This window comes from Frigoribacterium faeni, from assembly GCF_011761235.1.
GTDB classification, from domain to species: domain Bacteria; phylum Actinomycetota; class Actinomycetes; order Actinomycetales; family Microbacteriaceae; genus Frigoribacterium; species Frigoribacterium faeni_A.
The window spans coordinates 112,350-226,267 of the sequence record NZ_JAAOYW010000003.1 but is presented as its reverse complement, the minus strand read 5'-3'; the positions used below and the strand labels follow the sequence as shown (position 1 = coordinate 226,267).

Genomic DNA, 113,918 nt, shown 5'->3' with positions numbered 1-113,918 from the left:
TGGTTCGCTTCCTCTCAGCCCGGCTCACCGGACTCCCGTGTGTGTGCCGCCGATCATAGCGCCGTCGCGGGCCCGACGGCGGGCACGGCGGCGGGGACGGCTGCGGGCACGGCGGCCCTGGTGCGCCCGCTGCCCGTAGGCTGACGGGGTCCACGACCCGGAGGTCCGCTTGCACACCTGGCCAGGAAACCCCTACCCCCTCGGCGCCACCTACGACGGGGCCGGCACCAACTTCGCGATCTTCAGCGAGGCGGCCAGCAAGGTCGAGCTGTGCCTGTTCGACGCCGACGGCACCGAGACGAGGGTCGCCCTGACCGAGGTCGACGCCTACGTCTGGCACGCCTACCTGCCGACGGTGCAGCCGGGGCAGAAGTACGGCTACCGCGTGCACGGCGACTACGACCCGGCGTCCGGCTCGCGGGCCAACCCGGCGAAGCTGCTGCTCGACCCGTACGCCAAGGCCACCTGCGGCGAGATCGACTGGGACGAGTCGCTCTTCGCGTACCACTTCGGCGACCCCGACTCGCGGAACGACGACGACAGCGGCCCGCACATGATGCTCGGCGTCGTCATCAACCCGTTCTTCGACTGGCAGGGCGACCGCCCCCCGAAGTACAGCTACGACGAGACCGTCATCTACGAGGCGCACGTCAAGGGGCTCACGCAGACCCACCCCGACATCCCCGAGGAGGAGCGCGGCACGTACGCGGGCGTCGCCCACCCGGCGATCATCGAGCACCTCAAGAAGCTCGGCATCACGACCCTCGAGCTCATGCCCGTGCACCAGTTCGTGCAGGACAACACGCTGCTCGAGAAGGGCCTCAGCAACTACTGGGGCTACAACACCATCGGCTTCTTCGCGCCGCACGCGGCCTACTCGGCGACGGGCGACATCGGCCAGCAGGTGCAGGAGTTCAAGACGATGGTGCGGGCGCTGCACGCCGCCGGCATCGAGGTCATCATCGACGTCGTCTACAACCACACGGCCGAGGGCAACCACCTGGGCCCGACCCTGTCGTTCAAGGGCATCGACAACGCCGCGTACTACCGGCTGATGGACGACGACGCGACGTACTACATGGACTACACGGGCACCGGCAACAGCCTCAACGTCCGCCACCCGCACTCGCTGCAGCTGATCATGGACAGCCTGCGGTACTGGGTGACCGAGATGCACGTCGACGGGTTCCGCTTCGACCTCGCCGCCTCCCTCGCCCGCGAGTTCTACGAGGTCGACCGGCTGTCGACCTTCTTCGAGCTCGTCCAGCAGGACCCGATCGTCTCGCAGGTCAAGCTGATCGCCGAGCCGTGGGACGTCGGCCCCGGCGGCTACCAGGTCGGCAACTTCCCGCCGCAGTGGACCGAGTGGAACGGCAAGTACCGCGACACGGTCCGCGACTTCTGGCGCGGCGAGCCCTCGACCCTCGGCGAGTTCGCCAGCCGCATCACGGGCTCGGCCGACCTGTACGAGCGGGACGGCCGCCGCCCGGTCGCGAGCATCAACTTCGTCACCGCGCACGACGGCTTCACCATGCGCGACCTCGTCAGCTACGACGAGAAGCACAACGACGCGAACGGCGAGGGCGGCGCCGACGGCGAGAGCCACAACCGCTCGTGGAACAGCGGCGTCGAGGGCGAGACCGACGACCCGGCGGTGCTGGCCCTGCGCGAGCAGCGCCAGCGCAGCTTCCTCGCCACCCTGCTGCTCAGCCAGGGCGTGCCGATGCTGCTGCACGGCGACGAGCTCGGCCGCACCCAGCGCGGCAACAACAACACGTACGCCCAGGACAGCGACATCAGCTGGATCGACTGGGAGGCGGCGGACCGCGAGCTCGTCGAGTTCGTCGCCGAGGTGATCAAGCTGCGGCACGACCACCCCACGTTCCGGCGCCAGCGGTACTTCAACGGCCGGCCCGTCACGCGCGGCGAGGGCGAGCCCCTGCCCGACATCGTCTGGCTCACCCCCGAGGGCGACGCCATGCAGGAGGGCGAGTGGAACGAGTCGTTCGCCAAGGCGATCGGCATGTTCCTCAACGGCGACGGCATCCGCGGCCGCGACCAGCGCGGCGGCCGGATCACCGACGTCAACTTCGTGCTCTACTTCAACGCCAGCGCCGAGACGGTGACCTTCGTGCTGCCCCCCGACGAGTACGCGGAGGGCTGGGAGGTCGTCGTCGACAGCACGGTCTCCGCACCGCCGCCTCCTGCGCAGGCCGCCCCGCGCACCCCGACGGCGACGCGCGCCGCGACCACCCCCCAGCCCCCCAGCACGCCGCAGGTCCCTGCCGCGCTGCTCGCCGGCGACCGGCTCCCCGTGGCGGGCCGCTCCCTCGTCGTCCTCCGAGCCACGGCCGAGGAGCACGCGTGACCCGACACCACCACCCCCGATCCACCTACCGCCTGCAGATCCGGGCGGGCTTCGACCTGTTCGCCGCGGCCGACCAGGTGCGGTACCTGCGCGACCTCGGCGCCGACTGGGTCTACCTGTCGCCCGTGCTCGAGGCCGAGCCGGGCAGCGACCACGGCTACGACGTCGTCGACCACAGCCGGGTCGATCCTGACCGCGGCGGCGCGGCCGGCCTCGAGGCGCTCGCGACGGGCGCCCACGACGCCGGCCTCGGCGTGCTCGTCGACATCGTGCCGAACCACGTCGGCGTGGCCACGCCGAAGGCCAGCACCTGGTGGTGGGACCTGCTCAACCACGGGCGCGAGAGCCGGTACGCCGACGCCTTCGACATCGACTGGGCGGCCGGCGGCGGCAAGGTGCTGCTGCCCGTGCTCGGCGAGCCCGCCGAGGCCGACGGCCGGATCGAGGGCCTCGAGGTCGTCGACGGCGAACTGCACTACTACGACAACGTCTACCCGATCGCCCCCGGCACCCTCGAGGGCGCCGCCGACGGCCCGGCCGACGCGGCCGCCGTGCACGCCCGCCAGTCGTACGAGCTCGTGCACTGGAAGAAGGCGGACACCGACCTCAACTACCGCCGGTTCTTCGCGGTCAACACCCTCGCCGGCATCCGCGTCGAAGAGGGCTGGGTCTTCGACGAGTCGCACGCCGAGATCGGCCGCTGGTTCCGCGAGGGCCTGGTCGACGGGCTCCGCGTGGACCACCCGGACGGCCTGGCCGACCCGGGCGGCTACCTCGACCGCCTCGCCGCCCTGACCGGGGGCGCGCACGTGCTCGTCGAGAAGATCCTCGAGGGCGACGAGCGCCTGCCCGAGGACTGGGCGACCGACGGCACGACGGGCTACGACGCCCTCGCCGACCTCGACCGGGTGTTCGTCGACCCGCGGGGCGCCGCGGCGCTCGACGGCCTCGACTCGCGCCTGCGCGCCGACGACGACCACGCCCACGCGCCCGCCGACGGCCACGTCGCGGACGAGGCGCTCGACTGGCACCGCATGATCCTCGGCACGAAGCGCGGCATCGCCGACGGCATCCTCGGCAGCGAGATCCGCCGGCTGGCCCGCCTGGTGTCGACCGACGGCCGGGCCGACGACGAGGTCGTCGACGCGCTGGCCGAGCTCGCCGCCGCGTTCCCCGTCTACCGCAGCTACCTGCCCCAGGGCGCCGACCAGCTGGCCCGCGCGGCCGAGATCGCGACCGAGAGCCGGCCCGACCTGGCCGCCGTCGTGGCCCGCGTCGTCGACGTGCTGGCCGACGAGTCGCACCCGGCCTCGGTGCGGTTCCAGCAGACGAGCGGCATGGTGATGGCCAAGGGCGTCGAGGACACCGCGTTCTACCGCTACAGCCGCCTCGCGACGCTGACCGAGGTCGGCGCCGACCCCGCCGAGTTCTCGCTGACGCCCGCCGAGTTCCACGCCCGCCAGCAGGCGCGCCTGGCCGAGCGTCCGTTCGGCATGACCACGCTGTCGACGCACGACACGAAGCGCAGCGCCGACGTGCGCTCGCGCGTCAGCGTGCTCTCCGAGATCGGCGACGAGTGGACGGCGACGCTCGAGCGCCTCCGCGACCTCGCCCCGATCGGCGACGGCCCGTTCGAGAACATCCTCTGGCAGAGCGTCGTCGGGGCCTGGCCGGCCTCGCGTCAGCGCCTGCACGACTACGCCGAGAAGGCGAGCCGCGAGGCGAGCACCTCGACGACGTGGACCGACCGCACCCCCGAGGCCGAGGCCTTCGAGGAGCGCATGCACGCCGCGATCGACGCCGTCTTCGACCGCGAGGAGGTGCGGCACGAGATCGAGAGGATCGTCGACGTCGTGCGCGCCCCCGGCCGCAGCAACTCGCTCGGCCTCGCCCTGCTGCAGCTGACGGGCCCCGGCAGCCCCGACGTCTACCAGGGCGGCGAGCTGTGGGACCACTCGCTCGTCGACCCCGACAACCGACGCGAGGTCGACTTCGGGCTGCGCCGCCGCCTCCTCGACCAGGTCGCGGCCGGCGAGACGCCGCCCGTCGACGAGACGGGCGCGGCCAAGCTGCTCGTCACGCACCGGGCGCTCACGCTCCGTCGCGACCGCCCCGAGCTGTTCACCCGCTACGGCGCCCTGCCGGTGTTCGGCGAGCAGGCCGACTCGGCCGTCGCCGCCGACCGCGGCGGCGCGCTGACGATCGCCACGCGGCTCCCCGTGGCGCTCGAGCAGGCCGGCGGCTGGGGCGACACCGTCGTGCTCGTGCAGGGCCGGCGCTGGCGCGACGTGCTCACCGGGCGCGTGCACGACGGCGGGCGCCTGCGCCTCGCCGACGTGCTCGGGACGTACCCCGTCGCGCTGCTCGTCCCGGCAGACGAGCAGTAACGGCGCCTCCGCACACGACTACCGTCGACCCCCTGCGGGTCGGCGGTTCGTCGTCTCCGCGGCCCCACCCCCACCACCACTCCCCGAGGAGACCGATGAGCGTCTACGACGTCTGGGCACCCACCGCGACCACCGTGCGACTGCACCTCGACGGCGACGTGCTGCCGCTCGAGCACGAGACCGGGACGGGCTGGTGGCGCGCCCCGGCCGACCTCGACCGCGGCCCCGGCCACCGGTACGGGTTCCTCGTCGACGACGGCGAGACGCCGCTGCCCGATCCGCGCTCGCGCCGGCAGCCCGACGGGGTGCACGGCCTCAGCGAGACCTGGGACGGCGACTCGTTCGACTGGACCGACGCCTCCTGGACGGGCCGCCAGCTCGCGGGCTCGGTGGTCTACGAGCTGCACCTCGGCACCTTCACGCCGGGCGGCACGCTCGACTCGGCGATCGAGAAGCTGCCGCACCTGGTCGAGCTCGGCGTCGACCTCGTCGAGCTGCTCCCGGTGAACGGCGTGAACGGCCGCTGGAACTGGGGCTACGACGGCGTCGACTGGTTCACGGTGACCGACAACTACGGCGGGCCCGACGCCTACCAGCGCTTCGTCGACGCCGCCCACGCCGCCGGGCTCGGCGTCGTGCAGGACGTCGTCTACAACCACCTCGGCCCCTCGGGCAACTACCTGCCCGCGTTCGGGCCGTACCTGTCGAGCAAGCACGCCAACACCTGGGGCGACAACGTCAACCTCGACGACGACGGCTCGCACGAGGTGCGCGAGTTCATCCTCGACAACGCCCTGATGTGGTTCGAGCGGTTCCACGTCGACGCGCTCCGGCTCGACGCCGTGCACGCGCTCGTCGACGACAGCCCCGTGCACCTGCTGCAGGAGATGGGCGAGCGCACCGCCGCCCTCAGCGCGCACCTCGGCCGGCCCCTGACGCTGATCGCCGAGAGCGACCTGAACGACGCCCGCCTCGTCACGCCCCGCGACGGCGGCGGCTTCGGCCCCGAGCACCGTCAGGGCTACGGCCTCGACGGGCAGTGGAGCGACGACTTCCACCACGCGCTGCACGTCGCCCTGACCGGCGAGACGAACAGCTGGTACGCCGACTTCGCGTCGCTCGACTCGCTCGCGAAGGTCGTCACGAAGGGCTTCTTCCACGACGGCACCTGGTCGTCGTTCCGCGAGGCCGACCACGGCCGCCCGGTCGACGTCGACCACATGCCCTCGTGGCGCCTCGTCGTCGCGAACCAGAACCACGACCAGATCGGCAACCGCGCCGTCGGCGACCGCCTCGCGGCGACCCTCGACGACGGCCAGCTGCAGATCGCCGCGGCGATGACGCTGACCTCGCCCTACACGCCGATGCTCTTCATGGGCGAGGAGTGGGGCGCGAGCACCCCGTGGCAGTTCTTCACCTCGCACCCCGAGAAGGAGCTCGGCGAGGCCACCGCGAAGGGCCGCATCGCCGAGTTCGCGAAGTCGGGCTGGGACGAGTCCGTGGTGCCCGACCCGCAGGACCCGCAGACGTTCGAGGACTCGAAGCTCGACTGGAGCGAGCTCGGCCGCGGCCGCCACGCCCTGCTGCTCGACGCCTACCAGCAGCTCACGGCGCTGCGCCACGCCGAGCCCGAGCTCACCGACCCGCGCCTCGGGCGCACGTCGGTCGAGCACGACGCCGACGCCGGCTGGTTCGTGATGACCCGGGGCACGATCCGGGTGGCCGTGAACTTCGGGACGGACGAGGCGCGGCTCGCCGTGCCCGCCGCCTCCGTGCTGTTCGCCAGCGACGACTCGATCGCGGCCGGGGCCGAGCTGGTGCTGCCGCCGCACTCGGTCGCGGTCGTCCGCTAGCCGGACGCCCTCGGCACCGACGACGACGTCCGCACGGCCGGGGCTGACCACCCCTGCCGTGCGGACGGTGCCGCCTCCCTGCTAGCGCGTCCGCACGCTGCGCACGACGGGCCCGACCCGGTGCGACGTCGCGCGGACGCTCGGCAGGCGACGGTGTCGCACGACCAGCTCGACGAGGGCGCGCCCCCGTCGGCGGAGACCCCAGAGGGTCACCTTGGTCAGCGACTCCCTGACGATCGAGCCGCTCATCTTCGAGGCGCCGTGGACGCGCTCGGTGAACGTGATCGGAGTCTCGACGACCCTGAGGCCCGCCTGGAGGGCGCGCCACAGCAGGTCGACCTGGAAGCAGTACCCGCGCGACTCGACGGCCTCGAGGTCGATGCGGCGCAGGGCCGAGGCCCGGAACGCACGGAACCCGCCGGTCGTGTCGGCCACCCGGATGCCGAGGGCGCCCCGGGTGTACCAGCTGCCGCCGCGGCTGAGCAGCTCGCGACGCAGCGGCCAGTTCTCGACCTCGCCGCCGGGCACCCAGCGCGAGCCGAGCACGAGGTCGTCGTCGGCGAGCAGCGCGAGCAGGCGCGGCAGGTCCTCGGGGTGGTGCGAGCCGTCGGCGTCCATCTCGACGATCGCGTCGTAGCCCCGCTCGAGGCCCCAGGCGAAGCCGGCGAGGTACGCGGCGCCGAGGCCGGCCTTCTCGGTGCGGTGCATCACGTGGACGCGCGGCTCGCGGGCGGCCCAGCCGTCGGCGAGGTCGCCGGTGCCGTCGGGCGAGCCGTCGTCGACGACGAGCACGTCGACCGCGGCGCCGGAGGCGAGGGTGCGCCCGACGATCATGTCGAGGTTCTCCCTCTCGTCGTAGGTGGGGATGATCACGAGGGCGTCGTTCACGGGGTGGTCCTTTCCGGTCGGGGACGGAGCAGGGGTCGTGCGGGTCGGGTGCCCGGTGCGGGCAGGGTGCGCGGCGCGGGTCGGGCGCGCGGTCGCGGCGGCCGGGTCAGCTCGTCGTGACGAGGTCGGCGAAGACGATCAGGTTGTCGACGTAGTGGCCGGTCGAGCGGTCGAAGGTGCCGTCGCAGGTGATCAGCCGCAGGCTCGGCGTGGGCGACGAGCCGTAGACGTCGCTGGTCGGGAACGTCGCCTTCGGCGTCCGCTCGCTGCCCGTCACGCGGAAGGTCTCGACGTCGCCGGTCGACAGGGTCACCTGCACCTCGTCGCCGACGGCGAGCGCCGCCAGGTCGACGAACACGGCGGGGCCGCTGCCCGAGTCGACGTGCCCGGCGATGACGGCCGGGCCGACGGCGCCCGGCACGGTGCCGCCGGCGTACCAGCCGGCCGACTCCCAGGCGCGGGGCGGGTCCAGCTCGCCGGCGGCGCCCAGGCCGAGGTCCTCGAGGCCGGAGTCGACCCCGATGGCGGGGATCTGCACCCGCACGGGGACGGCACCCGCAGGAGGCGCGGTGTACGACGGCGCGGCCGGGTCCTGGAACGCTCCCGCGGCTCCGCTGCCGGGGTCGCCGTCCGACGGGTCGGAGGGCGCGGCCGAGGCGGTCGCGGCCGGGGCCTGTGCGTCCGCGCCGTCGCCGCCGGGCTGTGCCGCGACGGCGGCCACGGTCGCTCCCCCGGCGAGCAGCAGCACGGCGGCGCCGAGGGCGATCGCCGCACGGCGGTGCGACGAGACCAGCTGCGCGAGGCTCATCGCGAGACCGCCAAGGGCGAGCAGGCGCCGAGGGCCGAGCCGTCGAGCTGCAGGGCGGCCAGGGCCGCCCAGGCCGCGCCGTAGTAGGTGGGGGTCGACTGGGCGAGGGCGTCCGACCGGGCGAGGTCGGCGGCCGCGGCGTCCGGGTCGCCGGCGCTCGCGAGGGCCGCGGCCCGCGCGGCGTAGGCCAGCGGGCTCTGGTCGTCGCCGAGCGACTGGCCGCCGAGGTCGAGCTGCATCGGCAGCTCGGGGTAGCGCTGCAGCACCGGGGCGAGACGGGCCGAGAGGGCCACGTCGACCGGGTCGCACGACTCGGCGTACCGCAGCGCGAGGCGCCCGGCGTCGTAGCTGTACTGGACCGTGCCGGCCGAGCCGTCGGCGCTCGGCAGCGGCACGACGGTGCCGTCCTGCTGCACCTGCGCCCAGTCGCTGGGCAGGGCGGTCGCGGTGAGCACGTTCGTCGTCACGGCTCGCGAGCCCTGCTCGAGCTCGGCCCAGCGGGGGTCGCCGCTCGCCTCGCCGAGCTGCGCGAACGCGGCGGGCGCGGCGTACGAGGGGTTGTACGACCAGGGGGCGGAGCCCGCGGCCCAGGGCCCGGGCAGGAGGATGCGGCCGACGTCGGTGACGGCGGTCATCTCGTCGAGCACGACGGAGCCGAGCTGCACGCCCTCGGCGGTCCACTCGGGGCGGTCGAAGGCCCGGCCGGCGAGCACGAGGGCCCGGGCGGCGTCGACGTCCGCGTCGCTGGCGGGCATGTCGTCGACGACGGCGCCGTCGGCCCAGCGCCAGGCGAGCAGTCCGTCCGGCCGGACCAGCTCCTCCTTCGTCCAGTCCCAGACGGCGGCGAAGCGGTCCTCGTCGCCCGTGCCGACCGCGACGAGCATGCCGTAGGCCTGGCCCTCGCTGACGGTGTCGTCTCCCTGGTCGCGGCGCACGACGCGGCCGTCGTCGTCGACCCACTCGTCGAGGAAGTCCTCGCCGAGCTGGGCGGCGGTGCGGGCGTCGGGCGTGCTGTCCCCGGGGCCGGGGTCGCTGCTCTCGGCAGGTCCCGCCGCGGTGCGGTCGGGGGCGCCGCCGGGTGCGCCGACGACGAGGAGGGCGATCCCGGCGGTCACGGCGAGCGCCGCGACGACCACTGCGGCGAGCAGTGCCTTCGTCTTGTTCGTCATGTCGTTCCTCTGGGTCGGGAGGTGGTGCCGGTCGCGCTCGAGGCGCACGGCGAGGGTGCTGCGGGGGCGGGGCCCGGGGAGGCGCGGTGTCCGTGGTCGGTCACCGCGCCTCCTCGGGGCCTCAGGCGCCGAACCAGCTGCGGACGGTCGCCCAGAAGCCGGTCGGCTCGTCCTCGACGGGGTGCTCGGCCAGCCAGCCGCCGCCCGTCTGGACGCCGCCCACGGGGGCCTGCGCCGTGGCCGCGCTGTCGACCACCGGCACGACGGTCAGGCCGCCGGTGGAGTTGTCGAGCACGAACAGGGTGTTGATGCTGCCGGCGGCGAGGTCGACGTCGCTCGTGCCCGTCACCTTCTGGCCGGTGAGGTCGAGGCTCCAGGGGCCGGCGGCGACCTCGGCGTACCCGCTGGCGCTGCCGAACGAGGCCTTGTCGGCGATGGTCGTGCCGGTCGAGGTCGACACCGAGACGTCCTTGCTCACCGTCGCGGCCTGGAACAGGCGCACCTTGGCCTGGCCGTCGGACGGCGGCGTGAGGTCGTCCTTGACGACGCGGGTCTCGAGGTCGTCGTTCGGGCCGTACGCCAGGGTCGTGATCGGCTGGCCGGAGTCGACGGTGACGTTCGTCGTGATGACCGGCTTCGCGTCGGCGGGGGCGTCGGCGGCCGTCATCGAGACGACGTAGGTGCCGGGGGTCAGCGCCTGGTACGGGCTGACCTGGCCGAACGTGACGTCGTCGAGGTCCATGACGACCTGTCCGCCGGCCAGCGAGGTCAGCGTGACGTCGACCGACTTGGTGTCGGGCGAGAGGTGCCCGACGCGCACCCAGCCGTCGCCCTCGGCGGCGTGGGCCGGCGAGGCGCCGACGAGGGAGCCGGCGAGGGCGACGCCCGTCGCGGCCGTGAGGGCGGCGACGACGACGAGACGGCGTCGGGGCGAGGTGGTCGGGGCGGCGACCGCCGAGGAGGCGGTGGTCGGGGAGGTGCGGTGGCGCTGGGCCATGGGAGTGGTTCCTTTCCGGTCGGGTGTCGCGCCCGGACGGGTGCGACGGCGGTGAGGAGCGGTGCCGGGGGCCGTGTGGCCGGCCCCCGGCGCGGTGGTCAGTCGGACAGGACGCCCGACGGCGCGACGGCGGAGAACGTGATGCGCAGTCCGTCGCCCCGGGGCTCGATCGAGGCGGGCTCGTACGTCTCGCCCAGGCCGCGGAGGACCGCGTCGAGCTGCTCGACGGTCTCCCCGCCCTGCGGCGTGACGTCGAACTGGCGGAACAGCGACTCCTGCTCGCCCGGGAGGGCGTCGGGGTCGGCCACCGAGATCGGGGCGATGGCGGCGAGCTGGCCGAGCACGATGATCGCGCGCGGGTCGAGTCGTCCGTCACGGAGGGCCTGGTCGAAGGTCGCGGAGACCTGCAGGTCGGGGTTCTCGGCCAGCTCGGCTCCGGCGGCGGACCGCGCGGAGGCGGACTCGTCGGCGCTGCGCTGGGCCTCGTCGGCGCCGTCGCGGTCGATGCGGCGGACGTTGACCTGCTGGTCGCCCTCGCCGAACGACGCCACGACCGTGGAGCTCTCGAGCGCCGACCGGACGTCGGCCGAGGCCGAGCCCGAGGTGCGGACCGATTCCGTCTCGAACAGGTAGTCGGAGTCGCGCCACCCGTTGGGCGACTGCGCCTGCACGGCGCCGTCGGTGTCGATCTTGTAGAACCAGATGACGTTGTCGCGGGCGAAGCCAGCCCGCACGAGGTCGACCCAGACGGCGTCGTCGACGAGCAGGCGGCTGTCCTTCGGCACGTTGGTCTCGACCCAGGTCTCGGCGTTCCGCATGGGGGCGTCGAGGTCGGAGTCGAGGAACCCGCGCAGCTGGACCGCCCAGAGCGGCACCAGGGCCACGACGGCCGCGACGGCCAGGGCGAGCCAGGCCACCGACCCGGTGCGGACGGCGGCGGTCGAGACGGCCCCCGCGCGACGGGCCCGGACGCTCTTCACGGCGGCGTCGGTGACCGCGGCCACCAGCAGGGCCGCGAACGGCAGCAGCATGATCACGTACGGCACCGGCAGGTAGCCGCCGGGACGGAACATGAAGACGATGAGGAACACCATCATCGCGGCGATCGGACGGACCCGCTTGACGAAGAGGCCGACGACGGACGCGAGCGTCCCGGCGACGATCAGGACCTGGTCGAGCTGCCACCACTGCGACACCGTGGCGAAGAACAGGCTGCCGGTGTCGAACACCGAGCCGCTGGCCTCGCGGGTGGCGAGCTGGAACTGGACGCCCTCGAGCAGGCTCACCCGGCCGGCGCCCGGCAGCAGCTCGCCCTTGACGGCGGCGAGGGCCACGTAGCCGAGGCCGACGAGCACGAGCAGGCTGGCGGCGATCGAGAGCGTGTAGCGACGCGTGGACCGGTCGGCGCCGCGCCACATCATCCAGGCGAGGAACGGCAGGGCCAGCAGGTACGTCTCCTTCGAGAGCACCGCGATGCCGAACGAGAGGGAGGCGGCGGCGAAGCCCGCGAGCTGGTACCGCTTGCTGAGCGCGAAGACGAACGCGGCGAGCAGCCAGGGCGTGGCCACGTTGTCGAGGTAGACCGTGCGGTGGAACTGCAGGGCCAGGGGCGACACCGCGAAGAGCAGGCCGGCGGCGGCCGCGGCGGGGCGGCTCAGGCCGAGCTTGCGGGCGAGCAGCCAGAGCAGGGCCACGGCGACGACCGTGAAGGCGAGCATCGCCTCGCGGCCGGCCAGCACGGCGACGTCGTAGCGGTCGAAGGCGCCGGTCAGGGCCGTGTAGGCCGAGATCTGCAGCCAGCCCACCGGCGGGTGGTCGTACCAGTAGGTGTAGTGCGCCAGCTCGCCGAAGGCCTGCACGGCCCAGGCCTGGGCGGTGTAGGTGCCCTCGTCGTCGATGCGCTGGGGCGAGCCGGCCATGTTGAAGGCCTGCACGACGGCGGCGATCGCCATGAGGGGCAGCAGCCAGACGAGGCTGGCGCCGTGGCTGCGCAGCCAGCCCGGCGAGCGCTCGGGCGTGGGCTGCATCGGGGTGCCGAGACGGCGGGGAGCCGTTGCGGTGCGGTCGTCGACCGCGGACGGGCGGTTCAGCGTGCTGGTCATCGGTCACCTCCGGTCATGGCCATGGCGGGCTCCTGCTGGGCGGCGCGGGGCGCCTCCTGCGGGGTCGGGACGACGGCGTCGCGGTGCGCGCCGGTGTGCTCGGTCTTCTCCCACGCGTTCATGCCGCGGATCTGGCGGAAGACCGCCCGGACCGCCGCGAGGGCGAGGAAGATCTGGTACGGCAGCAGGCCCCAGACGAGGCGGAAGTAGTCGCGGGCCCGGACCTTCTGGCCGTACGTGCGGCCGAACTCGCGCAGCCCGGTGAACTCGACGGCCAGCAGCACCAGGGTCGGCGCCAGCGGGATGAACGAGACGAGGGCGATGGCCGTCGGCACCTTGATCGTGAAGATCAGGAGCACGGAGATCGGGATCAGCAGGCCGGTGGCCGCCTGGATGAAGGGCATGGTCAGCAGGTAGCGGGCCATGAGGCGCTGGCGCAGACGGGGCAGCTTCTTCCACTCGCCCTTGCCGTAGACCTGCATGAAGCCCTGGTTCCAGCGGGTCCGCTGCTTGAGCAGCGAGACGAACGTGCCGGGGGTCTCCTCACGGGTGACGACCTCGGGGCTGTAGGCGACGACGACCTTCGCGCCGGCGCTCGACAGGCGCACGCCCAGCTCGCAGTCCTCGGCGAGGCACTCGGCGTCCCAGCCCTCGGACCAGTCGAGCCAGTCCTTGCGGACGAAGACGGTGTTGCCGCCGAGCGGGATGAACTTCTCCTTGGCGTGGAAGTGCAGGCGCGACCGGAACCAGAAGTAGTACTCGAGCACGTTGCGCAGGCTCCACCAGCTCGACTGGAAGTTCATCAGCTGCACGCCGCCCTGGACGACGTCGGCGTCGGTCTCGCTGAAGCGCGAGTCGACGAGCGTCAGCAGGCGGGGGTGCACCTCGTCCTCGGCATCGAACACGCCGACGATCTCGCCGCGCGAGGTCTGCAGCGCGAGGTTGAGCGCCTTCGGCTTGTTCTTCGGGACGCTCGAGTCGACGACCACGCGGATCAGCTCGGGGTGGCGTGCGGCGGCCTCGCGGGCCACGCGCTCGGTGCCCGGGTCGTCGTGGCCGACGATGGCGATGATCTCGAAGTCGGGGTGGTCCTGCAGCGCGAGGCGGTCGAGGGTCTGCCCCATGACCTCCTCCTCGTGGCGGCCCGGCACCAGCAGGGTGAAGGAGTGCGCGGCGGCGAGGGGGTCGGAGCTGAACTGGCTGCCCTCGAGGTTGTCCTTCGAGCGCCAGGCGTGCAGCATCCACCACAGGGTCGAGACGGCCACGGCCGTGAGCAGCAGCGAGACGACGATCAGCGACGAGTAGCCGATCCACTCGAGCGGGCTCCAGTCGGGCAGGGCGAAGCCGGAGAGGGCGTCGCCGGCGCCGGTGGTGGCGCCCCGGTTGGGCACGAACTGGTCGGGGCTGGTGGGCGCCTCCGGGGTGAGGAGGGGCTGGGGCTCGCCGGCGGCGAGCAGGGAGGTCACACGGTGCGTCGGGTCAGTCGACACGGTCGTTCTCCTGTCGGGTGGAGGTCGGGTGCGGTGCAGGGCGCGAGGGTCGGGTCTCGCGTCCGGTGGAGCGGGCGGGACGTGCGGGTCAGCGCACGTCCGCGGTGGCCGGCGCGAAGACGAACCACCGGTAGGCCACGTAGCGGAACGCCGTGCCGAGCACGAGCCCCACCCCGTTCGCCGCGATGTTGTCGGCGAGCTGGCTGGTGTGGCCGAGCACGTAGTGCGAGACGAACAGGCACAGGGAGGCGATGGCCAGGCCGCCCACGTTCACGAGGCCGAACACGACGGCCTCCTTGAGCACGGCCCGGCCGCGGTCGGCGCGGAACGTGAGGTAGCGGTTGCCCAGCCAGGCGACCGCCGTGGCGACGATCACCGAGACGACCTTCGCGCCGATGGGCTTGTCGTCGAGCAGGGTGAGCCGCAGCAGGTTGTAGACGCCGACGTCGACGACGAACGCGATGCCGCCGACGAGGCCGAAGGTCGCGAGCTCGCGGAGGCGGCTCGCCACGCGGGCCGAGACGGCGGCGCGGGCGGGCACGGCAGAGGACGCCGAGGAGGCGGCGGGGGCGACGGCAGGAGCGTCGGCCGGTCGGGTGGTCACCCTCTCGTCGAGGGCAGGAGCGTCGGGCATGACACCGGTTCGGGGGCCACCCGTTCGGGGGTTTGGCCGGGGTACACGGTTGTGCGCCGGTTGCCAGGGTCTCGTCACGTGCTGTTCACACGAGCCGCCGGGCGGGCAGCCCCCTCGGGGCGGGCACGCGCGTAGCGTGGGCCCATGGAATTCAGATACCTCGGACAGAGCGGTCTCAAGATCTCGGAGATCACCTACGGCAACTGGCTCACGCACGCCTCCCAGGTCGAGAACGACGTCGCGACGCAGTGCGTCCGCGCCGCGCTCGACGCGGGCATCTCGACCTTCGACACCGCCGACGCCTACGCGAACACCGGCGCCGAGACGGTGCTCGGGGCGGCGCTCGCCGGCGAGCGGCGCGAGTCGCTCGAGATCTTCACGAAGGTCTACTGGCCGACCGGCCCTGCCGGCCACAACGACACCGGCCTCAGCCGCAAGCACGTGCTCGAGTCGATCGACGGCTCGCTCACCCGGCTCGGCACCGACTACGTCGACCTGTACCAGGCCCACCGCTACGACTACGAGACGCCTCTCGAGGAGACCATGCAGGCCTTCGCCGACGTCGTCCGGCAGGGCAAGGCGCTCTACATCGGCGTCAGCGAGTGGAACGCCGAGCAGATCCGTGCCGGCCACGACCTCGCGAAGCAGCTCGGCGTGCAGCTCATCTCGAACCAGCCGCAGTACTCGATGCTCTGGCGCGTCATCGAGCAGGAAGTCGTGCCCGCGAGCAAGCAGCACGGCCTGAGCCAGATCGTCTGGTCGCCCGTCGCGCAGGGCGTGCTCACCGGCAAGTACAAGCCCGGCGCCGAGCTGCCGGCCGGCAGCCGGGCGACGGACGAGAAGGGAGGCGCGAACACGATCAAGCGCTTCCTCACCGACGAGGTGCTCACGGGCGTCGCCTCGCTCGAGCCCATCGCGGCGGACCTGGGGCTCTCGATGGCCCAGCTCGCCATCGCGTGGGTGCTGCAGAACGACAACGTCGCCTCCGCCATCATCGGCGCCTCGCGGCCCGAGCAGGTGGCGGACAACGTCAAGGCGGCCGGCGTCACGCTGCCGGCCGAGGTCATGGCGTCCATCGACGAGGCGCTCGGCGACCTCGCCGAGCGCGACCCCGCCAAGACCGTCTCCCCCGCCGAGCGCCCGGCCTGAGCGGGGCCTCCCGGCGACGTTCCCGATCCCGTCGGGCGATCGGGAATGTCGCGCGAGAGGATGCGCTTGCATATACTCGTACCGACCTTCGGTGACACGTCACCGATCTAGAGCTCACCGAACAGCCCACAGAACAGCAGGAGAACACCATGGCCATCACCGCAGAGAAGATCCCCGCCGGCACCTGGACCCTCGACCCCACGCACAGCGAGGTCTCGTTCAGCGTCCGCCACCTCGCCATCAGCAAGGTCAAGGGCTCGTTCGAGTCGTTCGACGCGTCGCTCGAGACCGCCGAGGACCACACGGCCAGCAAGGTCACCGCGTCGATCGACGTGGCCTCGGTCAACACGAACCAGAAGGACCGCGACGGCCACCTGCAGTCGGGCGACTTCTTCCTCGCCGAGCAGCACCCGACGATGACCTTCGTGTCGACCAGCATCGAGGAGAAGGGCGGCGACGACTTCCTCGTGCACGGCGACCTGACCCTCCGCGGCGTCACGAAGCCCGTCACCCTGAAGAGCGAGTTCGGCGGCCTCGTCGTCGACGGCTACGGCCAGACCAAGCTCGGCTTCTCGGCCACGACGAAGATCGACCGCACCGAGTTCGGCGTCACCTGGAACGCCGCCCTCGAGGCCGGCGGCTTCACCCTCGGCAACGACGTCACCGTCACGCTCGAGATCCAGTTCGTCCTCGCGGCGTAGTCCACCCGGCACCTCGGAGGGCCCGCACCTGCTCGGCAGGTGCGGGCCCTCCGTCGTCCAGGGGCGCGCCCCGGACGTCGTCGGGAACGCGCCGTCGGCGCCGGGGCTACGCGAGCAGCCGGCGCAGCAGCGCCCGCTCCCCCAGCGTCCACGCCGCGCTCGTGACCAGGTACAGCGCCGCGGCGAGCGGCACGAAGGCCGCGACGACGACGCTGACGAAGGGCACGACGCGGGCGATCGTCGCCAGGCCGGGCACCGCCTCCTGCGCCGTCGTGGAGGCCGCCGGCCCGGCCGCCCGCAGGTCGGCCCGTCGCCGCAGCTCGACGACGACCGCCAGCACGACGAGCAGGACGGCGAACGGCCCGACGACGGCGAACCCGCCGCCGACCGAGCCGACGAGCGTCGCGCCGAGGGCCGCCCCGGCCAGGCCGTGGCCGAGCAGGGCGTTCGCGTGCCCCGCGATCAGCGGGTGCGAGAAGAGCGACCACACCGCCGTCAGCACGGGCGCCTGGGCCAGCGTCGGCAGGCAGCCCGCCAGCGGCGACACCTTCTCCGACGTGTAGAGGGCCGCGGTGGCGCGCTGCAGCGCCTGGGGGTCGCGGATCCGGCGGCGCAGGTCCGCGAGCGCGGGGGCCAGCCGGCGACGCCCGATCTCGGCACGCACCTGCGACACCCCCACGGGCACGAGCAGCGCACGGACGAGCAGGGTGAGCAGCACGACGGCGAGCGCCGACGACGACGCGCCGGCGAAGGGCTCGACGGCGTCGCCGAGCGCGACGACGACGGTGTGCAGGCCGTCGAGCACGACGGCGAAGGGCGGGAAGGCGGACAGGTCCACGGGGTCCTCACGGCAGAAGGGGAAGGGTCTCTTCTGGCCGCCGCGGCGCCGCGTCTGCGGTCAGGCGGCCGGGAGGCCCTGCCCCGGCGCCCGCGCGCGCACGTGTCCGTCGGCGTCGGGGTCGCGGGCGAAGACGAGGAGGCGCACGTCGGCCGACTCGGTCAGCACCGCCCCCGGCACGGCCGCGCCCAGCCCGGCGAGCGCGAGCACCGCGCGGGCGACGACCACGATCGCCAGCAGCGCGGTCGCGCCGACGAGCCCGACGACGACGCCCACGGGCAGCGAGGTCGGGTGGCCCGCGCCGAGGCCGGTCGAGAGCGCGAGCTCGACCGGCGCCAGGACGCGCACCAGGAACTCGAGCAGGGAGGTCACGGCTCGACCCTAGACGACGGGGCGCGGGCCGTGGTCGGTACGCTGGCGGCGGACGCCAGGGTCGGCGACGCCCTCGGGCCGTGACGGCCCTCGGGAAGCCTCGACCGCCTCCTGCGTTGTCCCTGGTCACACCCGTTCGGAAGGACCCCGCATGACGCACGACTGGATCGCCCTGCAGCACCGAGCGCACGCGGAGTTCGCGCGCCGCGTCGAGGCCGTCACCGACTGGGACGCCCCGACGCCCGACACCGAGTGGGCCGTCCGCGACCTCGTGCGGCACGTCACCCGCGAGCAGCAGTGGGTCCCCGTGCTGCTCGAGGGCGGCGACCCGAGCGAGGCGCAGGCGTCGGTCGAGCCCCTCGGCGACGACCTCGTCGCCGCCTGGCACCGCTGGTCGGGCGCGGCGTCCGACGCCTGGCGCGGGGCCGATCCCGACGCCTCCGTGCGGCTGAGCTCCGACGTCGTGCCCGTGCGCGAGTACCTCGCCGAGCAGGTCGCCGACGTCACGATCCACGCCTGGGACCTCGCGAGGGCGATCGGCACCGACGAAGAGCTCGACGACGACCTCGTCGCCGCGGTCTGGACGGTCTTCGAGCCGCAGCGGGACGCCCTCGAGGCCTCCGGCCTGTTCGCCTCCCCCGTGCCGGTCGACGAGGACGCGCCCCTGCGGGTGCGGCTGCTCGCGCTGACGGGCCGCGACGCCCGCTGACCTCGCAGGTAGCCGTGGCCGCGTGATGGTTCGATGGCCCGATGACCGCTGACGCCGCGCCCGACGCCCGCCCCTGGCTGCACAGCTACGCCCCGGGCGTGCCCGCCGACATCGAGCCCGTGACGGGCACGCTCGTCGACCTGATCGACGACGCCGTCGCCGCGCACCGTGGCCGGGTCGCCCTCGAGTTCTTCGGGCGCGAGACGCGCTACCGCGACCTCGGCGACGAGATCGCCCGGGCCGCCGAGGGGCTCCGTGCGCTCGGCGTCACGGCGGGCGACCGGGTGGCGATCCTGCTGCCGAACAGCCCGCAGCACGTCGTCGCGTTCTACGCGGTCCTGCGCCTCGGCGCGATCGTCGTCGAGCACAACCCGCTCTACACCGACCGCGAGCTGCGGCACCTCTTCGAGGACCACGGCGCGAAGGTCGCGATCGCCTGGGACAAGCTCGTGGGGCGGCTGCGCGAGCTGCCGGCGGACCTGCGCTTCGACGCCGTCGTCTCCGTCGACGTCACGCGCGGGATGCCGCTCGCGACGCGGCTCGCCCTGAGGCTGCCGATCCCCGCCGCGCGGAAGTCGCGCGAGGCCCTGACCGCGGGCGCCGTCGGCGACCTGACCTGGTCGGACCTCGTGGCGAGCCGCCCGCTGCGGAGGCGCCACCCGCGCCCCGCGCTCGACGACGTCGCGCTGCTGCAGTACACGAGCGGCACGACCGGGGCGCCGAAGGGCGCCGTGCTGACCCACCGCTCGCTGCGCAGCAACGCCGCGCAGGGACGCGCCTGGGTGCAGGGCGTCGTCGAGGGGCAGGAGACCGTCTACGGCGTGCTGCCGTTCTTCCACGCCTACGGCCTGACGCTCTGCCTGACCTTCGCCATGAGCATCGGCGCGCGCCTCGTGCTGTTCCCCAAGTTCGACGTCGACCTCGTGCTCAAGGCCGCCGCGAAGCACCCGCCGACGTTCCTGCCCGCCGTCCCGCCGATCTACCAGCGGCTCGCCGAGGCGGCCGAGCAGCGCGGCGTCGACCTGCGCAGCGCCCGCTTCGCCATCTCGGGCGCCATGAACCTCCCCCTGTCGACCGTCACCGCGTGGGAGCGGGTCACGGGCGGCATGCTCGTCGAGGGCTTCGGCCTCACCGAGACCTCGCCGGTCGCGCTCGGCAACCCGATGGGCCCGACCCGCCGCCCCGGCACCGTGGGCGTGCCGTTCCCCTCGACCGAGGCGCGCGTCGTCGACCGCGACGACCCCGACCCCGAACGCCCCGTGACGCCGGGCGCGGCGGGCGAGCTCGTGCTGCGCGGGCCGCAGGTGTTCCGCGGCTACTGGAACCGGCCGGACGAGACCGCCGAGGCGTTCCTGCCGGGCGGCTGGTTCCGCACGGGCGACATCGTCAGCATGAGCGCCGACGGCTACGTCACCATCGTCGACCGCATCAAGGAGCTCATCGTCACGGGCGGCTTCAACGTCGCCCCCTCCGAGGTCGAGGAGGCGGTGCGCGCGTTCGGCGGCGTCGCCGAGGCCGCGGTCGTCGGCCTGCCCCGCGAGGGCGGCGGCGAGGACGTCGTCGCCGCTATCGTCGTCGAGCCCGGCCGCACCGTCGACCCCGAGGAGGTGCGCGAGCACTGCCGCGAGCAGCTCGCCGCCTACAAGGTGCCGCGTCGCGTCGTCGTGGTCGACGAGCTGCCCCGGTCGCTGATCGGCAAGGTCCTCCGTCGCGAGGTCCGCGACGCCCTCATCGCCGGCCGCTGACCCGTCGCGCGGCGGCCGGGTCGTCCTCGGGGAGGACGACCCGCGCCGCCCGGCCTGGTGGGATGGGGGCGTGACCAGTGACGCCGCCCGTGCCCGCGCCTCCGTCGTCGTGCTCGCCGTCGGCACCGTCGTGGGCGTGCTCGCCGCGGTCGGCCCGTTGCTCGTGGTGCGCGAGGTCGTCGAGGCGCGGGGCGGCGACGTCGACGGCTCGGCCGTCGTCGGGGCCGCGGTCGTCGGCGGGGCCGCCGCCCTCGCCACGGCGCTGCCCGGGTGGCACCGCGCGCTCGTCGGCATCGGGGGCTGGGGCGACCACGGCCGCAGCCGCCAGGTCGCGGCCGCCGCGGCGCTCGCGCTCGTGGTGCCCCTCGCGCTCTGCGCGGCCTGGGCGCGGCAGGCCGTGCGGGTCGCCTCCGACGAGCGGGCGGCCGCCGTCGCCGCCGTGCTGCCGGAGGCGCTGGGGCCCGTCCTGCCGGGCCTGCTGCTCGCGCTCGCGGGGTCCATCGGGTCGGCGGTCGTCGTCCGGCGCCTCCCGGTCGTCGTCGGCACCGTGACCGCCGCGGCCGGCCTCGTGCTGGCCACCGCGGCGGAGCCGTCGTGGCTCGGCTGGACGACCCTCGCGGCCTGCCTGGTCGCCACGAGCCTCCTGCTGCGCCCCCGCCGTCCCCTCGGCGACGCCCGACGCTGACGCCGGCCGCCTCGCAGCGGGGCCCGGCTCGGATCAGCTCGGCCCGGCCCGGCCCGGCTCGGCTCAGCTCAGAGCGTCGACCAGCGCCCCACCGGCCAGAAGACCACCGTCGCCCGCCCGACCACGTTCTCGAGCGGCACGAACCCCTCGTACGGCCCGGTCACGTGCGAGCGCGAGTCGGCCGAGTCCTCGCGGTTGTCGCCCATCACCCAGAGCGCGCCCTCGGGCACCGTGACGTCGAACGCGGCGAGCGACGCCGGGTCGCCCTCGGGCACCTGCAGGTACGGCTCGTCGAGCGGCTCGCCGTCCACCGTCAGGCGCCCGTCGGCGTCGCAGCAGCGCACGGTGTCGCCGGGCAGGCCGACGACCCGCTTGACGAGGTCGTCGCCCTCGGCCGGCGACAGCCAGCCGCCCGGGTCGCGGAACACGACGACGTCGCCGCGGTGCAGCTCCGACAGCCGGGGCGCCAGCTCGTTCACGAGGATGCGGTCGCCGACCTGCAGCGTCGCCTCCATCGAGGCCGAGGGGATCGAGAACGAGCGCACGAGCCACGTGCGCACGCCCCACGACACGAGCAGCGCGACGAGCACGATCACGACGACGTCGCGCAGCCAGCGCAGGCCGGCCGACCCCCGGCCGGCCGGAGGTGCGGGGTCGAGGGCCTGGTCGCTCACCGCTCCATCCTGCCCCACGCCCCGGTCAGGCCCGGGCGGCCGTCCAGCCGAGGCGCTCCAGCCGCGCGAGCGAGTGCTCCTCGGCGACGGGCTTGTCGCCGAGCACGCCGCCGATCGACCGCAGCATCGCCCCCGCCGGGCCGGCGGTCGGCAGCTCGAGCGGCCCGACGTGCGGGGCCCGCAGCCCGAGCAGCTCGCGGAACCGGGGCTGCAGCGTGCCGACGGCGCCGTTGAAGAGCACGGGGTAGCCGGCGCGCAGCACCGGGAACAGCGGCGGTCGACGGATGAAGCCCACCACCTCCTCGGTCCGGGCCGTGCGCTCGAGGACGCCGCGACGGTCGAAGTCCATCAACTGGTCCTGCATCTCGGCGACCGACCGCGGCGGGTCGACGACGCCCATCAGCTCGCCCGCCGTCGCCCACTCGCGTACGTACGCGTCCGGGCCGCCGGGCACCTCGCCCCGTCCCCACTGCTGGTACGCCGCGAGGAACGAGTCGGCGAAGGCCATGTGCACCCAGCTGAGCAGCTCGGGGTCGTTCGCGGCGTAGTCGTGCGCGACGCCGTGGCGGTCGTCGTAGCTGCCGACCACCTTGGTGTGCAGGCGGGTGACCCACTGCGAGGCCCGGGTCGCCGCCTCCTTGCTGCCGTAGGTGACGGTGTAGATCCAGCGGATCGTGCCGGCGAGGCGGCCGAGCGGGTCCTCGCGGAACCGTGAGTGGTCGTGCACCCCCGCGAGCGCCCCGGGGTGCAGCGCCTGGACGAGCAGCGCGCGGACCCCCGCCGCGATGGTCGACATCGAGCCGTGCACGGCCCAGACGGCCGACCCCGGCAGGAAGAACCCCTCGTCGTCGCCCTTCTCGAGGTCGGTGACCCACTCGGGCGTGCCGGTGTACTGGCCGTTGAAGGTGTACTGCAGGCGGGCACGGAGCGGCTCGGTCAGGGCGGGCATCCTCCGATCATGCGCCGCCCGGCCTGGGCGCCTGCCCCCGACCTGCCGCGTCGTCTCGACGTCGAGCGACCGGGGCCGTGGCCGACGGCGGCGCGACCGGTCCGCCCGGACGCACCGCGCCTCCTCGGCCGGTGTCGACACGAGGAGGCGCGGGTGCAGCGGGCAGGGAGGCGTCAGTTGCCGTGCGCCTCCTCGGCGACGGGCTGCCACTCGTCCCAGAGCGCGAGACGCGACTCGTAGTCGGCCTTCGCGATGCCGAGCGGCGCCTTGCCGAAGAAGACGCGCAGCGGCGGCTCCTCGGCGTCGACGACCTTGAGGATGGCCGTGCGGGTGGCCGTGGGGTCGCCCGGGTCGGCGGCCGACGGGCGCTTCGACGCGGCCTCGCGGACCTCGGCGTAGGCCTCGTTCTCGTCGCTGCGCGACGCGGAGGGGCCCGACCAGTCGGTCGAGAAGCCGCCGGGCTCGACGAGGGTGACCGAGATGCCGAAGCCGGCGACCTCCTGCGAGAGCGACTGGCTGATGCCCTCGAGGGCCCACTTCGACGCGTGGTAGATGCCGACCGTCGGGAACGCGCTGATGCCGCCGATGCTCGAGACCTGCACGATGTGGCCGCTGCCCTGCTCGCGCATGATCGGCAGCGCGGCCTGGGTGACCCAGAGGGCGCCGAACAGGTTCGTCTCGAGCTGGGCGCGGGCCTCCTCCTCGGTGATCTCCTCGACCATGCCGAAGTGGCCGTAGCCGGCGTTGTTGACGACGACGTCGAGCCGGCCGAAGTGCTCGGCCGCCTGCTGCACGGCGGCCACGTCGGCCGCGCGGTCGGTGACGTCGAGCTGCAGCGGCAGGAAGGTGTCGGGGTACTGCTCGACCAGGGCGTCGACGGTCTCGAGCTTGCGGGCCGTGCCGGCGACGCTGTCGCCTCGCTCCAGGGCCGCCTCGGCCCACTCGCGGCCGAAGCCCTTCGACGCGCCGGTGATGAACCAGACCTTGCTCACGGTGTTCCTCTCTCCTGCCCGCGCGGTGCGGGCGCTGGTGCGCTGTCGGGAGCGCGGCTCCACTGAACGCCGGGACCCGCCGACCCGCGCACAGCCCGCTCGGAGGGTTCGCATCTCGGCCTAGAGTGGACCGCGTGACCATCGACACCGCTCGTCCCTGGCTGGCCTCCTACGCTCCCGGCGTCCCCCACGACATCGAGCCCGTCACGGGCTCGCTCCTCGACATCGTCGAGGGCACCGCCGCCGAGTACCCGAAGACGGTCGCCCTCGAGTTCTTCGGCGCGACGACCACGTACTCCGAGCTCGTCGACCAGGTGTCGCGCGCCGCCGAGGGCCTGCGCGCGCTCGGCGTCCGGCACGGCGACACGGTCGCCCTCGTGCTGCCGAACAGCCCGCAGCACGTCGTCGCGTTCTACGCGGTCCTGCGCCTCGGCGCGATCGTCGTCGAGCACAACCCCCTCTACACGCCGCGCGAGCTCCGCCACCAGTTCGAGGACCACGGCGCGAAGGTCGCGATCGTGTGGGACAAGGTCGTCGAGACCGTGCAGGACTTCCCCTCCGACGTCGCCGTCGACTCGATCGTCTCGATCGACGTCACCCGGGGCATGCCCTTCGCCACCCGGGCCGCGCTGCGCCTGCCGATCAAGAAGGCGCGGGCGTCCCGCGACCGGCTGACGACGAGCGTCCGCGGCACCGTCCCGTGGCAGAAGATCGTCGGCTCGTCGCGCATCAAGGCCCGCCACCCCCGCCCGGCGACGACCGACCTCGCGGTCATCCAGTACACGAGCGGCACGACGGGCACGCCCAAGGGCGCCCAGCTCACCCACGCGAACCTGCTCTCGAACGCGGCGCAGTCGCGGGCCTGGGTGCCCACCATCACGCGCGGCGACTGCACGGTCTACGCGGTGCTGCCGATGTTCCACGCCTACGGGCTGACCCTCTGCCTCACCTTCGCGATGAGCATGGGCGCACGCCTCGTGCTGTTCCCGGCCTTCGACCCGGCCCTCGTGCTCAAGGTGATGAAGAAGCGCCCGCCGACCTTCCTGCCGGCCGTGCCGCCGATCTACACGCGCCTGCGCAAGGCGGCCGACGACGCGGGCGTCTCGCTCAAGGGCGTCGAGGTGGCCATCTCGGGCGCCATGCCGCTCTCGGCCGAGGTCGTCGAGCCCTGGGAGGAGCAGTCGGGCGGCTGGCTCGTCGAGGGCTACGGGCTCTCCGAGTGCTCGCCGGTGCTCATGGCGAACCCGGTCGGCCCGACCCGCCGTGCCGGCACGGTGGGCCTGCCCCTGTCGAGCACCGAGGTGCGCGTGGTCGACCCCGAGAACCCCACCGTCGACGTGCCCGCGGGCGAGAGCGGCGAGCTCATCGTGCGCGGGCCCCAGGTCTTCAGCGGCTACTGGCGCAAGCCGCAGGAGTCGAGCGAGGTCTTCGTCGACGGCGACTGGTTCCGCACCGGCGACATCGTCACGATCGACCCCGACGGCTTCGTCCGCATCGTCGACCGCATCAAAGAGCTGATCATCACGGGCGGCTTCAACGTGAGCCCGTCCGAGGTCGAAGAGGTCCTGCTGCGTCACGAGGGGGTCGCCGAGGCCGCGGCGGTCGGCCTCCCCTCCCCCGGCGGCGAGCAGGTCGCGGCCGCGATCGTGCTGCAGCCCGGCGCCGAGGTCGACGTGCAGGCCCTGCGGGCCTTCGCCCGCCAGCACCTCACCCCGTACAAGGTGCCCCGCCGCATCGTCGTCGTCGACGAGCTGCCGAAGTCGCTGATCGGCAAGGTGCTGCGCCGCAAGGTGCGCGACGAGCTCGCCGACCGCTGACGCCGGTCGCCGCCGGCCCGCGGGTCGGCGGCGGGCCGGGGATCTCCGCCGGCCCGCGGGTCGCCGGCGGGCGCTAGCCTCGGGCGCATGACCATCGCCGCTCTGCCCACCAGCACGCCGTCCGCCGAGGGCGTGGACGCCCGCGGCGTCGAGGCGTTCCTCGACGGCCTCGAGTCCACGCCGGGCGTCGAGCCGCACAGCCTGGTGCTCGTGCGCCACGGCTCCGTCGTCGCGCAGGGCTGGTGGGCGCCGTACACGGCCGACCGCGTGCACCTGCTCTACTCGCTCAGCAAGAGCTTCACGTCGACCGCCGCCGCCCTCGCCGTCGACGAGGGGCTGCTCGGCCTCGACGACACGGTGCTCAGCCACTTCCCCGAGCTCGACGCCGACGTGACCGACCCGCGCAGCCGGTCGATGCGGGTGCGCGACGTGCTGGCCATGGCGAGCGGGCACGAGGCCGAGACGCTCGACCGCGCCCTGCAGGCCGACCCGACCGACCTGGTCCGCGGCTTCCTCCTCACCCCGCCCGAGGCCGACCCCGGCAGCGTCTTCGCGTACAACCAGCCCTGCACCTACGCCGTGGCCGCGATCGTGCAGCGCGCCTCCGGCGTCTCGCTCACCGAGTACCTCCGACCGCGCCTCTTCGAGCCGCTGGGCATCGGCCAGGCCAGCTGGCAGCGCGACGACAGCGGTCGCGAGATCGGCTTCAGCGGGCTGCACGCGCAGACCGAGGCGATCGCCCTGCTCGGCCAGCTGTGGCTGCGGCGCGGCGTGTGGCAGGGCCGCCGGCTGCTGCCCGCCTCCTACGTCGACGAGGCGACCCGGGTGCAGGTCGCGAACCCGGACGAGCCGAACCCGGACTGGAGCCAGGGCTACGGGTTCCAGTTCTGGCAGGCCCGGCACGGCTACCGCGGCGACGGCGCCTACGGCCAGTTCTGCGTCGTGCTGCCCGAGCACGACGTCGTGGTCGCCCTCACCGGCCAGAGCGTCGACATGCAGGCCGTGCTCGATCTCGCCTGGCGGCACCTGCTGCCGGCCTTCGAGGGCCCGGGCGACCCTGCCGCCGACGAGGCCCTGGCCCGCCGCACGGCCGCGCTGGGGCTGGCGCCGCTCGACGACGAGACCGGCGCGGCCGAGCTGCGGCCCGCCTCCTTCGTGCCCACGTCGGCGAGCGAGCAGCCCAGCGTGACCGCCGTCGAGCTCGTCGACGCCGGCTCGTCGTGGCGCGTCCGCCTGCACGAGGGCGAGCACGTGCTCGACGCCGAGCTCGTGCTCGGGGCGTGGGCCGTCACGGGCGCCCTGGCCGTGACCGCCGGGCGACGCGGCGGGGCGCTGCACGTCGACGTGGTCTTCGTCGAGACGCCGCACCGCCTGCACCTCGTGCTCGACGCCGGCTCGGCCGACGTCCGCTGGCAGACGGTCCCGCTGCACGCGCCGCTGCTGCGTCAGCTGCGGGCCCCGGTCGACGGCGAGTCCGCTCCGCTCTGACGGGCGTCCTCGCCGGGTCGCCGGGCCACGCAGGAGGCGCGGGTCAGCTCGGGCCGGACCGGTCGCGCGTCCGCCCCTCGGCCATCCACGCCAGCCGCCGCAGCGCCTCGCGGTTGCGGACGCCGAGCGGCGGGTCGAGCAGGACGTCGGGCACGAGCGCGCCCGGCCCGGTCACCGCCTCCTCCTCCATGACGACGAGGCAGCCGCCGGCGCGGTCGTGCACCGTGATCGCGACGCGGGCCTCGCCGAAGGGCCAGCCGCGGGCACGGAACACGGCACGGCGCGACGGGTGCCACTCGAGCACGCTCGTCGTGTCGTCGATGACGAACGGCCAGATGCCGAACGAGTGGTGGATGCGCGCGCCCACCGCGGGCCAGGTGGTCTCGACGTCGCGGATGCGCGAGGCGCCCACCACCCAGCTGGCGAACAGCCAGCCGTCGGCGAGCACGTCGAACACCTCGGCCGGCGAGGCCTCGACGAACAGCTGGTCGCGGCTCACGGTCGTGTCCCCTCGTCGGGCCCCAGGCGGGGCAGGTGCTCGATGCCGAACTCGTGCCTCAGCGCGCTGCGGGCGGCGTACGCGCCTCCCATGCCGTGCACCGACGGCCCCGGGGGCACGGACGACGACGCCAGGTAGGTGCCCGCGATCGGCGTGCGCCACGGGTCGGTCGACACGACGGGGCGCGCGATCAGCTGGCGCATCGTCGGGGCGCCCGAGGCGATGTCGCCGCCGACGTAGTTGGGGTCGTGCCGCTCGAGGTCCGACGCGGTGTGCGCCGTCGAGTCGAGCACTAGGTCGCGGAACCCGGGGGCGAAGCGCTCGATCTGCCGGGTGATCGCCTCGGTCATGTCGACGGTGCTGCCGTTCGGCACGTGCGCGTAGGTCCAGAGGGCCTGCTGCCCGGCCGGGGCGCGCGTGTCGTCGACGACCCCGGCCTGGACGGCGAGCACGAACGGCTCGTCGGGGTGCACGCCGCGGGCGACGTCGTGCTCGGCGCGGGCGATGGCGGCCCGGTCGCCGCCGAGGTGCACCGTCGGCGTGCGCCGCAGCTCCTCGGCCTGCCAGGGCACGGGGCCGCTCAGGGCGAAGTCCACCTTGGAGGCGCCTCTCCCGTAGCGGAACCGCTCCAGTCGGCGACGGTACCCGGCGGGCATCTCGTCGCCGGCCATGGCGACCAGCTGCCTCGGCGTGACGTCGAGCAGCCGCACGGGAGCCTCGAGCTGCCGCAGGCTCGTGACCTCGACGCCGGTCTCGATGACTCCCCCGTGGGCCAGCAGGTCGTCGGCGAGGGCGTCCGCGATGGCCTGGCTGCCGCCGCGGGGCACGGCCCAGCCGTAGCCGTGGCCGTGGACGGCGAGGGCGAGGCCGGCAGCCGACGCGCTGAGGCTCGGCATCGGCCGGATGGCGTGGGCCATCACGCCCGCGAGCAGGGCCTGCGCCTCGGCGGTGCGGAGGCCGGCGTCCCACCACGGACCGCCCTGGTGCAGGATCCGCAGGCCGAACTCGATCGTCGTGCCGAGGTGCCGGGGCACCTGCAGGATCGACGAGAGCGTGAACTGCGAGAGCTCGTCCTCGAGGTCGACCAGGCGCGAGAACATGCGGCGCCAGGTCGCGCCGTCGGCGCCGAGGCCGTCCGCCGTGCGCTCGAGGTCGCGGTAGGCGACGCCCGCGGCGCCGCCGTCGAGCGGGTGCCCGTACGACACCTCGGGCACGATCATCTCGACCCGCTGCTGCAGGCCCCAGCGCCGGAAGAACCCCGACGCCATCGCCATCGGGTGCACGGCCGAGCAGATGTCGTGCCGGAACCCCGGCAGGGTCAGCTCGGACGTCCGCGTGCCGCCGCCGACGGTGTCGGCCCGCTCGAGCAGCTGCACGCGCAGCCCCGCCCGGGCGAGCACGACCGCCGCCGAGAGGCCGTTCGGCCCCGCGCCGACGACGACGGCGTCGAACGGGGTCGTCACGGTCGGCGCGAGCGGCCGGCCACGGCGCGCACCACCGCGGCGCCCGCCCCGAGAACGCCCGCGGCCGCGACGGCGTAGCTGACGCCCCGGTTGCGGGTGTACCAGACCTGCGGGCTCGTCGAGCGGGCCTGGTCGTCGAAGATGCCGTGCGCGCCGTGGTCGCCCGCGACCGGGGCGTAGAGGTTGTCCGGCCACATGGGCTCGGACTTCTCGGGGGCCTGCTGTCCGCTGTAGCCACTCTTCGCGAGGTAGACGTCGAGCCAGTTCGCGACGAAGCGGTTGCCGAGCACGGTCATGACGGTGGGCTCGCCGATCCACGACCGACGACGCGGCTTGTCGGCCACGTCGGCGATCGCGCGGGCGCCCACCTCGGGCTGGAAGATCGGCGGCACCGGCTTGGGGTGCTCGGGCAGGCGCGACCGCACCCAGTTGAACTGGATCGTGTTGAGCGCCGGCATGTCGACCGTCGAGATGACGACGCCGCTCTTGTTGTGGATGAGCTCGGTGGTGACCGACTCGGTGAAGCCCTGCACCGCGTGCTTCGAGGCGCAGTAGGCGGCCTGCAGCGGGATGCCCCGGTGGGCGAGGGCCGAGCCGACCTGGATGACGTGCCCCTTGTCGCGCGGCGTCATGCGCGACAGCGCCGCCCGCGTGCCGTTGACGAAGCCGAAGTAGTTGACCTGGGTCGCCCGCTCGAAGTCGTCGGGGTCCGTCTCGAGGAACTCGCCGAAGACGCCGACCATGGCGCAGTTGACCCAGAGGCCGATGTCGCCCAGCTCGGCCTCGACGCGCGTCGCCGCCGCCTCGACCTGCTCGCGGTCGGCCACGTCCGTGGGCACGCCCAGGCCGCGGCGGCCCGCCGCCACGACGTCGGCCACGGCGCCGTCGACGCCCTCCTGGCCCCGGGCGAGCACCGCGACGTCCCAGCCCCGGTCGGCGAGCTCGCGCACGACGGCCCGGCCGAGGCCTGCGCTGCCTCCGGTGACGACGGCGATGCGGGAGGTGGTGGGGTCGAGCTTGCTCATGCGTCTCCTCAGACGGTCGTCGACGGTGTCGTCGGGGGTGCGGACGGTCGACGGTAGTCCTCGTCAGATGTCGAAGTCACCGAAGTCGCCGCCGCCGAAGTCCCCGCCGCCGAAGCCGCCGCCGAAGTCCCCGCCCCCGAAGTCGCCCGCGGCTCCCGGGTCGCCCGCGGTGGCGTCGCCCGCCAGCTGCGGGTCCGAGCCCGCGTCGGCGCCGGCGTCGGCGCCGCCGTCCGCTCCCGCGTCGCCGTCCGCTCCCGCGTCGCCGCCGTCGGCCGTCGCGTCGCCCCCGTCGGGCAGGAACGAGCTGACCAGGGCCGAGCCGATGACGTAGCCGGCGACGGTGCCGAGCAGCGACCCGCCGATGATCGAGCCCATGCCGAGACCGCCCTGGCGACCGGGCACCTGGCCGCCGGCACCCTGCGCGCCCGGCGCCCCGCCTCCGAGGGTCTGCTCGAGCGTGCCGGGACGGCGCAGCTCGGACCGGGTCGCCGCCTGGGCCAGCGAGCCCGCGTCGTCGCCGCGCGGCTGCTCGCCCTGGGGCGACTGGCGGCTGAGCTCGTCGAACACCTGGCGGCGCTGCTCGAGCGTCAGCGTGGCGAAGGCCTCGGCGTGCACCTGCTCGATCGTCTCGGGCGGGGCGGTGCGCAGCAGGTAGCGGTAGCGCTCGACCGCGATCTCGTCGTCGCTGCGGCCGGCCTGCGGCCCGCCCTGCTGCGGCGCCTGGCCGTACTGGGGTGCCTGGCCGTACTGGGGTGCCTGGCCGTACTGCGGTGCCTGGCCCTGCTGAGGTGCCTGGCCCTGCTGCCGGCCCTGCTGGTCGTCGTCTCGTCCGAGGAGCCTGTCGAGGAATCCCATGCCGTGCCGTCCCTTCGCGGTGTCCCGGGCGCCTCCCGGGTCTCCGACAGTACGGACCGGCGGCGACGCCCGCCTGGACGCTCCGTGCGGATCAGCCGTGGAGTGTGCGATCGGCCGTGCGCGGGGCGGGCCGCGGTGCTCAGCCCGAGGTGCGCTCGGAGGCCCGGCGGCGACGCACGGCCCGCACGACGAGCCAGGCGACGACGCCCGCGATCGCCGCGTAGACCACGTAGTCGAGGTACTTCGCGTAGCGGTCGATGAGCTCGTACTGGGTGCCGAGCGCGACCCCGAGCCCGATCAGCAGGGCGTTCCAGAGACCGCTGCCCACGACCGTGAAGAGCGAGAACGTCAGCAGGGGCATCCGGTCGGCCCCGGCCGGCAGCGAGATGAGGCTGCGCACCCCCGGGATGAACCGGCCGAAGAACACCGCGGAGCGGCCGTGGCGGTGGAACCAGCCGGCGGCCGAGTCGAAGTCCTCGCGGTCGACCAGCGGCAGCTTCGACAGCCAGCGGATGCTGCGCTCGAGGCCCAGCAGGGCGCCGAGGCCGTACAGCACGAGGGCCCCGACCCAGGCGCCGAGGGTGGCGGTCAGCACGAGCAGCACGACGTCCATGTCGCCGCTGCCCGCGAGCGCGCCCGCGAGCGGCAGGATGACCTCGCTCGGGATGGGCGGGAACACCGTCTCGACGAACGTGAGGAGGCCCACGCCCCACTCCCCCGCGGCGTCGATGACGCGCGAGGCGAGGCCGACGAGGCCCTCGCTCTCGGTCAGCGACCCGGGAGAGCCCGAGGCGACGAGGAGGAGCGGGCTGGCGGCGGTGGAGGTCATGGGTCCCTGGGTCGGTTCGGTGCCCCGCGGGGCTCGGATCGGCAGCACGAGCATGGCAGGGGCGGCTGGGCGACGCCCCGGATCGTGCGCACCGTGCACGCCGCCGGGACACGGCGGACGACGGCCGACGCGGGGTCGGGGCGCACGGTAGATTGACCGGCACGCGCCGCCGACCCCGGCCCGCGGCGCGCATCGGCACGGACGACAGGACTGAACGGGCACACCATGGGATCGTTGATCTACGGCACGTCGAGCATCGAGGTCGAGTTCGAGGACCGCACCCTCGAGCACCTGCAGATCGTCATCGCGACGAAGCTGCGCCGACGCGAGTCGTTCTTCTTCTCCTGGCGCGACACCCAGAAGGTCGGCGACGGCCGCAGCAGCATCTGGCTCGACCCGGGCATCCCCCTCTACTTCAAGTACTCCGGGGGCCGCGTCCCGACCATCAACCGCGAGTGGCTGGCCGAGCTCACCACCTCGTCGAACAGCTCGTCGGGCCTGGTCCTCACCGACGAGCCCAGCACCGACAACTCCGTCAAGCGCGCCTAGGCCGCGATCGGGCCAGCCGGTCGCGCGTCAGCGGCCGGGGCGACGTGCCCGACGGCGACGCCCCAGGGCCACGAGGGCGCGCCACCCGAGCAGGAACGCCCCCAGCACGACGACCGTCACGACGACGAAGCTCACGGCCGTGCCCTGCCCGCTGACGACCCGCAGCACCATCCCGACGACGACCGTCGTCGGCCACACGACGAGACCCGAGCTCACGGCGGGCAGCGCCCGGCCGCGCACCAGCACGAGGGCCCAGCCCACGGCGAGCCCCGCCGCGAACGGCCAGAGGGTGGTCAGCACGCCGGCCAGGGCCGACCCCTCGTCGTGGCTGCGCCGCCCGATGAGCACGAAGGCCGTGACGAGCACGAGATCGGCGACGAAGGCCCACCAGGGCGATCGGCGGGCGCTCACCGGGGCTGCTCCAGCGTGCGCGAGAGCTCGGCGAGCAGGTCGTCGACCTGGGGCTCGACGAGACGCGACAGCGCGTCGGCGATGCGCTCGCGCTGGCCGGCCACGGCGAAGCAGAGCGCCGTGCCGACCGACTGGGCGTGCTCGTCGGCGAGGGCGAGCTCGCGGCGCAGGGCCTGCTTGGCCTCCTCCGAGAACTCGGGCTCGGCGGTCGGGCCCTCCGCAGGGTCCGCAGGAGGCGCCTCCTGCGCGGCGAGGCCCGCGAGCGTGAACAGGAACGGCTGGCTCGGATCCGGCTCGGGGTCGACGTCGAGGCCGTCGAACTCGGGGGCCAGGTCGGCCTCGGGCCGGTAGCCGGCGGGCTCGCCCTCGGCTGCGCGTCGCAGCTCGCGGTCGACGAGCGGCAGGTTGCGGGCGGTGTACCGGTCGACCTCGGCGTCGACGATGTGGCGCAGCCGGTTCAGCAGCGCGTGCTGGACCGCGTGCGGCACGTCGTGGTCGAGCCCGGCGGCCACCGCGACGGGCGAGCCGAAGCAGGTGCGGCAGACGCGGGTCCGCCCCCGCGCGGTGCCGATGCGCCACCGGGGCAGCCAGCGCAGCCACGCGTCGACGGCGCTGCGCACCTGCCCTTCGATCGAATCGGCCATGCGACGAATCTAGGGCGCGATGCCGCCGCGCGCCCTGTGCGGCCGGGCGATTCCCGGACCTGGGCCCGGCGTGGGCCGCGGAGTCCGAGCCGGCCGGACCCCGCAGGGCCGGGCGGACCGGGCAGGGCAGGGCCGGGCAGGGATCAGGACCCTCGGGCGCCCGGCTCCTGCGTCGTGCACGGATCAGGACTCCCGGGCCCCTCGCGGCACGGATCAGGACGCGCGTTCCTGAACGAGGGAGGAGCAGACGGCGGGTCAGTCGACGGTGACGAAGTCGATGAGCTGCTCGACGCGGCCGAGCAGGGCCGGCTCGAGGTCGCCGAAGGCCCGGACGCGGCCGAGGATGCGCTGCCAGGCGGCGGCGATGTCGGCCTGGTCGTCGTGCGGCCAGCCGAGGTGCTCGCAGATGCCGTGCTTCCACTCGATCGAGCGCGGCACGTCGGGCCAGGCGTCGAGGCCGAGGCGGCCGGGCCTGACGGCCTGCCAGACGTCGACGAACGGGTGCCCGACGACGAGCACGTGGGCGCCCGCCGGACCGCGGGCGATCGACTCGGCGATGCGGCTCTCCTTCGAGCCGGGCACGAGGTGGTCGACGAGGACCCCGACGCGCCGGGTCGCGGTCGGCCGGAACTCGGCGAGCACCTCGGCGAGGTGGTCGACGCCCTCGAGGTACTCGACGACGACGCCCTCGACGCGCAGGTCGGCGCCCCAGACCTTCTCGACGAGCTCGGCGTCGTGGCGCCCCTCGACGAAGATGCGGCTCTCGCGGGCGACGCGGGCGCGGGCGCCGTCGACGGCGAACGAGCCCGACGCGGTCCGGGCGCGCCCCTGGGGCGCGGCACGCGGCACGCGCAGCGCCACGGGCGCCCCGTCGATCAGGAACGAGCCGCCGAGCGGGAACGCCCGCACGCGGCCCTTCCAGTCCTCCAGCTCGACCGTGCCGGCCTCGACGCGGACGACCGCACCGGTGAAGCCGCTGCGCGCCTCCTCGACCACCAGGTCGCGCACGGCGTCGGTGGGCGTGGGGGCCGGTCGGCTCGAGCGCTTCCAGTCGCCGCTGAGCACGTCGCGGCCGTAACGGTCGTCATCCACGGGACGGTCCTCCTCTGGTGGGTCGGGGCTGGTAGGGGCGGGGCGGTCCCTTGCCGTCGGGGTCGCCGCCCGCGCCGCGCCTGGTCGCCGGACGGCGTCCCGGCGCGGGCGACGGCGTCCGGGGGGCCGTCGCCGAGCCGGGCCGCGGCGTGCGTGCGGCCCCGGGCGCGGGCTTCCCGGCGGTCGCCGCCGGGGCGGCGCGCGGGGCGGGCGCCGGGCGGGCGGGCGTCGCCGCGAGGCCGGAGGCGGCCCCGGCGCCGGGCGTCGGCCGGGCGACGGGAGCGGCGCGCGGAGGCGCCGCGGGCACCGCGAACCCGACGCCGAACGCCCACGCGGCGCCGCCCAGCACGACGAGCAGGTACGCGCCCGAGACGAGGAGCGGCAGCCACCAGGCGGCCAGCGGCCCGTCGCCCTGGCCGGCCAGCGCGAGCACGACGAGCGCGACCACGCACCAGACGGCGGCCGCGAAGGCCCTGGCCGCCCAGCGTGCGAGCCGCAGCCGCAGCTCGGGCCGGTTCGCCGGGGCCTTCCAGTGCTCGGGGTGCGGCACGAGCAGGTGCCGGGCGGGGGTCCAGGCCAGCGCCGCCGCGGTGACGAGGTACGCCAGCACGAGGCCGACGAGCACCGAGGAGGCGACGAGCAGCAGGTCGGACCGGCTCGCGGCCAGCCCGGTCGCCCCGTCGCGGAGGTGCACCACGACCACACGAGCGGGCAGGAGCTGCAGCGCGGTCACGAGCACGAGCGCCGCCGCGGCGAGGGCCAGGCCCATCGGCGCGGCGGCACGGAGCAGGGGCGGCACGGTCGTCGACCGGGCCGCCCCTGCGGGGTCGGGAGAGGAGGTCAGGCCTGCGCCCTCTCGAGCACGAGCTCGCGGACGCGCGCGGCGTCCGCCTGGCCCTTCATCGCCTTCATGACGGCGCCGATGACGGCGCCGGCCGCCTGCACCTTGCCGTCGCGGATCTTCGCCAGCACGTCGGGCTGGTCGGCCAGCGCGGCGTCGATGGCGGCGATGAGCGCCCCGTCGTCGGAGACGACGGCGAGACCGCGCGACGCGACGACCTCGGCGGGCGAGCCCTCGCCCGCGACGACGCCCTCGAGCACCTGGCGGGCCAGGCGGTCGGTGAGCTCGCCGGACTCGACGAGGGCGATCAGCTCGCTGACGTGCAGGGGCGACACGAGGCTCGAGCCCTCGACGCCCCGCGCATTGGCGAGGCGGGCGATCTCGCCGGTCCACCACTTGCGGGCGGCCTGGGGCGAGGCGCCGGCGGCGACCGTGTCGACGAGCTCCTGCAGCAGGCCGGAGTTCACGACGTCCTGGAACTCCTGGTCGGCGAAGCCCCACTCGGCCTTGAGCCGGCGGCGCATCGCGACCGGGGCCTCGGGCAGGGCGCGTCGGAGCTCCTCGACCAGCTCGCGCGGCGGGACGACGGGCAGCAGGTCGGGCTCGGGGAAGTACCGGTAGTCGTCCGCGTCGCTCTTGGGGCGGCCGGCCGAGGTGCGGCCGGTGTCCTCGTGCCAGTGCCGGGTCTCCTGCGTGATCGTGCCGCCGGCGGCGAGGATGGCCGCCTGGCGCTGGATCTCGTGGCGGACGGCCCGCTCGACCGAGCGGAACGAGTTCACGTTCTTGGTCTCGGTCCTCGTCCCGAGCGCCTCCTGGCCGTGGGGACGCAGCGAGACGTTGGCGTCGCAGCGGAGGTTGCCGCGCTCCATGCGCGCCTCGCTGACGCCGAGGCTGCGCACGATGTCGCGGATGGTCGAGACGTAGGCCGCGCCGAGCTCGGGACCGAGGGCCCCGGCGCCGATGATCGGCTTCGTCACGATCTCGACGAGGGGGATGCCTGCGCGGTTGTAGTCGACGAGCGAGTACTCGGCGCCCTGGATGCGGCCCGTCGAGCCGCCGACGTGGGTGAGCTTGCCGGCGTCCTCTTCCATGTGGGCCCGCTCGATCGGCACGTGGAACACCGTGCCGTCGGGCAGCTCGACCTCGACCTCGCCCTCGAAGGCGATCGGCTCGTCGAACTGGCTGACCTGGTAGTTCTTGGGGTTGTCCGGGTAGAAGTAGTTCTTCCGGGCGAAGCGCGAGCTCTCGGCGATCGAGCAGCCGAGCGCGAGGCCGAGGCTGATCGAGTACCGGACGGCCTGCTCGTTGACCACGGGCAGCGAGCCCGGCAGGCCGAGGTCGACCGGGGTCACGTTCGTGTTCGGCTCGCCGCCGAAGAAGTTCGGCGCGTCCGAGAACATCTTGGTCTTCGTGCCGAGCTCGACGTGCACCTCGAAGCCGAGGACGACCTCGTACCGGGCCAGCGCCTCGTCGTAGTCCATCAGGTCTGCCTTGGCCATCAGATGACTCCCTCGGTGGCGGCGGTCTGCTCGGTGCTGCTCAGGTCGGGCGCACGCGAGATGAGCGTGTGGCCCCAGCCCTGCTCGAGCAGCTGCTCGACGGCGGCGCCGTAGGTGTAGAGGCGGGCGTCCTCGCGGGCGGGCGCCATGAACTGGAGGCCCGTCGGCAGGCCGTCCTCGTCGGCGAGGCCCATCGGCACCGTGATGCCGGGCACGCCGGCGAGGTTCGCCGGGATGGTCGTGAGGTCGTTGAGGTACATCGCCAGCGGGTCGTCGATCTTCTCGCCGAGCGGGAACGCCGTGGTGGGCGCCGACGGCGAGACGAGCACGTCGACCTTCTCGAAGGCGGCCGCGAAGTCGCGCTGCACGAGGGTGCGCACCTTCTGCGCGCTGCCGTAGTAGGCGTCGTAGTAGCCGGCGCTCAGGGCGTAGGTGCCGAGGATGATGCGGCGCTTGACCTCGGGGCCGAAGCCGGCCTCGCGGGTGGCGGCCATGACGTCCTCGACCGTGCCGCGCCCCTCGGGCACGACGCGCATGCCGAAGCGCACCGAGTCGAACTTGGCCAGGTTGCTCGAGGCCTCGGCGGGCAGGATCAGGTAGTACGCGCTGATGGCGTACTCGAAGCTGGGGGCGTCGATCTCGACGACCTCGGCGCCCGCGGCCGTGAGCAGGGCGAGGGCCTCGGCGAAGCGGGCCTTGACGCCGGCCTGGAAGCCGTCGCCGGCCAGCTGGCGCACGACGCCGACCCGGACGCCCTTCAGGGCGCCGCCGGCCAGGCCGCGCCGTGCGGCCTCGGCGAACGAGGGCCACTCGTCGCGCAGCGACGTGGAGTCGCGGCGGTCGTGCCCCTTGATGACGTCGTGCAGCAGCGCGGAGTCGAGCACGGTGCGGCTGACGGGGCCGACCTGGTCGAGCGAGCTGGCGAGGGCGATCGCGCCGTAGCGGCTGACGCCGCCGTAGGTCGGCTTGACGCCGACGGTGCCGGTGACCGCGCCGGGCTGGCGGATGGAGCCGCCCGTGTCGCTGCCGAGGGCCAGGGGCGCCTCGAAGGCGGCGACGGCCGCGGCCGAGCCGCCGCCCGAGCCGCCGGGCACGCGGTCGAGCGACCACGGGTTGTGCGTGGGGCCGTAGGCCGAGAACTCGGTGGAGGAGCCCATGGCGAACTCGTCCATGTTCGTCTTGCCGAGCGGCACGAGGTCGGCCGCGCGCAGCTTGGCGACGACGGTCGCGTCGTAGGGCGGCACCCAGCCCTCGAGGATGCGGCTGCCCGAGGTCGACGGCATGTCGATCGTGCAGAGGACGTCCTTGACGGCGATCGGCACGCCCGCGAGGGGGCCCATCGCGTCGCCGGCGGCACGCCGGCGGTCGACGTCCGCCGCCGTGGCGAGGGCCTGGTCGCTGACGTGGAGGAACGCGTGGACGTCGCCGTCGACGGCGGCGATCCGGTCGAGGTGCGCCTGGACGACCTCGACGCTCGAGACGTCGCGCGAGGCGAGGCGGGTGCTGAGGTCGTCCGCGCTGAGGCGGATGATCGAGGAGGCGTCGGCCACGGCTACTGCTCCTCTCCCAGGATGGCGGTCACGCGGAACCGCGAGCCGTCGTGGTCGGGCGCGCCCGAGAGCGCCTGCTCGACCGTGAGCGTCTCGCCGACGACGTCCTCGCGGAAGACGTTCTCGAGCGGGATCGGGTGGCTCGTCGCGGGGACGTCGTCGGTCGCGACCTCGGCCACCTTGGCGACGTTGTCGACGATCTGCCCGAGCTCCCGCGTCATGGTCTCGATCTCGTCGGGGGTGAGGGCGATGCGGGCGAGACCTGCGAGGTGCTCCACCTGTTCGCGCGTGATTTCAGACATGCTGCTCCGTCACGTGGTTCGTCTGGGGTACCGCGGCTGGGGGTACCCGACGATCTTACGGGGAGGCACCCGGCCCGCGGCGCGGACCGTGCCGCCCGCGCGGCCGTCGCCGGGGCTCAGTCGCGCAGCAGGACGTCCTGCGGCCGGACGAGCGTCAGGTCGGGCGCCTCCGGGGCGGGGCCGACCGGGTGCGGCGACCGCCCGGCCGCCAGCGCGCCGCGCCCCAGCCCGATCAGCGCCGTGCTGCGCAGCGTCTCGGTGCCGGGCACGAGGTAGGAGTTGTGGCCGAGGGCGGCGGCGAGCGGGCGTCCCGTGACGTCGTCCGCGCCTCCTCCGGTGTGCAGCACCACGGCGCCGAAGCCGGCCGTGCCGGGGTCGGCGCCGAAGAACGCGCTGCCGGCGACCGGGTCGAAGCCCCCGGCGGCGGCGAACACGTCGCCGCCGACGACGTCGAGCATCGACACGGAGGGCACGACGCTGCCCGGCGAGCCGAGCAGCACGAGCGAGTCGACCGACACCGTGCCGGCCGACAGGGCCAGAGTGGCCGTCGTGGAGCCGTACGAGTGGGCCACCACGGTGACCCGGGCCGGCGAGGAGGCGCGGGTCGCGTCGAGCCCGGCGATCGAGTCCTCGAGGCGGTCGGCCCCGGCACGGGCGAGGTCGAGACCGTAGACGTTCGTCAGGTCCGGGGTCCGGTAGCCGAGCCAGGCGACGACCGCGACCTGGTCCATCCGGTCGTCGTCGGCCGTGGCGAGCAGGTAGGTCCACGAGCGCTGCTCGTCGTAGAGGTCGCCGGCCGTGTCGGTCCAGTCGACGAGCTGGCTGGCCACGGTGAAGAACATGCCCGGCACGAGCAGGGTCACGTCGTCGGCCGTGTCGAGGTCGCCGACGGCGACCGCGGCGCGCCCCGGCAGGACGGTGTCGAGCACGACGAGGTGCCGCTCGGCGTCCCCGCTCGCGCGGCCGCCGACCGCCGCCGCGACCTGCGCGAGCATGGCCGACCGCGCCTCGTCGTCCGCCCGCTCGGCCGGCGTCCCGATCCTGGCGTCGACGGCCGCCCGGGCGGCGACGAGGAACAGGCGGTTCGCCTGGTCGCGCGTGGCGTAGGGCACGCCCTCGAGCCCGCCCACGAGGCCGGGCAGCCGGGCGGCCACCGTCAGCTGCCGGGAGTCCTCGAGTCCGGCCCACCAGGTCGCGACCTCGTCGGCCGACCGCGCGGAGGCGATCCCGTCGACGAGGGCCGCGGTGTCGTCGCCGGACGCGTCCAGCGAGGCGGCGAAGGCGTCGAGGTCGCGCACGTCGGCCGTGGCCAGCGCGTCGAGGCAGGCCGTGGGCGCCGTCGGGTCACACGCCCGGGAGAGCTGCCCGGCCCGCGGGCCCGGCACGGGGGCGTCGGCTGCGGAGCCGGGGCCGCTGCCGGTGCCGGTGCCGTCGACCGACGAGGAGGCATCGGCCGCGCCGTGCTCCGTCGTCGCGGCCTCGGAGACCCCTGCGGGCACGACCGGGGCGACGACCGCACCCGTGAGGTGGATCGAAGCGGACAGGATGGCTGCGGCGAGGAACAGCACGTCGGGTCTTTCCCCCTCGTGCGCACCTGAGCCACGACCCCCTACAGTCCTGGTCGATGCGCGCCCTCATCCTACGAGCGCGACCCGCCTCCTGACCAGGGATTTCGTCACTCGGGGGGCTGGTCGTCCCCCGAAACGGGAACAGGCAGCCCCGCTGGGCCCTCCTTAATGAGGACAGCGAACTCGGCCGCGTCGATGATGCGCACGCCGAGCTGCTCGGCCTTCGTGAGCTTCGACCCGGCGCCTGGTCCGGCGGCGACGAAGTCGGTCTTCTTGCTCACGCTGTTGCCGGCCTTGCCGCCCGCGGCGAGGATCGCCTCCTGGGCGCCCTCGCGGCTGAAGCCCTCGAGGCTGCCAGTCGCGACGACGGTGAGGCCCGAGAGGACTCCCCCGGCCTCGACGGCCGCGCCCGGCCCCGGGTGGTCGGGTGTGCTGAGCTGCACGCCCGCGGCGGCCCAGCGCTCGACGATCTCGACGTGCCAGTCGACCTCGAACCAGTCGCGCAGCGCGTCGGCGATGATGCCGCCCACGCCGTCGACGGCGGCCAGGTCGTCGCGGCTCGCGGCGCGGATGGCGTCGAGCGACCCGAAGTGGCCCGCGAGGGCCCGAGCGGCCACGGGACCGACGTGGCGGATGCTGAGGCCGACGAGGATGCGCCACAGGGGGCTGGTCTTCGCCTTCTCGAGGTTGGCGAGCATCTCGATCGCCGTCTTCGAGGGCACGCTCGTCTCGTCGCCGGCGAACTCGGCGGCGTCGGGGTCGTAGAGGCCGTCCTTCTTGGCGCGGCGACGACGGAACGGCGTGACGAGCTTGGGCAGCCCGTCGGCCTCGAGCTTCTCCATGCCCGTCTCGGAGTCGCGCACGACCACCTTGACGGGGAACACGTCGCGCATCGTGAGGTCGAACAGCCCGGCCTCGGTGCGCAGCGGCGGGGTCGACGGCTCGACGGGCTGCGTCAGCGCCGCCGCGGCGACCTCGCCGAGGCCCTCGACGTCGAGCGAGCCCCGGGAGGCGATGTGCTCGACGCGGCCGCGCACCTGGGCGGGGCAGCTCTCGGCGTTCGGGCAGCGCAGGTCGACGTCGCCCTCCTTGGCGGGGGCGAGCACGGTGCCGCACTCGGGGCACTCGGTCGGCATGACGAACTCGCGCTCGGTGCCGTCGCGGAGCTCGACGACCGGCCCGAGCACCTCGGGGATCACGTCGCCGGCCTTGCGCAGCACGACGGTGTCGCCGATCAGCACGCCCTTGGCCTTGACCACCTGCTGGTTGTGCAGCGTGGCCTGTCGCACCTCGCTGCCCGCGACCTCGACCTTGCGCATGACGGCGAACGGCGTGGCCCGGCCGGTGCGGCCGACGCTGACGACGATGTCGAGCAGCTCGGTGTTGACCTCTTCGGGCGGGTACTTGAACGCGGTCGCCCAGCGGGGCGCCCGGCTCGTGGCGCCGAGCTCGTCGTGCAGCGCGAGGTCGTCGACCTTGACGACGATGCCGTCGATCTGGTGCTCGACGCTCGAGCGGCGCACGCCGTAGTCGCGGATGAACCCGGCAACCTCGGGCACGGTGTCGTACACGCGGAAGTGGGTCGAGATCGGCAGCCCCCACGAGGCGAGCAGCTCGTACACCTCGCTCTGGCTGTGCACGTCGGTGTCGCGCTCGAGCTCGCGCACCGGCCAGGCGCCGATGCCGTGCACGAGCATGCGCAGGCTGCGCAGGCGGGCGTCCATCAGGGCGCGCTTCTCGGGGCTCTTGCCCTCGGCCTTCTGCCGCAGCGAGCCGGCGGCGGCGTTGCGGGGGTTGGCGAAGACGCGCTCGCCCGCCTCGCGCTGCCGGGCGTTGAGCTGGTCGAACTCGGCGACCGGGAAGAAGATCTCGCCGCGCACCTCGACGATCGGCGGGTGGCCCGACCCGGCGAGCCGCTCGGGGATGGTGCCCATCGTGAGCACGTTGCCCGTGACGTCCTCGCCGACGACGCCGTCGCCGCGGGTCGCGGCCGTGACGAGCACGCCGTGCTCGTAGCGGAGGTTGATGGCGAGCCCGTCGATCTTGAGCTCGCAGAGGAACCGCACGCGCTCGGCGCCGGCGTCGCGCTCGACCTTGCCCGCCCACTCGGCCAGCTCGTCGTCGCTGAAGACGTTGTCGAGGCTGAGCATGCGCTCGGCGTGCTCGACCGGGGCGAACTGCGTCGTCTCGGCCCGCCCGCCGACCGTCTGCGTCGGGCTGTCGGCCGTGAGCAGCTCGGGGTGCGCGGCCTCGAGCTCGGCGAGGCGGCGCACGAGGGCGTCGTAGTCGGCGTCGGACGCCGTCGAGGCGTTGCCCTCGTAGTACTGGTCGCGCAGCTCGAGCACGCGCGAGGTCAGCCCGGCGACCTCGTCGCGGGCGGCGGCGAGGTCGTCGGGCGTCGTCTCGGGCACGGCGTCGGCGGCGACGGCCTCGGCGCTCGCCTCGTCGCTCACGGCGCGGGGACCGGGACGGCGCTGACGGGGGCAGCGCTGACGGGGACAGCACTGACCGGCACGGCGCTGACCGTCCGGTCGATGGTGCACTGGCCGAGCACGCGGGTGCCGACGTAGACGACGGCGGTCTGCCCGGGGGCGACGCCGCTGAGGGGCTCGTCAGGAGTGATCACGAGCTCCGTTCTACCCTCGACGACCGACACTCGCGCCATCGCGGGCACCGGGTCGGCGTGCGCCCTGATCTGGACGTCGCAGGCGAACGCCGTGGCGGGGTCGACCGGCGCGCGGCCGGCCCACGTGTACGAGGCGCCGGCGATCTCGGCGATCTCGAGCGCCTCCTTCGGGCCCACGACCACCGTGTTGTCGACGGGACGCACCTCGAGCACGAAGCGGGGCTTGCCGTCGTCGGACGGGAACCCGATGGCGAGGCCCTTGCGCTGGCCGACCGTGAACGCGTGCGCGCCCTGGTGCGTGCCGATGGCCTCGCCCGAGCGGTCGAGGATGTCGCCGGGCTCGGCGCCGACGCGCTCGGCCAGCCAGCCGCGGGTGTCGCCGTCGGGGATGAAGCAGATGTCGTGGCTGTCGGGCTTCGCCGCGACGCTCAGGCCGCGCGCGGCGGCCTCGGCGCGCACCTCGGCCTTCGACGGCGTGGCCCCGAGCGGGAACATCGAGTGCGCCAGCTGCTCGGCGGTGAGCACGCCGAGCACGTACGACTGGTCCTTGGCCCAGGCGGAGGCGCGGTGCAGCTCGCGCCCGCCCTGGTCGTCGGTGACGATGGTGGCGTAGTGCCCGGTGCAGACCGCGTCGAAGCCGAGGGCGAGGGCCTTCTCGAGCAGCGCCGCGAACTTGATGCGCTCGTTGCAGCGCATGCAGGGGTTGGGGGTGCGCCCGGCGGCGTACTCGGCCACGAAGTCGTCGACGACGTCGAGCTTGAACCGCTCGGAGAAGTCCCACACGTAGTAGGGGATGCCGATGACGTCGGCGGCCCGTTGGGCGTCCATCGAGTCCTCGATGGTGCAGCAGCCGCGGCTGCCGGTGCGGAGGGTGCCGGGCATCCGGCTGAGGGCCAGGTGCACCCCGACCACGTCGTGGCCGGCCTCGACCGCCCGGGCCGCGGCGACCGCCGAGTCGACGCCGCCGCTCATCGCTGCGAGGATCTTCATCCGTCAAGTGTAGGCACCCGGGGGCCGCCCCCGGCGGGGGCGCCGCGCTCGCGGGCGGGCATAGTGTGGCTCGTGCCATGACGTCGACGCCCTCCCCCGCCTTCTCGTTCCGGTCCGTCGCCCTGTCGGCCTTCCTCCCCGCCGCGCTGTTCGCCATCGGCGAGGGCGCGATCATCCCGATCATCCCGGTCGTCGCCAGCGACCTCGGGGCGTCGTTGCCCTTCGCCGCGTTCGTCGCGGCGCTGATCCTCGTCGGCGAGCTGATCGGCGACGTCCCCAGCGGCTGGCTCGTCTCGCGCATCGGCGAGCGCACGGCGATGATCTCGGCGGCCCTCGTGAGCATCGTCGGCCTGCTCACCTGCGTGGCCGCGCCCAACGAGTGGGTGCTGGCCGGCGGCGTGCTGCTGATCGGCCTCGCGACCGCCGTGTTCGCCCTGGCCCGGCACGCGTTCATGACCAGCTTCGTGCCCGTCGAGGTGCGCGCGCGGGCGCTGTCGAGCCTGGGCGGCGTCTTCCGCCTCGGCTACTTCGTCGGGCCGTTCCTCGCGGCCGGCACGATCCACCTGACGGGCTCGACGCAGTCGGCGTTCTGGATCCACGTGGCCGGCTGCCTCGGCGCCGCCGCCGTGCTGCTCGTGCTGCGGGACCCGTCCGAGGTGCTCCGCGAGCGCCGGGCCGCCGCCGCGGCGCCCGTCGACGCCCCGACCCCGGGCGAGGAGGCGGTGGCGAAGGAGGCGGAGGGCCTGTTCCGCACGCTCGCCCGCCACCGCGGCGTCCTCGTCAAGCTCGGCAGCGGGGCCGCCCTGATCGGCGCGATGCGCGCCGGGCGCCAGGTGATCCTGCCGCTCTGGGCCGTGAGCATCGGCGTGAGCGCGCCCCAGACCGCCCTCATCATCGGCATCGCCGGGGCCGTCGACTTCGCGCTGTTCTACACGAGCGGCCAGATCATGGACAGGTGGGGCCGCCTGTGGAGCGCCGTGCCCTCGATGGTCGGGCTGTCGATCTCGTACCTGGCGCTCTCGCTCACCCACGACCTCGACGCCCGGGTGGGCTGGTTCGTCGCCGTCGCCATGTTCATGTCGCTCGCCAACGGCATCGGCAGCGGCATCCTCATGACCCTCGGGGCCGACCTCGCCGACCGGGCCGACCCGGCGCCGTTCCTCGGGGCCTGGCGCTTCACCGGCGACGCCGGCAGCGCGGCGGCGCCCCTGCTCATCTCGGGGCTCACCGCCGTCGTGTCGATCTCGCTCGCGAGCGGCGTCATGGGCGTGCTGGGCCTCGTCGGCGCCGTCATCCTGCTCCGCTACGTGCCGCGGTACTCGCCGCACGTGCCGCGCGAGCTGCGCTGACGAGCCGACCCGCTCCTCCTCGGTAGGATCGGTCTGCCCGCGGGAGTGGTGAAACTGGCAGACACGCAGGATTTAGGTTCCTGTGCCTTCGGGCGTGAGGGTTCAAGTCCCTTCTCCCGCACGAGTAGCCTGAGCACGCTCGCACTCCAGAAAGAGACTCATGCTGCCCCTGGCGACCATCTCGTGGCTCGACCCCGAGTACCTGCTCTCGGCGTTCGGCCCGTGGGCCGTTCTCGGCGTCTGCCTGCTCGTGTTCGCCGAGACCGGCCTGTTGATCGGGTTCCTGTTCCCCGGCGACACGCTGCTCATCATCACGGGCATCCTCGCGGCCACGAACCCCGGCGCCCTCGGCCTGCCGATCTGGCTGATCGCGATCCTCATCGGCATCGCGGCCTTCGCGGGCGGCGAGCTCGGCTACCTGATCGGCCACAAGGTCGGCCCGCGCATCTTCGAGCGGAAAGAGAGCGGGCTCTTCAGCAAGGCCAACGTCAAGCGCACCAACGCCTTCTTCGAGAGGTTCGGGCCGCTCGCGGTGATCATCGCCCGCTTCGTCCCGGTCGTCCGCACCTTCGCGCCGATCATGGCGGGCGTCGGCCACATGAGCTACCGGCGCTACTCGCTCTACAACGGCATCGGCGCCCTGGTCTGGGGCTTCGGCGTCACGATGCTGGGCTTCGGCATCGGCCACATCCCGCCGATCGCCGACTTCGTCAGCACCTACATCGACCTGATCCTGCTCGGGGCCGTGCTCGCGACGGTCATCCCCGTGGCGATCCACTACCTCCACGGGGTGCACACGGCCAAGCAGCACGAGGCCGACGGCACCGCGGAGGCCGAGCCGCTCGCCGCCGACGCGGCCACCGACGCCCCCGCGACCGGCCCCACCCCGACCCAGGTCTGACGCCCCCGCCCTCCGTCCCTCTCCCCGTTCAGGAACGCGCGTCCTGATCCGTGCAGTTCAGGAGGCGGTGGTCCTGCACCGTGCACCGGTCAGGAACCCGGGCCGGCCGCGTCCTGAGTCGTGCCGCCCGCCCGGCCACCGGCCGGCCGCGCCCTAGCCGGCGAGCGCCGCCACGTGCGGGGCGATCGCCCGGAACGCGCGCGACCGGTGGCTGACCGCGTTCTTCTCGTCCGGCGTGAGCTGTGCCGCGCTGCGGTCGTCGCCGTCGGCGCGGAACACGGGGTCGTAGCCGTGCCCGCCCGTGCCGACCCGCGCCTCCAGCACGGTGCCCGGCCACTCGCCGTACTCCACCAGCTCGCGGGCGGCGACCGAGCCGTCCGCCGACGCCGGCACGACGAGCGCCGCGGCGCACGAGAAGTGCGCCGAGCGGTCGGCGGCCCCGACGAGGTTCGCCAGCAGCAGGTCGATGTTGTCGTCGTCGTCGCGGGTGCCCGCGTACCGCGCCGAGTGGATGCCGGGGGCCCCGCCCAGGGCGTCCACCGAGATGCCGCTGTCGTCGGCGAGCGCCGGCAGCCCGGTGTGGGCGGCCGCCGCCCGGGCCTTGATCAGCGCGTTGGCGGCGAAGGTGTCGCCGTCCTCGACGGGCTCGGGGCCGTCGTAGGCGACGAGCTCGACGCCGGGCGCGGTCTCGGCGAGCAGCAGCCGCAGCTCGCGCACCTTGCCCTGGTTGTGCGTGGCGATGACGACCTGCGTCACGCGCCCAGCACCTCCTGCTGGACGCGCGTCAGGTCGGCGCCCCCGGCGACGGCCAGGTCGAGCAGCTCGCCGAGCTCGCGGCGGTCGAAGGGCGCGCCCTCGGCCGTGCCCTGCACCTCGACGAACAGGCCGGAGCCCGTGACGACGACGTTCATGTCGGTCTCGGCGCGGACGTCCTCGACGTAGGCGAGGTCGAGCAGCGGGACGCCGTCGACGATGCCCACCGAGACGGCGGCGACGCTGTCGGTCAGCGGGGTGGCCTTCTGGCCGATGAACTTCTTCTCGCGGCCCCACTCGATCGCCTGGGCGAGGGCGACGTACGCGCCCGTGATGGCGGCCGTGCGGGTGCCGCCGTCGGCCTGCAGCACGTCGCAGTCGAGCACGATCGTGTTCTCGCCCAGGGCCTTCGTGTCGACGACCGCGCGGAGGCTGCGGCCGATCAGGCGCGAGATCTCGTGGGTGCGGCCGCCGATCTTGCCCTTGACGCTCTCGCGGTCGTTGCGCGAGCCGGTGGCGCGCGGCAGCATCGCGTACTCGGCGGTGACCCAGCCCTTGCCCTTGCCGGCGAGCCAGCGCGGCACGCCGTTGGTGAAGGAGGCGGTGCACAGCACCTTGGTGTCGCCGAACGAGACGAGGGCGCTGCCCTCGGCCTGGGCGCTCCAGCCCTTCTCGATGGTGACGCGGCGCAGCTGGTCGGCCCGGCGGCCGTCGGCGCGGACGAGGTCGGTGGTGTCGGTCATGGTGTCTCCCCTGGTCGGGTGGGCCCGGCGTGCCGGGTCTGGTCTGATCTGGTCTGGCTGGTCTGGTCCGGTCAGGCGCGCGGGCCGGCCGCGCGCAGGCCGTCGGGCAGCTCGATGGCGCCGGTCTCGAGGTGGCCGACGCGCGACACCTCGGGCCCGAGGAACCGCTTCGCGAGCCGCAGGAACCCGCCCTCGTCGGCGCCCGTCGCCTCGAATTCGTACCGGGGCACGCTGCCCGCCGGCGCCTCGAGGTCGTGGTCGACGAGGGTGCGGTACACGTCGGCGGCCGTCTCGTCCGCGCTCGAGACGAGCCGCACCTCCGGCCCCATCACGTACTGGATGGCGGCCGACAGCAGCGGGTAGTGCGTGCAGCCGAGCACGAGGGTGTCGACGCCGGCCTCGCGCAGCGGCGCCAGGTACCCGGCGGCGAGCTCACGCAGCTCGGGGCTCGAGGTGTCGCCGGCCTCGACGAACTCGACGAAGCGCGGGCAGGCCTGCGTGAAGAGCTGCAGGTCGGCGGCGGCGGCGAAGGCGTCCTCGTAGGCGCGCGAGCGGATCGTGCCCTCGGTGCCGATGACGCCGATGCGCTTGTTCCGCGTCTGGCCCACGGCCGAGCGCACGGCGGGCTGGATGACCTCGACGACGGGGATGCCCGCCCCCTCGGTGTAGCGCTCACGGGCGTCGCGCAGCACGGCGGCCGAGGCGGTGTTGCAGGCGATGACGAGCAGCTTCACGCCCTGGGCCACGAGGTCGTCCATGACGGCGAGGGCGTACTCGCGCACCTGCGCGATGGGCTTCGGGCCGTACGGCGAGTGGACGGTGTCGCCGACGTAGAGCACCGACTCGCGGGGCAGCTGGTCGATGATCGCCCGCGAGACGGTCAGCCCGCCCACGCCGCTGTCGAAGACTCCGATGGGTGCGTCCGTCACGGTCGACGAGCCTACCCGGAAGGAGGCGCGGCGAGCCCGGACGCCCCGGTCACGACCGCCGCCGCTCCCCTAGTGTGGGCACGTGACCAGTGCACTGCTGACCGACCGCTACGAGATCACCATGGTGGAGGCGGCCCTGAAGGCCGGCACCGCCGACCGGCAGAGCGTGTTCGAGCTCTTCGCCCGGCGCCTGCCGCAGGGACGGCGCTACGGCCTCGTCGCCGGCACGGGTCGGTTCCTCGCCGAGCTGAGCCGGTTCCGCTTCGGCGACGCCGAGCTGGCCTGGCTGCGCGACGGGCACGTCGTCGACGACCGCACGGTCGACTGGCTGGCCGACTACCGCTTCTCGGGCGACATCCGCGGCTACGCCGAGGGCGAGGTCTACCTGCCGGGGTCGCCGCTGCTGGTGGTCGAGTCGAGCTTCGCCGAGGGCGTGCTGCTCGAGACCCTCGCGCTCAGCGTCTTCAACTACGACTCCGCCGTGGCCAGCGCCGCGGCCCGCATGGTGTCGGCGGCCGACGGCAGGCCCCTCGCCGAGATGGGGTCGCGCCGCACGGGCGAGCGCAGCGCGGTCGCCGCGGCCCGCGCCGCCTACATCGCCGGCTTCCGCGCCACGAGCAACCTCGAGGCGGGACGCACCTGGGGCGTGCCCACGATGGGCACCGCCGCGCACGCCTTCACCCTGCTGCACGACACCGAGCGCGAGGCCTTCGAGGCCCAGGTGGCGAGCCTCGGCCCCGGCACCACGCTGCTCGTCGACACCTACGACATCCCCACCGCGGTGCGCACCGCCGTCGAGGTCGCCGGCACGGGGCTCGGCGCCGTCCGCATCGACAGCGGCGACCTGCCCGCGCTCGTCTCGCAGGTGCGCAAGCAGCTCGACGACCTCGGCGCGACCGGCACGAAGATCACCGTCACGAACGACCTCGACGAGTACACGATCGCGGCGCTCCGGGCGGCGCCGGTCGACAGCTACGGCGTCGGCACCTCCGTGGTGTCGGGCTCGGGGCACCCGGCCGCCGGCATGGTGTTCAAGCTCGTCGCGCGCCAGGGCGCCGACGGCGAGTGGGTCTCGGTGGCGAAGAAGTCGGCCGACAAGGCGACCGTCGGAGGCCGCAAAGAGCCGGTGCGCGTGCTCGTGGACGGCGTCGCGACGACCGAGCTGGTGCGCATCGGGGGCGAGTCGACCGGCGACGGCGAGCGGCGCCTCCTCGTGCCCCTCGTCACCGACGGCGTCGTGGACGAGCGCTGGACGGGCCCCCAGGGCGTGCAGCGGGCCCGGGAGCACCGCGCGGCCGCTGTGCACGAGCTGCCGCCGAGCGCGTTCCGCCTCGGGCGCGGCGACCCGGTGCTGCCGACCGTCTACGAGTGAGCGGGCAGCGGCCCTACTCGGACTTCATCTTCTCGTAGACCTCTTTGCAGGTCGGGCAGACGGGGAACTTCTCGGGGTCGCGCCCCGGGGTCCACTTCTTGCCGCACAGCGCCTTCACGGGCTTGCCGCTCAGCGCCGACTCCATGATCTTGTCCTTCTTCACGTAGTGCGAGAAGCGCTCGTGGTCGCCGGGGTCGACGGCATCTTCGTTGAGGAGCTTCTCGAGCTCGCGGTCCAGCACGTCGAGTCCGCCGCCGGTCTGTGTGTCGCTCATGACGACAATGGTACGTCGTCGGTGTCAGCTGCGCAGGGTGAAGGCCAGCAGCTCGGGCGCCCGCCGCGTGAAGGTCCGCGAGCCGATCGCCACGCCGGCCACCAGCACGACGACCCCCGCCGCGAGGCCGAGGAGGAACGACATGACGTCGGCCCCCTCCTGCCCCTGGAGCAGGTAGCGGCCGGCGAACCAGAGCGACGGCGACGTGGCCAGCACGGCCCCGCCGATCATCGTGACCTGCGCGGTGACCGAGGCGCTGCCGTGGGCCTGCGGCTGCTGGAACGGGTCGTCGTGCGGGCGGACCGCGGCGTACGGCATGGCCGCCGACATCACGCTCGAGAGCCCGAGGCCGCTGAGCAGCAGACCGGCCGAGACGCCGATCTCGGGCAGCAGCGCGCCCCAGTCGCCGAAGAGCCAGGTCGCGACGACCGAGCCGAGCACCACGAGCGGCACGCCGAGCAGCAGAGGAGGCGCCAGTCGCCCCGCCCGGTCGGCCAGGCCCCGCGTGCCGGCCGCGACGTGCAGCCAGAGGGCCGTGCTGTCGTAGGCGACGTCGTTGTGCGGCAGGAACCCGAGGATGAGGCACATGAGGGGCACGGGCACGAGCGCGAGCCAGTGCCAGCTGATGCCGGCGATGCCGAGCGGCACCACGAGCAGCGGGAGGATCGGGATGATGACGAGCGACATGCGGTAGCGGGCGTCGCGCATCCAGTAGGTCAGGCTGCGGCCGGCCACGGCGCCGGTCGGGGTGGCGCGCACGAACTCGAACCAGCCGAGGCCCGCCGCGTCGTCGGCCACGTCGGGCTCGGGCTGGTCGACGAAGGCCCGCGCGACGAGGGCGCGCCAGGCGACCCAGAGGGCGACGAGGGTGAGCACCGCGACGACGAGGTCGGCGACGACGCGGCCCGTCTCGCCGACGGCGGCGTGGCCGGGCACGGCGAGGGCCGCCCCGAAGGGCGTCCAGGCGAGGACGTCGGCGACGACGCCCCGGCTCGTGCCGCCCGGCAGGGACGCGCGCACCAGGTCGACGACCAGCGGCACGAGCAGCACCGCGACCACGACGGCGCCCGCGACGAGGAACTGCCGGGCCCGCCGCGTCGTGAGCACCACGCTGTTGACCGTGGCGGCGACCAGGGACGCGAGGTAGGCCGTGAGGCCGGCCAGCACCACCGAGACGACCGCGAGGGAGGCGATGCCCTGCCCCTCTCCCCACGACCGGACGTAGCCGGGGGCCACGGCGACGAGGGCGAGCACGGGCAGCCCGATCGCGCCGCCCAGGGCGAGGCCGATCGCGGCCGCCCCCTCGGGCACGCCGAGGACGGCGAGCCGGCGCGGGTCGCTCCACGGGGGCCGGACGCGCGAGAAGGGCAGCACGCTGTAGCCGACGACGACGAGGGCCCCGCCCCCGACGACCAGGGCGCGCACGTCGGAGAGCGGGTCGTCGCGCAGCGAGCCCGCGAGCGCGGAGACGGCGAGCGAGGCGCCGAGGACGAGGAGGACCGAGACGACCGTGATCAGCAGGCGACGCGGCTCGTGCCGCACCGTGTTGGCGATCGTCTGGAGCCTCAGTCGGAGAAGCTCTGCAACCATTCCATGCCCTCCGTGACGGCCCGGCCGCCGGCCAGCTCGACGAACGTCTGCTCGAGCGAGCGGCCCGCCCTGACCTCGTCGACGGTGCCGCTGGCGAGCACGTGCCCGTCGACGATCACCGCCACGCTGTCGCAGATGCGCTCGACGAGGTCCATGCTGTGGCTCGAGAGCAGCACCGTGCCGCCGCCGGCGACGTAGCGCTGCAGCACGTCGGTGACGGTGGCGGCCGAGACCGGGTCGACCGACTCGAACGGCTCGTCGAGCACGAGCACGCGGGGCGAGTGGATGACGGCCGCGGCCAGCGCGATCTTCTTCGTCATGCCGACCGAGTAGTCGGCCACGAGACGGCCGAGGGCGTCCTGCAGCCCGAAGGCGGCGGCGAGGTCGGCGGACCGCTTGCGGGCGGTCGCGCCGTCCAGCCCGCGGAGGGTGGCGGAGTAGTACAGCAGCTGGGCGCCCGTGAGGCGGTCGAAGAGCCGGAGGCGGTCGGGCAGCACCCCGAGGGCGCGCTTCGCCGCCGCGGGGTCGTCCCACACGTCGGAGCCGAGCACGGACACCGTGCCCTCGTCCGGGCGCAGCAGGCCGGTGACGATCGAGAGCGTCGTGGTCTTGCCCGCGCCGTTGGGGCCGACGATGCCGTAGAACGACCCGGCCCGCACCTCGAGGTCGACGCCCTCGACGGCGACCGTGGCGCCGTAGCGCTTGGCGATGCCCTTGATGGCGAGGACGACGGGGCGCTCTCCGTCGACCGCAGGAGGCGCCGCCTCGGCGTCGAGGTCGGTCGCGTCGCCGTCGGCACCGGCCGTCGCCTCGGGGTCGGCCTCGTCGGCCTCGGTCTCGGTCTCGCCCGCGTCCTCCGCGTCGGCCGGTGGCTCGACGGCGGCGACCGCGTCGCCGTCGACGTCGGAGCGGGTGTTGGTGTCGGTGTCGGTGTCGGCGTCCGCGTCCGCGTCCGCGACCGTGTCGGCGTCCGTGTCCGCCTCGGCGTCGGTCTCCGACTGGGTCTCCACGTCCGCCTCGGGGTCCGCCGCCGTGTCGGCGTCCGTCGCCTCGGCGGGGGCGCCCTCGGCGACGACGTCCTGTGCGTCGCCCTCGGCCGACGCGTCGAGGTCGGCCACGACCTGCTCGGCGGCCGCTGCCTGCTGGGCGGCCGCCTCGGCGGCGGCGGCCTCCTCCGCGGCGGCGGCGGCGGCCGCGGCCGCACGTGCCCGGGCGTTGGCGGCGCGGGTGGCGGCCGCCTTCTTGGCGGCTGCCGAGCGGTCGGCGGCCGTGCGCGTGGCGGCGGGCTTGCGCTTCGGGGCGGGGCGGGCGTTCCTCGCGGCGGAGGCGGCGCCTCCTGCACCGGCGGGGCGGGCGCGGCCCGCCTCCTGCTCGCCGGACGAGTCGGCCGACGCCACCCCCTCGGGTGCGGTCGTCGGCGTCGCCTCGTCGTCCATGTCGTCCCCCTGGTGAACCGTGTCCCCACCGCTGCTCGTCGGCTCGTCGGGGTGCCGGGCACCCTCCTGGTCGTCGCGCGCGGAAGCCATCGCACCACCGTACCAAGCGCGGGCCCCCGGCACGCCCGCCCTGCCCCCATCACGAAAGGGACACGACTGCGAAGGGACCTGCCCATCCGGCGCCCCGCGCGGTAGTCTGGCCGAGCACGACGACGTGTCCACATCGAGTCCCGAGGGTGAACGCCGCCCGAACACCAGACGGAGGGGCGCCACAGACGGCGCCCGACCGCACCTCCCGGGGCACGACCCAGCACCTGTCCAGACCCGGGGCCCGCCCCACGGATCACCGATCCGGCGTCGAGGCGGCGCACCGCGACGGCCCTCACCACGGCCGGCACGGCACGACAGGCAGACAGTCAGCCCCACGAGGAGACAGACGTGAGCAAGACAGACAGCACCTCCCCCCAGATCGTGATCCTGGCCGCCGGCCTGGGCAGCCGCCTCGGGCGCTCCCTGCCGAAGGCGCTGACCGAGCTCAGCGACGGCCGCACGATCATGCAGCAGCAGTTCGACAACATCCGCTCGGCGTTCGGGCCCGACGCCCGCATCACGGTCGTCGTCGGCTACAAGTTCGAGCACATCGTCGAGGCGTTCCCCACCGCCTCCTTCGTCTACAACGAGCAGTACGACCAGACCAACACCTCGAAGAGCCTGCTGCGCGCGCTGCGTGCCAGCACCTCGGGCGGCGTGCTCTGGATGAACGGCGACGTCGTCTTCGACCCCGAGGCGCTGCGCCGCGCCTCGCGCCTCGTGCGCGACGAGCAGTCGTTCGTCACGGTCAACACCTCGAAGGTCTCCGACGAAGAGGTCAAGTACACGACCACCGCCGAGGGCTACATCTCGCAGCTCTCGAAGCAGGTCGTGGGCGGCCTCGGCGAGGCCGTCGGCATCAACTTCGTCTCGAAGGCCGACAAGCCCGCCCTCGTGCGCCAGCTCGCCAAGGTCGACGCGCAGGACTACTTCGAGCGCGGCATCGAACTGGCGATCGAGCAGGACGGGCTACTCTGTGAGCCCGTGGACATCTCCGACCTCTACGCCGTCGAGGTCGACTTCGCCGAGGACCTGGAGCGCGCGAACCTCTTCGTGTGAGCCGGTCCGGCCCTCCGGCCGGGGTGACCGCCCGACACCGAGGACACCCGTGAGCACAGCCCTGGCCGATCGCCCCCGGCGCACCGGTGCCGCGCGCTACCGGCAGACCCTGTGGCTGCTGACCAGTCGCGACCTCAAGGTCCGGTACTCGACGTCGGCGCTCGGCTACGTGTGGTCGATCCTCGACCCGCTCGTCATGGCGGGCATCTACTACTTCGTCTTCCAGGTCGTCTTCAAGCGCTCCGTCGGCGAGGACCCGTACATCGTGTTCCTGCTGAGCGGCCTGCTGCCCTGGATGTGGTTCAACGGCGCCGTGTCGGACAGCACGCGGGCGTTCATCCGCGAGGCCAAGCTGGTCCGCTCGACGAAGATCCCCCGCACGATCTGGGTGTTCCGCCTCGTCGGCTCCAAGGGCATCGAGTTCGCCCTCAGCCTGCCGGTCCTGGCCCTGTTCGCCGTCGTCGGGCGTGCCGAGCTGCACTGGCAGGTGGTGTTCCTGCCCGTGGCCATGGTCATGCAGACCGTGCTCGTGGCGGGCGTCGGCCTCGTGGTCGCCCCGCTGGTCGTGTTCTTCCGCGACCTCGAGCGCGCCACCAAGCTGGCCCTGCGGTTCCTCTTCTACGCGTCGCCCATCATCTACGGCACACAGGACCTGCCCGACGAGCTGCACCTCCTCGCCGCGTTCAACCCGCTGAGCGGCATCTTCGGCCTCTACCGGGCGGCGTTCTTCCCCGAGCAGCTCGACCTGCTCGAGGTGCTCGTCGGCGCCGGCATGTGCGTCGTGCTGCTCGTGATCGGGCTGGGCGTGTTCCGGGCGAGCGAACGCGCCGTCCTGAAGGAGATCTGATGACCCCGACGTCCGGGCCCGAGCCCGTCATCCGCGTCGACGGCGTCGGCATCCGGTTCCGCCGCAACCGCCGGGGCCGCCGCTCGTTCAAGGACCTCTTCTCCGACTCGAGCCGTCGCTCCCGGCCCGGCGAGTTCTGGGCGCTGAGGGACGTCTCGTTCGAGGTGCGCCCCGGCGAGGCCATCGGCGTCGTGGGCCGCAACGGCCAGGGCAAGTCCACGTTGCTCAAGCTGGTCGCCGAGGTCATCCTGCCCGACACGGGCAGCGTCACCGTCTCGGGAGGCGTCGCTCCCCTGATCGAGATCACCGGCGGCTTCGTGGCCGACCTCACCGTGCGCGAGAACGTGTACCTGACGGCCGGCCTTCACGGCATGCGGCGCCACGAGATCGACGATCGCTTCGACGAGATCGTCGACTTCGCCGAGATCTCCGCGTTCGTGGACACCCCCTACAAGCACCTGTCGAGCGGCATGAAGGTGCGCGTCGCCTTCGCGGTGATCTCCCGCCTCGAGGAGCCCGTCATCCTCGTCGACGAGGTGCTCGCCGTCGGCGACAAGGCGTTCCGCGAGAAGTGCTACGCGCGGATCGAGCAGATGCTCGCGGACGGCCGCACGTTGTTCCTCGTCTCGCACAACGAACGCGACCTCAAGCGCTTCTGCGCCCGGGGGCTCTACCTCGACAAGGGCGAGCTCGTCTTCGACGGCCCCCTCGACGAAGCCCTGGCCCGGTACTCCTCCGACCATCCTCCCCGGCCCGCGGCGTAGCATCCACGGATGCACGACCGCCACGTCTCGCCCCGTCCCGCCGCCGACGCCCTCGTCGGCACCGCACCCGGCAGCACCTCCCCCGAGTCGCTGCGCCCCGCGCCCGACGACGCCGTGACGGCGGACTCGCCGTGGCTGCGCCGCCTCGACCGCCTCCTCGCCGTCCAGCGCCCCGTGGTCGTCAAGCACGTCGCCGCGCTCCGACGCCGCCACCGCAAGGCCGACCCGGCCAAGCTGATCCGCATCCTCGAGCGCGAGTACCTCACGGCCGTCACGTCGGGCGGCGCGGCCGTCGGGGCGAGCGCCGTCATCCCCGGCGTCGGCTGGGGCGTCTCGCTGGCCCTGTCGGGCGTCGAGACGGCCGGGTTCCTCGAGGCCAGCGCCCTCTTCGCCCAGTCGGTCACCGAGGTGCACGGCATCGCCGTCACCGACCCCGAGCGTGCCCGGGCGCTCGTCATGACGATGATGATGGGCGCGCCCGGGGCGACGCTCGTCCGGCAGTTCGCCGGCGAGGCCCTCGGCACCGCCCCCGCCCGCAGCGCGTTCTGGGGCGAGCTCGTCACGCAGAAGCTGCCCAAGACCGCAATCAGCGGCCTGACCGACACGGTGCGCAAGCACTTCGTGCGCCGGTTCGCCGCCTCCCAGACCGCCACGGTGCTCGGCCGGGCCGTGCCCTTCGGCGTCGGCGCGGTCGTCGGCGGCACCGGCAACCACCTGCTCGGCCGCAAGGTCGTGACGAGCGCCCGCGACGCCTTCGGCCCCGCCCCCGCCTCGTTCCCGATCGAGCTGCGGGCCTGACGCCGGCGAGGGCCTCCCGGCCCGGGCCCGCACAGGCTCGTCGCCCCGTGCGCCCTCCCCGGACCACCCCTCGCCCCCAGGGCGCGGAGGGAGAGGTCGGGGGTCGGACCTAGCCTCTGGCCATGTCCGTGACAGCACCCACCGCCTACCGCGTCCCCTTCCGCCTCGACCGCTCGCGCGGGCCCCGCGTGCTCCGGCTCGTCAACGACGGCCCCGAGACCGTGTCGGGCCTGCGCGTCACCCTGCTGGGGTCGGGCCTGCTCGTCCCGGTGTCGACCGCCGCGCTGCAGCCCGGCGAGTCGATGTCGGTGAGCGTCATCGGGCCCGAGCTCGTCACCAGCTCGATCGCCGTGGTGCGGTGGTTCCGGCCCACCCGCGAAGAGTACCTCTGGCGGTTCAGCTTCTAGCCGACCGTGCCCGGCGCTCGGCGACGTAGTCGGCCGCCGAGAACGTCTCGAGCACCGGCGGCAGGTGGTCGGCGGACATGCCGCCCACGAGCACCGCGGGGTCGACCCCGAGCACGGCCGCGAGGCGCACGATCGTGTGCAGCACCGGGTTGCCCACGCCGCGCTCGATCTTGCCGTAGTTCGACACGTTCATCCCCGCGAGGTGGGCGACCTCGTCCTGGCTCAGGCCGAGGCGGAGCCGCTCCTCGCGGACACGTTCACCGAAGAGCAGGGCGGCAGGAGAAGTCGGCTCGGGCATACCTCATGGATACGCTCCCCAGCGGTACAACTCCAGATGCCAAGCGCCTGGATGATGCGGCACAGGTGCTGTGGAACAGGTGACTCATCACCTGCTCTCGGTGCCCTCCGCCTCGTGCGCCCCGCCGCCCTCGCGTCGGGCGAAGTCGTCGCGCCGCTCGACGAGCCGGTGGACCGCCTCCTCGAAGCGCGCGGTCGCGGCCCCCGGGGTCGTGTCGCCGAAGTGCCGGCGCACCCAGTGGTCGAGGCGGGCCAGCGCCTCGGGGTCGTCGCGGACGCGGTCGACGACCTCGACGACGCGCGAGGCGTCGCCCGCCTCGAGCCACTCCGCCGCCCCGAGGTAGCCGCGCTCGTCGACGTCGGCCTCGCCCGACGCGGGCCGGGTCACCACGAGGGGCTTGCCGGTGGCCAGGCGGTCGTAGACCATCGCCGAGATGTCGGTGATCGCGACGTCGGCGGCCGAGAGCTGCCAGTCGAGCTGGGGGCTGGTGTCGTAGACGTGGCCCGCGCCCGGGTCCGCCGCGTTCGCGGCCTCGACGGCCGCCACGACGGCCTCGTGCGCCCGACGGTAGTCGCGGTCGACGACGCCGCTGCGCGGGTGCGGCCGGTAGACGAGCCGGTGCCGCCCCGAGGCCAGCAGCGCCTCGACCAGCGGCACCCCGTGGGTGGCGATCGAGCCGTAGGTCGCCGCCGGGCGGTCGCCCTCCCACGTCGGCGCGTACAGCACGACGACGCGGCCGTCGGGCTCGAAGGGCGGGCGGCCGGAGGCGTGGTCCGCCTGCGGCCGCCCGATGGCCACGGTGCGCCGGTCGAGGTCGTAGTCCCACAGGACGGCCTCGAGCCGGGCCCGGGCGGCGTCGCCGGCGACGAACGCGTAGTCGTAGGCCTTGAACTGGTTCGTGGTCATGTACATCTTGTCGCTCTCGCCGTGGTTGACGAAGACGTGCCACATGCGCCCGTAGCGCATCATCTGGAAGTTCTTGGCGTTCTGGTTCACGTACAGGGTCATCGCGAGGGGGTGGGACTCGACGAACGCCTCGAGGTCGACGACCTGCCGCGCGTAGACGACCGGCACCGGGGACTCGTCGAGCAGCGCCAGCATCGCTCCGGGCGACCGGGCCACGATGGCCACCGGCACCGTCTGCGCGAGGTGGGCCAGCGGCGCGTACCACTGTCGGATCTGGTACATGTTCACCGTCGTGTCGGCGAAGTAGACGGCCACGCGGACCGTGCCCGGGGCCGGCTCGCGACCCGTGTCGCCGAGCCGGTCCAGACGGCGGCGCTGTCGCCGCGACCGGAGGGCGCGGACGGCGAGTCCCCGGGCGAGCGAGAGATCCCGTATCAAGGGCACGAAGGGTCCTCCTGGTGTGCTGAGACGCCCGACGACCGTCGCGCGTCGAGCCCGTCCAGGCTAGATCACCGGTGGTCGGCCGGCCCTGGACATGCGGAGCACCGTCGCCCAGCCGACGGACCGCCGGCCGCCCGGCGACGTGCGCCAGCCCTCGGCCCACCCGCCGAACCAGGCACGGAGGCGCGCGGGCGTCCGCGCCCAGCGCAGCACCTGGACGGCGGTCCAGCTGCCGACGTAGAGCGGCACGAGCGGCCACGGCAGGTTGCGCTTGGCGAGCCACACCCGGTTGCGTGCGTTGAGGCGGTGGTACTCGGCGTGGCGGGCCGGGTCGATGGCCGGGTGGTGCGCTACCAGGCCGCCCTCGTAGCGGACCCGCAGGCCCTGGGCCCAGACGCGCCAGGCGAGCTCGATGCCCTCGTGGGCGTAGAAGTACGGTTCGCCCCATCCCCCGCAGGCGTCGAAGACGGTGCGGGGCATCACGGTCGCGCCCTCCCAGACCGAGAACACGTCGCTCGACGTCGCGGCGTCGCCCTTGCGCAGTCGCGGGATCCAGCGCCGGGGCGACGTCGCCCCCGACGCGTCCACGACCCGGGGCTGCACGAGCCCGACGTCGCCCTCGCGCTCCATCAGCGCGACGGCGTCGGCGAGGAACGTCGAGGACGGGACGCTGGCGTCGTCGTCGAGGAAGAACAGCCAGTCGCCCGTCACGTGCTCGACGCCGCGGTTGCGGCCCGCGGGGATGCCGACGTTCTCGGGCAGCACGACCACCCGGACGCCCTCGGGCACCGGCCCCGGCCCGCCGCCGTTGCCGACGCACACGACGTCGACCTCGACGCCGACCTGGGCGAGGACGCTCTCGAGGCCGCGACGCAGGTCGTCCGGTCGGCGGCCCTGGGTGAGGCTGACGACGCCGACCCGGGGCGGCGACGCGCTCAGGAGCGGACCCGCTTCGACGCCATGATGGCCACGAAGTGGCCGACGAGGGCGAGCACCGAGAGCGGCAGCAGGACGGACACGAGGACGCGGTCGGCCGTCGGCTCGCCGACGACCAGGCCCACCAGGGCGGCGACGAAGGCCAGCATGGTCAGCTCGACCGAGTGGTACAGGCGGTGGAACGGCACGAACCGCGCCGCGGAGCGCAGCCGGGAGAGGAGGCGGCCGCTCGGCACGGTCGCTCCCCCGCGCTTGTCCTCGAGGCGGGTCAGCCCGGCGTTCGCGCGGGCGACGTGCACCATGTCGTTGAGCGCCTTGTTGAGCACGACGACGAGGGCGAGGGCCGTGCCGAGCGTCGTCCACAGCCAGTCGGCGGGCACGTCGAACGGGAACCCGGCCGCCCGCACGCCGAGCACGACCGGGATGAGGGCCTCGGTCGAGTAGTGGCCGACCTTGTCGAGGAACACGCCCGCCGGCGAGCTCGTGCCGCGCCACCGCGCGACCTCGCCGTCGGAGCAGTCGACGAGCATCTGCAGCTGACCGAGCACGAGGGCCAGGGCCGCGCCTCCGAGGCCGGGCACGAGCAGCGCCGCCGCGGTCGCCCAGCCGGTGAGGATCATGAGCCCCGTGACGCCGTTCGCGGTGACGCTCGTCTTCAGCAGCCACCACGTGAGGTACGGCGACACGTCGCGGAGGTAGAGCGAGGCCGTCCAGTGCTCGGCGTTGGCGCGGCTGCGCACCTCGGGCGGCTGGGCCACCCGTCGCAGCTCGGCGATGGACGTGGGACGCGTGGGCACCGCGGTCATGGCGTCGCTATCTCCCCGTGTGGGCGGTGATGTTGCCCGTCAGGTCGAGGAACCCCGCCACGAAGCCGAGCCCCCAGCCGAAGTGGATGGAAGGCAAGACTACGAGAAACCACAGCCGCGTGCGGAGGTCGTCGCCCCGCGCGGCCAGCAGCGCGGCCAGCACGACGAACAGCAGGTAGAAGCCGGGGACGACGAGGCCGACCAGGGCCCAGGCCGCGGCCGTGCCGGTCGCCAGGCCGACGAGCCCGACGACGCCCGCGAGCAGGCCCAGGGCGACCCCGAGCACCATCGCCGGCGGCACGAGGTAGCGCAGCGTGTTCGCCTTCGGGAACCGGCGGGCGAGCTCGCCGCGCCAGAGGCCCGTGGCGACGAACTGCCGTGCGAGCTTGCGGAGGCTGGGCCGCGGCCGGTAGGTCACGACGAGCTCGGGCGTGAACCAGACGGTGCCCCCCGTGGCGCGCAGGCGGCGGTTGAGCTCCCAGTCCTGTCCGCGCTTGACGCCCTCGTCGAAGAGCCCGACCTCGAGGAGGCGGTGGCGCAGGAACACGCCCAGGTACGCGGTCTCGGCCGGCCCCTCCTCGCCTCCGACGTGGTGGGGCGTGCCGCCGAGGCCGACCCGGCTGCCGTAGGCGCGGGCGACGGCCTTCTCGAACGGCGTGCGGCCCTCGGCGAGCATGATGCCGCCGACGTTGTCGGCGCCGCTGCGGCGCAGCGCCTCGACGGCGAGGCGGGTGTAGTCGCGGGGCAGCACCGAGTGCGCGTCGACGCGGACGGTGATCGGGTGCACGCTGGCCCGGATGGCCACGTTGAGGCCCGCCGGGGTGGAGCCCAGGGGGTTCGGCAGGCTGCGGATGCGCGGGTCGGCGGCCGACATCTCGGCGACGACCTCGTCGGTGCGGTCGACGCTCGGCCCGAGGGCGAGCAGGACCTCGAACGGGCCCTCGTAGTCCTGGTCGACCAGGCTCTCGACGGCGGCCCGGATGTCGCGCTCCTCGTTGAGCACGGGCATGACGTAGGACACGCCGGGCGCCGGGCTGTCGGGGAAGGTCATGGAGGGGCCTCGGGATGCGGCGCTGTCGCGCTGTGGGTCGAGGCCGGGGCCTCTCGTGATCTCGGCGAGCCTACCAAGGCGACAGGGCGGGCCGGGGCACGAGGTGCCCCGACCCGCCCTGAGGAGGAGCCGCGTCGTCCGCGAGGATCAGCTCGTCAGCGTGCCGAGCGTGACCTGGGCGGTCGCCTCCTTGCCGTCGCGCACGTAGGTGAGGTCGGCCGTGGCGCCGCCCGCCAGGAACCGCACCTGGGCGGTGAGGTCGGTGCGGCTGGTGACCGCGATGCCGTTGAACTCGGTGACGACGTCGCCGGCGCGCAGCCCGGCGTCCTGGGCGGCGCCGTCGGGGCTGATCTCGACGATCAGCGCGCCGACCCGGTCGGCGCCCTGCGCCGTCGCCGCGTCGTCGACGCTCGCGCCCAGCAGGCCGTGGGTGGCGCTGCCGTTCGCGATGATCTCCTTCGAGACGCGCTGCACGAGCGCGGACGGGATCGAGAAGCCGACGCCGATGCTGCCCGAGGACGAGCCCGAGCTCGCGATCGCGACGTTGAGGCCGATCAGGTCGCCCTTGGCGTCGAGGAGCGCGCCGCCCGAGTTGCCGGGGTTGATCGACGCGTCCGTCTGGATCACGGGCAGGGAGATGACGCTGCTCGCCTGGTTCTGCGTGCCGCCGTCGCCGTTGTTGAACGAGAACGGTCCCTGGCCGTTGTTGTCGCCCTGCTCGCCCTGGTCGCTGCCGTCGGTCGGCGCCGCGGACGACTGGACGGTGATGCTGCGGTTCAGGGTCGAGATGATGCCGTCGGTCACGGTGTTCGACAGCCCGAGCGGGGCGCCGATGGCCACGGCCGTGTCGCCGACGTTCAGGTCGGACGAGTCGGCGAAGGTGATGGGCTTGAGCCCCGTGGCGTCGACCTTCAGCACCGCGAGGTCGACGGTGGGGTCGAGGCCGACGACGTCGGCGGGCAGGATGTTGCCGTCGCTGAGGGTGACGGTCACCGTGCCGGACGCGCTGGCCCCGTCGAGCGTGACGACGTGGGTGTTCGTCACGATGTAGCCGTCGGCCGACACGATGACGCCCGAGCCGGTGCCGCCGGACGACCCGCTCGCGACGTTGATCGTCACGACGGACGGCGTCGCCTTGGCCGCCACGGCCGTGATCGCGGTGGCGTCGTCGTAGTCGTTGACCGTGAGCTCGCGGGACGGCCCGCTCGAGGCCGACGTGGTGCCGCGGCCGTCGGCCACGACTCCCCCGACGACGCCGCCGAGCGCCCCGCCGGCGATGAGGCCGACGGCGAGCGCAGCCGCGAGCACGCCCTTGCCGCCGCGACGCTTGGTCGCGGTCGAGGAGGGCGGGGCCCACGCCGCGGCGCCCTGGGCGGCGCCACCGGCGACGGGACGGCCGAAGGCGTCGGTCGACGCCTGCGACGAGGCCTGCTGGTGGGAGCCCGGCTGCGGGCCGCCGGACTGGGGGTACGACCCGGCCTGGGCGTACGACGACGGCTGCTGGTACGACGCGGGCTGCTGCGACGACGCGGGCTGGGCGTACGACGACGGCTGCGCGTACGACTGCGGCTGCGCGTACGACTGCGGCTGGGCGTACGACTGCGGCTGGGCGTACGACGACGGCTGGGCGTACGACGACGGCTGCTGGTACAACCCCGGCTGCTGCTGTCCGGCGGTCTGCGGGTACGACCCTGCGCCCGGGTACGAGCCCTGCTGCTGGTGCGAGCCCTGCTGCGGGTACGACGGCTGCTGCGGGTCCGAGCCGTGCTGGGCGGAGGAGCCCTGCTGCCCCGTGGGCTGGCCGTACGCCGTGGGCTGCTGCTGCTGCGCGCCCGGCTGCTGCGGCGCGGGACGGCCGTCCTCGGCACGCGACCCGGAGCCGGCGAGGGAGCCCGGGGTGCTGCCGGGCAGGGGCGGGGCGCCGAACGTCACGCCCGGCTGGTCGGCGCGCGGAGCGGGCGCGGTGGTCTCGGGGCGGTCGGCGGGCGACGCCTGGTCGACCCGCGCCTCCTCGGCCGGGCCCCCGGTCGTCGGCACCTCGCGGGTCGCGTCGGCGTCGTGCTCACGGTCGGGGCCGACGTGGTCGTCCGCGCCTCGGGGGGTCTCGTTCATGAGGGTGTGCTCCTTCCAAGCCCCGCCAGACTCGTCGTGCAAGCTGTGCAGCGCATAAGACCCGCCTGGGAGCGGGCTGCGGCCAGCTTATGGGTCCGCTGACGTGAGCCCGCCGGGGACCGCGGGGCGGGACCCTCGTCCGGGTACGGTGACAGCACCATGACTGGACCTGCCCCCTGGGAACGAGCCGCCCGCGGCGCCATGCTGCTCGACGAGACGGGACGCGCGGCGCCGACGATCTTCGCCGAGATGTCGGCGCTCGCCGCGCGCACCGGCGCCGTGAACCTGGGCCAGGGGTTCCCCGACGAGGACGGGCCCCGGGCCGTGCTCGACGCCGCGCACGCCGCCCTCGACGCCGGTCGCAACCAGTACCCGCCCGGCCGCGGCGTGCCCGAGCTGCTCGACGCCGTCGCCGAGCACCAGCGGCGGTTCTACGGGATCGACCTCGACCCGGCGCGCGAGGTGCTCGTGACGGCCGGCGCGACCGAGGCCCTCGCCGCGACGATCCTCGCGCTGGTGGACGACGGCGACGAGGTCGTGACGCTCGAGCCCTTCTACGACGCCTACGGCGCCCTCGTCGGCCTCGCGGGCGGGGTGCACCGCACGGTGGCGATGCACGGGCCGGAGTTCGTCGTCGACCACGACGAGCTGCGGGCGGCGTTCTCGTCCCGCACCGCCCTGGTCGTGGTGAACGACCCGCACAACCCGACCGGGACCGTGCTCGACGCGGCGACCCGCCAGCTGATCGTCGACCTCGCGCGACAGCACGACGCGGTCGTCGTCACCGACGAGGTCTACGAGCACCTGCTCTTCGACGGCGCCGCCCACGTGCCGCTCTCGACGCTGCCCGGCGCCGCCGAGCGGACCCTGAGCATCTCGAGCGGCGGCAAGACCTTCAGCACCACGGGCTGGAAGATCGGCTGGCTCACCGGGCCCGAGCACCTCGTGTCCCGCGTGCTGACGGTCAAGCAGTACCTCACCTTCGTCAACGGCTCGGTGTTCCAGCCGGCGATCGCGGTCGGGCTCGGCCTGCCCGACGAGTGGTACCGGCAGCTCGCCGCCGGCCTCCAGCGCAAGGCCGAGCTGCTGACCGAGGGGCTCCTCGCCGCGGGCTTCTCGGTCGCGCCCTCACGCGGCGGCTACTTCGTCGTCGCCGACGCGGCCCCCCTCGGCTTCGACGACGCCGCCGACCTCTGCCGGCGCCTGCCCGAGCTGGCCGGCGTCGTCGGCGTGCCCGTCAGCGCGTTCTGCCACGAGGAGGCGGCGGCCGAGCACGCGAGCCGCATCCGGTTCGCGTTCTGCAAGCGCACCGAGGTGCTCGAGCGGGCCGCACGCGGGCTGGCGGGCCTGCGCGTCTGACGGGCCTGAGTGTCTGACGGGCCTGCGCCGCGCCTCCTCGGCTCGGCCGTCGCCATCAGCGTCAGCCTCGGCGTAGGCGTCGCCGGGAGCCGGCCGCGGGTGCGCCCGTCCGCCGCGGACCGGTCACCGCGCGGCGCGGTCCCCCGCGTCGCCCCGGCCCGCCTGCTCGGCCAGCCGCGCCCCGGCCGCCTCGAGCCACCGCTCGGGCTCGGCCTGCGAGGCGGCCGCGCCCCCGGCGAGGTCGGACGTGGACACGACGTCGACGAACCCCTCTGTGCCCGCCTGCACCTGACCGGCGACGAGCGCGACCGGCACCTCGTGGGCACGGGCCGAGGAGGCGACCCACGACACGAGCTTGCCTCCCGCCGTCTGCGCGTCGAACCGCCCCTCCCCGGTGACGACGAGGTCCGCCCCCGCGACGAGGCGGTCGAGGCCCACGGCCTCCGACACCGCGGCGGCGCCCGAGACGAGCGACGCTCCCCAGACGAGCAGGCCGAAGCCCGTGCCGCCCGCGGCCCCGGCGCCCGGCGTGCCAGGGTCGACGTCGACGAGGTCCGCGAAGGCGCGCAGCGACCGGTCCAGGGCCAGGACGTCGTCGGGCCCGGCGCCCTTCTGCGGCCCGAAGACGGCGGCGGCCCCGGTCGCCCCGAACAGCGGCGCCGTGACGTCGGTCCAGGCCACGACGCCGCCCTCGGGCAGCGGCCGCAGGCCCGTGAGGTCGATGCGGGCAGCCTCGACGAGGCCGTGCGCGCCGTCCCGGACGGGCTCGCCCAGCGAGTCGAGGAGGCGCGCGCCGAGCTCGACGAGCACTCCGGCTCCCCCGTCGGTCGAGGCGCTGCCGCCGAGCCCGACGACCAGTCGCGTCGCGCCGGCGTCGAGGGCCGCGGCGAGCACCCGGCCGAGCCCGCGCGTGTGCGCGTCGTAGGGCAAGGGCTCGGAGAGCAGGCCGAGGCCGCTCGCCGAGGCCAGCTCGGCCACGGCCGTGCCGTCGGGCAGCACGATCCAGGAGGCGCCCACCGGCCGCCCGTCCGGCCCCGGGACCTCGAGGTGGTGGCGCACGCACCCGGGCAGGGCGGCCTCGAGCGCGTCGAGGGTGCCCTCGCCCCCGTCGGCCAGGGGGAGCTCGGTGAGGACGTCGTCGGGCCGCGCCGAGCGCCAGCCCCGGGCGAGGGCGGCGGCGACCGCTGCGGCGCCCGCGCTCCCCTTGAAGGAGTCGGGTGCGACGACGACGGCGAGTCCGGACACGTGCTCACCCTGGCACAGCGCGACCGCTCGGCGCGAGGGACGTCGTGTCCGAGAACGACAGGGGCCCGGGGAACGACACGGGCCTCGTAACGACACAGCCCCGGGAACGACAGAAGCCCTGACCGAGTGGTCAGGGCTTCTGTGGTGACGCGTTGGTTGCGGGGGCAGGATTTGAACCTACGACCTCTGGGTTATGAGCCCAGCGAGCTACCGAACTGCTCCACCCCGCGGCACGAGAAGAAACTTATCACGAGATGCAGGCCCGTCCAAATCGAGCCCGGGCGGGGCCGGACGGACGACGACGGCCGCCCCTCGACGAGTCGAGGAGCGGCCGTCGGGTCGACGGTCAGCGCGTCACTGGCCGCTGGCCGCCACGGCGTCCTCGAGGGCGGTCTGGAGGCGCTGGTCGGCCTCGGCCGCCGCCACCAGGTCGTTCGAGGCGTAGGCCGCCGCACGGTCGTCGAGCGCGGACTGGGCGTCGGCCAGGGCCGCGTTCAGCGCCGCGTTGCCGGTCGTGCCCGAGCCGGAGCCCGAGCCTGCGTCCGGGGCCGGCGTCGACGTGCCCGGGTCGGTCGCCCCGGAGTCGGCACCGGCGTCGCCGCCGGTGTCGGTCGAGGTGCCGTCGTCGGTCTCGGGCACGGCGTCGTCACCGGCGACCGCTCCCGAGTTGCCGCCGAACAGCGAGTCGAGCGCGCCGTTCAGGGTGTCCTCGAAGGCGATCTTCTCGCCGAACGAGACCAGCACCTTCTGCAGCACCGGGTACGACGTCTCGGAGTTCGACTTGACGTAGATCGGCTGCACGTAGAGCAGGCCGCCGCCGACGGGCAGGGTCAGCAGGTTGCCGCGCACGACGCTCGTGTCGCCGCGCGTCAGCAGCGCCAGCTGGTTGGCCACGGCCGTGTCGGTGTTGAAGTTGTTCTGCACCTGGCCCGGGCCGGGGACCGTGTCGGTCTTCGGCAGGGTCAGCAGCGAGAGCTTGCCGTAGTCGGGCGAGATCTCGCCCGGCGTCGAGCCGGCGTCCGCGTTGGCCGCCAGGTAGCCCGTCAGGACGTTCCGCGCGTTCTCGCCCGACTGCTGCGGGATGTACGTGGAGTAGATCGAGAAGGCGGGATCCTGGTCGGGCAGCTGCAGCGTCAGGTAGTACGGCGGCTGCAGCGGCGGGCTCGCCGCGTTGCTCGTCGGCTCGTTCGGGGTGACCCACGCGTCGTCGCTCGAGTAGAACGAGTCGGCGTCGGTCACGTGGTACGTGCCGAGGATGGCGCGCTGCACCTTGAACATGTCCTGTGGGTAGCGGACGTGCTGCATTAGCTCGACGCTCATGTCGCTGAGCGGGCTGATCGTCGACGGGAAGATCTTCTCCCACGTCTTGAGGATCGGGTCCTCGGTGTCCCACGCGTAGAGGTCGACCGATCCGTCGTAGGCGTCGACCGTGGCCTTGACCGAGTTGCGGATGTAGTTGATCTCGTTCGACGCGTAGACCGGTCGCTCGGTGTACGTGTCGGCGATCGCGTCGGACAGGGCCTGGGGCTTCGAGTACGGGTACTCGCGGGTGGTCGTGTACGCGTCGACGATCCACTTGACCTTGCCGTCGACGACGGCCGGGTACGGCGCGCTGTCGATGGTCAGGTACGGCGCGACCTTCTGCACGCGCTGAGCCGGGTCGCGGTCGTAGAGGATCTGCGAGCCGTCGTTGACGGCGTCGGAGAGGAACACCTGCTCGGACTGGAACTTGATGGCGTAGATGAGCTTCTTGAAGGCGCTGTCGAGCTTGGGCCCGCCGTCGCCGTCGAAGGTCGTCGTCTGGTTCGTGCCGTTGTCGTTGCTGCCCGACGGGTAGTCGAGCTCGATGTCGTCGCCGCCGTCGCCGCCGACGATCGAGTACGTGGGCGACTCCTGGCCGAAGTAGATGCGCGGCTCGTAGGTGTCGGCGTCGCCGAGGGCGCCGTTGACGGGGATGCCCGACTCGAGGAACACGGGCTGCCCGTCGGCCGAGCGCTGGTTGCCGTACGCGGCGACCACGCCGTAGCCGTGCGTGTAGACGAACGTCGTGTTGTAGGGCGTCGCCGAGCTGCCGAGCTGGTCGGTGTTCAGCTCGCGCACCGCGATGACGGTGTCCTGGGTGGCGCCGTCGATCGTGTAGCGGTCGACCGAGAGCTGCTCGGGGAAGCTGTAGTACTGGCGGTACTGCTGCAGCTGCGCGAAGGCGTCGGTGACGAGCGCCGGGTCGATGATGCGGATGTTCGCGGTGGTGACCGCGTCGCCCGCGAGGGCGCCGGCCTCGGCGTCCGAGACCGCGTCGTACGGCTGCTCCTCGACGTCCGAGACGCCGTAGGCGTCACGGGTGGCCTGGATGTTGCGGTCGATGTAGGTGGACTCGACCGTGCGCTCGCTCGGCTCGACCGTGAACCGCTGGACGACCCAGGGGTAGATGCCGCCCACGATGATGCTGATGATGATCAGCGCGGCCGTGCCGATGACCGAGAGGCGCCAGCGGCCGATGATCGCCGTGACGACGAACAGCACCGCGACGACGGCCGCGGCCAGCGCCAGGATCTGCTTGCCGGGGATGCCCGCCGCGACGTCGGTGTAGGTCGCGCCGGTGATGATCTTGTTGGTGCCGTCGGACAGCGTCGCGTACTGGTCGAGCCAGAGGCTGACGCCCTGCAGCAGCAGGTAGACGGCGGCGGTGACCGCGAGCTGGATGCGGGCGACGCGCGAGATGCGCACGTCACGGCCCGAGAAGCGGAGGGCGCCGTAGAGGTAGCTCGTCGCCACCGCGGCGATGCCGCTGATGAGGACGACGGCCGACGCGAAGCCGACGACCCCCTGGTAGAAGGGCAGCTCGAAGACGTAGAAGCCGATGTCGAGGCCGAACTGCGGGTCGGTCTCGCCGAACGGGGTCCGGTTCAGCCACTGCAGGGTCGTCTGCCAGTTCGTCGACGTCGCGATGCCGGCGAAGAGGCCGAGCACGACCGGGACGCCGATCACGACGACGCGGCGGAGGGGCTCGATGACCTGCTGGTAGCGGTCGAGCTGCGAGTTCAGCTTCGCGTAGACCGGTCGGAACCGGAACGCGACCTCGATGCTCACCCAGACCGGGACGGCCATGGCCACGAAGCCGACGAAGAACATCGCCGCGCCCGCCAGCCACTGGGTCGTCAGGACGGTCGAGAAGCCCAGCTGGTCGTACCAGAGGAAGTCCGTCAGGAGCGACGAGAAGATGAAGAAGGCGATGACCAGGGCGGCGAGGACCGCCACCGTCACCAGGACGGGCAATCGGGGCGAGCGTCGTGCGGGTCGCGACGATGCGGGTGACGTCAAGTGGCTGCTCCTGGATCAGGGGACGTGGACGGCCATCCTACGGGCGGCGCTCCCGCGCTGCCTGCGAGCCCGCCCATGGTCTCCGACGCCTCTCTCACGGCGCCCGCCGCGCCTCCTCGGGGCTAGGGCGCCTCGCAGGTCGCCAGGGCGCCCGTGTCGCCCCCGTCGGCCACCGTCTCGAGGGTCGTGACGGCGTCGTCGAGGGTGCCCACGGAGTAGACGTCGAGACCGTCGGGCACGTGGCCGACGACCTCGTCGCAGTTCGAGCTCGGGGCCAGGAACACGGTGGCGCCGGCGTCGCGGGCGCCGTACAGCTTCTGGCGGATGCCGCCGATCGGCCCGACCGTGCCCGAGGCCGTGATCGTGCCCGTGCCGGCGACGCGCTCGCCCCCGTTGAGCTCGCCCGGGGTCGTCTTGTCGATGATGCCGAGGGCGAACATCATGCCCGCGCTCGGCCCGCCCACCTTGTCGAGCCGCAGGGTGACGTCGAAGGGGAACGTGTAGTCGACGCTGACGCCGACCCCCAGCAAGGAGGTGCCCTGCACCTCTTGAGGAGTGATCGACTCGGTCTCGCGCTGGCCGGCGCGCTCGACCACGACCTCGGCGGGCGAGTCCGACCCGTTGTCGGCCACGACGGCCCGCAGGGCGTCGACGTCGCCGTTGGTCGTGAGGTCGCGCCCGTTGACGCTGACGAGCACGTCGCCCTCTCGGAGGACGCCCTCGGACGGGCTGCCGGCGGAGACCTGGCTGACCGTGACGACGCTCGGGACCTGGTAGCCCTCGTGCACGAGGGCAGCCGCGATCGCGGACTTCTGGGAGTTCTGCATGTCGACGGCGTTCTGCTCGTCGACCTGCTCGTTCGAGACGCCCGACGGGTAGATGGCCTCGACGGGCACGACGGCGCGGCTGGGCGAGAACCACGAGCCGACGACCTCGATCCAGCTCGGCCGCACCGACTCGTTGCCCTGCACGCTGACGGTGAGCAGGTCGAGCGACCCTGCGGTCGGGTACGTCTCGGCGCCCTCGACGGTGATGAGCGGGGCGTCCTCGCCCTCGTACTCGGCGGAGCCCAGGGTGTCGAAGACCGGGCCGGGCTGCTCGATGAGGTACGGCGACGGGATGAACGTGAGGGCCAGTCCGGAGACCAGCGCGACGCCCAGCAGGGACCAGCCGAGGCGGCCGGAGCGGCGGCCGCCCGCGACCGTGCGGCTCGGGGGCGTGAAGAGGGCCACGGGGTTCCTTTCGCTGTTCGCCACGGGCGCAGCGACGGACCCTGGGGCAAGGGCCGGGATCCAGGCTGATCCTGCGGCCACGAGCTAGCGTAGCCACCATGACCGATGATCCGCAGCGCGAGCCTGAGGACGAGTTCCGCGACATGCTCCGCCAGTTCCTGTCCGGCGACTCCGAGATCGACCCGTCGCAGCTGGCCGGGGCCGCGGGGCTCCCGAACGACCCGGCCTTCGTCGCGCGCCTGATGAGCCAGCTGCAGTCCGCGGTGGCCCGCAGCGGCGACGGCATCGACTGGTCGGTCGCCACCGACCAGGCCGCCGCCGTCGGCACGCAGTCGGCCGTCGAGACGAGCCCCGCCGACGAGCGCGCGCTCGAGCAGGCCTTCCACGTCGCGGCCCTCTGGCTCGACGACGTCACCTTCGTCTCCGAGCTCACCGTCGCGCCCCGGCTCGTCACCCGCTCGGAGTGGGCGCGGCTCTCGATGCCCGTCTGGACGCAGCTGGCCGAGCCGGTCGCCGAGTCCATCGCCGACTCGCTCACGAACGTCCTGCGCGAGCAGGCCCCCGAAGAGATGCAGCAGCTCCTCGCCGGCGCGAGCCAGGTCATGCGCAGCGTCGGGGGCACCCTCTTCGCGATGCAGCTCGGCCAGGTCGTCGGCCAGCTCTCGACCGAGGTCGTCTCCGGCGGCGACGTCGGCATCCCCCTCCTCGACGACCAGCAGGCCGCCCTCGTGCCGCAGAACGTCGCGGCCTTCGGCGAGGGCCTCGAGATCGAGGCCGACCAGGTGCAGCTCTACCTCGCCGTGCGCGAGCTCGCGCACGCGCGCCTGTTCCGCCACGCCCGGTGGCTGCGGCTGCACCTCATCTCGTCGATCCGCGAGTTCGCCCAGGGCATCCGCATCGACACCGCCCGCCTCGAGGAGCTCGCGGTCGACTTCGACCCGTCCGACCCGGGCGAGCTCCGGGACGCCCTCGCCAGCGGCGCCCTCATCCCGCCGAAGACGGACGAGCAGCTCGCCGCCCTCGGCCGGCTCGAGACCACCCTGGCCCTGATCGAGGGCTGGGTCGACGTCGTCACCGCCCAGGCGACGGCGCGCCTCCCGCGGTCCGCCGCGATCGCGGAGGCCGTGCGCCGCCGTCGCGCCGCCGGCGGACCGGCCGAGTCGGCGTTCTCGACGCTCGTCGGCCTCGAGCTCCGCCCGCGTCGCCTGCGCGAGGCCGCGGCCATGTGGGCCGCCGTCACCGAGGCTGTGGGGCCCGAGCAGCGCGACGCGCTCTGGTCGCACCCGGACATCGTCCCGACCAGCGCCGACGTCGACGACCCGCAGGCCCTCGTCGCCCGGCTCACGGCGGGCGAGCCCGCCTTCGACGACGTCGACCAGGCCATCGAGGACCTCCTCAACGACACGAGCGACGACCGCCCGCGCGAGGCGGAGGACGGCTCGGCGGACGAGCCCGGTCCCTCCCCCGCCTCCTGACCCGGGCAGCCCGTCCGGGTTGCCTGTGGAGAACCCGACGAGCCCGGCCGACCTCGGCCAGGCTCGTGGGGTGCCTCGCCCTGCTCCCCTCCGCCTCCCGTCCCGCGCCCCCGTCGTCTGGCGTGACCCCACGTCGATGCAGATCGGCGTCGAGCACGTCCACGCCGTCGTCGACCGGGTGACCACGGGGCAGGCGGCGTTCCTGTCGGCGGTGGCCGAGGGCCGGGGCGACGGGGGCACCTCGGCCGTGGTCGCGCAGGTGGGCTGCGACCCCGCCGAGGCGGCCGAGCTCGTCCGGCGTCTCGGCGCCGTCGTCGTGGCAGCCCCCGCCGGCGGCCCCGACCGCCGGTCCCGGCCCGTCGTCCGGCTGGCGGGCTCCGGACCGCTGGCCGACGAGGTCGGACGCCTCGTCGAGTCGGCGTCGGTCGGGGTGCTGCTCGAGGACGGCGAGTCCGCGGCCGCGGCCCCGAGGCCCTCCCCCGCGGCTGCGCGGCACGTGGGGGTGCTCGTCGCCGGGCTCGTGCCCGACCCCGTGGTCTCGGCCGAGTGGCTGCGGCGCGACGTGCCCCACGTCGTCGTCCGGACGGGCGACCGGTCCGTCCGCGTGGGGCCGGTGGTCGTGCCCGGGGCGACGGCGTGCTGCCGCTGCCTCCACCTGCACGACGGCGACCGCGACCCGGCCTGGCCTGCGATCGCCGGTCAGCTGCTGGGGGCGCCCGTGCCGCCGGTCCCCCTGCTCGCCGCTCGCGACGCCGCCGTGCGGGCCGCGCGACGGGCGGTCCTGCTCGCGCACGACGGCGACGAGGCCGAGGGGCGCCTCGACGAGGTCGTCCGCATCGACCTCGAGACGCTCGAGGTCAGCTCGTCGGTCGTGCGGCCGCATCCCGGCTGCGGGTGCGGAGCTCCTCCAGGAACCGGCTCGGACGACGCTCGCCGCCCCGGCCCTGTCCGCTCGGGGCCCACGAGAGGCGCAGCCGCTCGCGCGCGCGGGTGATGCCGACGTAGAGCAGGCGGCGCTCCTCGTCGATCGCCTCGAGTCCCTTCGCGTAGCTGATGGGCACGAGGCCCTCGCTGAGACCGACGAGGTAGACGCTCCGCCACTCGAGGCCCTTGGCCGAGTGCAGCGTCGCCAGGGTGACCGCCGCCATGGTCGGCTCGTGCTGTCCGGCCTGCCGGGCGAGCAGCTCGTCGACGAACTGCACGAGGGTGGTGCCCTCGGGCGAGGCCTCGGCGAGGCCCATCAGCGCGTTCAGCGACTCCCACCGGTCGCGCAGCGCGCCGCGCTGCTCGGGGGCGTCCTGCATCCAGCCCAGCGAGCGGAGCACGTCGCTGACCGTCTTGAAGAGGGGCTCGCCGACGATGCTGACGGAGGCCCCCTTGAGCATCATCACCGCCTCCTTCACCTCGCGCAGGTCGAAGAACCGGGTCGCCCCGTGGATGCGCGTCGAGACGCCCACGTCGGCGAGGGCCCGCTCGAGGGCGGCGGCCTGGACGTTCACGCGGTAGAGCACCGCGATCTCCTCGGGCAGCACGCCGCCGCGGATCTCGTCGGCGATGGTCTGGGCGACGCCCCGGGCCTCGGCCATGTCGGTGGGGTACTGCACGACGGGCGGGACCGGCCCGCCCGACTCGACGGCCGGGTGCAGGTGCAGCGCGCCGGGCCGGCCGCGCATGAGCTGGTTCGCCGTGTCGACGATCTGCCGGGTCGAGCGGTAGTTCTGCTCGAGGCGCACGACGGTGGCGTCGTCGTAGCGCGACCCGAAGCCGAGCAGGTAGTCGGCCGAGGCGCCCGCGAACGAGTAGATCGTCTGGCTGGCGTCGCCCACGACGCACAAGTCGTTGCGGTCGCCGAGCCAGAGCTCGAGCAGCTCCTGCTGCAGGGGCGAGACGTCCTGGTACTCGTCGACGACGAAGAAGCGGTACTGCTCGCGCACCTGCTGCGCGACGCGCGGCTCCAGCTGCAGCATGCCCACCGTCGCGAGCAGCACGTCCTCGAAGTCGAGCTGGCGGCGCTCGTCCTTGATGTCCTCGTAGGCACGGTGCAGGTCGACCGCCTTCTCGACGCTCAGCGCCTGCGGCAGGGCCCGGGAGTGCGCGGCGACCGCGTACTGCTCGACCGTGAGGCGCGAGACCTTGCGCCACTCGATCTCGCCGGCGGTGTCGCGCAGCGAGGCGGTGTCGAGCTTGAGGCCCACCCGCTCGGCCGCGTGCGCCAGCAGCTTGCCCTTGCTGTCGATGAGGCGCGGCATCTGCCCGCCCATCGTCTGGGGCCAGAAGTACGACAGCTGCGACAGCGCCGAGGCGTGGAAGGTGCGGGCGGAGACCCCGCCCGCGCCCAGCTGACGGAGGCGCCCCCTCAGCTCGGCCGCCGCGCGCGACGTGAAGGTGAGGGCCATGACCCGGCCGGGCGCGTACACGCCCGTGGCCACCCCGTAGGCGATGCGGTGCGTGATGGCGCGCGTCTTGCCGGTGCCCGCGCCGGCGAGCATGCAGACGGGGCCGAGCAGCCGCCGGGCGGCCTCGCGCTGCTGCTCGTCGAGACCGGCGATGAGGGAGGCGGCGTCGGTCACTGGTCGAGCTCGGCGCCGAACCAGTCCTCGATGATGGCTCGGGCGATGGACGTGCGGCCGGGCAGCAGCACCTCGCCGAGCGAGGCGGCGAGCTCGTCGCGGCTGAACCAGCGGAGGTCGAGGATCTCGGCGCCGTCGGGCTGCAGGGTGCCCGGGTCGTCGACGTCGACGCGCGCGGTGAAGCCGAGCATGAGGCTGGCCGGGAAAGGCCACGGCTGCGACCCGACGTAGCGGGGGTCGATCACCTTGACGCCGCTCTCCTCGAAGATCTCGCGCTGCACGGCGTGCTCGAGCGACTCGCCCGGCTCGACGAAGCCCGCGAGCAGCGACCACCGGTTCGACTCCCACAGCGCGTTCGAGCCGAGGAGGAGGCGGTCGTCCGCGTCGGTGACGCCCACGATGATCGCCGGGTCGGTCCGCGGGAAGACCTCGTGGCCGTCGTCGCCGTCGCGGCCGACCCAGCCGGCCTTGGCGCTCACGAGCGGGCGCCCGGTGCGGGGCGAGAAGCGGTGCGAGTCGTGCCAGTTGGCGAGCGCCACGGCCTCGACGGCCAGCCCGGCGTCGCGGTCGCCGAGACGCGTGCCCACGGCGCGGACGCTGCTCCAGTCGTCGTCCGACGCCGACAGCCGGGTCGCGGCCTCGTCGTCGAGCAGGGCGGCGACGAGGGGCGTGCCCACCGGCTCGGGAGCCTCGGCGTCGAGCGACCGGCCGAGGTAGAGCCACGTGCGCGCCTCGGGGACCTGCGCCGGCGGCAGCAGCGCCAGGCGGTCGTCGGCGGCCATCAGGAGGCGTCCGCCCCGCACCGGCAGCACCCGTGTCTCGTCGGACGCGAGCAGCTCGGCGATGGCGTCGGGCCGTTCGCGCGTCAGGTAGTCGCGGTCGACCTGGTGACGGGAGAGGGGCAGCCGGGACGTGAGCGGCGAGGACATCGGACGACCAATCATCGCGAGTTGACAGCGTGGCGAACGGCGGGGCACCGGACACTGCGGCCTACCCTGAGGGCATGGCCAGATCTCACCTCACTCTAGCCGCGTTGGCCACGGCCGCCGTCGCCGACCTCGACGTCCGAACGACGGCTCCGCACGGCTCCGCGACCGGTGACGTCGACTCCGCGCTGCTCACCACCGCGGCCGGCGACGAGCTGATCGTCCGCGTCCCGCGCTCGCAGCGCGCGGAGGCCCAGCAGTCCGCCGACCTCGTCGCCCTGCGCGCGCTCAGCGCCGGCGTCCGGGGCCGCCTGCCCTTCGCCGTCCCGACCTACCGGGGCCAGGCCCCGGTCGGCCGCACCCGCGGCATCGTCTACGACTTCATCGCCGGCACGCACCTGCGCATCGCGCAGGTGACGGCGGGCTCCGGCCTGCCCGCCGCGCTGGGCCGGGGCGTCGCCGCGATCCACGCGCTGCCCACGAGCTTCGTCACCGACGCGGGCCTCACCAGCCACACGCCCTTCGAGGCCATGCGCTCGACGGCCTCCCTGGTCGACCGGGCGGCGTCGACGCGGCTCCTCCCCGCGGCCCTGCTCGAGCGCTGGGAGGCGGCGATCCAGGACCACGTGCTCTGGCAGTTCCAGCCCACCGTCGTCAACGGCTCGCTCGAGGCGGCGTCGTTCCTCGTCGTCGACGGCGCCCCCACGGGGCTGCTGGGCTGGCACGACCTCCAGGTCGGCGACCCGGCCCGCGACCTGGCCTGGCTGCTCGGCGCCGGCCCGGAGGCCGTCGACGCCGCGTTCGAGGCCTACAACACGGCCCGCGGCACGAGCGACCACCAGCTCCGACGCCGCGCCACGCTCTACCGCGAGCTCGACCTCGCCAAGTGGCTGCTGCACGGCACGGCGACCAAGAACACGGCCGTCGTCGACGACGCCGTGGGCATGATGGCCGCGCTCGTCGACCGGCTGCAGTCGACCGAGGGCGGTTCGATCTCGTCCGACTCGACGGCCGCCCTCGACCTCGACGGCGTCGAGGAGCTGCTCACCACCACCGAGCGCCGTCACGGCTGACCCGGCACGGCACCTCCGGGACGTGCGCGCCCGGGTCGGCCGCGCCTCCTAGGCCCCGGTCTCGACCCTGCGCCAGAGCTCGGCGAGCTCGGCCCGGTCGGCCACGTGCCGCGGCTCGACCACGACGTCGTCCGTCACGAAGTAGAAGGCGGCATCGATCTCGTCGGCCGGCACGCCCCGGAACGCCGAGTAGGCCTCGCGGTACAGGGCGAGCTGGAGCTGACGCAGCTCGAGGTCGGCCTCGTCGGCCGGGGCACGTCCCGTCTTCCAGTCGACCACCTGGAGGCGGCCCTCCCGCTCGAAGACCGCGTCGATCTTGCAGATGACCGTCCTGTGCCCGAGCGGCAGGTGCACCTCGAGCTCGACGTCGACGGGCTCGAGCCGCGCCCAGGGCGACCGCTCGAACGTGGCCTGCAGCTCGCCGAGCCTGCGGGCGTCGTCCGGGTCGACGAGACCGGTGCCGCCGCCCCGGGCGTCCTCGTCGTCGTCGAGGTCGAGTTCGGGCCCCCACGCGTCGAGGAGCTCCGCGCGACCCGTGGGCCGGTAGCGCTGCTCGACCCACTCGTGGAACAGCGTGCCCAGGCGCGTCGCCCGGTAGGGCCGCTCGGGCAGCGGACGCCGCAGGGCCGCGGCCACGGCAGAGGGGTCGTGGACGTAGTCCTTGAAGCGCGACGCGGGGATGCGCTGCGGCAGCTCGATGCTGCCCGCACGCTCGCGGACGGCCTCGCGCTCGAGCAGCAGCAGGTCGATGTCGTCGGCCCAGGGGCCGTCGTCGCCCGCCCGGCGCGTGGCCGCCACGGTGCTCCGCGCCTCGGCACCCTCGGTGGCCGCGGCGCGCTCGGCGCCGTCAGCGCCGTCGGTGCCCGCGGCGTCGTCGGTGCCGTCTGTGTCGACCGCCTCTCGGGCCCGCAGGGTGCGCTCGACCCGTACGGCTGCCCGCTCGACGCGCGCCCGTCTCGGTCCGAGGGGGTCGACCGGCCAGACGAGCTCCCGCGACGACTGCGCCAGCGGGTCGGACTCGTCGTCGGGCTCGGCGGGCACGGCGTCGGCGGCGACCAGCCCCGTCTCGACGAGCTCGGCGAGGTACCGGCTGGGCTGGCGCGGCTTCACGGTCGACGACCAGAACGACCCGCTCAGCAGCAGGGCGTCCTTCGCCCGCGTGAAGGCGACGTAGGCGAGTCGGCGCTCCTCGGAGAGGTGCCGCCGCCGGAGGTCGTCCTTGAAGGTCGCGAGCCGCTGGTCGAACTCCTTCTGGTCGTCGACGGAGCGCCACGCCAGGTCGGGCAGCTCGGCCGCGTCGCCGCGGAACTCGTAGGGCAGCTCGCCGAAGCCGAGCCAGCCGACGCCCTCGCGCGACGTGCCGGGCAGCTCGCCCTCGACGAGGCGCGGCACCGCGACGAGGTCCCACTCGAGGCCCTTCGACCCGTGGACGGTCAGCAGCTGGACCGTGCCGGGCTCGCCGTCGTCGGACCTCGGCCCCATGTCGTCGCGGCGCTCGGCCGCGGCCAGCCACGAGAGGAACCCGCCCAGCGCCGCGTTCTCGTCGGCCGCGACGTAGCCCGTGAGCTCGTCCTCGAAGGCCTGGAGCCAGGCCCCGCCGTGCCCCTGCCCCGTCGCCGCGGCGACCTCGACGTCGAGCAGCATCTCCTGCTGCACGAGGGTCACGAGGTCGACGATGTCGAGGCCGGTGCGCCCCCGGAGGAAGGCGAGCTGTGACCCCAGCCGCCTCATCCGCGCCAGGCCCTCGTCGCTGAGCCCACGCAGCTGCCCGTGGCCGTCGGGCGCGGTGGTGACGAAGTCGAGCGCGTCGACGATCGAGCCGTGCTCGCCGACCGCCACGGACGCCCGGAAGCCGGCGGCCACGTCGTCGTCCAGCACCTGCTGGGCGTGGTCGTGCGAGAAGAGCCAGGAGGCGACGGAGCGCAGGGCGGCCACGTCGTGCAGGCCGATGCGCCAGCGCGCACCCGTCATCAGGCGGATCAGCTCGGACCCGGCGGACGGGTCGTGGAGCACGCGGAGGCACGACACGAGGTCGACGACCTCGGGCCGCTGCAGCAGCCCCCCGACGCCGAGCACCCGGTGGGGCACGCCCCGCGCCGTGAGCGCCTCGACGAAGGCGGGCATGGTCTTCTTCGACCGGAACAGCAGGGCCGCCGTGCGCGGCGCGGGCACCCCGTCGACGACCGGAGGGTCGCGGAGCTCCCGCTCGAACCAGGCCGCGACCTGGTCCGCCTCGGCGGGGAGCGTCTGCTCGAACGCGGTCTCGACCCGCCCCGCCGGCGCCGCCGGGCGGGCCCGCAGCTCGCCGACGGGCACCTCGGACGCCGCGGCGAGCTCGGCCACGACGACGTTGGCGGCGGCCAGCACGGCGCGGGAGTTGCGCCAGCTCGTCGACAGGCTGTAGACCGCGTCGGGCCGGGCGCCGAAGTCGAGCGGGAACCGGCCGAGGTTCGCCGCCGAGGCGCCCCGGAACCCGTAGATGGACTGGTGGGGGTCGCCGACCGCCATGACGCCGGTCGACGCGAAGAGACGCGAGAGCAGGCGCGTCTGCACGACGCTGGTGTCCTGGTACTCGTCGAGCAGCACGACGCGGAACCGCTCGCGCATCGCGTCGACGACGTCGGGGGCGGTCTCGCACACGTCGAGGGCGAGCGCGACCTGGTCGGAGTACTCGACGAGGCCCCGTCGCGCCTTCTCGTCGGCGAACTGCTCGGCGAGCGCGACGAGCGGGGGCAGGGCCGACACGGCCGCGACCGCGTCGGTGACCGACTTGTACGCCGACCCCTTCGCCGAGGGCAGCCCGGCGAGGTCGAGGAACCGGTCGCTCAGCCGCAGCACGTCGTCGCCGTCGGCCACGTTCTCGCTCAGGGCGTGGCTGAGCCTGAGCACCGCCTCGGTCAGCGAGTCGACGCTGCGGCCGAGGCCCGCGAGCCGCTCGTCGCGACTCGCGACGACGAGGGAGCGGGCGAGCTGCCACGCCGACGCCTCGCCGAGCACCTGGGACTCGGGCTCGCGGCCCACCCGGAGCGCGTCGTCGCGGAACACCCCGTTCGCGAAGGCGTTGTACGTCGACACCGTGGGCACGTCGAAGGGGTCGGGGTCGTCGCCGAGCAGCCCCGCGTCGCCGAGCTGCCGGATGCGCCGCTCGATGCGCTCGCCGAGCTCGCCGGCCGCCTTGCGGGTGAAGGTGAGGCCGAGCACCTGCGACACCTCGACGTGGCCGTTGGCGAGCAGCCACACCACGCGGTTGGCCATGGTCTCGGTCTTGCCGCTGCCGGCGCCGGCCACGACCAGGGCGGGCTCGAGCGGCGCTTCGATGACGGCCTGCTGCTCGGGGGTGGGCTCGGGCAGGCCGAGGCGCAGGGCGACGTCGACGGCGGACAGGCTCACGAGCTCACCTCGCCGACGACGTGGATGCGGCACGACCCGCCGGAGCGGCCCTCGCAGTGCTCGTCGAGACGGCCCACGAAGACGCGGCCGGCCATGCCCTCGGCGGCGGTCTCGACGCGCTCGCGGAACGCCTGGAGGGTCTCGGCGTCGAAGGCCGCCTGGGCCGGTTCGCGGTAGAGCGCGCCGCGCACCCCCGACGACACGACGACGAGCTTCGCGCCGCCGGCCGGGGTGCCCGGCGGGACGGCCTCGACGACGCCGTCGGCGAGGGCCAGCTGGTAGCTGCCCAGCTGCGGGTGCGCCGCGATGGCCGCCGACGACGTGGGCGCGGCGCGGCCGGTCTTGAGGTCGACGATGACGGCGGCGCCGTCGCGGGTGCGCTCGACCCGGTCGATCGAGCCCCGCAGCCGGGCGGGCCCGGTGTCGAGGGTGAACGTCGACTCGGCGCCGAGGAGCTCGCCGCCCGAGGCGGCGAAGTCGCGCAGGTAGGAGGCGAGGCTCTCGGTCATCTGCCGGGCCCGGCGCTTCTCGGCCTCGGCGATCCAGGGGGACTCGAAGTCGAGCTCGTCCCACCGGCGCTCCACCGCCTCCCAGAGGGCCTCGACGTCGGTGTCGACCGCGTGCTCGAGGACGTCGTGCAGCACCGTGCCGATGCCCATCGACGCGTTCGGCGCCGACCCGCCGAAGCGGTCGACGAACCAGTGCAGCGGGCACTCCTCGAACGAGCCCAGCTGGGACGGCGAGACGGCGACGTGCGCCTCGGGCTCGGCCAGGTCGACGAGCGGCGCCGTCGTGCTCGGCTCGGCCAGCCCGTACCACTCGCCGGGGTGGGCCCCGGCGACGCCCGCCGCCGCGAGGCGCGCGAGGCCGGTCGTGGCGGACTCGACGCGGGCCTGGTGGGTCGACTCGACGACGACGTGCCGCAGGTGGCCGACCAGCCCGCGCAGGGACAGGGGGTGGCCCGGCGTCGGGGACGGGGCGTCGTCCGGCAGCAGGCGGAAGAACACGGACGGGCCCTCGTCGTCGTCGGAGGTGCACGACAGGACGACCTGCCGCCGCGCCCGCGAGACGGTGAGCGCGAACATCCGCAGCTCGTCGCTCAGCACGGCGGCGCGGGCGTCGACCGGGGCAGGCGCCCCGGCCTCGTCGGCGCCGTCCCGGGCCGCCTCGACCAGGTCGTCGGGGCCGAGCAGCGCGCCCCGCACGCGCAGGTTCGGCCAGACGCCGTCCTGCAGGCGGGCCGCGACCACCACGTCGACCTCGACGCCGAGCGCCGCGGACGGGGTGCAGACGAGCACCGACTCGGACGACGCCTGCGGCGAGAGCGTGTCTTCGGGGACCTCGGCCCCGAGCAGCGCGTCGAGGAACGCGACCGCGGGCGCCTCGGGGGTGCGCTCGACGAACCGCTTCGCCGCCGTGAACAGGGCGACGACCCCGTCGAGGTGCCGGTCGGCCTCGGCCGCGACGATGCCCCTGCCCGCGGCCCGGGCGCTCCACTCGCGGGCCAGCCCGCTCCGGTCCCAGAGGCCCCAGAGCACCTCTTCGATGCTCGCGCCGCCCGCGGCCGCGCGCCGGGCGGCGTCGAGGCTCGCCGCGAACCGGCCGGCCCGTGCCGCCGGCCGCGAGTCGATGGTGGCGAAGCGCCCCGGCCCGGCGAGTGCCTCGACGAGGAGGGCGTCGGCGGACCGGATGCCGCCCGACGCGAGCTCGTCGGCCCGGAGCGCGAGCCGGAGGCGACGCAGCGACAGCGCGTCGAAGCCCGCCAACGGGCCGAGCAGCAGCTCGCCCGCGACGTCGGCCGTCAGCTCGTCGCGGCCCACGGCGACCGAGGCGGCGAGCAGGAGGTGACGGGCGCCGTGCTCGTCGCGCACCGCCCGACCGGCGATGGAGGTGCGCGTCGGCACGTCCGCGAGCTGGAGCCCGCGGGCGACGCCCGGCACCTGGCCGCCGCTGCGCACGACCACGAGCATGCGCGACCAGGCGACGCCCGAGACGAGGTGGTGCTCGCGGAGCACGCGTGCCACGGTCGACAGCTCGTGGGCGGGGCTGTCGGCCTGCACCGCGAGCACCGGGGGCACGTCGACGGTGCGGCCTTGCGCGCCCGCCGGGCCCTGGGCGCTCGCGGCGGGCCGCCCGGCCTCGGCCGCGTGCTGCCGACCGGCCCCCGCCGTGCCGATGCGGGCGGTGACGCGCTGGACGAGCCCGCGCAGCGCCGGCTCGTGCCGGTGCGCGGTCGAGAGCCAGAGCGTGCGGGCGTCGGGCACGCCGAGGCGCTGGCCCAGTCGGCCCAGCACGTCGGGGCTGCCGCCGCGGAACGCGCTCGTGGCGAGGTCGGGGTCGCCCAGGGCGACGACGGCGACGCCGCGCCGCGCGAGGGCGCGGAGCAGGGACACGGTCGACTGCGTCGCCTCTTGCGCGTCGTCGACGAGGACGACGCGCAGCCCCTCGACCACCGGCGCGGTCTCGCCGCGGTCGAGCGCGGCGACGGCCCAGTCGACGAGCTCGGCCGAGTCGAGCCGGTGCCCCGGCATCGCGTCGACGACGTCGTGGTACTCGTCGACGAAGTCGGCGACCGCCGCCCACTCGGGACGCTCGCGGGAGGCGGCGAGTCGGCGCAGGTCGGCGGGCGAGAGCCCCTGCTCGGTGGCCCGCATCATCACCTCGCGCAGCTCGGTGCGGAAGCCGCGCAGCACCCGGACGCGGGGCCCGAGCGCCTCGGGCCAGGCCGGGCCGTCGCCGTCGGCCTCGTGGCCCTCGAGGAGGGCCCGGACGACGGAGTCGTGGTCGCCTCCGGTCAGCAGGGCGGGCGGCTCGGTGCCGGCCAGCCGGGCGGCGTGCCCGACGACGTCGAAGGCCAGGGACGAGACGGTGCGGGCCAGCGGGCCGGGGGTGGGCACGTCGAGGCGGGCGGCCAGGACGTCGCGGAGGCGCGTGGCCGTCGTGCGGGTCGGCGTGAGCGCCGTGACCGAGCCCGGTGCCCAGCCCCGCCCCTGCAGCCGGTCGGCGACGAACTCGACCAGGGCGGTCGTCTTGCCGGTGCCCGGGGCGCCGATCACCGCGGCGGAGACGCCGTCGGACAGCTCGAGCACCGCCCGCTGGGAGGCGTCGAGCTCGACGGGCGGCCGCACCGCGTCGTCCGCGACGGGGCGGAAGGAGGTCGTCACCATGCGGTCGACGCTAGCGGCTGCCGCCGACACCGACGCCCGACGCCGGGACGGGCGCGCCCGGTGCTTGCGCCCACAGTGAACGCGTCAGGCCGGGCTCCGCCGCGTCGGATATCGTGACGACGTGGACATTCGCATCGGCATCACCAACAGCCCCCGTGAGATCAGCTTCGAGACGTCGCAGACCGCGACCGAGGTCGAGGCGGTCGTCGCCGACGCCCTCGACGGCGGCAAGTCGTACGTGACCCTCGCCGACTCGAAGGGCAAGACCTACCTCGTGCCCACCGCCTCCCTCGCCTACGTCGAGGTCGGCTCCGAGGAGAACCGCCGCGTCGGCTTCGTCAGCTGACATGGAGCTCCTCTTCGTCGTGCTCGGCGGCGCGCTCCTGGGCTTCGTCGCCCACTTCGCGCTGCCGGCCGCCGACACCCGCGGCGTCCTGCTGGCCCCCGCCTCCGCGGCCGTCGTCGCCGCGGTCGTCTGGGAGGTCCTCCTCCTGGCCGGCCTGCGGCCCGACGGCGGCTGGATCTGGATCGTCTCGCTCGTCTTGGCCGCCGTGGTCTCCGTCGTGGCGTGCCGCGTCGCCGCCACGACGAGACGGCGCCGCGACCGCGAGCAGCTCGCCCGCCTGATGAAGGCCTGATCCGGTCCGCTCACCGCCCGACCGTCGGCCGGGTCAGGACTCAGGCCGTCAGGCCGAGCGCGTCCATCCGACGCGTGTGCGCCGCGACGAGCTCGGTGAAGACCGGCTCGAGCCGCTCGTCGTCCGCCGACTCGTGCGAGGCCGAGATGGCCGCCCGCGCGACGAGCAGCGTGTCGCCCACGAGCCGGCGGCCCCACAGCGCCAGGCGCGACGCCAGCTGCGGGTCGTCGTCGATGGCCGTGCTCAGCTCGGCGGCGATCGCCTTCTCGTCGTCGCCCGCCTCGAGCACCCGCACGATGCGGTCGCGGTGGTCGGCGGACAGCCCCGCGGCCAGGCGGACGAACACGTCGTTCAGCAGGCCCGCGGCGACGTAGGAGGCGAGGATCGCCTCGTGCCAGTCGGCCCCCTCGGTGCGCCGACGGAACTCGTCGACGGCGGCCCGGTGCGGCTCCATCGAGGCCGTCGGGTCGCCGCCCGTGCGCTCGATCTCGGCGAGCAGGCCGCGGTGCCGGTCGAGGGTGCTGCCCGCCACGCGGGCGGTGACGCGCTGGGCGCGCACGTGCGGCGCGGAGACGGCGGCGCGGCCGAGGCCCTCGAAGAGGGAGAGCTCGAGGTAGGCGGCCTGGCCGAGGTAGACGTCGAGGTCGGGCGTGAAGTCGCCGAGCTCGACGCGGTTCACGGACGTCGCCTTGGAGGCGGGTCGCGGCCACTGGATGGACGGGACGCCGCGCTGAGACCTCCGGCCCTTCCATGACACCACGCCGCAAGCTTACGGGGTCCGGGGGCCACGGCGGCACGACGGGCTAAACTGTCCGCGAACCGCCTACACATGAGACAGGGCTGCTACGTGACTTTCACCGATCTTCAGATCGACCAGGACATGGTCGACGCACTGGCTGCGAAGGGGATCGTCGAACCGTTCCCCATCCAGACCCAGACCATCCCGCTCGCCCTCGCCGGCCAGGACATCATCGGCCAGGCCAAGACGGGCACCGGCAAGACCTTCGGCTTCGGCCTCCCGATCATCCAGCGCATCGGCCTCTCCCCCGAGCCCGGCGTCAAGGTCCTCGTCGTCGTCCCGACGCGCGAGCTCTGCGTCCAGGTCGCCGACGACCTCGAGATCGCGACGGGCAACCGCGACACCAAGGTCGTGAGCATCTACGGCGGCAAGGCCTACGAGGGCCAGGTCGAGCAGCTCAAGGCCGGCGCGCAGATCGTGGTGGGCACCCCCGGGCGCCTCCTCGACCTGGCAGGCCAGCGCCTCCTCGACCTCAAGCAGGTGCAAGAGGTGGTGCTCGACGAGGCCGACAAGATGCTCGACCTCGGGTTCCTCAGCGACATCGAGAAGATCTTCCAGCAGGTGCCGGCCGCCCGCCACACGATGCTCTTCTCGGCCACGATGCCCGGGCCGATCGTCGCCCTGGCCCGCCGCTTCATGACGCGGCCCATCCACATCCGCGCCACCGACCCCGACGAGGGCCTCACGCAGGCGAACATCAAGCACGTCGTCTACCGCGCCCACTCGCTCGACAAGGACGAGGTCGTCGCCCGCATCCTCCAGGCCGAGGGCCGGGGCAAGACCGTCGTCTTCACCCGCACCAAGCGCGCCGCCGCCAAGCTGGTCGAAGAGCTGAACGACCGCGGCTTCAACGCCGCCGCCGTGCACGGCGACCTCAACCAGGAACAGCGCGAGCGCGCCATGGCCGCCTTCAAGGCAGGCAAGAAGGACATCCTCATCGCGACCGACGTGGCGGCGCGCGGCATCGACGTCAACGACGTCACGCACGTGATCAACCACACCGTGCCCGACGACCACGACACCTACCTGCACCGCGCCGGCCGGACGGGCCGTGCGGGCAAGACCGGCATCGCGGTCACGTTCGTCGACTGGGACGACCTGCACAAGTGGGCGCTCATCAACCGCGCGCTCGACATGGGCCAGCCCGAGCCCGTCGAGACGTACTCGTCGAGCCCCCACCTGTTCACCGACCTCGACATCCCCGCCGGCACGAAGGGCCGCCTCAAGTCGGCCCCGAAGGCCGCGGTCGAGGGCGGCGCCGCAGCGGCCCGTGAGCGCACCCCCGGGTCGCGCGGCCGCTCCCGCGGGGCCGAGGCCGACTCCGGTCGCCGCTCGGGCGAACAGTCGTCCCGTCGCGGTCAGCAGCCGCGCCGTGACCAGCCCGCCGCCGAGGCGCCGGCCGCAGCCGCCGCTCCCGCCGCGGACGGCGAGGCGCCCCGTCGCCGCAGTCGCACGCGTCGTCGTCGCCCCGCCGGCGAGGCGCCTGCCTCGTAGCGGCCCGCCCGAGACGCCCGAGGCCCCGCACCGTCCACCGGTGCGGGGCCTCGTCACGTGCCGGACGGCGAGGCTCTGCCGGTCGCCGGGACGAGCCCGCGGCCGGGCTCAGCCCAGGGCGGGGCTCAGCCCGCGACGGGCGACCAGCCGGTGGCCGCCTCGACGATGCGCGCCAGCTGCTCGGGCTCGGTGCTGTTCTCGCCGAGCCGGTTGGGCTTGCCGGTGCCGTGGTAGTCGCTCGACCCGGTCGTGATGAGGTCGTGCCGGGCCGCGAGCTCGCGCAGCCGGGCCGAGCCCGCCTCCGTGTTCTCGCGGTGGTCGACCTCGACGCCGAGCAGGCCCGCCTCGACGAGCTGCTCGAACGAGCGGGCCGAGATGTTCGTGTCGCGCCCGCGCGTGGCCGGGTGGGCGATGACGGGCACGCCGCCCGCCGCGCGGATCAGGCGGATGGCGTCGACCGGGCTGGGAGCCTCGTGCGGCTCGTAGTAGCCCGAGCGCCAGTGCAGGATGCCCGCGAAGGCGGCGCTGCGGTCGGGCGCGAGGCCCTTGGCCACGAGGGCGTCGGCGATGTGCGGCCGCCCCAGGGTCGCGCCCGCCGTCGACTGGGCGAGGACGTCGTCCCACGTCACGTCGTAGTCGGCCGCGATGCGCTCGACGATGCGCTCGGCCCGGTGCAGGCGGCTGTCGCGCAGCCGGGCTGTCTCGGCGACGAGCTCCGCGTCCGTGGGGTCGAAGAGGTAGGCCAGCATGTGCACGCTGTTCATCCCGAGGCGCGTGCTCATCTCCATGCCCGGGACGAGCGTCGTGCCCGTGCCCGCGACCGCCCTCGTCGCCTCGGCCCAGCCGGCCGTCGAGTCGTGGTCGGTGAGGGCGACGACCGACAGGCCGGCCTCGACCGCGGCGGCGACGAGCTCTGCCGGGGGCTCCGTGCCGTCCGAGACGCTGCTGTGGGTGTGCAGGTCGATCGGGCGGTGGCGCATGCCCCCATCGTAGGCCGCGGCCCTCCGGGCGGTCCGGGCGGTCCGCGACGCGGGCGGGCGGTCCGGGCGGCGGGCGGGCGGTCCGTGCGGCGTCGGCGACGACCGCCCGCGACGCGACCGGGCGTCCTCCGTGCTCGGGACCGACGGTCGCCTATGCTCGGTCCCGCCATGATCCGTCGCCTCGTCGCCCTCGTCCTCGTCCTCGCGGTCGCCGCCGCCCTGTTCGTCGCGCTCTGGCCGCAGCAGCTCGACCTGCAGCGCACGTGGCCCCTGGCCCAGCTCGTCTCCTTCCGCGGCGCCGCCGCGGCCGTCGCGGTGGTGCTGGCCGTCGTGCTCTTCGTCGTCGGCCTCGTGGCGCGTCCCGTCCGCTCGCTCGCCGCCTCCCTCGGCGTCCTGCTGCTCGTCTTCGGGGCCGTCTCGGCCGGCGTCGCCGCGGCCCGGGGCGTCGGCCGCGACGACTTCGTCGAGGCCCTGCCGACCGACGTCACCGTCGTCGTCTGGAACACCCAGGGAGGCGCCCCCGGCGTCGACGCCATCGCCGACCTGGCCGTCGACGAGGGCGCCGAGGTCGTCAGCCTGCCCGAGACGAGCGCCGAGGTCGCGACGGCCGTGGCCGAGGCCATGGCGGCCGCGGGCCTGACCATGACCGTCAAGACGGTCGACTACCCCGAGGTGGCCGGCGCCGAGCCCACCTCGCTGCTCATCTCGGCCGCCCTCGGCGAGTACGCCGTCGCGGTCGCGGACGACGGCTCGGCCGTCGAGACGACGCCCAGCATGCCCTCGGTCGTCGCCACCCCGGTCTCCGGCGAGGGCCCGACCATCGTCGCCGCCCACCCCGTCTCGCCGTCCGCCGGCACGATGGGCGACTGGGAGGCGGGCCTGACGTTCCTCGCCGGCGCCTGCCCCGACGGCGACGTCATCATGGCGGGCGACTTCAACGCGACCCTCGACCACATGGCCGGGCTCGGCAGCTCCGGGGGCGCGCTCGGCCAGTGCCGCGACGCCGGCGTGACGACCGCCAACGCCGGCCTCGGCACCTGGCCGACCGACCTGCCCCCGCTGCTCGGCACCCCCATCGACCACGTGCTCGCCACCCGGTCGTGGATGCCCACCGGCTACAAGGTCGTCACCGACCGCGACGAGAGCGGCAGCGACCACCGCCCGGTCGTCGCCCAGCTGACGCTGACCGGCGCCTGACGCCGCGCCTCCGCGGTCGGACGCCCCGCGCCCCCGCGGTCGGACGCCCCGCGCCCCCGCGGTCGGACGCCCCGCGCCCCCGCGGTCGGACGCCCCGCGCCTCCGCGGTCGGACGCCCCGCACCTCTGCGCTTGGACGCCCCGCGACTTCGCGGGACAATGGCCCCATGGCTGAACAGAAGGCACCCCGTGCCACCACGAACCGATCGACGACCCCCCGCTCGGACTCGTTCAAGGACTACATCTCGTCCCAGTGGGCCGACCGCGACGAGGTGATGCCGGCGGCGCGCGAGGAGGCCTCCTTCGCGGCCGCCCGCCGCGAGCGCCTCTCCGCCCTGCACCGCGGCCGCCGCCTCGTCGTGCCGGCGGGGCGCGCCAAGGTCCGCTCCAACGACTGCGACTACCCGTTCCGGGCGCACTCCGCCTTCGCGCACCTCACCGGCTGGGGCTCGGACACGGTCCCCGGATCGGTCCTCGTGCTCGAGCCGGTGGGCGACGGCCACGAGGCCACGCTGTACTTCCGGGCCAGCGCCGGGCGCGACTCCGACGAGTTCTACGCCGACCCCGAGATCGGCGAGTTCTGGACGGGCCCGCGTCCGTCCCTCGCCCAGGTGGGCGCCGACCTCGGCCTGGCCACGCGCGGGCTCGCCGAGCTCGACGGGGTCGTGACCTCGTCCGACGCGTCGACGCTGGTGCTCCACGAGGCCGACCCCGAGCTGGCCGCGCGGGTCGAGGCCGTCGTCGCGGCCGCCGCCGACGCGGAGGGCCTGCAGGAGGCGGTCGAGACCGGGCAGGACGACCCGGCCACCGCCTCCTCGTCCGTCGCCGTGGACGTGCTGGCGCGCGACGCCAGCGAGCTGCGCCTGGTCAAGGACGCGTGGGAGGTCGCGCAGATGCGCCGTGCCGTGACCGTCACCGGCCGCGGCTTCTCGGACGTGATCGCCGACTTCGACGACATCGTCGCCCACCCCCGGGGCGAGCGCCTCGTCGAGGGCACCTTCAACCGCCGGGCCCGCGCCGACGGCAACACCGTCGGCTACGACACGATCGCGGCCGCGGGCGACCACGCCTGCGTGCTGCACTGGACGCGCAACGACGGCCCCGTGGCCGACGGCGACCTGATCCTGATCGACGCCGGCATCGAGCTCGACAGCCTCTACACGGCCGACATCACGCGCACGCTGCCCGTGTCGGGCCGCTTCACCGACGTGCAGCGGCTCGTCTACGAGGCCGTGCTCGAGGCGGCCGACGCGGCCTTCGCGATCGTGCGCCCCGGCATCGCGTTCCGCGAGATCCACGCGGCCGCGATGCAGGTCATCGCCGAGCGCACCGCCGAGTGGGGCTTCCTGCCCGTCAGCGCCGCCGAGAGCCTCGAGCCCGACCACCAGTACCACCGCCGCTACATGGTGCACGGCACCAGCCACCACCTCGGCATGGACGTGCACGACTGCGCCGCGGCCCGACGCGACCTCTACCTCGACGGCGTGCTCGAGCCGGGCATGGTGTTCACCATCGAGCCGGGGCTGTACTTCCAGCCCGACGACCTCACGGTGCCCGAGGAGTTCCGCGGGATCGGCGTGCGCATCGAGGACGACATCGTCGTCACGGCCGACGGCGCCGAGAACCTCTCGGTGGGCATCCCGCGCACGGTCGCCGAGGTCGAGGCCTGGATCGCCCGCCCCTAGTCGACGACCGCACGACGCCGAGAGCCCCGGCCCCCGCGAGGGGACCGGGGCTCTCGTGCACCCGCGACGGGCGCCGGACGGCAGGAGGCGTCAGTCGCGACCGTCGCGCGGGCCCGCGTGGCCGGACGCCTCGTCCCTCGACCCGGCGACGGTGTCGTCGTCGCCCGACCCGGCGGGGCCGGCCAGGTCGTCGCCGCGTCGACGGCTCGTCACGAGCACCACGACGACGGCCACGAGCGCCAGCACGACGATGCCCGCGCCGATGCCGACGACGAGGCCCAGGTTCGCCTCGTCGGCGTCGCCCTGCCCGGTGAGGTCGTCGGCGGTGGGGGCCGCCGACGGCTCGGCCGAGGCCGACTCGTCGGCGCCGGTCGCCGAGCCGGCGTCGGGCTCGGGCGTGGCGCTCGTGGAGCCGCTCGCCTCGGCGCCCGTCCCCGTGTCGGCCGCGTCGCAGACGGGCCGCGCGTCGGCGCCCTCCGCGACGGCGGCGCCCTCCGGCGGCGCCCACGTGAAGGGCAGCGACGCGGACACGGTGTGCCCGTCCGCCGAGACGGCCTGGTAGGTCATCGTGTAGTCGCCGGCCGCGCCGAGCGCGACGCCGGTCGAGAGGGTCGCTCCGCTCGTGGTCGAGCAGCCGTCCTCGAAGTGCAGTCCGGCGGCGTCGGTCACCTCGAGCACGTTCGACGACCCCGTGCCCGACAGGTCGAGGATCACGTCGTTGAACGTGATCGACGCCTCGGCGAGCTCGGTGCTCTGCGTGCTGCCCTCGGCGGGCGTGCTGCTGACGACGTAGTCGTGCGCCGACGCGGGCGAGACGGGGGCCAGGGCGAGCAGCCCCGCGCCGCCGAGGCCGAGCGCCCCCGCGGCGAGGGCGGTGCCGACCAGTCGGGGTCGCCCCCGGCCGGCCCGGCGCGGGGACGAGGAGGCGCCGGTCACCGACGCTCCCCCGTCGAGCCCGTGCCGGGTCGGGTCGCCGCCGCGGCGCGGGGCCGCCGGGTCAGCGCGACGACGCTCACGACGAGCGCGACGGCGCCCAGCGCGAGGCCGCCGATGCCGAGGCCCAGGGCGACCGAGCTCGAGGCGGAGCCGGAGCCGTCGGACGAGGTGTCGCCCGCGGCGACCGCGGCCGTGTCGTCGGCCTCGGCCGCGTGCCCGCCGTGGCCGTCGGCCGGCGGGGCGTCCTCGACGTAGAGCACGGGGGCCGGGAACTCCGGCTCCTCGCCCGAGGCGGGCGTCTCCTCGGCCCAGTCCACGACCGTGCCGTCGCTGTAGGCCTGGTGGGTGGGCAGGGTGATCGACCCGGTCTCGGGCACCGCGCCGGCGGAGATGACGAACTGCTGGAACTCGCCGGGTGCGATCTGGGTGCCGGGGTCGGCCGTCCAGGTGACCTCGGTGGGCGCCTCCGTGACGGTCGCGCCGTCGATCTCGACGGGCTCGGGCAGCGTGCTCGTCGTCACGACCGTGGTCCAGCCCGGCAGGGGCTGGTAGGTGACCGACGTGAAGGGCGTGTCGGTCGGCAGGTCGACGGTGAGGCCGACGGTGCCGGCGGTCGCCGACTCCGTCGGAACCTTGAAGGTGAGGGTCGCGTACGACCCGGCGTCGACCTGCGCAGGGTTGACCCGGACGTGCGCGGAGGCCGCGAGGGGCGCGGCGAGCGAGAGGAGGGCGGCGGCGCCGAGGGCCGCTGCGGCACGGGCGGCGAACGCCGGGCGCGAGGTGCTGGTGGTCATGGTGCTGGTCCTGTCTGGCCGCCCTGGTGGCGGCCGGTGTCGTCTGGTCGTGGCGGCGCCGCCGTCGTGGCGACGGCAGGCCGGGGGTCGCCGTCGGGGTGCCGACGACGACGCGGGGATCAGACGGACAGGGGCGGGCCGCGCAGCGGACGCGCGGAGATCGCGCGCAACGGCGGCGCCCGGCGCCCGGGGACGTCGAGGACGGGCAGGAGGCGCGGGCCGGCCGGCGTGACGGCGACGGCACCCGAGAGCGCCCGTCCCATCCGGGCCAGCCCCCGCCCCGCGACGACGACGAGCCGCTCGAGGCAGCGGGCGCCCTGGCGGATGCCGACGACCGTGACGAGGGCGGCGAGGGCGTGGGCGGCCCACATGGCCCCGCCGGCCATCACCATGACGTGCTCGTCGGCCGCGGCGAGCGCGGCGCCCGACCCGGCCGTGACGACGAGCGGCGAGTGGTGCCCGCCGGCCGCGGCGGCGCCCGAGGCGGCGCCCCCGCCGAGCGAGAACAGCAGGTGGAACGCGAGCTGGCTGGCCGCCACCGACACGGCGAGGCGGACCGTCGAGACCCGGCGGCCCGTGAGGGCGATGCACAGGGGCGCCGAGAAGGCGAGCGCCAGCACGACGCCGAGCAGCCCGGGCGCGGCGCCGCCGCCGGCGACGTGCGAGAACGCGGCGACGACGACGGAGAAGCCGGCGGTCAGCCAGCCGCGGACGAACCGCGTCCATCTCGGGGCCATGGGCGCTCTCTCGGGTCGGGGACGGTGCGGCCAGTTTACCGACGGCGCGGGGCTCGCCGGGCAGGTGCGTCGACGTCGAGACGGGAGCCGAGGGAGGCGCGGGCGGGTCACGGGACCGCAACGATCCTGCACGGCGCGGCCGGCGCCTCCTACGCTCGCCCCATGGACCGGGGGACGAGGGCCGTGCGGACGACGACGACAGGCGTGGCCGTCGTGCTGGTCGGCCTCGTGGCGGCCGGGTGCGCCGCGCCGGGCACGGCACCGCCGCGGCCCGTGGCCGTCGTGGTGAGCGGGGCGCCCGACTGCACGACGAGCACCGACGCGTGGCTCGTGCCCGAGGCGGGCGCCGAGCCGACCGCTCCCCCGCCGCCGGAGGCCGGCTCGGTGCCCGACGACTTCGAGCCCGTCTCGGCCGTGCGCTGCGACGGGACGACCGACACCGTCGACGACGCCGAGGGCCGGTGGAGCGCCCGCCTCGAGACGACCTGGACCGACGACCTCGCCCCGCTGCTCGCCGCCCTCGCCGTGCCGGACGAGACCAGCTCCGGCATCGTCGCGTGCACCGCCGACATGGAGCTCGTGCCCGATCTCTGGCTCGCCGACGCCGCCGGGCGGTCGCTCCGCGTCGCCTGGCCGCGGGACGTCTGCGGCAAGACCCTGCCGGGCACGCAGGAGGCGCTCGGCTCCCTGTCCGTCGCCTCGGAGCGGCTGGTCAAGGTCTCGCTCGCCGAGACCCGTGCCGCGCTCGACGCCGGCTGCGCGACCCGGGCGTCGCTGCCGTGGGCGCTGAAGGCGGGCATCGTCACCGACCTCGTCGTGCCCGACGACGGCGTGTCCGACGACGGCCTGTCCGGCTCGGGAGGCGGGACGACGACGGGGCCGGCCGTCCCCGCCCCGCCGCTCGCGCCTCCTCTGCTGCCCGACCCCGGCGCGCTCGACCGCGCGTGCGTCTACGCCGTCGACCCGCCGGCGGAGCCTGCGGCCGGATCGTCGGCGCCCGAGGCCGAGGGCGAGGGCGTCGCCGGGGGCAGCGCGGCCGCGGCGAGCCCGCCGGGCGGCACGTTCGTCCGCGTCGTGGAGCTGCCCGACGGGCTGGGCGCCCGGCTCGTGACCGCCGCCGCGACGCCGTCGACGCCCGAGCTCGAGGCGTGCGGCACGGCGGCGGCGGCCTTCGTGACGTTCCCGGACACGGCGCCGGGCGCGACCGTGACGAGCGACCCGCGCCTCACGGCCGAGCTGGACGGCTGCGGCCGCCTGCTGACGAGCGACGGAGGCGCGAGGCCGTTCCCGGAGGAGCTGGCGGCGCCCCTGCGCGGCTGACGGACGGCGCGACGTGGATGGCACGCCGCCCGACCGGGCCCCCTCGACGGCTCCGGCTGCGGCCCCGGCTCCGGCTGCGGCTCCGGCTCCGGCTCCGGCTCAGCGTGAGGCGGGCGGCGCGGCCAGGATCTGCTGTGCCCGGAGGGTCAGCTCGGGGTCGACGACGATCTGGTAGCTGCGGGCGAGCACCTGGTGGGTCGAGGTGAAGTCGCGGCGGCGCCTGCTGATCGCGAAGCTGGCGAGGCCGTAGAGCATGCCGAAGCCCGCCCCGATCAGCGCCGCGGCGACGAGGGTGGCGACGGAGGCGGTGTCGGGCGAGAAGAGCAGCATGACGGCTCCCACGAAGACGCCGATCCAGAGACCCGTGACCGCGCCGGCGAGGGCCGCGCGCCCGTAGGTGAGGCGGCCGGTGACGCGCTCGACCGTGGTGAGCTCGTTGCCGATGATCGCGAGCTGCCTGATCGGGAACTCGGCGTGCGACAGCCGCTCGACGACGGCCTGGGCCTCGGGGTAGCTGGCGTAGGTGCCGAGGACGTCGCCCCGGGGCAGCGTCGGGACGGCAGGCGCTCGGCGGCCCCAGGGGCTCGGGTTCGTCATGGACGAATTGAAGCACGTCGGGCCCGGGAGCAGCAGGGGAGGCGCCGCGATCGGGGCGCGGCACGGCGGAGGGGAGCGACTACCTTGGTGGGGTGAGCGCCACCAGAGTCTTCGTCGCCCGTCTCGCCGGGTGCTCCGTCTTCGACCCCGCGGGCGACCGGGTGGGCAAGGTCCGCGACGTGCTCGTCGTCTACCGCCGCTCCGACCCGCCCCGCGTCGTGGGCCTCATCGTCGAGGTGCCGGGAAAGCGCCGCGTCTTCGTCGGCATCGGCCGCGTCACGAGCATCGGCTCGGGGCAGATCATCACGAGCGGCACGATCACGCTGCGCCGCTTCGAGCAGCGCGGCGGCGAGACGCGGGTCATCGCCGAGCTGCTCGGCCGCCGGGTGTCGCTGCGCCGCGACGGCGGCCGCGCCGTCATCGAGGACGTCGCGATCGACGAGGTCAGCGAGGGCGACTGGGAGATCGGGCAGCTGTTCCTGCGGCGGCCCAAGACCACGCCGTCGCCGTTCGGCAAGGGCCCGACCGCCTTCACCACCTGGGACGAGGTGACCGAGGAGAACGAGCCCGGCGAGGCGCAGAGCGCCGAGCACCTGATCGCCGCGTACTCCGACCTGGTGCCCGCCGACCTCGCGAACACCCTGCTCGACCTCACGCCCGAGCGCCGGCTCGAGGTGGCGTCCGAGCTGTCGGACGACCGACTCGCCGACGTGCTCGAGGAGCTCCCGGAGGACGAGCAGGTCGAGATCTTCTCGCAGCTCGACGACCAGCGCGCGGCCGGCGTGCTCGACCAGATGCAGCCCGACGACGCCGCCGACCTCATGTCGCAGCTCGGCGACGAGCGCAAGGAGCAGCTGCTGCAGCTGATGGAGCCGGAGGAGGCCGACGACGTGCGCATGCTGCTGAGCTACGACGCCGACACCGCCGGCGGGCTCATGACGACCGAGCCCGTGATCGTATCGGCCGACGCGACCGTGGCCGAGGGCCTCGCCCTCATCCGCCGGCACGAGCTCGCGCCCGCGCTCGGCGCCGCGGTCTGCGTGACGCTGCCGCCCTACGAGCCCCCGACCGGGCGGTTCCTCGGCATGGTGCACTTCCAGCGCATGCTCCGCTACCCGCCGAACGAGCGCCTGGGCACGCTGCTCGACCAGCAGCTCGAGCCCGTGCGCGTCGACGCCACGGCCCTCGAGGTGACCCGGGTGATGGCGACGTACAACCTCGTCAGCGTGCCCGTCGTCGACGCCGCCCACCGCCTCGTCGGGGTGGTGACCATCGACGACGTCCTCGACCACGTGCTGCCCGACGACTGGCGCAGCCACGACCAGGACAGGCCCCTGAGCCGCTCCCGGTCGCGCGCGCGGCGTGCGCCCACGACCCCGACCACACCCACGACCCCGAGGAGGACCGCCGGTGGCACGCGATAACCGGAGCACCGTCCGACTCGACTCCCCCAAGGGCCTGCGCACGCGCGTCCTGCCCGGCCGCGGACGCGGCCGGGGCAGCCGCGACCGGTTCGGCCGCGCGACCGAGGCGATCGCCCGCGCCATGGGCACGCCGCAGTTCCTGCTCGCCCTCACGGCCTTCTGCCTGCTCTGGATGGGCTACAACGTCACCGCCCCCGAAGAGTGGCGGTTCGACAGCGCGGCCATCGGCTTCACGGCGTTGACGCTCATCCTGTCGCTGCAGGCGTCCTACGCCGCCCCGCTGATCCTGCTGGCGCAGAACCGGCAGGACGACCGCGACCGCGTGCAGTTCGAACAGGACCGCCAGCGCGCCGAGCGCAATCTCGCCGACACCGAGTACCTCGCCCGCGAGGTCGTCGCCCTGCGCATCGCGATCCGCGACATGGCCAGCAAGGACTTCATCCGCGCCGAGCTGCGGGCCCTGCTCGACGAGCTCGACCGGCGCGACGACGAGGCCGGGAGCGGGTCCGCGACGGCGACGGGCGCCGCGGCCTCGGCCGACCCGAGCGGCGACGGTCGTCGTGGCTGACGGCGGTCCCGGGGGCGCGGCCGGCGCCTCCTCGGCCCTGACGCCCGCCGACCAGGTGCGTCGGGCGCTCGCGTCGGTGCTCGACCCCGAGATCCGCCGTCCCGTCACCGAGCTCGACATGATCGGCGACGTCACGGTCGACGCCGCGGGCGCCGCCTCCGTGTCGGTCAAGCTGACCATCGTCGGCTGCCCGGCCGCCGACACCATCGAGCGCGACGTGCGCGCCGCGACGGCCTCGGTCGCCGGCGTCACCGCGGTCGACGTCGACGTCACGGTGATGACCCTGGAGGAGCGGCGCGCGCTCACCGAGAAGCTGCGGGCCGGCCGGGGGGCGCGCGTGCAGCAGTTCGGCCCCGACTCGCTGACGCGGGTGATCGCCGTGACGAGCGGCAAGGGAGGCGTGGGCAAGTCGACCGTGACGGCCAACCTGGCCGTGTCGCTGGCCGCGCGGGGCCTGTCGGTCGGCATCGTCGACGCCGACGTCTACGGCTTCAGCATCCCCGGGCTGCTCGGCCTCGTCGGCCCCGACGGCGCGGCCGTGAAGCCGACCCAGGTCGACGACATGATCCTGCCGCCCGTCGCCCACGGCGTGAAGGTGATCTCCATCGGCATGTTCGTCGACGACACGTCGACCGCCGTCGCCTGGCGCGGACCGATGCTGCACCGCACCATCCAGCAGTTCCTCACCGACGTGTTCTTCGGCGACCTCGACGTGCTGCTGCTCGACCTGCCGCCGGGCACCGGCGACGTCGCCATCTCGGTCGGCCAGCTGCTGCCCCACGCCGAGGTGCTCGTCGTGACGACCCCGCAGCCCGCGGCCGCCGACGTCGCCGAGCGCAGCGGCGTCGTGGCGCGCCAGACCGGCCAGCGCCTGCTCGGCGTGGTCGAGAACATGGCGGGGCTCGCGCAGCCCGACGGCAGCGTCCTCGAGCTCTTCGGCTCGGGCGGCGGCGCCGAGACCGCTCGTCGCCTCTCGGCCGGGCAGGCCGAGCCCGTGCCGCTGCTCGCGAGCGTGCCGCTCAGCCTCGGGCTGCGCGAGGGCGGCGACCGGGGCGCGCCCGTCGTCGTGACGTCGCCGGACGACCCTGCCGCCCGGGTCGTCGACGCCCTGGCCGGCACGCTGGCCGTGCGGCCGCGCAGCCTCGTCGGGCGCAAGCTCGGGCTCAGCGTCAGCTGAGCGCGGCGGTCCGCGTCTGAGACCGTACCCGCCCCTGCCCCGGGCACACGAGAGGCCCCCGTGCCGAGCACGGGGGCCTCTCGAGTGCCTCGCTCGATCGCCTCGCGCAGGCGGTCGCGCTCAGGAGGAGACGCGACCGGCCTGCCTGGACGTCATCGGTTCCAGCACGGACCGACGACGCCGGGAGGCGCCGAGGAGCCGGCTAGGACCAGCGGGTGAAGGTGCGGGTCGGGATGGCGCGGTAGCCGTCTCGGGCGACCGAGATGACGGAGCCGACGATGCCGACGCTCGCCGCGGCGGCCAGGACGATGATTCCGATGAACATGTTCTTCTCTTTGTCTGCGCTGTCGCGCGGTGTGGGCAGGCCGATCGACCGCCTCCTCGACCGGGCCGTGCAGGGCACGGCGACAGGTCTCGGAGGCGGTCGGTCAGCCTCGTTGCGGACGCTCGGGACCAGGTCGACCGAGCGGAGAGGGCATGGGGTCCCTCTGATGACAAGGTCAATCATGCTCCGTGGAACAACGAAGCACAACCATGCATAACTACCGTGACACCGTAGAATGGCTACATGGACGTCAAGCGACTCGAACTGCTGCGCGAGCTGGCCGAGCGGGGCAGCATCGCCGCCGTGGCGAAGGCCACCCACCGCACCCCCTCCGCCGTCTCGCAGCAGCTCAAGGTGCTCGAGCGGGAGGCCGGGGTGGCGCTCACCGAGCGCGTCGGGCGCGGCGTGGTGCTCACCGGCTCGGGGCGGGTGCTCGCCCAGACCGCCACCGACGTCGCGGTGGCCCTCGAGCGCGCCCAGGCCGTCTGGGCCGACTTCGTGGCCACGCCCCAGGGCGAGGTCACCCTCGCGACGTTCCCGACCGGCGGCCAGATGCTGCTGCCCGGGCTGCTGCGCACGATCGCCGAGACGCCGGGGCTCACCGTCGTGGCCACCGACCACGACCCGTCGATCCTCGAGTTCGCCGACCTGGCGGCCGACCACGACGTCGTCGTCGCCCACTCCCCCGACGGCCGTGCCTGGCGCGGCCGCGGACTCGTCACGGTGCCCCTCCTGACGGAGCCGCTCGACGTCGCCCTGCCCGCGGACCACCGGCTGGCCGGCCGGGCCTCCCTGTCGCCCGGCGACCTCGAGGGCGAGACCTGGATCGGGGTGCCCACCGACTTCCCGTTCGAGTGGGTCTACCGCGAGATCGAGCGGGTGACGGGCAGTCCCGTGCGCGTCGCCCAGCGGTTCAGCGACACGAAGGTCACGGAGTCGCTCGTGGGGGCCGGCCTCGGGATCGCGGTGCTGCCGCGGTTCACCGCCAAGGAGGCGCGGGACGACATGGTGCTGCTGCCTCTCGAGAGCATCCGCGCCGTCCGCTACGTCTCGGTGCTGATGCGCCGCGACCGTGCCGAGCGCCCCTCGGTGCGCCGCGTCGTCGACGCGCTGCGGGCCGAGGCCTCACGGGTGGCCGCGCTGCACGGCGGGGTGTGACGGGACGGACGCCGAGGCCCGGCGGAGACAGGACGACCAGGGTCGGCCAGGTCGCCCAGGGTCGCCTAGGTCGCCTCGGAGTCCCACGGGGGCACCTCGCCGACGGCGAGGGGCACGGGAGCCGGTCGCGGCCCGCCGCCCGGCAGGCCGACGGACACCGCCGCTGCCGTCGCCGGCGCCATGGCCCCGGACACGGGCTTGGTGGTCGCCGCGGGGGCGTCGAGCAGGGCGTCGCGGATGATGCGCCGCGGGTCGTACTGGCGCGGGTCGAGCTTCTGCCACTCGACCTCGTCGAACTCGGGGCCCATCTCGTCGCGCATGCGGGCCTTCGCGCCGTTCGCCAGGTCGCGCAGGCTGCGGACCAGCTGCGCGAGCTTCGCGGCGTAGCCGGGCAGGCGCTCGGGACCGAGCAGGAACACGGCGAGCACGCCGATCACCAGCAACTTGTCGAACGTCAGACCGAACAGGGACACGCACGCAGACTAACGGCTGCCCCCGACAGGCAGCCCCTAGACTCGGCCACCGAGGAGTGAGTGTGTCGCAGATTGAGTCGAGCTGGAAGTTCGCGGAAGAACTCGTGACGGAGAGCGGACCGGTGGCCGAGGCTCGGCAGCACTCCCTCGAGGTCGGGGTCGAGGCCGTCTCCCCTGCCGTGGGCGCCCAGCTCGCGGTCGCCACCGCCTCCTCCCGGGCCCGCAGCGTCATCGAGATCGGCACCGGCGTGGGCGTCAGCGGCCTCTGGTTGATGACCGGCGCGCCCGACGCGACCCTCACCTCCATCGACCGCGAGATCGAGCACCAGCAGGCCGCCCGCGAGGCCTACCTGCGCGGCGGCGTGCCGGCCGCCCGGGTGCGCCTCATCACGGGCCGCGCCGCCGACGTGCTGCCGCGCATGAACGAGTCCAGCTACGACGTCGTCTTCGTCGACGCCGACCCCGGCTCCGTCATCGAGTACGTCGAGCACGGGCTCCGCATGGCCCGGCCCGGCGGGCTGGTGCTCGTCGCCCACGCGCTCTGGCACGGCTCGGTCGCGAACCCGGCCCGGCGCGACGCCACGACGACCGGGTTCCGCACCCTGCTCACCGAGGTCTCGACCTCGCCCGCCGTGATCAGCTCGCTGTCGACCGCGGGCGACGGTCTGCTGCAGCTCGTCAAGCGCTGAGCCGCCCCGCCCCGCGCCTCCCCAGTTCCGGGCCCGCTGCCCCCGGACGCGCCGACGCCCCGGCGACCAGGTGGCCGACGGGGCATCGAGGGTGATGCAGGAGGTCGTGCCTAGTCGCCGACCACGTTCGCCAGGGCGTCGTGCAGCTCTCGGGCTTCGTCGTCGTTGACCGACACCACGAGGCGACCGCCACCCTCGAGCGGAACGCGCACGATGATGAGGCGGCCCTCCTTCACGGCCTCCATAGGCCCGTCGCCGGTCCTCGGCTTCATGGCTGCCATCAGATAGTCCCCTTTCGCGAAGATTCGACTCCATTATCCGTGATGCAGCCGCAGGGACCTAAACGCGAGCAGGCGTCACGCCCGTCACGGCGGCGTCCAGTCGTACCCGTCCACCCACCAGCACCAGTCGATCCACAGCCACTGGCCCGCCACGAAGAGCAGCACGAGCGCCACCCGGTACACCCGCGAGCGGGGCAGAGCGAGCACCCCCAACAGCGGGAACAACGGCATCAACAGGCGCCAGGTGCTCGACTGGGGGAAGAACACGGCGAGCAGGTAGAGCGCGTAGGCGAGGCTCCACAGGCGCAGGTCGAGGCCGATCCGGCGGCCCCACGGTCCGAAGAGCAGCACCCCGAAGGCGATCAGCGAGATCACCAGCAGAGCCACCCCCCGACCACCCGGGAACCACCAGTTCGCACCCTCGATCCAGGGCGTGAACGGCACCAGGGGCCCGTAGCCGATGTAGGCCGACCGCCAGGCCAGCTCGGTCTCGGTGTAGGCGTCGAGCCTGCCCGTGACGAGCCCGGCGACGAGCAGCCAGCCCAGGCCGGCCACGGCGGTCGCGACCGTCGCCGCCCCGGCGGCCGCCAGCTCGCGCCCCGGGAACGGGTCGTCCCGCCGCCGCCACCAGCGGTGGACGACGTGCAGGCCGAGCGCGAAGGCCAGCGGGAGCGCCCCCGGTCGCGTGAACGACAGGACGAGCACGACGGGCAGCATCGCGACGTAGCGCCTCCGCACCATCAGCAGCAGCGCGGCGCAGAGCAGGAACAGGAACATCGACTCCGCGTAGGCCACCTGCAGCAGCGGCGACAGCGGCGAGGCGCAGAACAGCACCACGCCGAACAGGGCCGTGCCGTCGGGCAGCACGTGGCGCAGCAGACGGTGGAACAGCAGCGCCGTGCCGGCCGCGAACGCGGTCGACACGACGACCGCCAGGGCCGCGAAGGAGGCGCCGGTCAGCTCCATGAGACCGCGCACGAGCAACGGGTAGGCCGGCATAAACGCCCACGCGTTCTCGGCCACGTGCCCGGTCTCGGTGAGCGGCAGGGTCGACGGGTAGCCGACCGCGGCGATGATGTAGTACCAGTGGCCGTCCCAGATGCTCGCGAAGCTGGCGTAGTCCGGCCGGGCGAGCGTCCACGCGTTGGCGCCCTGGCGCTCGGCGAAGCTGAGCAGCAGGGCCGTGCTGACGACTCGGGACACGACGAACACCGCGAGCACGCGGGCCCACCAGGGCAGCAGGCGCCAGCGCACGGTCAGCCGACGCAGCGCCCGCCTGCCCGAGCCCGAGCCGGCGGCCCGGGCACTTCCGCGCCCCGACGAGCCGTGCGTCCGCTCCCGGGTCGGCGGCGCGGCGGTCGGCTGCCTGGTCAGGCCGTCAGCCACGCCCGCAGTCCGCGCTCGTTGTCGAGGATCTGCTGCACGGGCACGCGCTCGTCGTCGTGGTGGGCGAGCAGGGGGTCGCCGGGGCCGTAGTTGACGGCGGGCACGCCGAGCTCGGAGAAGCGCGCGACGTCGGTCCAGCCGTACTTCGGCTTCGCCTCGCCGCCGACCGCCTCGAGGAACTGCCGCGCGAGCGGGGCGTCGAGGCCGGGCCGCGCGCCGGGCGCCAGGTCGACGATCGTCACGTCGAAGCCGTCGAAGAGCTCGCGGACGTGCGCGACGGCCTCGTCGGCGCTGCGGCTCGGGGCGAAGCGGTAGTTGACGTGCACCATGCACTCATCGGGCACGACGTTGCCGGCGACGCCGCCGGTGATGCCGACGGCGTTGAGCCCCTCGCGGTAGACGAGCCCGTCGACCTCGACCTCGCGGGCCTGGTAGGCCGCCAGCACGTCGAGGATCGGCGCGGCCGCGTGGATCGCGTTCGAGCCGACCCACGACCGGGCGCTGTGCGAGCGCGTGCCGAAGGTGCGGACCTCGGCGCGGAGGTTGCCGTTGCAGCCGCCCTCGACCTCGCTGCGCGTCGGCTCGCCCAGGATGGCGAAGTCGGCCTCGAGGAGGTGCGGGTGCAGCCGGGCGAGCCGGCCCAGCCCGTTGAGGGCGTCCGACACCTCTTCGTGGTCGTACCAGACCCACGTCACGTCGACCACGGGGTTGGTCAGCTCGACGGCGAGTCGGAGGTGGACGGCGCTGCCGGCCTTCATGTCGACGGTGCCGCGGCCCCACAGCCACTCGACGCCGTCGTCGTCGGTCTCGTACCGCGTCGGCAGGTTGTCGTTGAGCGGCACGGTGTCGACGTGCCCGGCGATGACGACCCGCTTCTCGCGACCGAGCTCGGTGCGCGCGACGATCGCGTCGCCGTCACGGAAGAGGACGAGGTGGTCGTGCCCCTCGAGCGTCTGCCAGATCGCGTCGGCCACCGCCTGCTCGTTCCCGGAGACGGACTCGACGTCGCAGAGCTGGCGGGTGACGTCGACGGCGGACACGCTCAGGTCGAAGGACGGCATGGACCCGAGTGTAGGGCCGGTGCCCGGCAGGTCGCCGGGCGGCGTCCGCGGTCCGCCCTACGATCGAGGGCATGACCTCGGACACCCCCGCCGCCACCCACGCCCACGGGTACGGGCTCGCCACCGTCGCCAGCGACGGCAGCACGCTCGACACCTGGTTCCCCGCGCCGTCGCTCGGCCGCCTGCCCGCGGACCGCGACCCGGCCCTCGTGCCGGCCGAGATCGCCGACGCCGCCGGGCCCGACGAGCGCCGCGGCGTGGACCTCGTGCCCGTGACCGTCGAGATCGAGCTGGGCGCGCCTCCGGCGTCCACCCCCGACGCGTACCTGCGGCTGCACCTGCTGAGCCACCTGCTCGTCGCGCCGAACACCATCGAGCTCGACGGCGTCTTCGGGCACCTGCCCATCGTCGTGTGGACCAACGCGGGCCCCGTGCACCCCGACGACTTCACGCGGCTGCGACCGTCGCTGCAGCGGGCCGGCATCGCCACCACGGGCATCGACAAGTTCCCGCGGATGCTCGACTACGTCACGCCCGACCGCGTCCGCATCGCCGACGCCTCGCGCGTGCGCCTCGGGGCCCACCTCTCCCCCGGCACCACCGTCATGCACGAGGGCTTCGTCAACTTCAACGCGGGCACCCTGGGCGCGTCGATGGTCGAGGGCCGCGTCTCGCAGGGCGTCGTCGTCGGCGACGGGTCGGACATCGGAGGCGGCGCCTCCATCATGGGCACGCTCTCGGGCGGCGGCACCCAGCGCATCACCATCGGCGAGCGCGCCCTGCTCGGCGCGAACGCCGGCATCGGCATCGCCATCGGCGACGACACCGTCGTCGAGGCCGGCCTCTACGTCACGGCCGGCACCAAGGTCGTCGTCGTGGGCGGCACGCCGACGAACGACGGCAAGCAGCAGACCGTCAAGGCCGTCGAGCTCTCGGGCCGGCCGGGGCTGCTGTTCCGCCGCAACTCGGTCACGGGCGCCGTCGAGGTGCTGCCCCGCAAGGGCCACGGCATCACGCTGAACTCGCAGCTGCACGCGTAGCTGCGGTCGCACGACGGGCGAGTCCGTCGTCTCCGGGTCGTCATGGACGCCCGGTCACGACGGACTCGCCCGTCTCGGTGCGGCGGGCCGGGCGCGTCAGCGCTGCGGCCAGTCGCGCTGGGCCTCGCCCAGGTACAGCTGCTGCGGGCGGCCGATCTTGGTCGCCGGATCCTGGTTCATCTCGCGCCAGTGGGCGATCCAGCCGGGCAGGCGGCCGATGGCGAAGAGCACGGTGAACATGCGGGGCGGGAACCCCATCGCCTTGTAGATGACGCCGGTGTAGAAGTCGACGTTCGGGTAGAGCTTGCGCTCGACGAAGTAGTCGTCGGCGAGGGCGATGTCCTCGAGCTCCATGGCGATGTCGAGCAGGTCGTCCTTGACGCCGAGGGCGGCGAGCACCTCGGTGGCGCTCTCCTTCACGAGCCGGGCCCGGGGGTCGAAGTTCTTGTAGACCCGGTGGCCGAAGCCCATGAGCTTGACCCCCTCCTCCTTGTTCTTCACCCGCTCGACGAAGCGCTCGACGCCCTGGCCGCTGGCCTTGATGTCGGCGAGCATCGTCAGCACGGCCTCGTTGGCGCCGCCGTGCAGCGGGCCGTAGAGGGCGCTGATGCCGGCCGAGATCGACGAGAACATGTTGGCCTGCGTCGAGCCGACGAGGCGGACGGTCGAGGTCGACGCGTTCTGCTCGTGGTCCTCGTGCAGGATGAGGAGGCGCTCGAGCGCCTTCGAGAGGACCGGGTTCACCTCGTACGGCTCGGCCATCGTGCCGAAGTTCAGCTTCAGGAAGTTGTCGACGAAGCTGAGCGAGTTGTCGGGGTAGAGGAACGCCTGGCCGAGGCTCTTCTTGTGCGCGTACGCCGCGATGACCGGCAGCTTGGCCAGCAGGCGGATCGTCTGCAGCTCGACCTGGGCCGGGTCGCTGACGCTCATCGAGCCCTCGTAGAAGGTGCCCAGCGCGCCCACGGCGCTCGAGAGCACCGACATGGGGTGCGCGTTGTGCGGCAGGGCGTCGAAGAACCGGCGCAGGTCTTCGTGCAGCAGGGTGTGGCGGCGGATGCGGGCGTCGAAGTCGGCGAGCTCGTCGGCGGTCGGCAGCTCGCCGTAGATGAGCAGCCACGCGGTCTCGAGGTACGTCGAGTTCTCGGCGACCTGCTCGATCGGGTACCCGCGATAGCGGAGGATGCCCTCGTCGCCGTCGATGTAGGTGATCGTCGAGCGGGTCGCGGAGGTGTTGACGAACCCGGTGTCGAGGGTCGTGTACCCGGTCTGCTTGGTGAAGCTCGAGATGTCGATCGACGACGCACCCTGGGTGCTCGGCACGATCGGGAACTCGGCTGTTCCCCCCGGGAACTGCAGCGTGGCCTTCTGGGCGTCTTTGGCAGGATCAGTCACCCTGTCACCCTAGCGGTCAGCCCTGGAGGCGCTCCACGGCGGCGGCGATCCGCTCGTCGGTCGTCGTCAGGGCCACGCGCACGTGGCGGCCCCCGTCGACGCCGTAGAAGCTGCCCGGGGCGACGAGCACCCCGCGCTCGGCGAGCCGGTCGACGCTGGCCCAGCAGTCTTCGTCGCGGGTCGCCCAGAGGTAGAGGCCGGCCTCGCTGCGGTCGATGCGGAAGCCCGCCGCCTCGAGGGCCGGCGCGAGGGCGGCCCGACGCGCCCGGTAACGCTCCTTCTGCACGGCGACGTGCGCCTCGTCGGCCAGGGCGGCGCGCATGGCCTCCTGCACGGGCGCGGGCGGCATGAGGCCGGCGTGCTTGCGCACGGCGAGCAGCTGCGCGACGACGTGGTCGCAGCCGGCGACGAAGCCGGCGCGGTAGCCGGCCAGGTTCGACTGCTTGCTCAACGAGTAGACGCTGACGACGCCGCGCAGGTCGTCGCCGACGACGCGCGGGTCGAGGATGCAGGGGGTCGGCCGGTCGGCCCACTCGCCCTCCCAGCCGAGCTCGGCGTAGCACTCGTCGCCCGCGACCACGGCCCCGAGCTCGCGGCCCCGCTCGACGACGGCGCGCAGCTGCTCGTGGTCGAGCACCGCCCCGTCGGGGTTGCCCGGGCTGTTCACCCAGATCAGGCGCGTCGACTCGGGCCACTCGGCGGGGTCGTCGCTCGCCAGCACGTCGGCGCCGACGAGGGCGGCGCCCAGGGCGTAGGTCGGGTACGCGGCGACCGGGTGCACGACCGTGTCGCCGGGGCCCAGACCGAGCCACAGCGCCATGCCGGCGATGAGTTCTTTCGAGCCGATGGTGGGCAGGACGTTGGCGTCCCCGAGGCCGGACACGCCCCTCCTGCGCTCGTACCACTCGGCGACGGCCGCCCGCAGCGCCGGGGTGCCGGCGACCTGGGGGTAGGAGTGGGCGTCGGTCGCGGCCGAGAGGGCCTGCGCGACGACGACGGGGGTCGGGTCGACCGGCGACCCGACCGAGAGGTCGACGATGCCGCCCTCGTGTCGACGGGCGACGGCGGCCGCCGCCGCGAGGGAGTCCCAGGGGAAGTCGGGCAGCGACAGCGCCACGGCGGGCCTGGCCCTACGCGCCCTGCGGGGGCAGGACCGAGATCACCGGGTGGTCCTTGGCGATGACGCCGACCTTGGCGGCGCCGCCGGGCGAGCCGATCTCGTCGAAGAACTCGACGTTGGCCTTGTAGTAGTCGGCCCACTTGTCGGGCAGGTCGTCCTCGTAGTAGATCGCCTCGACGGGGCAGACCGGCTCGCAGGCGCCGCAGTCGACGCATTCGTCGGGGTGGATGTAGAGCGAGCGTTCGCCCTCGTAGATGCAGTCGACGGGGCACTCGTCGATGCAGGCACGGTCTTTGACATCCACACAGGGCAGTGCGATCACGTACGTCACGTCTGGGGGGTTCCCTTCACGTCGGGCAGAGGGTCCAGCCTAGCGCGCCGTCGGCTGGGAGCCCGGCCGCACCGCGGACGGCCCCGCCGAGGAGGCGTCGGCCGGCCCGCCCTCGGAGCCGCCGCCCCGAGGCGGCAGGGTCGGCCAGGCGATCACGACCATGGCGATCAGCAGGGGCCCGAACGTCCACGCGTAGCCCGGGCCGTTCGCCGGGACGAGGGCGGAGCCGCCCGCCCCCGGCTGCGAGAGCAGCGCGGCGGCGCCGAGGAGGCCGAGGGCGGTGGCGACGGCGACGACGCGCGAGCCGAAGAGGAGGCGCATCCCGGCCAGCAGGGCGGCCGCCATCACCAGCGACAGCACGAGCCCCGACCAGAGCGGCGACCCCGCGACGGTGACGGTGCCCTGGTGCGCGACGGTGCCGAGCGCGCCGAACACGGCCCCGGCGACGAGCGCGAGCACGGTGGTCGCCACCCGGCCGCTCGTGCTCATGTCCGCGAACTCGGAGGCCCCGGCCGGGCCCGCCGCCCGGGGGTCGGGCTGGGGCACGAAGCGGAACGACTCGGTCGTGCCGACGGGGTGCACGGCGCCGTGGGGGTAGCGCACGCCGGCCCTGCCCTCGGGCAGGTCGACGACCTCGACCTGCGTGCGGTAGCGGCGCAGGGCGGCCAGGCGCCGGGCGGTCGAGGGCCGCACGTCGACGGTGCGGACGGTGTCGTCGGCGGCCAGCGCCTCGGCCTCGGCGCCTGTCGCCTGCTCGGCCCCGGCGACGATCGCGAAGAAGGGCACCTCGGCCAGGCGGGCGACCCGCACCGCGGCCCGGTTGGCCCGGACGTGGTCGGGGTGGTGGTAGCCGCCGTCCTCGTCGTAGCTGACGACCGCCGTCGGCCGCACCGACTCGACCACGGCCTGCAGGTCGGAGACGATCTCGCCGAACTCGGCGGCGCAGAAGGCCGCGCCGTGCAGGTCGGGCGTCGGCCCCGCGACCCCGTCGGATCGCCAGACCATGCCGCTGTCGCGGTACACGCGCGCCGGCAGGCCGGCCGTGCGGGCCTCGGGGTCGCCGAGGAACCGGTGGTCGCGGACGCCGAGGTCGCGCATCGCCTCGGCGATCTCGACCTCGCGGTGCGCGGCCAGGGCGGCCTCGTCGCCGCGCAGTCGCGCCAGGTCGTCGGGCATGACCTCGCCGAGCTCGCCGCGCGTGCAGGTGACGATGGTGACCTGGGCGCCGGCGTCGACGAGGGCCGCGATCGTGCCGCCCGTCGCGATGGTCTCGTCGTCCGGGTGCGCGTGCACGAAGAGGACCCGCTCCGCCCGCAGGGCTGAGGGGGCGTCCGGGCGGGGATCGGTCGAGGCGGGGCCGAAGTACGTCATCACCCGACAGGATATGCCGCCGCCCCGCGTGCTCGTGCCGTCGTCACGGCGACGGCGGCGCCGACGCCTGCGCCCGGCTAGAGCGGCGTGACGACGTAGGTGGCGACGACGGCGCCGTCGGACGCCTGGGTCGTCAGCGTGAGGAGCACACGGTACGTCGAGCCCGTGAACGTGCCGAGGGCGGTGTCGCCGTCCGTGTTCACCCCGCTCGCCGTGTAGCCCGCGCCCTCGAGCTGCGTCTGCGCCGTCGCGAAGTCGTCGAGGCTGCCGACGGTGAGCTGCGCCACCCAGCCGGTGCCCTCGGGCCCTGCTCCCCCGCCGCGGACCGTGCCGTCGAGCAGCGGCACCTCGGCCGGGAACGAGTCGGGCAGCGTGCCGTCGGTCGAGACGCTCGCGCCGCCGAGCACGTCGCCCACCGCCTCCTCGACGGTGCCGCGAACGCTCTCCACGCCCTAGTCGACCGCGCTGCCGACGATGTTGTCGACCATCGAGCCCTCGCCGCAGGCGGTCAGGCCCACGACGACGCCGCCCGCGAGCAGCAGGGCGGAGGCGGAGCGGACGAGACGGGCGCGAGGGGTTCGGATGAGCGTGGTCACGGCGACGACCGTAGCGGCCGACGCTGGACGCGACCGCCGAACGTGCGGCGTGTGCAGACGCGCCCACAGACCAGAGGAGGCGCCCCGCACGACTGCGGGGCGCCTCCTCGGTGACCTGGTGGGGTCGGTGCTGCTACGCGTTCTGCTTCTTGAGGCGAGCGGTGCTGCGCTGGCGGGCGCTGGCGTCGAGCTCGACCTTGCGGATGCGGATCGCGTCGGGGGTGACCTCGACGCACTCGTCGTCGCCGGCGAACTCGAGCGCCTCCTCGAGCGACAGCACCTTGGAGGGCGTCATCGACTCGAAGTTGTCGGCCGTCGACTGACGCATGTTGGTCAGCTTCTTCTCCTTGGTGATGTTGACGTCCATGTCGTCGGCGCGCGAGTTCTCGCCCACGACCATGCCCTCGTACACCTCTTCGGTCGGCTGCACGAAGAACGTCATGCGCTCCTGCAGGTTGATGATCGCGAAGGGGGTGACGACGCCCGCGCGGTCGGCGATGATCGAGCCGTTGGTGCGGGTCGTGATCTCGCCGGCCCAGGGGCCGTAGCCGTGGCTGATGCCGTTGGCGATGCCGGTGCCGCGCGTGTCGGTGAGGAACTGCGTGCGGAAGCCGATCAGGCCGCGCGAGGGGACGATGAACTCCATGCGGACCCAGCCCGAGCCGTGGTTCGCCATGTTCTCCATGCGGCCCTTGCGGGCGGCCATGAGCTGCGTGATGGCGCCGAGCCACTCGTCGGGCACGTCGATCGTCATGTGCTCGAACGGCTCCTGGAGCTTGCCGTTCTCGTCGCGACGGGTGACGACCTGGGGCTTGCCGACGGTGAGCTCGAAGCCCTCGCGACGCATCTGCTCGACGAGGATGGCCAGCGCGAGCTCGCCGCGGCCCTGGACCTCCCACGCGTCGGGGCGTCCGATGTCGACGACCTTGAGCGAGACGTTTCCGATGAGCTCGCGGTCGAGCCTGTCCTTCACCATGCGGGCGGTGAGCTTGTGGCCCTTGACCTTGCCGATGATGGGCGAGGTGTTGGTGCCGATCGTCATCGAGATGGCGGGGTCGTCGACCGTGATGGTCGGCAGCGGCCGCACGTCGTCGGGGTCGGAGAGGGTCTCGCCGATGGTGATCGTGTCGAAGCCGGCCACCGCGACGATGTCGCCGGGGCCCGCGCTCTCGGCGGGGTAGCGGCTGAGCGCCTTCGTGATGAGCAGCTCGGTGATGCGGGCGTTCGCGACCGTGCCGTCGGCCTTGACCCAGGCGACCGTCTGGCCCTTCTTCAGGGTGCCGTGGAACACGCGGAGGAGCGCGAGACGACCGAGGAACGGCGAGGCGTCGAGGTTGGTGACGTGCGCCTGCAGCGGGTGCTCGTCGTCGTAGGTCGGCGCGGGCACGTGCGTGAGGATCGCGTCGAACAGCGGCTCGAGGTCGTCGTTGTCGGGCAGCGAGCCGTCGGCGGGCTTGTTGACGGACGCGGCGCCGTTGCGGCCGGACGCGTAGACGACGGGCACGTTGAGGATGGCGTCGAGGTCGAGATCTTCGACCTCTTCGCTCAGGTCGCTGGCGAGGCCGAGGAGCAGGTCCTGGCTCTCGGCGACGACCTCGTCGATGCGCGCGTCGGGACGGTCGGTCTTGTTGACCAGCAGGATGACGGGCAGCTTGGCCGCGAGGGCCTTGCGGAGCACGAAGCGCGTCTGGGGCAGGGGGCCCTCGGACGCGTCGACGAGCAGGACGACGCCGTCGACCATGGACAGGCCGCGCTCGACCTCGCCGCCGAAGTCGGCGTGGCCGGGGGTGTCGATGACGTTGATGGTGATCGGGCCGTCGTTCGCGTGGGCACCGTTGTAGAGCACCGCGGTGTTCTTCGCGAGGATCGTGATGCCCTTCTCGCGCTCGAGCTCGTTCGAGTCCATCATGCGGTCTTCGGTGTCGAAGTGCGCGTCGAACGAGTTCGTCTGCTTGAGCATGGCGTCGACGAGGGTCGTCTTGCCGTGGTCGACGTGGGCCACGATCGCCACGTTGCGCAGGTCGCTGCGGATGGCAGTCGCCATGGATGTATTCCTTACGAGGGGAGTCAGGGGAGGTGCTCGGGACGTAGCCCGGCGGGAAACAGTCTACGGCACGTGGTAAAGGGGCCCTCCCCCGTGCTCTCGGCACGGTCGGAGGGCCCCTCGGGAGCCCACGCTCGGCGGGTCAGCCGGTCGGCGGGTCAGCCGGTCGGCGGGTCAGCGCCCGAACTCGAAGTGCGCGCCGGGGATCGCCTCGAGCAGCTCGCGGGTGTACTGCTTCGACGGCTCCGCGAAGATCGCGTCCGTCGTGCCCGCCTCGACGATGCGCCCCTTCTGCATGACCGCCACGTTGTCCGCGATGAGGCGGACGACGGCGAGGTCGTGCGTGATGAAGAGGTACGTCAGCCCCAGCTCGGTCTGCAGGTCGGTGAGCAGGTCGAGGATCTGCCCCTGGACCAGCACGTCGAGCGCGGACACCGCCTCGTCGAGCACGATCACGTCGGGCTTGAGCGCCAGCGCCCGGGCCACGGCGATGCGCTGACGCTGGCCGCCGGAGAGCTCGTTCGGGTAGCGGTTGACCGTCGACGCCGGCAGCGACACCTGGTCGAGCAGCTCGCGCACCCGGGCCTGACGGCTGGCGCGGTCGCCGATGCCGTGGGTGACGAGCGGCTCGGCGATGGTGTTGCCGACGCTGTACATCGGGTCGAGCGAGCCGTACGGGTCCTGGAACACCGGCTGGACGCGCCGACGGAAGTCGAAGAGCTCCTTGCCCCGCAGGGCGCCGACGCTCTGGCCGCCGATCGACACCGTGCCGGAGGTGATCGACTCGAGCTGCAGCACGAGCTTGGCCACCGTCGACTTGCCCGAGCCCGACTCGCCGACGAGCGCCATGGTGGTGCCCTTGGGGATGCGGAACGACACGTCGTCGACGGCCTTCAGCTCGGTGGTCGAGAAGCCGCCCTGACGGATGCGGTAGGTCTTCGACAGGTTGTCGACCGCGATGTAGTCGGTCGCCGCCTTGCCGGCCTGCTCGCGCTGGTGGGCACGGGCGATCAGCTCGGCGTCCTCCGAGCCCTCGGCGGACACCGCGACGTCGGACGTCGAGGCAGGCTCGATCGTCGACTGGATGCGGCGGCTCGCGAGGCTGGGCGCCGCGGCCACGAGGCGCTTCGTGTACGGGTGCTGCGGGTTCGCCAGGATCTCCTTCGAGGGACCTGACTCGACGACGCGGCCCTTGTACATGACCACGAGCTTCTCGGCACGCTCGGCCGCGAGGCCGAGGTCGTGCGTGATGAAGAGCACCGAGGTGCCGTAGTCGCGCGTGAGGGTCTCGAGGTGGTCGAGGATCCGACGCTGCACGGTGACGTCGAGGGCCGAGGTCGGCTCGTCGGCGATGAGCAGCTTCGGGCGCGACGAGAGGCCGATGCCGATCAGCACGCGCTGGCGCATGCCGCCCGAGAACTGGTGCGGGAACTGCTTGAGGCGCTGGTCGGCGTCCCCGAGCCCGGCCTCCTTCAGCACCTCGACGGCGCGGTCGCGGACCGCCTGCTTGCCGGTGGCGACGCCGTTCGCACGGATCGCCTCCTCGACCTGGAACCCGATGCTCCAGACCGGGTTGAGGTTCGACATCGGGTCCTGCGGCACGTAGCCGATCTCCCGGCCGCGGATGGCCTGGATCTCGGCGGCCGAGGCCTTCGTGAGGTCCTTGCCGTCGAAGATGATCTGGCCGCCGGTCACCTGGCCGGTGCCGGGCAGCAGGTCGATGATCGACGTGGCCGTCGTCGACTTGCCCGAGCCGGACTCGCCGACGATGGCGAGGCTCTCGCCCTGGCGCATCGTGATGTCCACGCCGCGGACGGCGTCGACGTAGCCGGCCTGGGTCTTGAAGCCGATCTTGAGGCCCTTGATCTCGAGCAGGGGCGCGCCGGGCTCGCCGGTGCGGCCGGCCCGGGTGCGGGGGGTGGTCTCGGAGGTCATCGACGCGCCCTCGCCTTCGGGTCGAGGGCGTCGCGCACGACGTCGCCCATGAGGAGGAACGACAGCACCGTGATCGACAGCGCGGCCGCGGGCCAGAACAGCGGGGCCGGGGCCACGCGCAGCGAGGTGCGCGCGTTGTTGATGTCGTTGCCCCACGACATGGTGCTCGGCGGCAGGCCGATGCCGAGGAACGACAGGGTCGCCTCGGCGACGATGAACGTGCCGAGCGAGACCGTGGCCACGACGATCACCGGGGTGATGGCGTTCGGCACGACGTGGCGCACGAGGATGCGGAACCGCGAGACGCCGAGGGCGGCCGACGCGGTCACGTAGTCGCTGGCGCGGGCGCTGAGCACCGAGCCGCGCATGACGCGCGCGATCTGCGGCCAGGCGAAGACCGACAGAACGAGCGCCACCGTGAGGGGCGTGCGCACCGGCAGGATCGACATGAGCACGATGGCGCCGAGCACGGTGGGGATGGCGAAGAAGATGTCGCCGATGCGCGACACGATCGCGTCGAGCCAGCCGCCGTAGAAGCCCGCGAGCGAGCCGATGACGACGCCGACGAGCGTCACGATGACGGTCGCGAGCAGGCCCACCGTCAGCGAGGCACGGGTGCCCCAGACGATGCGCGAGAAGACGTCGGCGCCCTGCAGCGTGAAGCCGAGCGGGTGGCCGCTCTCGCCGCCCTGGTTGCTCTTGGTCAGCGACGCGGCACGGGGGTCGACGCCGGTGAACAGCCCGGGGAACAGGGCGACCACGACGACGACGACGATGAGGCCCGCGGCGATCCAGAAGGTCGGGCGGCGCTTCATGGCGTCCCACGCGTCGTTCCAGCTGCTGCGCGGCTTCTCGGACTCGTCGATCGCGTCGACGGCCCGGATCGGCGTCTCCTCGAGATCGGCGACGAAGTGGTCGGCCGAGAGGGCCGACGAGTCGTTACTTGGCATAGCGGATCCTCGGGTCGAGAAGGGCGTAGAGGAGGTCGACGAGGAGGTTGGCGAGCATGAAGATGATCACCATCACCGCGACGAACGAGACGACGGTCGGGCCCTCGCCGAGCGTGATCGCCCGGTAGACCGTGCCGCCGACGCCCTGGATGTTGAAGATGCCCTCGGTCACGATCGCGCCGACCATCAGCGAGCCGATGTCGACGCCGAGGTAGGTCACCACGGGCACGAGCGAGTTGCGGA

At 74.0% G+C, this 113,918-nt stretch carries 101 protein-coding genes, 2 tRNA genes, 1 pseudogene and 1 riboswitch (2 of these 105 cut by a window edge); of the genes and pseudogenes, 36 read left to right on the top strand and 68 right to left on the bottom strand.

What is annotated here, in order from left to right; genetic code table 11:
• Positions 1-49: riboswitch (TPP riboswitch) on the bottom strand; it reaches 62 nt to the left of the window's first position.
• A gap of 120 nt (positions 50-169) precedes the next feature.
• The 3 genes from glgX (at position 170) to treZ (ending at position 6,608) form a co-directional block, all read left to right on the top strand.
• On the top strand, positions 170-2,368 hold the full coding sequence (gene glgX, locus FHR78_RS13145) for a glycogen debranching protein GlgX (protein ID WP_166760989.1): 2,199 nt from the start codon (positions 170-172) through the stop codon (positions 2,366-2,368).
• The gene (gene treY / locus FHR78_RS13140; RefSeq protein WP_166760988.1) at positions 2,365-4,755 is read left to right on the top strand and encodes a malto-oligosyltrehalose synthase; all 2,391 of its coding nucleotides are present in this window, start codon (positions 2,365-2,367) and stop codon (positions 4,753-4,755) included. Before glgX ends, treY begins: the two co-directional genes overlap by 4 nt.
• Positions 4,756-4,850: 95 nt before the next feature.
• Positions 4,851-6,608 carry a malto-oligosyltrehalose trehalohydrolase gene (gene treZ, locus FHR78_RS13135; RefSeq protein ID WP_166760987.1) on the top strand — a complete coding sequence of 586 codons (1,758 nt, stop codon included), beginning with the start codon at positions 4,851-4,853 and terminating at the stop codon, positions 6,606-6,608.
• 81 nt (positions 6,609-6,689) lie between these two features.
• Here treZ and FHR78_RS13130 read toward each other — a convergent pair whose 3' ends face one another.
• From FHR78_RS13130 to FHR78_RS13100, 7 genes are all read right to left on the bottom strand, one after another.
• Positions 6,690-7,496, bottom strand: a complete 807-nt coding sequence (locus FHR78_RS13130; protein WP_347878210.1) for a polyprenol monophosphomannose synthase — start codon at positions 7,494-7,496, stop codon at positions 6,690-6,692.
• A gap of 106 nt (positions 7,497-7,602) precedes the next feature.
• A complete protein-coding gene (locus tag FHR78_RS14900; RefSeq protein WP_208393213.1) occupies positions 7,603-8,304 on the bottom strand; it encodes a class F sortase in 702 nt (233 codons plus the stop codon).
• Positions 8,301-9,473, bottom strand: a complete 1,173-nt coding sequence (locus tag FHR78_RS13120) for a glycosyl hydrolase family 8 (protein ID WP_166760986.1) — start codon at positions 9,471-9,473, stop codon at positions 8,301-8,303. The genes FHR78_RS14900 and FHR78_RS13120 overlap by 4 nt, the downstream gene beginning before the upstream one ends.
• A 121-nt stretch (positions 9,474-9,594) precedes the next feature.
• Positions 9,595-10,470, bottom strand: coding sequence for a DUF4397 domain-containing protein (locus tag FHR78_RS13115; RefSeq protein WP_166760985.1), 876 nt, complete (start codon positions 10,468-10,470; stop codon positions 9,595-9,597).
• 98 nt (positions 10,471-10,568) lie between these two features.
• Entirely contained in the window at positions 10,569-12,572 is a 2,004-nt protein-coding gene (locus tag FHR78_RS13110; protein ID WP_166760984.1) for an ArnT family glycosyltransferase, read from the bottom strand.
• Positions 12,569-14,062, bottom strand: coding sequence for a glycosyltransferase (locus tag FHR78_RS13105; protein WP_347878209.1), 1,494 nt, complete (start codon positions 14,060-14,062; stop codon positions 12,569-12,571). The genes FHR78_RS13110 and FHR78_RS13105 overlap by 4 nt, the downstream gene beginning before the upstream one ends.
• Before the next feature lie 88 nt (positions 14,063-14,150).
• Complete coding sequence (locus tag FHR78_RS13100; RefSeq protein WP_166760983.1) at positions 14,151-14,696, bottom strand: GtrA family protein; 546 nt, start codon at positions 14,694-14,696, stop codon at positions 14,151-14,153.
• A gap of 144 nt (positions 14,697-14,840) precedes the next feature.
• Between FHR78_RS13100 and FHR78_RS13095 the strand changes: the two genes are divergently transcribed.
• Together FHR78_RS13095 and FHR78_RS13090 are read left to right on the top strand one after the other, a co-directional pair.
• Positions 14,841-15,845 carry an aldo/keto reductase family protein gene (locus FHR78_RS13095; RefSeq protein ID WP_166760982.1) on the top strand — a complete coding sequence of 335 codons (1,005 nt, stop codon included), beginning with the start codon at positions 14,841-14,843 and terminating at the stop codon, positions 15,843-15,845.
• Positions 15,846-15,994: 149 nt separating this feature from the next.
• A complete protein-coding gene (locus tag FHR78_RS13090) occupies positions 15,995-16,546 on the top strand; it encodes a YceI family protein (protein WP_166760981.1) in 552 nt (183 codons plus the stop codon).
• A gap of 106 nt (positions 16,547-16,652) precedes the next feature.
• On the opposite strand, the gene yidC is transcribed toward FHR78_RS13090, so the two are convergent.
• Both yidC and FHR78_RS13080 read right to left on the bottom strand, forming a co-directional pair.
• A complete protein-coding gene (gene yidC / locus FHR78_RS13085) occupies positions 16,653-17,384 on the bottom strand; it encodes a membrane protein insertase YidC (protein ID WP_166760980.1) in 732 nt (243 codons plus the stop codon).
• A 60-nt stretch (positions 17,385-17,444) separates the two neighbouring features.
• Positions 17,445-17,756: a DUF6412 domain-containing protein gene (locus tag FHR78_RS13080; RefSeq protein ID WP_166760979.1), complete on the bottom strand. Its 312-nt coding sequence runs from the start codon at positions 17,754-17,756 to the stop codon at positions 17,445-17,447.
• Positions 17,757-17,907: 151 nt separating this feature from the next.
• On the opposite strand from FHR78_RS13080, the gene FHR78_RS13075 reads away from it, so the two are divergent.
• The 3 genes from FHR78_RS13075 (at position 17,908) to FHR78_RS13065 (ending at position 20,895) form a co-directional block, all read left to right on the top strand.
• Positions 17,908-18,465: a TIGR03086 family metal-binding protein gene (locus FHR78_RS13075; RefSeq protein WP_166760978.1), complete on the top strand. Its 558-nt coding sequence runs from the start codon at positions 17,908-17,910 to the stop codon at positions 18,463-18,465.
• 41 nt (positions 18,466-18,506) lie between these two features.
• Positions 18,507-20,210 carry a long-chain-fatty-acid--CoA ligase gene (locus FHR78_RS13070; RefSeq protein ID WP_166760977.1) on the top strand — a complete coding sequence of 568 codons (1,704 nt, stop codon included), beginning with the start codon at positions 18,507-18,509 and terminating at the stop codon, positions 20,208-20,210.
• A 70-nt stretch (positions 20,211-20,280) separates the two neighbouring features.
• A complete protein-coding gene (locus FHR78_RS13065; protein ID WP_166760976.1) occupies positions 20,281-20,895 on the top strand; it encodes a hypothetical protein in 615 nt (204 codons plus the stop codon).
• Positions 20,896-20,963: 68 nt separating this feature from the next.
• On the opposite strand, the gene lepB is transcribed toward FHR78_RS13065, so the two are convergent.
• The 3 genes from lepB to FHR78_RS13050 form a co-directional block, all read right to left on the bottom strand.
• Positions 20,964-21,569 (bottom strand): signal peptidase I, encoded by a 606-nt coding sequence (gene lepB, locus FHR78_RS13060; RefSeq protein WP_347878208.1) that lies wholly within the window; start codon positions 21,567-21,569, stop codon positions 20,964-20,966.
• Positions 21,570-21,594: 25 nt separating this feature from the next.
• Positions 21,595-22,518, bottom strand: coding sequence for an oxygenase MpaB family protein (locus tag FHR78_RS13055; protein ID WP_166760974.1), 924 nt, complete (start codon positions 22,516-22,518; stop codon positions 21,595-21,597).
• A 173-nt stretch (positions 22,519-22,691) separates the two neighbouring features.
• Positions 22,692-23,510, bottom strand: a complete 819-nt coding sequence (locus FHR78_RS13050; RefSeq protein WP_347878207.1) for an SDR family oxidoreductase — start codon at positions 23,508-23,510, stop codon at positions 22,692-22,694.
• Positions 23,511-23,644: 134 nt separating this feature from the next.
• On the opposite strand from FHR78_RS13050, the gene FHR78_RS13045 reads away from it, so the two are divergent.
• Together FHR78_RS13045 and FHR78_RS13040 are read left to right on the top strand one after the other, a co-directional pair.
• Positions 23,645-25,327, top strand: coding sequence for a long-chain-fatty-acid--CoA ligase (locus FHR78_RS13045; RefSeq protein WP_166760972.1), 1,683 nt, complete (start codon positions 23,645-23,647; stop codon positions 25,325-25,327).
• 87 nt (positions 25,328-25,414) lie between these two features.
• Entirely contained in the window at positions 25,415-26,815 is a 1,401-nt protein-coding gene (locus FHR78_RS13040; RefSeq protein ID WP_166760971.1) for a serine hydrolase domain-containing protein, read from the top strand.
• A gap of 43 nt (positions 26,816-26,858) precedes the next feature.
• On the opposite strand, the gene FHR78_RS13035 is transcribed toward FHR78_RS13040, so the two are convergent.
• The 5 genes from FHR78_RS13035 to FHR78_RS13015 all read right to left on the bottom strand — a co-directional run bounded on the left by FHR78_RS13035 (position 26,859) and on the right by FHR78_RS13015 (position 31,486).
• Positions 26,859-27,314: an SRPBCC family protein gene (locus FHR78_RS13035; RefSeq protein ID WP_166760970.1), complete on the bottom strand. Its 456-nt coding sequence runs from the start codon at positions 27,312-27,314 to the stop codon at positions 26,859-26,861.
• Complete coding sequence (locus FHR78_RS13030) at positions 27,311-28,777, bottom strand: FAD-dependent oxidoreductase (RefSeq protein ID WP_166760969.1); 1,467 nt, start codon at positions 28,775-28,777, stop codon at positions 27,311-27,313. The genes FHR78_RS13035 and FHR78_RS13030 overlap by 4 nt, the downstream gene beginning before the upstream one ends.
• A complete protein-coding gene (locus tag FHR78_RS13025) occupies positions 28,774-29,802 on the bottom strand; it encodes an SDR family oxidoreductase (RefSeq protein ID WP_166760968.1) in 1,029 nt (342 codons plus the stop codon). The genes FHR78_RS13030 and FHR78_RS13025 overlap by 4 nt, the downstream gene beginning before the upstream one ends.
• A gap of 63 nt (positions 29,803-29,865) precedes the next feature.
• A complete protein-coding gene (locus FHR78_RS13020; protein ID WP_166760967.1) occupies positions 29,866-30,657 on the bottom strand; it encodes a hypothetical protein in 792 nt (263 codons plus the stop codon).
• Positions 30,658-30,796: 139 nt separating this feature from the next.
• Positions 30,797-31,486 (bottom strand): DedA family protein, encoded by a 690-nt coding sequence (locus tag FHR78_RS13015; protein ID WP_166760966.1) that lies wholly within the window; start codon positions 31,484-31,486, stop codon positions 30,797-30,799.
• A 225-nt stretch (positions 31,487-31,711) separates the two neighbouring features.
• Here FHR78_RS13015 and FHR78_RS13010 point away from each other — a divergent pair, with 225 nt between their 5' ends.
• A complete protein-coding gene (locus FHR78_RS13010) occupies positions 31,712-32,035 on the top strand; it encodes an ATP-dependent DNA ligase (RefSeq protein ID WP_166760965.1) in 324 nt (107 codons plus the stop codon).
• A 27-nt stretch (positions 32,036-32,062) separates the two neighbouring features.
• Here FHR78_RS13010 and FHR78_RS13005 read toward each other — a convergent pair whose 3' ends face one another.
• The 10 genes from FHR78_RS13005 to mnmA form a co-directional block, all read right to left on the bottom strand.
• Positions 32,063-32,446: a DUF3054 family protein gene (locus FHR78_RS13005; RefSeq protein ID WP_166760964.1), complete on the bottom strand. Its 384-nt coding sequence runs from the start codon at positions 32,444-32,446 to the stop codon at positions 32,063-32,065.
• Positions 32,443-33,090: a spermidine/putrescine ABC transporter substrate-binding protein gene (locus FHR78_RS13000; RefSeq protein ID WP_166760963.1), complete on the bottom strand. Its 648-nt coding sequence runs from the start codon at positions 33,088-33,090 to the stop codon at positions 32,443-32,445. The genes FHR78_RS13005 and FHR78_RS13000 overlap by 4 nt, the downstream gene beginning before the upstream one ends.
• A gap of 255 nt (positions 33,091-33,345) precedes the next feature.
• Positions 33,346-34,182, bottom strand: coding sequence for a DUF3097 domain-containing protein (locus FHR78_RS12995; protein ID WP_347878206.1), 837 nt, complete (start codon positions 34,180-34,182; stop codon positions 33,346-33,348).
• Positions 34,175-34,981, bottom strand: a complete 807-nt coding sequence (locus FHR78_RS12990) for a hypothetical protein (protein WP_166760962.1) — start codon at positions 34,979-34,981, stop codon at positions 34,175-34,177. The genes FHR78_RS12995 and FHR78_RS12990 overlap by 8 nt, the downstream gene beginning before the upstream one ends.
• 41 nt (positions 34,982-35,022) lie before the next feature.
• A complete protein-coding gene (gene gatB, locus FHR78_RS12985; RefSeq protein ID WP_166760961.1) occupies positions 35,023-36,522 on the bottom strand; it encodes an Asp-tRNA(Asn)/Glu-tRNA(Gln) amidotransferase subunit GatB in 1,500 nt (499 codons plus the stop codon).
• A complete protein-coding gene (gatA, locus tag FHR78_RS12980; protein ID WP_166760960.1) occupies positions 36,522-38,072 on the bottom strand; it encodes an Asp-tRNA(Asn)/Glu-tRNA(Gln) amidotransferase subunit GatA in 1,551 nt (516 codons plus the stop codon). Before gatA ends, gatB begins: the two co-directional genes overlap by 1 nt.
• A gap of 2 nt (positions 38,073-38,074) precedes the next feature.
• Positions 38,075-38,374 carry an Asp-tRNA(Asn)/Glu-tRNA(Gln) amidotransferase subunit GatC gene (gene gatC, locus FHR78_RS12975; RefSeq protein ID WP_166760959.1) on the bottom strand — a complete coding sequence of 100 codons (300 nt, stop codon included), beginning with the start codon at positions 38,372-38,374 and terminating at the stop codon, positions 38,075-38,077.
• Positions 38,375-38,490: 116 nt separating this feature from the next.
• Positions 38,491-39,942 carry an alpha/beta hydrolase gene (locus FHR78_RS12970; RefSeq protein WP_166760958.1) on the bottom strand — a complete coding sequence of 484 codons (1,452 nt, stop codon included), beginning with the start codon at positions 39,940-39,942 and terminating at the stop codon, positions 38,491-38,493.
• Positions 39,943-40,049: 107 nt separating this feature from the next.
• Positions 40,050-42,395 (bottom strand): NAD-dependent DNA ligase LigA, encoded by a 2,346-nt coding sequence (ligA, locus tag FHR78_RS12965; protein ID WP_166760957.1) that lies wholly within the window; start codon positions 42,393-42,395, stop codon positions 40,050-40,052.
• Positions 42,392-43,558: a tRNA 2-thiouridine(34) synthase MnmA gene (mnmA, locus tag FHR78_RS12960; protein WP_166760956.1), complete on the bottom strand. Its 1,167-nt coding sequence runs from the start codon at positions 43,556-43,558 to the stop codon at positions 42,392-42,394. Before mnmA ends, ligA begins: the two co-directional genes overlap by 4 nt.
• A 77-nt stretch (positions 43,559-43,635) precedes the next feature.
• Between mnmA and FHR78_RS12955 the strand changes: the two genes are divergently transcribed.
• The 3 genes from FHR78_RS12955 (at position 43,636) to FHR78_RS12945 (ending at position 45,808) form a co-directional block, all read left to right on the top strand.
• The gene (locus FHR78_RS12955) at positions 43,636-44,907 is read left to right on the top strand and encodes an MFS transporter (protein ID WP_166760955.1); all 1,272 of its coding nucleotides are present in this window, start codon (positions 43,636-43,638) and stop codon (positions 44,905-44,907) included.
• Positions 44,908-44,946: 39 nt separating this feature from the next.
• Positions 44,947-45,028: transfer RNA gene (locus FHR78_RS12950), tRNA-Leu, on the top strand.
• A gap of 39 nt (positions 45,029-45,067) precedes the next feature.
• Positions 45,068-45,808 (top strand): DedA family protein, encoded by a 741-nt coding sequence (locus FHR78_RS12945; RefSeq protein ID WP_166760954.1) that lies wholly within the window; start codon positions 45,068-45,070, stop codon positions 45,806-45,808.
• A 153-nt stretch (positions 45,809-45,961) separates the two neighbouring features.
• Here FHR78_RS12945 and FHR78_RS12940 read toward each other — a convergent pair whose 3' ends face one another.
• The 3 genes from FHR78_RS12940 to murI all read right to left on the bottom strand — a co-directional run bounded on the left by FHR78_RS12940 (position 45,962) and on the right by murI (position 48,233).
• Positions 45,962-46,564, bottom strand: coding sequence for a non-canonical purine NTP pyrophosphatase (locus FHR78_RS12940; protein WP_166760953.1), 603 nt, complete (start codon positions 46,562-46,564; stop codon positions 45,962-45,964).
• The gene (gene rph, locus FHR78_RS12935; RefSeq protein ID WP_166760952.1) at positions 46,561-47,304 is read right to left on the bottom strand and encodes a ribonuclease PH; all 744 of its coding nucleotides are present in this window, start codon (positions 47,302-47,304) and stop codon (positions 46,561-46,563) included. Before rph ends, FHR78_RS12940 begins: the two co-directional genes overlap by 4 nt.
• Before the next feature lie 71 nt (positions 47,305-47,375).
• Entirely contained in the window at positions 47,376-48,233 is an 858-nt protein-coding gene (gene murI / locus FHR78_RS12930) for a glutamate racemase (RefSeq protein WP_166760951.1), read from the bottom strand.
• 82 nt (positions 48,234-48,315) lie between these two features.
• On the opposite strand from murI, the gene FHR78_RS12925 reads away from it, so the two are divergent.
• Complete coding sequence (locus tag FHR78_RS12925) at positions 48,316-49,605, top strand: nicotinate phosphoribosyltransferase (protein WP_166760950.1); 1,290 nt, start codon at positions 48,316-48,318, stop codon at positions 49,603-49,605.
• A gap of 13 nt (positions 49,606-49,618) precedes the next feature.
• On the opposite strand, the gene FHR78_RS12920 is transcribed toward FHR78_RS12925, so the two are convergent.
• The 3 genes from FHR78_RS12920 to FHR78_RS15690 are packed head-to-tail and all read right to left on the bottom strand — an operon-like array spanning position 49,619 to position 52,995.
• The gene (locus tag FHR78_RS12920; protein ID WP_166760949.1) at positions 49,619-49,879 is read right to left on the bottom strand and encodes a DUF3039 domain-containing protein; all 261 of its coding nucleotides are present in this window, start codon (positions 49,877-49,879) and stop codon (positions 49,619-49,621) included.
• Between the two features lie 24 nt (positions 49,880-49,903).
• Complete coding sequence (locus FHR78_RS12915; protein WP_166760948.1) at positions 49,904-51,469, bottom strand: ABC transporter permease; 1,566 nt, start codon at positions 51,467-51,469, stop codon at positions 49,904-49,906.
• Complete coding sequence (locus FHR78_RS15690; protein ID WP_347878205.1) at positions 51,445-52,995, bottom strand: ABC transporter ATP-binding protein; 1,551 nt, start codon at positions 52,993-52,995, stop codon at positions 51,445-51,447. Before FHR78_RS15690 ends, FHR78_RS12915 begins: the two co-directional genes overlap by 25 nt.
• 348 nt (positions 52,996-53,343) lie before the next feature.
• Between FHR78_RS15690 and FHR78_RS12905 the strand changes: the two genes are divergently transcribed.
• The 5 genes from FHR78_RS12905 (at position 53,344) to FHR78_RS12885 (ending at position 56,870) form a co-directional block, all read left to right on the top strand.
• Positions 53,344-54,054: a phosphocholine cytidylyltransferase family protein gene (locus tag FHR78_RS12905; protein WP_347878204.1), complete on the top strand. Its 711-nt coding sequence runs from the start codon at positions 53,344-53,346 to the stop codon at positions 54,052-54,054.
• Positions 54,055-54,103: 49 nt separating this feature from the next.
• The gene (locus FHR78_RS12900; protein ID WP_166760947.1) at positions 54,104-54,901 is read left to right on the top strand and encodes an ABC transporter permease; all 798 of its coding nucleotides are present in this window, start codon (positions 54,104-54,106) and stop codon (positions 54,899-54,901) included.
• Positions 54,901-55,665, top strand: a complete 765-nt coding sequence (locus tag FHR78_RS12895; RefSeq protein ID WP_166760946.1) for an ABC transporter ATP-binding protein — start codon at positions 54,901-54,903, stop codon at positions 55,663-55,665. Before FHR78_RS12900 ends, FHR78_RS12895 begins: the two co-directional genes overlap by 1 nt.
• A 9-nt stretch (positions 55,666-55,674) precedes the next feature.
• Positions 55,675-56,463 (top strand): hypothetical protein, encoded by a 789-nt coding sequence (locus FHR78_RS12890; RefSeq protein WP_243862565.1) that lies wholly within the window; start codon positions 55,675-55,677, stop codon positions 56,461-56,463.
• A 122-nt stretch (positions 56,464-56,585) separates the two neighbouring features.
• Entirely contained in the window at positions 56,586-56,870 is a 285-nt protein-coding gene (locus FHR78_RS12885; RefSeq protein ID WP_166760945.1) for a hypothetical protein, read from the top strand.
• Here FHR78_RS12885 and FHR78_RS12880 read toward each other — a convergent pair.
• The 6 genes from FHR78_RS12880 to FHR78_RS12855 form a co-directional block, all read right to left on the bottom strand.
• Positions 56,860-57,168 (bottom strand): helix-turn-helix domain-containing protein, encoded by a 309-nt coding sequence (locus tag FHR78_RS12880; RefSeq protein ID WP_166760944.1) that lies wholly within the window; start codon positions 57,166-57,168, stop codon positions 56,860-56,862. The genes FHR78_RS12885 and FHR78_RS12880 overlap by 11 nt on opposite strands.
• An 87-nt stretch (positions 57,169-57,255) precedes the next feature.
• Positions 57,256-58,518, bottom strand: a complete 1,263-nt coding sequence (locus FHR78_RS12875) for a CDP-glycerol glycerophosphotransferase family protein (RefSeq protein WP_166760943.1) — start codon at positions 58,516-58,518, stop codon at positions 57,256-57,258.
• Between the two features lie 60 nt (positions 58,519-58,578).
• Positions 58,579-59,454, bottom strand: coding sequence for a glycosyltransferase family 2 protein (locus tag FHR78_RS12870; RefSeq protein ID WP_166761170.1), 876 nt, complete (start codon positions 59,452-59,454; stop codon positions 58,579-58,581).
• Complete coding sequence (locus FHR78_RS12865) at positions 59,451-60,257, bottom strand: CDP-alcohol phosphatidyltransferase family protein (protein WP_166760942.1); 807 nt, start codon at positions 60,255-60,257, stop codon at positions 59,451-59,453. Before FHR78_RS12865 ends, FHR78_RS12870 begins: the two co-directional genes overlap by 4 nt.
• Positions 60,258-60,264: 7 nt before the next feature.
• Positions 60,265-61,308, bottom strand: coding sequence for a glycosyltransferase family 2 protein (locus FHR78_RS12860; RefSeq protein ID WP_166760941.1), 1,044 nt, complete (start codon positions 61,306-61,308; stop codon positions 60,265-60,267).
• Between the two features lie 147 nt (positions 61,309-61,455).
• Complete coding sequence (locus tag FHR78_RS12855) at positions 61,456-63,420, bottom strand: S1C family serine protease (RefSeq protein WP_208393212.1); 1,965 nt, start codon at positions 63,418-63,420, stop codon at positions 61,456-61,458.
• 159 nt (positions 63,421-63,579) lie between these two features.
• On the opposite strand from FHR78_RS12855, the gene FHR78_RS12850 reads away from it, so the two are divergent.
• On the top strand, positions 63,580-64,779 hold the full coding sequence (locus tag FHR78_RS12850) for an aminotransferase class I/II-fold pyridoxal phosphate-dependent enzyme (protein ID WP_166760940.1): 1,200 nt from the start codon (positions 63,580-63,582) through the stop codon (positions 64,777-64,779).
• A gap of 123 nt (positions 64,780-64,902) precedes the next feature.
• Here FHR78_RS12850 and FHR78_RS12845 read toward each other — a convergent pair whose 3' ends face one another.
• From FHR78_RS12845 to FHR78_RS12830, 4 genes are all read right to left on the bottom strand, one after another.
• Positions 64,903-66,024 (bottom strand): glycerate kinase, encoded by a 1,122-nt coding sequence (locus tag FHR78_RS12845; RefSeq protein WP_166760939.1) that lies wholly within the window; start codon positions 66,022-66,024, stop codon positions 64,903-64,905.
• A gap of 153 nt (positions 66,025-66,177) precedes the next feature.
• A tRNA-Met gene (locus tag FHR78_RS12840) sits at positions 66,178-66,254 on the bottom strand.
• Positions 66,255-66,378: 124 nt separating this feature from the next.
• Positions 66,379-69,300: a UPF0182 family membrane protein gene (locus FHR78_RS12835; protein ID WP_432207158.1), complete on the bottom strand. Its 2,922-nt coding sequence runs from the start codon at positions 69,298-69,300 to the stop codon at positions 66,379-66,381.
• 167 nt (positions 69,301-69,467) lie between these two features.
• On the bottom strand, positions 69,468-70,577 hold the full coding sequence (locus FHR78_RS12830; protein WP_166761168.1) for a S16 family serine protease: 1,110 nt from the start codon (positions 70,575-70,577) through the stop codon (positions 69,468-69,470).
• Between the two features lie 98 nt (positions 70,578-70,675).
• Between FHR78_RS12830 and FHR78_RS12825 the strand changes: the two genes are divergently transcribed.
• Positions 70,676-72,052, top strand: a complete 1,377-nt coding sequence (locus tag FHR78_RS12825) for a zinc-dependent metalloprotease (protein WP_166760937.1) — start codon at positions 70,676-70,678, stop codon at positions 72,050-72,052.
• A gap of 136 nt (positions 72,053-72,188) precedes the next feature.
• Positions 72,189-72,923, top strand: a pseudogene (locus FHR78_RS15265) (hypothetical protein); the annotation flags it as partial.
• Here FHR78_RS15265 and FHR78_RS12820 read toward each other — a convergent pair.
• Both FHR78_RS12820 and nudC read right to left on the bottom strand, forming a co-directional pair.
• Entirely contained in the window at positions 72,910-74,622 is a 1,713-nt protein-coding gene (locus tag FHR78_RS12820; RefSeq protein WP_347878202.1) for an ATP-dependent helicase, read from the bottom strand. The pseudogene FHR78_RS15265 and the gene FHR78_RS12820 overlap by 14 nt on opposite strands.
• A complete protein-coding gene (gene nudC / locus FHR78_RS12815) occupies positions 74,619-75,551 on the bottom strand; it encodes an NAD(+) diphosphatase (protein WP_166760936.1) in 933 nt (310 codons plus the stop codon). The genes FHR78_RS12820 and nudC overlap by 4 nt, the downstream gene beginning before the upstream one ends.
• A 74-nt stretch (positions 75,552-75,625) precedes the next feature.
• On the opposite strand from nudC, the gene FHR78_RS12810 reads away from it, so the two are divergent.
• Positions 75,626-76,621: a phosphotransferase gene (locus tag FHR78_RS12810; RefSeq protein WP_166760935.1), complete on the top strand. Its 996-nt coding sequence runs from the start codon at positions 75,626-75,628 to the stop codon at positions 76,619-76,621.
• A gap of 48 nt (positions 76,622-76,669) precedes the next feature.
• Here the strand turns inward: FHR78_RS12810 and FHR78_RS12805 are convergent, their stop codons facing one another.
• Together FHR78_RS12805 and FHR78_RS12800 are read right to left on the bottom strand one after the other, a co-directional pair.
• On the bottom strand, positions 76,670-80,011 hold the full coding sequence (locus tag FHR78_RS12805) for an ATP-dependent DNA helicase (protein WP_347878201.1): 3,342 nt from the start codon (positions 80,009-80,011) through the stop codon (positions 76,670-76,672).
• Positions 80,008-83,178, bottom strand: coding sequence for an ATP-dependent DNA helicase (locus FHR78_RS12800; RefSeq protein WP_166760934.1), 3,171 nt, complete (start codon positions 83,176-83,178; stop codon positions 80,008-80,010). Before FHR78_RS12800 ends, FHR78_RS12805 begins: the two co-directional genes overlap by 4 nt.
• Positions 83,179-83,299: 121 nt before the next feature.
• On the opposite strand from FHR78_RS12800, the gene FHR78_RS12795 reads away from it, so the two are divergent.
• Both FHR78_RS12795 and FHR78_RS12790 read left to right on the top strand, forming a co-directional pair.
• A complete protein-coding gene (locus tag FHR78_RS12795; protein WP_166760933.1) occupies positions 83,300-83,524 on the top strand; it encodes a DUF3107 family protein in 225 nt (74 codons plus the stop codon).
• 1 nt (position 83,525) lies between these two features.
• Positions 83,526-83,816 (top strand): hypothetical protein, encoded by a 291-nt coding sequence (locus FHR78_RS12790; RefSeq protein ID WP_166760932.1) that lies wholly within the window; start codon positions 83,526-83,528, stop codon positions 83,814-83,816.
• A 40-nt stretch (positions 83,817-83,856) separates the two neighbouring features.
• Here FHR78_RS12790 and FHR78_RS12785 read toward each other — a convergent pair whose 3' ends face one another.
• Complete coding sequence (locus FHR78_RS12785; RefSeq protein ID WP_347878200.1) at positions 83,857-84,495, bottom strand: ferritin-like fold-containing protein; 639 nt, start codon at positions 84,493-84,495, stop codon at positions 83,857-83,859.
• Positions 84,496-84,663: 168 nt separating this feature from the next.
• On the opposite strand from FHR78_RS12785, the gene FHR78_RS12780 reads away from it, so the two are divergent.
• Positions 84,664-86,109, top strand: a complete 1,446-nt coding sequence (locus FHR78_RS12780; protein ID WP_166760931.1) for a DEAD/DEAH box helicase — start codon at positions 84,664-84,666, stop codon at positions 86,107-86,109.
• Positions 86,110-86,234: 125 nt separating this feature from the next.
• Here FHR78_RS12780 and FHR78_RS12775 read toward each other — a convergent pair whose 3' ends face one another.
• Positions 86,235-87,089 (bottom strand): PHP domain-containing protein, encoded by an 855-nt coding sequence (locus FHR78_RS12775; RefSeq protein WP_166760930.1) that lies wholly within the window; start codon positions 87,087-87,089, stop codon positions 86,235-86,237.
• A 153-nt stretch (positions 87,090-87,242) separates the two neighbouring features.
• Here FHR78_RS12775 and FHR78_RS12770 point away from each other — a divergent pair, with 153 nt between their 5' ends.
• Both FHR78_RS12770 and FHR78_RS12765 read left to right on the top strand, forming a co-directional pair.
• The gene (locus FHR78_RS12770; RefSeq protein ID WP_166760929.1) at positions 87,243-88,286 is read left to right on the top strand and encodes an endonuclease/exonuclease/phosphatase family protein; all 1,044 of its coding nucleotides are present in this window, start codon (positions 87,243-87,245) and stop codon (positions 88,284-88,286) included.
• A gap of 166 nt (positions 88,287-88,452) precedes the next feature.
• On the top strand, positions 88,453-89,970 hold the full coding sequence (locus FHR78_RS12765; protein WP_166760928.1) for an aminopeptidase P family protein: 1,518 nt from the start codon (positions 88,453-88,455) through the stop codon (positions 89,968-89,970).
• 90 nt (positions 89,971-90,060) lie between these two features.
• Here the strand turns inward: FHR78_RS12765 and FHR78_RS12760 are convergent, their stop codons facing one another.
• The 3 genes from FHR78_RS12760 to FHR78_RS12750 all read right to left on the bottom strand — a co-directional run bounded on the left by FHR78_RS12760 (position 90,061) and on the right by FHR78_RS12750 (position 92,437).
• Positions 90,061-90,906: a copper resistance CopC family protein gene (locus FHR78_RS12760; protein ID WP_347878199.1), complete on the bottom strand. Its 846-nt coding sequence runs from the start codon at positions 90,904-90,906 to the stop codon at positions 90,061-90,063.
• A complete protein-coding gene (locus FHR78_RS12755) occupies positions 90,903-91,700 on the bottom strand; it encodes a YcnI family copper-binding membrane protein (protein WP_166760927.1) in 798 nt (265 codons plus the stop codon). The genes FHR78_RS12760 and FHR78_RS12755 overlap by 4 nt, the downstream gene beginning before the upstream one ends.
• A 119-nt stretch (positions 91,701-91,819) precedes the next feature.
• Positions 91,820-92,437 (bottom strand): hypothetical protein, encoded by a 618-nt coding sequence (locus FHR78_RS12750; RefSeq protein WP_166760926.1) that lies wholly within the window; start codon positions 92,435-92,437, stop codon positions 91,820-91,822.
• 162 nt (positions 92,438-92,599) lie between these two features.
• Here FHR78_RS12750 and FHR78_RS12745 point away from each other — a divergent pair, with 162 nt between their 5' ends.
• A complete protein-coding gene (locus FHR78_RS12745) occupies positions 92,600-93,757 on the top strand; it encodes a hypothetical protein (protein WP_166760925.1) in 1,158 nt (385 codons plus the stop codon).
• A gap of 99 nt (positions 93,758-93,856) precedes the next feature.
• Here FHR78_RS12745 and FHR78_RS12740 read toward each other — a convergent pair whose 3' ends face one another.
• On the bottom strand, positions 93,857-94,354 hold the full coding sequence (locus FHR78_RS12740; RefSeq protein ID WP_166760924.1) for a general stress protein: 498 nt from the start codon (positions 94,352-94,354) through the stop codon (positions 93,857-93,859).
• A gap of 92 nt (positions 94,355-94,446) precedes the next feature.
• Between FHR78_RS12740 and FHR78_RS12735 the strand changes: the two genes are divergently transcribed.
• The 3 genes from FHR78_RS12735 to FHR78_RS12725 are packed head-to-tail and all read left to right on the top strand — an operon-like array spanning position 94,447 to position 97,523.
• Entirely contained in the window at positions 94,447-95,778 is a 1,332-nt protein-coding gene (locus FHR78_RS12735; protein WP_166760923.1) for a magnesium transporter MgtE N-terminal domain-containing protein, read from the top strand.
• Positions 95,765-96,346, top strand: coding sequence for a DUF1003 domain-containing protein (locus FHR78_RS12730; RefSeq protein WP_166760922.1), 582 nt, complete (start codon positions 95,765-95,767; stop codon positions 96,344-96,346). The genes FHR78_RS12735 and FHR78_RS12730 overlap by 14 nt, the downstream gene beginning before the upstream one ends.
• Positions 96,339-97,523: an Mrp/NBP35 family ATP-binding protein gene (locus tag FHR78_RS12725; RefSeq protein ID WP_432207157.1), complete on the top strand. Its 1,185-nt coding sequence runs from the start codon at positions 96,339-96,341 to the stop codon at positions 97,521-97,523. The genes FHR78_RS12730 and FHR78_RS12725 overlap by 8 nt, the downstream gene beginning before the upstream one ends.
• Positions 97,524-97,725: 202 nt before the next feature.
• Here the strand turns inward: FHR78_RS12725 and FHR78_RS15460 are convergent, their stop codons facing one another.
• Entirely contained in the window at positions 97,726-97,848 is a 123-nt protein-coding gene (locus FHR78_RS15460; protein ID WP_279589987.1) for a hypothetical protein, read from the bottom strand.
• 243 nt (positions 97,849-98,091) lie between these two features.
• Between FHR78_RS15460 and FHR78_RS12720 the strand changes: the two genes are divergently transcribed.
• Positions 98,092-99,006 (top strand): LysR family transcriptional regulator, encoded by a 915-nt coding sequence (locus FHR78_RS12720; RefSeq protein ID WP_146904213.1) that lies wholly within the window; start codon positions 98,092-98,094, stop codon positions 99,004-99,006.
• A gap of 65 nt (positions 99,007-99,071) precedes the next feature.
• On the opposite strand, the gene FHR78_RS12715 is transcribed toward FHR78_RS12720, so the two are convergent.
• A complete protein-coding gene (locus FHR78_RS12715; protein ID WP_166761163.1) occupies positions 99,072-99,473 on the bottom strand; it encodes a Sec-independent protein translocase TatB in 402 nt (133 codons plus the stop codon).
• A 68-nt stretch (positions 99,474-99,541) separates the two neighbouring features.
• On the opposite strand from FHR78_RS12715, the gene FHR78_RS12710 reads away from it, so the two are divergent.
• On the top strand, positions 99,542-100,168 hold the full coding sequence (locus FHR78_RS12710; protein ID WP_166760921.1) for a class I SAM-dependent methyltransferase: 627 nt from the start codon (positions 99,542-99,544) through the stop codon (positions 100,166-100,168).
• Between the two features lie 110 nt (positions 100,169-100,278).
• Here FHR78_RS12710 and FHR78_RS12705 read toward each other — a convergent pair whose 3' ends face one another.
• From FHR78_RS12705 to dapE, 3 genes are all read right to left on the bottom strand, one after another.
• A complete protein-coding gene (locus FHR78_RS12705) occupies positions 100,279-100,449 on the bottom strand; it encodes a DUF3117 domain-containing protein (protein WP_123548132.1) in 171 nt (56 codons plus the stop codon).
• 84 nt (positions 100,450-100,533) lie between these two features.
• Positions 100,534-101,835 carry a hypothetical protein gene (locus FHR78_RS12700; RefSeq protein WP_347878198.1) on the bottom strand — a complete coding sequence of 434 codons (1,302 nt, stop codon included), beginning with the start codon at positions 101,833-101,835 and terminating at the stop codon, positions 100,534-100,536.
• Positions 101,820-102,896: a succinyl-diaminopimelate desuccinylase gene (dapE, locus tag FHR78_RS12695; RefSeq protein WP_166760920.1), complete on the bottom strand. Its 1,077-nt coding sequence runs from the start codon at positions 102,894-102,896 to the stop codon at positions 101,820-101,822. The genes FHR78_RS12700 and dapE overlap by 16 nt, the downstream gene beginning before the upstream one ends.
• A gap of 71 nt (positions 102,897-102,967) precedes the next feature.
• On the opposite strand from dapE, the gene dapD reads away from it, so the two are divergent.
• On the top strand, positions 102,968-103,936 hold the full coding sequence (gene dapD, locus FHR78_RS12690; RefSeq protein ID WP_166760919.1) for a 2,3,4,5-tetrahydropyridine-2,6-dicarboxylate N-succinyltransferase: 969 nt from the start codon (positions 102,968-102,970) through the stop codon (positions 103,934-103,936).
• A 96-nt stretch (positions 103,937-104,032) separates the two neighbouring features.
• On the opposite strand, the gene FHR78_RS12685 is transcribed toward dapD, so the two are convergent.
• The 10 genes from FHR78_RS12685 to FHR78_RS12640 form a co-directional block, all read right to left on the bottom strand.
• Complete coding sequence (locus FHR78_RS12685; RefSeq protein ID WP_166760918.1) at positions 104,033-105,328, bottom strand: citrate synthase; 1,296 nt, start codon at positions 105,326-105,328, stop codon at positions 104,033-104,035.
• A 16-nt stretch (positions 105,329-105,344) separates the two neighbouring features.
• A complete protein-coding gene (gene dapC, locus FHR78_RS12680; RefSeq protein WP_166760917.1) occupies positions 105,345-106,445 on the bottom strand; it encodes a succinyldiaminopimelate transaminase in 1,101 nt (366 codons plus the stop codon).
• Between the two features lie 13 nt (positions 106,446-106,458).
• Complete coding sequence (fdxA, locus tag FHR78_RS12675; protein WP_166760916.1) at positions 106,459-106,779, bottom strand: ferredoxin; 321 nt, start codon at positions 106,777-106,779, stop codon at positions 106,459-106,461.
• Between the two features lie 39 nt (positions 106,780-106,818).
• Positions 106,819-108,150, bottom strand: coding sequence for a PIG-L family deacetylase (locus FHR78_RS12670; RefSeq protein WP_243862591.1), 1,332 nt, complete (start codon positions 108,148-108,150; stop codon positions 106,819-106,821).
• Positions 108,151-108,227: 77 nt separating this feature from the next.
• Positions 108,228-108,599, bottom strand: a complete 372-nt coding sequence (locus FHR78_RS12665; RefSeq protein WP_166760914.1) for a hypothetical protein — start codon at positions 108,597-108,599, stop codon at positions 108,228-108,230.
• 3 nt (positions 108,600-108,602) lie between these two features.
• Positions 108,603-108,746, bottom strand: coding sequence for a hypothetical protein (locus FHR78_RS12660; RefSeq protein WP_166760913.1), 144 nt, complete (start codon positions 108,744-108,746; stop codon positions 108,603-108,605).
• A gap of 133 nt (positions 108,747-108,879) precedes the next feature.
• Positions 108,880-110,790, bottom strand: coding sequence for a translational GTPase TypA (gene typA, locus FHR78_RS12655; RefSeq protein WP_166760912.1), 1,911 nt, complete (start codon positions 110,788-110,790; stop codon positions 108,880-108,882).
• A gap of 174 nt (positions 110,791-110,964) precedes the next feature.
• Complete coding sequence (locus FHR78_RS12650; RefSeq protein WP_166760911.1) at positions 110,965-112,725, bottom strand: dipeptide ABC transporter ATP-binding protein; 1,761 nt, start codon at positions 112,723-112,725, stop codon at positions 110,965-110,967.
• Positions 112,722-113,675 carry an ABC transporter permease gene (locus FHR78_RS12645; RefSeq protein ID WP_166760910.1) on the bottom strand — a complete coding sequence of 318 codons (954 nt, stop codon included), beginning with the start codon at positions 113,673-113,675 and terminating at the stop codon, positions 112,722-112,724. Before FHR78_RS12645 ends, FHR78_RS12650 begins: the two co-directional genes overlap by 4 nt.
• On the bottom strand, positions 113,665-113,918 hold the final stretch of the coding sequence (locus FHR78_RS12640) for an ABC transporter permease (RefSeq protein ID WP_166760909.1). It continues 676 nt past the right edge of the window; the window shows 254 of its 930 coding nt (coding positions 677-930); the start codon falls outside the window, past its right edge; its stop codon occupies positions 113,665-113,667. The genes FHR78_RS12645 and FHR78_RS12640 overlap by 11 nt, the downstream gene beginning before the upstream one ends.

What these genes read in the sequence shown, in the direction of transcription:
- treZ (WP_166760987.1), top strand. Translation starts at nt 4,851, where the DNA reads ATGAGCGTCTACGACGTCTGGGCACCCACCGCGACCACCGTGCGACTG.
- FHR78_RS14900 (WP_208393213.1), bottom strand. Translation starts at nt 8,304, where the DNA reads ATGAGCCTCGCGCAGCTGGTCTCGTCGCACCGCCGTGCGGCGATCGCC.
- FHR78_RS13120 (WP_166760986.1), bottom strand. Translation starts at nt 9,473, where the DNA reads ATGACGAACAAGACGAAGGCACTGCTCGCCGCAGTGGTCGTCGCGGCG.
- FHR78_RS13115 (WP_166760985.1), bottom strand. Translation starts at nt 10,470, where the DNA reads ATGGCCCAGCGCCACCGCACCTCCCCGACCACCGCCTCCTCGGCGGTC.
- FHR78_RS13110 (WP_166760984.1), bottom strand. Translation starts at nt 12,572, where the DNA reads ATGACCAGCACGCTGAACCGCCCGTCCGCGGTCGACGACCGCACCGCA.
- FHR78_RS13100 (WP_166760983.1), bottom strand. Translation starts at nt 14,696, where the DNA reads ATGCCCGACGCTCCTGCCCTCGACGAGAGGGTGACCACCCGACCGGCC.
- FHR78_RS13095 (WP_166760982.1), top strand. Translation starts at nt 14,841, where the DNA reads ATGGAATTCAGATACCTCGGACAGAGCGGTCTCAAGATCTCGGAGATC.
- FHR78_RS13090 (WP_166760981.1), top strand. Translation starts at nt 15,995, where the DNA reads ATGGCCATCACCGCAGAGAAGATCCCCGCCGGCACCTGGACCCTCGAC.
- FHR78_RS13075 (WP_166760978.1), top strand. Translation starts at nt 17,908, where the DNA reads ATGACGCACGACTGGATCGCCCTGCAGCACCGAGCGCACGCGGAGTTC.
- FHR78_RS13070 (WP_166760977.1), top strand. Translation starts at nt 18,507, where the DNA reads ATGACCGCTGACGCCGCGCCCGACGCCCGCCCCTGGCTGCACAGCTAC.
- FHR78_RS13055 (WP_166760974.1), bottom strand. Translation starts at nt 22,518, where the DNA reads ATGCCCGCCCTGACCGAGCCGCTCCGTGCCCGCCTGCAGTACACCTTC.
- FHR78_RS13040 (WP_166760971.1), top strand. Translation starts at nt 25,415, where the DNA reads ATGACCATCGCCGCTCTGCCCACCAGCACGCCGTCCGCCGAGGGCGTG.
- FHR78_RS13025 (WP_166760968.1), bottom strand. Translation starts at nt 29,802, where the DNA reads ATGAGCAAGCTCGACCCCACCACCTCCCGCATCGCCGTCGTCACCGGA.
- FHR78_RS13020 (WP_166760967.1), bottom strand. Translation starts at nt 30,657, where the DNA reads ATGGGATTCCTCGACAGGCTCCTCGGACGAGACGACGACCAGCAGGGC.
- FHR78_RS13015 (WP_166760966.1), bottom strand. Translation starts at nt 31,486, where the DNA reads ATGACCTCCACCGCCGCCAGCCCGCTCCTCCTCGTCGCCTCGGGCTCT.
- FHR78_RS13010 (WP_166760965.1), top strand. Translation starts at nt 31,712, where the DNA reads ATGGGATCGTTGATCTACGGCACGTCGAGCATCGAGGTCGAGTTCGAG.
- FHR78_RS13000 (WP_166760963.1), bottom strand. Translation starts at nt 33,090, where the DNA reads ATGGCCGATTCGATCGAAGGGCAGGTGCGCAGCGCCGTCGACGCGTGG.
- gatB (WP_166760961.1), bottom strand. Translation starts at nt 36,522, where the DNA reads ATGGCCAAGGCAGACCTGATGGACTACGACGAGGCGCTGGCCCGGTAC.
- gatC (WP_166760959.1), bottom strand. Translation starts at nt 38,374, where the DNA reads ATGTCTGAAATCACGCGCGAACAGGTGGAGCACCTCGCAGGTCTCGCC.
- mnmA (WP_166760956.1), bottom strand. Translation starts at nt 43,558, where the DNA reads ATGAAGATCCTCGCAGCGATGAGCGGCGGCGTCGACTCGGCGGTCGCC.
- FHR78_RS12955 (WP_166760955.1), top strand. Translation starts at nt 43,636, where the DNA reads ATGACGTCGACGCCCTCCCCCGCCTTCTCGTTCCGGTCCGTCGCCCTG.
- FHR78_RS12945 (WP_166760954.1), top strand. Translation starts at nt 45,068, where the DNA reads ATGCTGCCCCTGGCGACCATCTCGTGGCTCGACCCCGAGTACCTGCTC.
- rph (WP_166760952.1), bottom strand. Translation starts at nt 47,304, where the DNA reads ATGACCGACACCACCGACCTCGTCCGCGCCGACGGCCGCCGGGCCGAC.
- FHR78_RS12920 (WP_166760949.1), bottom strand. Translation starts at nt 49,879, where the DNA reads ATGAGCGACACACAGACCGGCGGCGGACTCGACGTGCTGGACCGCGAG.
- FHR78_RS12915 (WP_166760948.1), bottom strand. Translation starts at nt 51,469, where the DNA reads ATGGTTGCAGAGCTTCTCCGACTGAGGCTCCAGACGATCGCCAACACG.
- FHR78_RS15690 (WP_347878205.1), bottom strand. Translation starts at nt 52,995, where the DNA reads ATGGCTTCCGCGCGCGACGACCAGGAGGGTGCCCGGCACCCCGACGAG.
- FHR78_RS12895 (WP_166760946.1), top strand. Translation starts at nt 54,901, where the DNA reads ATGACCCCGACGTCCGGGCCCGAGCCCGTCATCCGCGTCGACGGCGTC.
- FHR78_RS12890 (WP_243862565.1), top strand. Translation starts at nt 55,675, where the DNA reads ATGCACGACCGCCACGTCTCGCCCCGTCCCGCCGCCGACGCCCTCGTC.
- FHR78_RS12885 (WP_166760945.1), top strand. Translation starts at nt 56,586, where the DNA reads ATGTCCGTGACAGCACCCACCGCCTACCGCGTCCCCTTCCGCCTCGAC.
- FHR78_RS12880 (WP_166760944.1), bottom strand. Translation starts at nt 57,168, where the DNA reads ATGCCCGAGCCGACTTCTCCTGCCGCCCTGCTCTTCGGTGAACGTGTC.
- FHR78_RS12865 (WP_166760942.1), bottom strand. Translation starts at nt 60,257, where the DNA reads ATGACCGCGGTGCCCACGCGTCCCACGTCCATCGCCGAGCTGCGACGG.
- FHR78_RS12860 (WP_166760941.1), bottom strand. Translation starts at nt 61,308, where the DNA reads ATGACCTTCCCCGACAGCCCGGCGCCCGGCGTGTCCTACGTCATGCCC.
- FHR78_RS12855 (WP_208393212.1), bottom strand. Translation starts at nt 63,420, where the DNA reads ATGAACGAGACCCCCCGAGGCGCGGACGACCACGTCGGCCCCGACCGT.
- FHR78_RS12850 (WP_166760940.1), top strand. Translation starts at nt 63,580, where the DNA reads ATGACTGGACCTGCCCCCTGGGAACGAGCCGCCCGCGGCGCCATGCTG.
- FHR78_RS12825 (WP_166760937.1), top strand. Translation starts at nt 70,676, where the DNA reads ATGACCGATGATCCGCAGCGCGAGCCTGAGGACGAGTTCCGCGACATG.
- nudC (WP_166760936.1), bottom strand. Translation starts at nt 75,551, where the DNA reads ATGTCCTCGCCGCTCACGTCCCGGCTGCCCCTCTCCCGTCACCAGGTC.
- FHR78_RS12810 (WP_166760935.1), top strand. Translation starts at nt 75,626, where the DNA reads ATGGCCAGATCTCACCTCACTCTAGCCGCGTTGGCCACGGCCGCCGTC.
- FHR78_RS12800 (WP_166760934.1), bottom strand. Translation starts at nt 83,178, where the DNA reads ATGGTGACGACCTCCTTCCGCCCCGTCGCGGACGACGCGGTGCGGCCG.
- FHR78_RS12790 (WP_166760932.1), top strand. Translation starts at nt 83,526, where the DNA reads ATGGAGCTCCTCTTCGTCGTGCTCGGCGGCGCGCTCCTGGGCTTCGTC.
- FHR78_RS12775 (WP_166760930.1), bottom strand. Translation starts at nt 87,089, where the DNA reads ATGCGCCACCGCCCGATCGACCTGCACACCCACAGCAGCGTCTCGGAC.
- FHR78_RS12770 (WP_166760929.1), top strand. Translation starts at nt 87,243, where the DNA reads ATGCTCGGTCCCGCCATGATCCGTCGCCTCGTCGCCCTCGTCCTCGTC.
- FHR78_RS12765 (WP_166760928.1), top strand. Translation starts at nt 88,453, where the DNA reads ATGGCTGAACAGAAGGCACCCCGTGCCACCACGAACCGATCGACGACC.
- FHR78_RS12755 (WP_166760927.1), bottom strand. Translation starts at nt 91,700, where the DNA reads ATGACCACCAGCACCTCGCGCCCGGCGTTCGCCGCCCGTGCCGCAGCG.
- FHR78_RS12750 (WP_166760926.1), bottom strand. Translation starts at nt 92,437, where the DNA reads ATGGCCCCGAGATGGACGCGGTTCGTCCGCGGCTGGCTGACCGCCGGC.
- FHR78_RS12745 (WP_166760925.1), top strand. Translation starts at nt 92,600, where the DNA reads ATGGACCGGGGGACGAGGGCCGTGCGGACGACGACGACAGGCGTGGCC.
- FHR78_RS12740 (WP_166760924.1), bottom strand. Translation starts at nt 94,354, where the DNA reads ATGACGAACCCGAGCCCCTGGGGCCGCCGAGCGCCTGCCGTCCCGACG.
- FHR78_RS15460 (WP_279589987.1), bottom strand. Translation starts at nt 97,848, where the DNA reads ATGTTCATCGGAATCATCGTCCTGGCCGCCGCGGCGAGCGTCGGCATC.
- FHR78_RS12720 (WP_146904213.1), top strand. Translation starts at nt 98,092, where the DNA reads ATGGACGTCAAGCGACTCGAACTGCTGCGCGAGCTGGCCGAGCGGGGC.
- FHR78_RS12705 (WP_123548132.1), bottom strand. Translation starts at nt 100,449, where the DNA reads ATGGCAGCCATGAAGCCGAGGACCGGCGACGGGCCTATGGAGGCCGTG.
- dapE (WP_166760920.1), bottom strand. Translation starts at nt 102,896, where the DNA reads ATGCCGTCCTTCGACCTGAGCGTGTCCGCCGTCGACGTCACCCGCCAG.
- dapD (WP_166760919.1), top strand. Translation starts at nt 102,968, where the DNA reads ATGACCTCGGACACCCCCGCCGCCACCCACGCCCACGGGTACGGGCTC.
- FHR78_RS12670 (WP_243862591.1), bottom strand. Translation starts at nt 108,150, where the DNA reads ATGACGTACTTCGGCCCCGCCTCGACCGATCCCCGCCCGGACGCCCCC.
- typA (WP_166760912.1), bottom strand. Translation starts at nt 110,790, where the DNA reads ATGGCGACTGCCATCCGCAGCGACCTGCGCAACGTGGCGATCGTGGCC.
- FHR78_RS12650 (WP_166760911.1), bottom strand. Translation starts at nt 112,725, where the DNA reads ATGACCTCCGAGACCACCCCCCGCACCCGGGCCGGCCGCACCGGCGAG.
- FHR78_RS12645 (WP_166760910.1), bottom strand. Translation starts at nt 113,675, where the DNA reads ATGCCAAGTAACGACTCGTCGGCCCTCTCGGCCGACCACTTCGTCGCC.